The organism is Micromonospora sp. NPDC049230 (assembly GCF_040647875.1).
Taxonomy (GTDB): domain Bacteria; phylum Actinomycetota; class Actinomycetes; order Mycobacteriales; family Micromonosporaceae; genus Micromonospora.
The window spans coordinates 1-96051 of record NZ_JBEZCZ010000031.1; the positions used below are offsets into that span (position 1 = coordinate 1).

At 71.8% G+C, this 96051-nt stretch carries 83 protein-coding genes; 51 read left to right on the forward strand and 32 right to left on the reverse strand.

All coding sequences use genetic code 11. The features are described 5' to 3' along the window. Positions 1 to 810 precede the first annotated feature (810 nt). From AB0A95_RS23690 to AB0A95_RS23705, 4 genes are all read left to right on the forward strand, one after another. Complete coding sequence (locus AB0A95_RS23690) at positions 811 to 1443, forward strand: LysE family transporter (RefSeq protein ID WP_357557922.1); 633 nt, start codon at positions 811 to 813, stop codon at positions 1441 to 1443. Between the two features lie 128 nt (positions 1444 to 1571). After that, on the forward strand, positions 1572 to 2234 hold the full coding sequence (locus tag AB0A95_RS23695; protein ID WP_357557924.1) for an acVLRF1 family peptidyl-tRNA hydrolase: 663 nt from the start codon (positions 1572 to 1574) through the stop codon (positions 2232 to 2234). Between the two features lie 84 nt (positions 2235 to 2318). Further along, a complete protein-coding gene (locus AB0A95_RS23700; RefSeq protein ID WP_357557926.1) occupies positions 2319 to 2639 on the forward strand; it encodes a muconolactone Delta-isomerase family protein in 321 nt (106 codons plus the stop codon). 17 nt (positions 2640 to 2656) lie between these two features. Next, positions 2657 to 3016: a DUF4440 domain-containing protein gene (locus tag AB0A95_RS23705; protein ID WP_357557928.1), complete on the forward strand. Its 360-nt coding sequence runs from the start codon at positions 2657 to 2659 to the stop codon at positions 3014 to 3016. Positions 3017 to 3100: 84 nt separating this feature from the next. On the opposite strand, the gene AB0A95_RS23710 is transcribed toward AB0A95_RS23705, so the two are convergent. Then, complete coding sequence (locus AB0A95_RS23710) at positions 3101 to 4021, reverse strand: neutral zinc metallopeptidase (RefSeq protein ID WP_357557930.1); 921 nt, start codon at positions 4019 to 4021, stop codon at positions 3101 to 3103. A 264-nt stretch (positions 4022 to 4285) separates the two neighbouring features. Here AB0A95_RS23710 and AB0A95_RS23715 point away from each other — a divergent pair, with 264 nt between their 5' ends. Beyond that, entirely contained in the window at positions 4286 to 5890 is a 1605-nt protein-coding gene (locus AB0A95_RS23715; RefSeq protein WP_357557932.1) for an ABC-F family ATP-binding cassette domain-containing protein, read from the forward strand. A gap of 67 nt (positions 5891 to 5957) precedes the next feature. Here AB0A95_RS23715 and AB0A95_RS23720 read toward each other — a convergent pair whose 3' ends face one another. Next, positions 5958 to 6557 carry a cadmium resistance transporter gene (locus AB0A95_RS23720; RefSeq protein ID WP_357557933.1) on the reverse strand — a complete coding sequence of 200 codons (600 nt, stop codon included), beginning with the start codon at positions 6555 to 6557 and terminating at the stop codon, positions 5958 to 5960. A gap of 215 nt (positions 6558 to 6772) precedes the next feature. Here AB0A95_RS23720 and AB0A95_RS23725 point away from each other — a divergent pair, with 215 nt between their 5' ends. The 3 genes from AB0A95_RS23725 (at position 6773) to AB0A95_RS23735 (ending at position 9905) form a co-directional block, all read left to right on the forward strand. Continuing rightward, the gene (locus tag AB0A95_RS23725; RefSeq protein WP_007462679.1) at positions 6773 to 7000 is read left to right on the forward strand and encodes a helix-turn-helix domain-containing protein; all 228 of its coding nucleotides are present in this window, start codon (positions 6773 to 6775) and stop codon (positions 6998 to 7000) included. A 46-nt stretch (positions 7001 to 7046) separates the two neighbouring features. Further along, positions 7047 to 7814, forward strand: coding sequence for an enoyl-CoA hydratase/isomerase family protein (locus AB0A95_RS23730; RefSeq protein WP_357557934.1), 768 nt, complete (start codon positions 7047 to 7049; stop codon positions 7812 to 7814). A gap of 114 nt (positions 7815 to 7928) precedes the next feature. Beyond that, positions 7929 to 9905, forward strand: coding sequence for an ABC transporter ATP-binding protein (locus AB0A95_RS23735; RefSeq protein ID WP_357558019.1), 1977 nt, complete (start codon positions 7929 to 7931; stop codon positions 9903 to 9905). A gap of 39 nt (positions 9906 to 9944) precedes the next feature. Here AB0A95_RS23735 and AB0A95_RS23740 read toward each other — a convergent pair whose 3' ends face one another. The 7 genes from AB0A95_RS23740 to AB0A95_RS23770 form a co-directional block, all read right to left on the reverse strand. Then, the gene (locus AB0A95_RS23740) at positions 9945 to 10355 is read right to left on the reverse strand and encodes a hypothetical protein (protein WP_357557935.1); all 411 of its coding nucleotides are present in this window, start codon (positions 10353 to 10355) and stop codon (positions 9945 to 9947) included. A gap of 84 nt (positions 10356 to 10439) precedes the next feature. After that, positions 10440 to 11015 carry a G/U mismatch-specific DNA glycosylase gene (mug, locus tag AB0A95_RS23745; protein ID WP_357558020.1) on the reverse strand — a complete coding sequence of 192 codons (576 nt, stop codon included), beginning with the start codon at positions 11013 to 11015 and terminating at the stop codon, positions 10440 to 10442. 209 nt (positions 11016 to 11224) lie between these two features. Beyond that, positions 11225 to 11986, reverse strand: coding sequence for an SDR family oxidoreductase (locus AB0A95_RS23750; RefSeq protein WP_357557936.1), 762 nt, complete (start codon positions 11984 to 11986; stop codon positions 11225 to 11227). Continuing rightward, positions 11971 to 12510, reverse strand: coding sequence for a hypothetical protein (locus AB0A95_RS23755; RefSeq protein WP_357557937.1), 540 nt, complete (start codon positions 12508 to 12510; stop codon positions 11971 to 11973). Before AB0A95_RS23755 ends, AB0A95_RS23750 begins: the two co-directional genes overlap by 16 nt. After that, positions 12507 to 13325 (reverse strand): DUF692 domain-containing protein, encoded by an 819-nt coding sequence (locus AB0A95_RS23760; RefSeq protein WP_357557938.1) that lies wholly within the window; start codon positions 13323 to 13325, stop codon positions 12507 to 12509. The genes AB0A95_RS23755 and AB0A95_RS23760 overlap by 4 nt, the downstream gene beginning before the upstream one ends. Further along, positions 13322 to 14242, reverse strand: a complete 921-nt coding sequence (locus tag AB0A95_RS23765; RefSeq protein ID WP_357557940.1) for a TIGR04222 domain-containing membrane protein — start codon at positions 14240 to 14242, stop codon at positions 13322 to 13324. The genes AB0A95_RS23760 and AB0A95_RS23765 overlap by 4 nt, the downstream gene beginning before the upstream one ends. 83 nt (positions 14243 to 14325) lie before the next feature. Beyond that, positions 14326 to 14898 (reverse strand): TetR/AcrR family transcriptional regulator, encoded by a 573-nt coding sequence (locus tag AB0A95_RS23770; RefSeq protein ID WP_234591495.1) that lies wholly within the window; start codon positions 14896 to 14898, stop codon positions 14326 to 14328. A 78-nt stretch (positions 14899 to 14976) separates the two neighbouring features. Between AB0A95_RS23770 and AB0A95_RS23775 the strand changes: the two genes are divergently transcribed. The 3 genes from AB0A95_RS23775 (at position 14977) to AB0A95_RS23785 (ending at position 17775) form a co-directional block, all read left to right on the forward strand. Continuing rightward, entirely contained in the window at positions 14977 to 15837 is an 861-nt protein-coding gene (locus AB0A95_RS23775; protein ID WP_357557941.1) for a carbon-nitrogen hydrolase family protein, read from the forward strand. 65 nt (positions 15838 to 15902) lie between these two features. Further along, the gene (locus tag AB0A95_RS23780; protein WP_357069879.1) at positions 15903 to 16547 is read left to right on the forward strand and encodes an HAD family hydrolase; all 645 of its coding nucleotides are present in this window, start codon (positions 15903 to 15905) and stop codon (positions 16545 to 16547) included. 295 nt (positions 16548 to 16842) lie between these two features. Next, entirely contained in the window at positions 16843 to 17775 is a 933-nt protein-coding gene (locus AB0A95_RS23785; protein WP_357557942.1) for an RIO1 family regulatory kinase/ATPase, read from the forward strand. Between the two features lie 43 nt (positions 17776 to 17818). Here the strand turns inward: AB0A95_RS23785 and AB0A95_RS23790 are convergent, their stop codons facing one another. Next, positions 17819 to 18067: a DUF2630 family protein gene (locus AB0A95_RS23790; RefSeq protein WP_357557943.1), complete on the reverse strand. Its 249-nt coding sequence runs from the start codon at positions 18065 to 18067 to the stop codon at positions 17819 to 17821. A 480-nt stretch (positions 18068 to 18547) separates the two neighbouring features. On the opposite strand from AB0A95_RS23790, the gene AB0A95_RS23795 reads away from it, so the two are divergent. From AB0A95_RS23795 to AB0A95_RS23825, 7 genes are all read left to right on the forward strand, one after another. Next, complete coding sequence (locus AB0A95_RS23795) at positions 18548 to 19825, forward strand: cytochrome P450 (protein ID WP_357558021.1); 1278 nt, start codon at positions 18548 to 18550, stop codon at positions 19823 to 19825. Then, positions 19822 to 20733 (forward strand): terpene synthase family protein, encoded by a 912-nt coding sequence (locus AB0A95_RS23800; protein WP_357557945.1) that lies wholly within the window; start codon positions 19822 to 19824, stop codon positions 20731 to 20733. Before AB0A95_RS23795 ends, AB0A95_RS23800 begins: the two co-directional genes overlap by 4 nt. Next, positions 20730 to 22361 carry a prenyltransferase/squalene oxidase repeat-containing protein gene (locus AB0A95_RS23805; RefSeq protein WP_357557946.1) on the forward strand — a complete coding sequence of 544 codons (1632 nt, stop codon included), beginning with the start codon at positions 20730 to 20732 and terminating at the stop codon, positions 22359 to 22361. Before AB0A95_RS23800 ends, AB0A95_RS23805 begins: the two co-directional genes overlap by 4 nt. Positions 22362 to 22458: 97 nt before the next feature. Further along, on the forward strand, positions 22459 to 25092 hold the full coding sequence (locus AB0A95_RS23810; protein WP_357557949.1) for a nitrate- and nitrite sensing domain-containing protein: 2634 nt from the start codon (positions 22459 to 22461) through the stop codon (positions 25090 to 25092). Positions 25093 to 25181: 89 nt separating this feature from the next. Continuing rightward, positions 25182 to 25601 (forward strand): roadblock/LC7 domain-containing protein, encoded by a 420-nt coding sequence (locus AB0A95_RS23815; RefSeq protein WP_355032793.1) that lies wholly within the window; start codon positions 25182 to 25184, stop codon positions 25599 to 25601. 5 nt (positions 25602 to 25606) lie between these two features. Continuing rightward, positions 25607 to 25993: a DUF742 domain-containing protein gene (locus tag AB0A95_RS23820; RefSeq protein ID WP_357557950.1), complete on the forward strand. Its 387-nt coding sequence runs from the start codon at positions 25607 to 25609 to the stop codon at positions 25991 to 25993. Further along, a complete protein-coding gene (locus AB0A95_RS23825) occupies positions 25974 to 26585 on the forward strand; it encodes an ATP/GTP-binding protein (RefSeq protein WP_357557951.1) in 612 nt (203 codons plus the stop codon). Before AB0A95_RS23820 ends, AB0A95_RS23825 begins: the two co-directional genes overlap by 20 nt. A gap of 59 nt (positions 26586 to 26644) precedes the next feature. Here AB0A95_RS23825 and AB0A95_RS23830 read toward each other — a convergent pair whose 3' ends face one another. Further along, entirely contained in the window at positions 26645 to 26833 is a 189-nt protein-coding gene (locus AB0A95_RS23830) for a DUF397 domain-containing protein (protein WP_357557952.1), read from the reverse strand. Further along, the gene (locus tag AB0A95_RS23835; RefSeq protein WP_357557954.1) at positions 26824 to 27591 is read right to left on the reverse strand and encodes a DUF5753 domain-containing protein; all 768 of its coding nucleotides are present in this window, start codon (positions 27589 to 27591) and stop codon (positions 26824 to 26826) included. Before AB0A95_RS23835 ends, AB0A95_RS23830 begins: the two co-directional genes overlap by 10 nt. Positions 27592 to 27705: 114 nt before the next feature. On the opposite strand from AB0A95_RS23835, the gene AB0A95_RS23840 reads away from it, so the two are divergent. Continuing rightward, positions 27706 to 28149, forward strand: a complete 444-nt coding sequence (locus tag AB0A95_RS23840; protein ID WP_357557956.1) for a hypothetical protein — start codon at positions 27706 to 27708, stop codon at positions 28147 to 28149. A gap of 313 nt (positions 28150 to 28462) precedes the next feature. Here AB0A95_RS23840 and AB0A95_RS23845 read toward each other — a convergent pair whose 3' ends face one another. Next, a complete protein-coding gene (locus AB0A95_RS23845) occupies positions 28463 to 31315 on the reverse strand; it encodes an aconitate hydratase (protein ID WP_357557958.1) in 2853 nt (950 codons plus the stop codon). Positions 31316 to 31612: 297 nt separating this feature from the next. Here AB0A95_RS23845 and AB0A95_RS23850 point away from each other — a divergent pair, with 297 nt between their 5' ends. Next, a complete protein-coding gene (locus tag AB0A95_RS23850; RefSeq protein ID WP_357557960.1) occupies positions 31613 to 32305 on the forward strand; it encodes a DedA family protein in 693 nt (230 codons plus the stop codon). Positions 32306 to 32471: 166 nt separating this feature from the next. On the opposite strand, the gene AB0A95_RS23855 is transcribed toward AB0A95_RS23850, so the two are convergent. Both AB0A95_RS23855 and AB0A95_RS23860 read right to left on the reverse strand, forming a co-directional pair. Then, positions 32472 to 33275 (reverse strand): ABC transporter permease, encoded by an 804-nt coding sequence (locus AB0A95_RS23855; RefSeq protein WP_357557962.1) that lies wholly within the window; start codon positions 33273 to 33275, stop codon positions 32472 to 32474. Further along, positions 33272 to 34192, reverse strand: a complete 921-nt coding sequence (locus tag AB0A95_RS23860; RefSeq protein WP_357557964.1) for an ATP-binding cassette domain-containing protein — start codon at positions 34190 to 34192, stop codon at positions 33272 to 33274. The genes AB0A95_RS23855 and AB0A95_RS23860 overlap by 4 nt, the downstream gene beginning before the upstream one ends. A 182-nt stretch (positions 34193 to 34374) precedes the next feature. Here AB0A95_RS23860 and AB0A95_RS23865 point away from each other — a divergent pair, with 182 nt between their 5' ends. Further along, positions 34375 to 35643: a histidine kinase gene (locus AB0A95_RS23865; protein ID WP_357557966.1), complete on the forward strand. Its 1269-nt coding sequence runs from the start codon at positions 34375 to 34377 to the stop codon at positions 35641 to 35643. Continuing rightward, on the forward strand, positions 35634 to 36272 hold the full coding sequence (locus AB0A95_RS23870; RefSeq protein WP_357557968.1) for a response regulator transcription factor: 639 nt from the start codon (positions 35634 to 35636) through the stop codon (positions 36270 to 36272). The genes AB0A95_RS23865 and AB0A95_RS23870 overlap by 10 nt, the downstream gene beginning before the upstream one ends. A 30-nt stretch (positions 36273 to 36302) precedes the next feature. Here the strand turns inward: AB0A95_RS23870 and AB0A95_RS23875 are convergent, their stop codons facing one another. After that, a complete protein-coding gene (locus AB0A95_RS23875) occupies positions 36303 to 36491 on the reverse strand; it encodes a hypothetical protein (protein WP_357557970.1) in 189 nt (62 codons plus the stop codon). A 19-nt stretch (positions 36492 to 36510) separates the two neighbouring features. On the opposite strand from AB0A95_RS23875, the gene AB0A95_RS23880 reads away from it, so the two are divergent. The 5 genes from AB0A95_RS23880 (at position 36511) to pulA (ending at position 44950) form a co-directional block, all read left to right on the forward strand. Then, positions 36511 to 37299 (forward strand): hypothetical protein, encoded by a 789-nt coding sequence (locus tag AB0A95_RS23880; RefSeq protein WP_357557972.1) that lies wholly within the window; start codon positions 36511 to 36513, stop codon positions 37297 to 37299. 37 nt (positions 37300 to 37336) lie between these two features. Beyond that, positions 37337 to 37726, forward strand: a complete 390-nt coding sequence (locus AB0A95_RS23885) for a hypothetical protein (protein WP_357557974.1) — start codon at positions 37337 to 37339, stop codon at positions 37724 to 37726. Positions 37727 to 37823: 97 nt separating this feature from the next. Beyond that, positions 37824 to 38522 carry a hypothetical protein gene (locus AB0A95_RS23890; RefSeq protein ID WP_357557975.1) on the forward strand — a complete coding sequence of 233 codons (699 nt, stop codon included), beginning with the start codon at positions 37824 to 37826 and terminating at the stop codon, positions 38520 to 38522. Between the two features lie 90 nt (positions 38523 to 38612). Continuing rightward, positions 38613 to 39311, forward strand: coding sequence for a cellulose binding domain-containing protein (locus AB0A95_RS23895; protein WP_357557977.1), 699 nt, complete (start codon positions 38613 to 38615; stop codon positions 39309 to 39311). 110 nt (positions 39312 to 39421) lie between these two features. Further along, positions 39422 to 44950 carry a pullulanase-type alpha-1,6-glucosidase gene (gene pulA, locus AB0A95_RS23900; protein WP_357557978.1) on the forward strand — a complete coding sequence of 1843 codons (5529 nt, stop codon included), beginning with the start codon at positions 39422 to 39424 and terminating at the stop codon, positions 44948 to 44950. Between the two features lie 66 nt (positions 44951 to 45016). On the opposite strand, the gene AB0A95_RS23905 is transcribed toward pulA, so the two are convergent. From AB0A95_RS23905 to AB0A95_RS23915, 3 genes are all read right to left on the reverse strand, one after another. Beyond that, complete coding sequence (locus AB0A95_RS23905; protein WP_357557979.1) at positions 45017 to 46645, reverse strand: hypothetical protein; 1629 nt, start codon at positions 46643 to 46645, stop codon at positions 45017 to 45019. 281 nt (positions 46646 to 46926) lie between these two features. Then, positions 46927 to 49044 carry a hypothetical protein gene (locus AB0A95_RS23910; RefSeq protein ID WP_357557980.1) on the reverse strand — a complete coding sequence of 706 codons (2118 nt, stop codon included), beginning with the start codon at positions 49042 to 49044 and terminating at the stop codon, positions 46927 to 46929. A 638-nt stretch (positions 49045 to 49682) separates the two neighbouring features. Further along, positions 49683 to 51164 (reverse strand): aminopeptidase P family protein, encoded by a 1482-nt coding sequence (locus tag AB0A95_RS23915; RefSeq protein WP_357557981.1) that lies wholly within the window; start codon positions 51162 to 51164, stop codon positions 49683 to 49685. Positions 51165 to 51297: 133 nt separating this feature from the next. Here AB0A95_RS23915 and asnB point away from each other — a divergent pair, with 133 nt between their 5' ends. Beyond that, positions 51298 to 53259, forward strand: a complete 1962-nt coding sequence (gene asnB / locus AB0A95_RS23920; RefSeq protein WP_357557983.1) for an asparagine synthase (glutamine-hydrolyzing) — start codon at positions 51298 to 51300, stop codon at positions 53257 to 53259. A 77-nt stretch (positions 53260 to 53336) separates the two neighbouring features. Here asnB and AB0A95_RS23925 read toward each other — a convergent pair whose 3' ends face one another. Continuing rightward, positions 53337 to 54413: a lytic polysaccharide monooxygenase gene (locus AB0A95_RS23925; protein ID WP_357558022.1), complete on the reverse strand. Its 1077-nt coding sequence runs from the start codon at positions 54411 to 54413 to the stop codon at positions 53337 to 53339. 392 nt (positions 54414 to 54805) lie between these two features. Here AB0A95_RS23925 and AB0A95_RS23930 point away from each other — a divergent pair, with 392 nt between their 5' ends. Next, positions 54806 to 55996: an XdhC/CoxI family protein gene (locus tag AB0A95_RS23930; protein ID WP_357557985.1), complete on the forward strand. Its 1191-nt coding sequence runs from the start codon at positions 54806 to 54808 to the stop codon at positions 55994 to 55996. A gap of 114 nt (positions 55997 to 56110) precedes the next feature. Beyond that, a complete protein-coding gene (locus AB0A95_RS23935) occupies positions 56111 to 57046 on the forward strand; it encodes a PfkB family carbohydrate kinase (protein WP_357558023.1) in 936 nt (311 codons plus the stop codon). Positions 57047 to 57213: 167 nt separating this feature from the next. Here the strand turns inward: AB0A95_RS23935 and AB0A95_RS23940 are convergent, their stop codons facing one another. Both AB0A95_RS23940 and AB0A95_RS23945 read right to left on the reverse strand, forming a co-directional pair. After that, positions 57214 to 58044, reverse strand: a complete 831-nt coding sequence (locus tag AB0A95_RS23940) for an MBL fold metallo-hydrolase (RefSeq protein ID WP_357557986.1) — start codon at positions 58042 to 58044, stop codon at positions 57214 to 57216. Beyond that, positions 58041 to 58445: a hotdog domain-containing protein gene (locus tag AB0A95_RS23945; RefSeq protein ID WP_357557988.1), complete on the reverse strand. Its 405-nt coding sequence runs from the start codon at positions 58443 to 58445 to the stop codon at positions 58041 to 58043. The genes AB0A95_RS23940 and AB0A95_RS23945 overlap by 4 nt, the downstream gene beginning before the upstream one ends. Positions 58446 to 58574: 129 nt before the next feature. Between AB0A95_RS23945 and AB0A95_RS23950 the strand changes: the two genes are divergently transcribed. Next, positions 58575 to 59633, forward strand: a complete 1059-nt coding sequence (locus tag AB0A95_RS23950) for a phosphatase PAP2 family protein (protein ID WP_357557989.1) — start codon at positions 58575 to 58577, stop codon at positions 59631 to 59633. A gap of 100 nt (positions 59634 to 59733) precedes the next feature. On the opposite strand, the gene AB0A95_RS23955 is transcribed toward AB0A95_RS23950, so the two are convergent. The 3 genes from AB0A95_RS23955 to AB0A95_RS23965 form a co-directional block, all read right to left on the reverse strand. Beyond that, entirely contained in the window at positions 59734 to 61161 is a 1428-nt protein-coding gene (locus AB0A95_RS23955) for a PH domain-containing protein (RefSeq protein WP_357558024.1), read from the reverse strand. Between the two features lie 181 nt (positions 61162 to 61342). Next, complete coding sequence (locus AB0A95_RS23960; protein WP_357558025.1) at positions 61343 to 61822, reverse strand: PH domain-containing protein; 480 nt, start codon at positions 61820 to 61822, stop codon at positions 61343 to 61345. A gap of 68 nt (positions 61823 to 61890) precedes the next feature. Then, positions 61891 to 62121: a hypothetical protein gene (locus AB0A95_RS23965; protein ID WP_357557990.1), complete on the reverse strand. Its 231-nt coding sequence runs from the start codon at positions 62119 to 62121 to the stop codon at positions 61891 to 61893. A 241-nt stretch (positions 62122 to 62362) separates the two neighbouring features. Here AB0A95_RS23965 and AB0A95_RS23970 point away from each other — a divergent pair, with 241 nt between their 5' ends. The 3 genes from AB0A95_RS23970 to AB0A95_RS23980 are packed head-to-tail and all read left to right on the forward strand — an operon-like array spanning position 62363 to position 65384. Beyond that, positions 62363 to 63460, forward strand: coding sequence for a MoxR family ATPase (locus AB0A95_RS23970; protein WP_357557992.1), 1098 nt, complete (start codon positions 62363 to 62365; stop codon positions 63458 to 63460). Further along, positions 63439 to 64437, forward strand: a complete 999-nt coding sequence (locus tag AB0A95_RS23975) for a DUF58 domain-containing protein (RefSeq protein WP_357558026.1) — start codon at positions 63439 to 63441, stop codon at positions 64435 to 64437. Before AB0A95_RS23970 ends, AB0A95_RS23975 begins: the two co-directional genes overlap by 22 nt. Further along, positions 64434 to 65384: a VWA domain-containing protein gene (locus AB0A95_RS23980; protein WP_357557994.1), complete on the forward strand. Its 951-nt coding sequence runs from the start codon at positions 64434 to 64436 to the stop codon at positions 65382 to 65384. The genes AB0A95_RS23975 and AB0A95_RS23980 overlap by 4 nt, the downstream gene beginning before the upstream one ends. A 395-nt stretch (positions 65385 to 65779) precedes the next feature. On the opposite strand, the gene AB0A95_RS23985 is transcribed toward AB0A95_RS23980, so the two are convergent. From AB0A95_RS23985 to AB0A95_RS24000, 4 genes are all read right to left on the reverse strand, one after another. After that, entirely contained in the window at positions 65780 to 67012 is a 1233-nt protein-coding gene (locus AB0A95_RS23985; RefSeq protein ID WP_357557995.1) for an acyltransferase family protein, read from the reverse strand. Continuing rightward, positions 67009 to 67950, reverse strand: a complete 942-nt coding sequence (locus AB0A95_RS23990) for an alpha/beta hydrolase (protein ID WP_357557997.1) — start codon at positions 67948 to 67950, stop codon at positions 67009 to 67011. The genes AB0A95_RS23985 and AB0A95_RS23990 overlap by 4 nt, the downstream gene beginning before the upstream one ends. Positions 67951 to 68049: 99 nt before the next feature. Further along, a complete protein-coding gene (locus AB0A95_RS23995) occupies positions 68050 to 68712 on the reverse strand; it encodes a response regulator transcription factor (protein ID WP_357557998.1) in 663 nt (220 codons plus the stop codon). Continuing rightward, positions 68709 to 69941 (reverse strand): histidine kinase, encoded by a 1233-nt coding sequence (locus AB0A95_RS24000; protein WP_357557999.1) that lies wholly within the window; start codon positions 69939 to 69941, stop codon positions 68709 to 68711. Before AB0A95_RS24000 ends, AB0A95_RS23995 begins: the two co-directional genes overlap by 4 nt. A gap of 155 nt (positions 69942 to 70096) precedes the next feature. On the opposite strand from AB0A95_RS24000, the gene fabG reads away from it, so the two are divergent. From fabG to AB0A95_RS24020, 4 genes are all read left to right on the forward strand, one after another. After that, complete coding sequence (fabG, locus tag AB0A95_RS24005; protein ID WP_357558000.1) at positions 70097 to 70801, forward strand: 3-oxoacyl-ACP reductase FabG; 705 nt, start codon at positions 70097 to 70099, stop codon at positions 70799 to 70801. Between the two features lie 28 nt (positions 70802 to 70829). Further along, positions 70830 to 71597, forward strand: coding sequence for an enoyl-ACP reductase FabI (fabI, locus tag AB0A95_RS24010; protein WP_357558001.1), 768 nt, complete (start codon positions 70830 to 70832; stop codon positions 71595 to 71597). Positions 71598 to 71697: 100 nt separating this feature from the next. Further along, positions 71698 to 72750, forward strand: a complete 1053-nt coding sequence (locus AB0A95_RS24015; RefSeq protein ID WP_357558002.1) for a ferrochelatase — start codon at positions 71698 to 71700, stop codon at positions 72748 to 72750. Beyond that, complete coding sequence (locus tag AB0A95_RS24020) at positions 72743 to 73522, forward strand: HAD-IIA family hydrolase (protein WP_357558003.1); 780 nt, start codon at positions 72743 to 72745, stop codon at positions 73520 to 73522. Before AB0A95_RS24015 ends, AB0A95_RS24020 begins: the two co-directional genes overlap by 8 nt. A gap of 460 nt (positions 73523 to 73982) precedes the next feature. Here AB0A95_RS24020 and AB0A95_RS24025 read toward each other — a convergent pair whose 3' ends face one another. Continuing rightward, complete coding sequence (locus AB0A95_RS24025) at positions 73983 to 74777, reverse strand: hypothetical protein (protein WP_357558004.1); 795 nt, start codon at positions 74775 to 74777, stop codon at positions 73983 to 73985. Positions 74778 to 75000: 223 nt separating this feature from the next. On the opposite strand from AB0A95_RS24025, the gene AB0A95_RS24030 reads away from it, so the two are divergent. Beyond that, positions 75001 to 75813: a DUF3097 domain-containing protein gene (locus tag AB0A95_RS24030; protein ID WP_357558005.1), complete on the forward strand. Its 813-nt coding sequence runs from the start codon at positions 75001 to 75003 to the stop codon at positions 75811 to 75813. 179 nt (positions 75814 to 75992) lie between these two features. Here the strand turns inward: AB0A95_RS24030 and AB0A95_RS24035 are convergent, their stop codons facing one another. After that, a complete protein-coding gene (locus AB0A95_RS24035; protein WP_357558006.1) occupies positions 75993 to 77306 on the reverse strand; it encodes a serine hydrolase domain-containing protein in 1314 nt (437 codons plus the stop codon). Between the two features lie 147 nt (positions 77307 to 77453). Here AB0A95_RS24035 and AB0A95_RS24040 point away from each other — a divergent pair, with 147 nt between their 5' ends. The 9 genes from AB0A95_RS24040 to AB0A95_RS24080 all read left to right on the forward strand — a co-directional run bounded on the left by AB0A95_RS24040 (position 77454) and on the right by AB0A95_RS24080 (position 89716). Further along, a complete protein-coding gene (locus AB0A95_RS24040; protein ID WP_357558007.1) occupies positions 77454 to 77927 on the forward strand; it encodes an NfeD family protein in 474 nt (157 codons plus the stop codon). A gap of 5 nt (positions 77928 to 77932) precedes the next feature. Further along, a complete protein-coding gene (locus AB0A95_RS24045) occupies positions 77933 to 79039 on the forward strand; it encodes an SPFH domain-containing protein (RefSeq protein ID WP_357558008.1) in 1107 nt (368 codons plus the stop codon). A 151-nt stretch (positions 79040 to 79190) separates the two neighbouring features. Next, positions 79191 to 79994 carry a hypothetical protein gene (locus AB0A95_RS24050; RefSeq protein ID WP_357558009.1) on the forward strand — a complete coding sequence of 268 codons (804 nt, stop codon included), beginning with the start codon at positions 79191 to 79193 and terminating at the stop codon, positions 79992 to 79994. A gap of 632 nt (positions 79995 to 80626) precedes the next feature. Further along, the gene (locus AB0A95_RS24055; RefSeq protein WP_357558010.1) at positions 80627 to 81514 is read left to right on the forward strand and encodes a hypothetical protein; all 888 of its coding nucleotides are present in this window, start codon (positions 80627 to 80629) and stop codon (positions 81512 to 81514) included. 221 nt (positions 81515 to 81735) lie between these two features. Further along, positions 81736 to 82734, forward strand: coding sequence for an L-histidine N(alpha)-methyltransferase (locus AB0A95_RS24060; RefSeq protein WP_357558011.1), 999 nt, complete (start codon positions 81736 to 81738; stop codon positions 82732 to 82734). A 13-nt stretch (positions 82735 to 82747) separates the two neighbouring features. Next, positions 82748 to 84250: a class I SAM-dependent methyltransferase gene (locus tag AB0A95_RS24065; RefSeq protein WP_357558012.1), complete on the forward strand. Its 1503-nt coding sequence runs from the start codon at positions 82748 to 82750 to the stop codon at positions 84248 to 84250. 56 nt (positions 84251 to 84306) lie between these two features. Then, positions 84307 to 87036 (forward strand): prenyltransferase/squalene oxidase repeat-containing protein, encoded by a 2730-nt coding sequence (locus AB0A95_RS24070; RefSeq protein ID WP_357558013.1) that lies wholly within the window; start codon positions 84307 to 84309, stop codon positions 87034 to 87036. Then, positions 87033 to 87422 (forward strand): hypothetical protein, encoded by a 390-nt coding sequence (locus AB0A95_RS24075; protein ID WP_357558014.1) that lies wholly within the window; start codon positions 87033 to 87035, stop codon positions 87420 to 87422. Before AB0A95_RS24070 ends, AB0A95_RS24075 begins: the two co-directional genes overlap by 4 nt. 26 nt (positions 87423 to 87448) lie before the next feature. Continuing rightward, positions 87449 to 89716, forward strand: coding sequence for a transglycosylase domain-containing protein (locus AB0A95_RS24080; RefSeq protein WP_357558027.1), 2268 nt, complete (start codon positions 87449 to 87451; stop codon positions 89714 to 89716). Positions 89717 to 89741: 25 nt separating this feature from the next. Here the strand turns inward: AB0A95_RS24080 and AB0A95_RS24085 are convergent, their stop codons facing one another. Next, a complete protein-coding gene (locus AB0A95_RS24085; protein WP_357558015.1) occupies positions 89742 to 91589 on the reverse strand; it encodes a thiamine pyrophosphate-requiring protein in 1848 nt (615 codons plus the stop codon). A 117-nt stretch (positions 91590 to 91706) separates the two neighbouring features. Between AB0A95_RS24085 and AB0A95_RS24090 the strand changes: the two genes are divergently transcribed. From AB0A95_RS24090 to AB0A95_RS24100, 3 genes are read left to right on the forward strand one after another with little or no spacing between them, the layout of a single operon-like run. Next, the gene (locus tag AB0A95_RS24090) at positions 91707 to 92528 is read left to right on the forward strand and encodes an RNA methyltransferase (RefSeq protein ID WP_357558016.1); all 822 of its coding nucleotides are present in this window, start codon (positions 91707 to 91709) and stop codon (positions 92526 to 92528) included. Positions 92529 to 92575: 47 nt separating this feature from the next. After that, the gene (gene argG, locus AB0A95_RS24095; protein WP_357558017.1) at positions 92576 to 94027 is read left to right on the forward strand and encodes an argininosuccinate synthase; all 1452 of its coding nucleotides are present in this window, start codon (positions 92576 to 92578) and stop codon (positions 94025 to 94027) included. Between the two features lie 36 nt (positions 94028 to 94063). Next, positions 94064 to 95935 (forward strand): PucR family transcriptional regulator ligand-binding domain-containing protein, encoded by a 1872-nt coding sequence (locus tag AB0A95_RS24100; protein ID WP_357558018.1) that lies wholly within the window; start codon positions 94064 to 94066, stop codon positions 95933 to 95935. Positions 95936 to 96051 lie beyond the last annotated feature (116 nt).

The following is a 96051-nucleotide window of genomic DNA, read 5'->3' on the forward strand; positions in this document are numbered from 1 at the left end:
ATCTCTCGGGTTCAACGTCTGAGCTGACCCCGGTCGGCTCTGCCCGTCGAGCGCGCCGCCCCGCCCGGGGCGTCGCGCTCGCTGCGTGTTGGCGCCCCAGGCAGTGCCACCGTCGCACTGTGCCGTGCCGTGCGTGCCGTGCCGTGCGTGCCGTCCCGCGCGTGCCGTGCCGTGCGGGCCGTGCCGCGCCACGCCGTCCCGCGCGCAAGATCGCGCAATGTCCTGGTTGTTAACGCCGTTGCGTTAGGTGGAACGGCTGTTCGTCAACCAGCACTGCCTCGTCGATCATGGAGTTGTGGTGGGTAACAGAACGCCCGTAAAACCCCCAAAGTCGGCACCACAACTCCATGATCGCCAAGCCGGGGCCCACCCGCTCCCCGATCGGGCACTTCCTGTTCCGGGTTGACCCGCTGGCTACAGCCCCTGACGCAACGGCGATGTCCTGGTTGTAGTGCTGTCGGCACCTCGGCGAGGCCACCAAAACCAGGATCGAGCACGATCTCGGCCAAACCGAGCGGATCTTGGCCGTTGCCTCGCCTCCGTCCCGCTGATCGAGAAGATCTCGGGGCCTGTTGACGCCAACCTCTTGATCGGCCGGGCAGGCGCGTCGTGCCGGGGGCGGTGGTTGGGACACTCTGGGCTTTGGATGTCGCTCTGCCTGGTGGAAATACGGTGGCGGGGACGCCGCTCCGGCGCGGAGGATGCGCGTGTGATCGAGGCGTACCCGATGCAGGTTTCTGTCCGTGCGGCCACTGCCGTGCGCCGACAGCGGCCGATCCGGGGACGAGCCTCGATCCGTCGCCCGTCGTCGTGAGCGGCGCGTTCGTCGGCGGCGTGGTCGCCGGCTACGGCGTCGCCATCCCGGTCGGCGCGATCGCGATCCTCATCCTGGGGCTCAGTGCCCGTACCTCGTTTCGGGTCGGTGCGGCGGCGGCGCTCGCGGTGGCGACGGCCGACGGGCTCTACGCGGCCCTCTCGGCGTTCGGCGGCGCCGGCCTGGCCGGGATCATCGCACCGGTCGCCGGCCCGCTGCGGGTGGTCGCCGCGGTGGTCCTGTTGGGGCTTGCCGCGCACGGCCTGTGGCGGGCCTGGTCGACGCACCGCTCGCGGCTGGCGCCGACGGCACCCCCTGGTCGGGGTCTGGGCACGCCCGGGCGGGCCTACGCGGCGCTGCTCGGGTTGACCCTGTTGAACCCGGCGACGGTGCTCTACTTCGCCGCGCTGGTGCTCGGCGGCCGGGACACGGTCGCCCCGGGTGCGGTCGATGCGGCGTTCTTCGTGGCCGGCGTGTTCGTGGCGTCGGGCAGCTGGCAGCTGCTCCTCGCCGGGGGTGGCACTGTGGTCGGCCGAGCGCTGGCCAGCCCACGCGGTCGACTGGTCACCGGCCTGGTGTCCAGCGCGCTCATCGCCGCCCTGGCGATGGCCACGCTGCTGTCGACCTGAGCGGGCCCGCGCCCCCGACGGCCCGGTCCCGCTGTGACGTGCGGTCACCGCCAGGGGGCCCGGACGGGCTGGTCGTGCGGTCACCGCCCGGCGGCCCGGGTGGGTTCGTCGTGCCGTACGGTCGGGCGGTGACCAGTCGACCAGCAGCCGGGGGCGGCCGGTGGGTCGAGGTCGACCCGGCCCGCGTCGGCCGGTGGGTCGAGGGCTTCGCCGACCGGCACGGCCCGCCCACCACCACAGTGCGGGAGTACGGCCTGTTGCTGACCGCCCCCGACGGGTCCACCGCCGAGCTGTACGCCCCACCCGGGGCGCCGGCCAGCGTCGACGTCGCCGGGTTCGTGGCCTACGCCGTCGCGCCCCGCCGGATCGGCCTGCTGCTGGCCCGCAAGGGCGCGGTGGCCGTCGGCGTGGCCGAGGGCGCCGACCTCGTCGTCTCCAAGGTGGACACCCGGTACGTGCAGGGGCGCACCGCCGCGGGAGGGTGGTCGCAGCACCGGTTCGCCCGGCGACGCGACAACCAGGCCAAGGCGGCGCTGGGTGACGCGGCGGACCTGGCCGTACGGCTGCTGTTGCCGGAGGCGGCAAGGCTGACGGCGGTGGTCTGCGGCGGTGACCGGCGGGCGGTGGACACGGTGCTGGCCGACCGGCGGTTGGCCCCGCTCGTGCCGCTTCGTGCCGAGCGGTTGCTCGACGTGCCCGAGCCGCGCCACGCGGTGCTGGTCGCCGCGGTGGGCGCGGCGCGGGCGGTGTGGATCCGACTGCGCGACCCGGCACCTGCCCAAGCGGAGTGACGTCGGCGGTCGGTGTGGCCGCCGGAGGGACCACGCCCAGGTAAAAACCGCCTCACCGCCGGGCAGGTGTCGGAGGATGGGCAGGTGGAGTTTCTGGTTGACCTGGTGACGACCGTGCCGCAGGGAACGTCGGAGGATGCGGTCGCCGACATGCGCAGCCGTGAGGCGGCGCGCTCGGCTGAGTTGGCGGCGCAGGGCAGTCTCCTGCGACTGTGGCGGCCGCCCCTGGCGCCGGGGGAGTGGCGTACGTGGGGGCTCTTCCGGGCCGACGACGCGGATGCGCTGGAGGCGGTGCTCGCGTCGATGCCGCTGCGCGCCTGGCGACGCGAGACGGTGACGCCGTTGACACCGCACCCGAACGACCCTGGCCCCCGGTGGTCCCGGGCGCTTCGCCGCTCCGCCTGATCACCAGGGAGATCATCATGTCCGAGGCCCAGATTCTGCGTACCGTCCTCGACCTGTGGAAATCGGCTGTCGACGCCCACGAGCCGGATCGCGTCGCGTCGTGCTTCACCGACGACGCGATCTTCCAAGGGCTGCGTCCGTACACGGTCGGACGTGCCGGAGTCGCCGCGTACTACGCCGCGCAGCCACTCGGTCTGACCGCCAGTTACGACATCCGGGAGATCCGCCGACTCGCCGACGATGTGATCCTCGGCTACCTGGAGGTGGAGTTCGGCTTCACCGACCGCCCACCCCTGCCGGCCCACCTGGGCGTGCTCCTGCGCCGAGTCGACGACAACTGGCAGATAGGCCACTACCAGATCTCACAACTTCCCTAAACCGGTGCCCGCCGCCCTCGGGTCGATCATCAAGTTGTGGTGGTGGACGCGTGGGGCACCACCACAACTCGATGATCGGCGTGGTCAGAGCTGGTCGGTGGCGAAGGTGTCGCAGGTCTTCGGGTCGCCGCGGTCGTAGCCCTGGGTGAACCAGCGCTTGCGCTGCTCGGACGTGCCGTGGGTGAACTGGTCCGGGTTGACCCGTCCGCCGGAGCGTTCCTGGATGCTGTCGTCGCCGATCGCCTCGGCCGTGTTGACGGCCTCGCTGATGTCGGCCTCGGTGATCGACGTGAACAACGGCTGCTGGCCGGTCTTGTCCTTGCTCTCGGTCGCGTGCCTGGCCCAGGCTCCGGCGTAGCAGTCGGCCTGCAACTCGAGCCGCACGGAGGCGGAGCGGGGGCCGCTCTGGTCGCCCTGGCCGGCCTTGGCGTTGGTGCCGAGCAGGTTCTGGATGTGGTGGCCGTACTCGTGGGCGAGCACGTAGGGCTGGGCGAACTCACCCTTGGCGCCGAACCGCGACGCCAACTCGTCGTAGAAGCTCAGGTCGATGTACACCTTCCGGTCGGCCGGGCAGTAGAACGGGCCGACGCCCGAGTCGGCCTGACCGCAGCCGGTGTTCACGGCGGCCTGGAAGAAGTTCGTGACGGTCGGCTCGTACTTGCCCTTGCCCAGCTCCGGGTACGTCTTCTGCCAGTAGCCCTGGATGCTGTTGACGTAGAGCGCGTTGCGGCAGCGCGGGTCTTCGAGGTGCTGGGGGTTGCTTGTCGCGCACACCTCCTTGAGGTCGGTGCCGCCGGCCTGGCCCGTGTCGTCGCCGTTGGTCATGGCGTTGAGGCCGAAGCCGCCGCCGAGCAGCGCGACGAGCACTGCCACCACGATGCCGATGATGCCGCCACGGCCGCCGCCTCCGGGAATCGGGAAGCCGATGCCGCCGCCGGATCCGCCACCCCGGCCCACATCGTTGACCTGCGAGGTGTCGATTTCGGCCCGCTCGTTGAGTTCCATGCTGACCCCGATCGCCGTATGTCGGTGAGTGTCGTCTGTGTGTCGTTTCGTCCCATGAGGTGCCGGACGGGGTCCGGACAGGCGTTCGGTACCCGATGATCTTGATCGGTAATCCGGGCGGGTCGGCGGGGAGCGCCCGGTACACTTGTCCCCGTGCCGCGCTGCGAAGGCTGAACCGCCCCGCGCCGACGGGCCCATCCCGCCCGCCGGCGCTTTCGCGTGCCCTGAGTCGGCCTTCCAGACCCCGAGAGCGAGTCCCACGAGATGATCACTGCCACCGGCCTGGAACTGCGTGCCGGTTCCCGGATCCTGCTGTCCGACACCACCCTGCGCGTACAGCCGGGTGACCGGATCGGCCTGGTCGGTCGCAACGGCGCCGGCAAGACCACCACGCTGAAGGTGCTCGCCGGCGAGGGGCAGCCGTACTCCGGCCAGATCGACCAGCGCAGCGCCATCGGCTACCTCCCGCAGGACCCCCGCACCGGCGACCTGGAGGTGACCGGCCGCGACCGGGTGCTCTCCGCGCGCGGCCTGGACGTGCTGATGTCCCAGATGCAGGAGATCGAGGCCCAGCTCGCCGAGGACGCCAACGACAAACTGGTCCGCCGCTACGGCGCGCTGGAGGACCAGTTCGCCGCGCTCGGCGGGTACGCCGCCGAGGCCGAGGCCGCCCGGATCTGCGCCAACCTCGGTCTGCCCGACCGGGCGCTCGCCCAGACCATCGGCACCCTCTCCGGCGGTCAACGCCGACGCATCGAGCTGGCCCGGATCCTGTTCCGCGACGCGGGCGAGAACGGCGGTGGCATCCTGCTGCTCGACGAGCCGACCAACCACCTCGACGCCGACTCGATCACCTGGTTGCGCGGCTTCCTCGCCAACCACAAGGGCGGCCTGATCGTGATCTCCCACGACGGCGCGCTGCTGGAGTCGGTGGTCAACAAGGTCTGGTTCCTCGACGCCACCCGGTCCGTCGTCGACGTGTACAACCTGGGCTGGAAGGCGTACCTGGAGGCACGCGAGACCGACGAGCGACGCCGCCGTCGGGAGCGGGCCAACGCGGAGAAGAAGGCCGGCGCGTTGATGGCGCAGGCCGACAAGATGCGGGCCAAGGCGACCAAGACCGTGGCCGCGCAGAACATGGCCCGCCGTGCCGAGAAGCTGATCTCCGGCCTGGAGGAGGTGCGGGTCGCCGACCGGGTGGCCAAGGTGCGTTTCCCCAACCCCGCGCCGTGCGGCAAGACCCCGCTCACCGCGACCGGCCTGTCCAAGTCGTACGGCTCGCTGGAGATCTTCACCGACGTCAACGTCGCTGTGGACCGGGGCTCCCGGGTGGCCATCCTCGGGCTCAACGGCGCCGGCAAGACGACCCTGCTGCGGATGCTCGGCGGGCTGCTCACTCCGGACACCGGCGAGGTGCACGCGGGCCACGGCCTGCGGCTGGGCTACTACGCCCAGGAGCACGAGACGCTGGACGTGGAACGGACCGTGTTGGAGAACATGCGTGCCGCGGCCGTCGAGCAGTCCGACACCGACCTGCGCAAGATCCTGGGCGCGTTCCTCTTCTCCGGCGACGACGTGAACAAGCCGGCCGGGGTGCTCTCCGGTGGCGAGAAGACCCGGCTGGCCCTGTCCACCCTGGTCTGTTCCGGCGCCAACGTGCTGCTGCTCGACGAACCGACGAACAACCTCGACCCGGTCAGCCGGGAGCAGGTGCTCGACGCCATCGCCAACTACCCGGGCGCGATCGTCCTGGTCACCCACGACCCGGGCGCGGTGCTGGCGCTCAAGCCGGACCGCGCGATCCTGCTGCCCGACGGCGACGAGGACGCCTGGAGCGACGACCTGCTCGAGCTGGTCGAGCTGGCCTGACCGGGCGGCTCAGCCGAGCTGGCCTGACCGGGCGGCTCAGCCGAGCTGGCCTGACCGGGCGGCCGGCTCAGCCGAGCAGGTCGACCAGTCGGCCGAGCACGCCGGAGCTGACCAGGATCACCACCCCGACACCGATGAAGATCGTCGGTACCAGCCAGGCGCCGGCGCGCTCGACCAGCCGCACCACCCGCCGGTGCCCGCCCAACCAGGCTCCGGCGGCGCACCAGACCGCGATCAGCAGCACGAAGACCAGCAGGAACACCGCACTGTCGGCGGCACCGAGGGCTCGGAACACCGGCACGTAGACGGCCACGTTGTCGGCCCCGTTGGCGATCGTCACGCCGGCCACGCCGAGCATGCCGGTGACGACAGTCGGGGGCTCGTCGTCGTCGGAAGCCCGCAGCGCGCGGACGCCCAGCGCGATCGGCAGCAGCCCGAGCAGCCCCGTCCACGGGTCCGGCACCACCAGCAGGCCGGCTGCGATCACCGCGCTGGCCAGCGCGAGCGCGCCGATGCCGAGGTATTGACCGGCGACAATCTGCCAGGGGCGGGGTCGGCCGGTGGTGCGGGCCGCGACGAAGAACAGGGTCAGGATGACGATGTCGTCGATGTCGGTGGCGACGAAGACCACGGCGGCTCCGGCCGCGGTGCCCAGCAGGTCGATCACGACCGAAGGTTACGGGTCGCCGGCAGCCGCCAGCATTCGGCGGTGGTACGCCCGGACGCCGTCCGAGACCGGTTGCCAGGATCACTCTATCGGGAAGCTGACATTGCATAGCGTGTCGGTTGGCGAAGAGTTGATATCTGGCGCATGATCGTTCGAGGCGGTCTAATAGGTGGGACCGTATCCGAACCGCACAGTCTGGGACGTGAGGACACAGCATGGCAGCCACTGGCACAGCCACCAGCACTGAGAAGGGTCGCCGGATCGTCGGAGCCGAGCGTCAGACGCTCGCCAAGGACCTGGTAAAGCGGTACACGTCGGGGGAGAGCATCCGCGCGTTGGCCGCCTCGACCGGCCGTTCCTACGGGTTCATCCACCGAGTGCTCACCGAGTCAGGGGTGCAGCTGCGTCAGCGCGGCGGTGCCCGGCGCCGCAAGAAGGCGTGACCCGCCTCCCCGCGTCGTCGACAAGCGCGACGCCCCGGGCCGCCCGGTGACCACCGAGGCGACCGGGGTTCGGTTGACCTGCGACGGGCCGGTTGCCACGGTGACGTTGTGCCGGCCCGACGTGCTCAATGCTCAGACACCTGCGATGTGGCGGGCGATGAGCGACTTCTCCCGCGATCTGCCCGGCGACGTGCGGGTGGTGGTGGTCCGGGGCGAGGGGCGTGCGTTCTCCGCCGGCCTCGACCTCGCGGTGGCTGGTGCTTCCGGCCCCGGCTCCTTCGCGGAGCTGGCCACGCTGCCCGAGCGGGAGTGCGCCGAGCGCATCGCGGAATTCCAGGCGGGCTTCACCTGGCTGCACCGCCCGGACATCATCTCCGTCGCGGCAGTGCAGGGGCACGCGATCGGCGCCGGCTTCCAGCTCGCGCTCGCCTGCGATCTGCGTGTGGTGGCGGCGGATGCGGAAATGTCGATGGCTGAGGTGACGCTCGGCCTGGTGCCCGACCTGGCCGGCACGAAACGCCTCGTGGAGTTGGTCGGCTACGCGCGGGCACTGGAGATCTGCGCGACCGGCCGCCGGTTGGACGCCGCCGAGGCGGACCGGATCGGGCTGGCGACACTGGTGGTGGCACCAGCCGAGCTGGACGGGGCGGTCCGCGACCTCACCGCCGGGCTGCTCGCCGGTGCCCGCGACGCGGTGGTGGAGATCAAGGCCCTGCTGGCGGGCGCGGGCGGGCGGTCGCACGCCGACCAGCAGCGCGCCGAGCGGGAGGCACAGACCCGCCGACTGCGCGATCTGGCCGGCCAGGGAGAATAGGTAAGGACCGGACGGGAAGATCCGGGTTACGACCGAGGTTGTCACAGTCGTCGGGAGAATCGACCTGACGGAGCAGTTCGCCCGACGACCCGGAGGTGAGCGATGTCCAACCCGATGTCCGGCGGTGGCATGGCCGGGTGGAGCATGCTCCGGGCGATGCGCAACAGCGACGAGGTCTCCACGCACCGGCTCAAGCGCGGGGTCGCCCGACGGATCGTGGCCTTCGCCCAGCCCTACCGGCGTGACATCGTCGTCTTCCTGTTCACCGTGGTCCTGGCCGCCATCATCGGCGTGGCCACACCGGTGCTCGCCGGCGACGTCATCAACGCCATCAACCGGGGCGGCGCCGAGGCCGGCCGACTCGTGGTGCGGCTGGCCCTGTTCATCGCCGGGCTGGCGGTCGCCGACGCCCTGCTCTCGCTGGCCCAACGGTGGTATTCGGCCCGGATCGGCGAGGGCATCATCTACAACCTGCGCACCCGGGTCTACGACCACGTGCAGCGGATGCCGTTGCAGTTCTTCACGCGTACCCAGACCGGTGCCCTGGTCAGCAGGCTCAACAACGACGTGCTGGGTGCCCAGCGGGCGTTCACCTCGACGTTGTCCGGCGTGGTCAGCAACGTCATCCAACTCGTGCTCACCGCGGCGGTGATGTTCACCCTCTCCTGGCAGATCACCGCGCTCTCGCTGGTGCTGTTGCCGATCTTCATCATCCCGGCCCGCCGGGTGGGTCGGCGGCTGGCCGACATCACGCGCGAGTCGTACAACCTCGACGCCAAGATGAACGCCACAATGACCGAGCGGTTCGGGGTGGCCGGCGCGCTGCTGGTGAAGCTCTTCGGTCAGCCGGAGATCGAGGCCCAGCGGTTCGCCGGCCGGGCCGAGCGGGTGCGTGACATCGGCATCCAGTCCGCGATGTACTCCCGCACGTTCTTCGTGGCGATGTTGCTGGTCGCCTCACTGGCGCAGGCGCTCACCTACGGCCTCGGCGGCTGGCTCGCGGTGACCGGCGGCGTCAGCGCGGGCACCGTCGTGACACTCGCGCTGCTGCTCACCCGCCTGTACGGTCCGCTCACCGCCCTCTCCAACGTCCGGGTGGACGTGATGAGCGCGCTTGTCTCGTTCGACCGGGTCTTCGAGGTGCTCGACCTCAAGCCGGGCATCGTGGAGAAGCCCGACGCGGTGGTGGTGCCCCGGGGCGCCGGCCGGGTCGACTTCCGGGACGTACGGTTCCGCTACCCGAGCGCCGCCGAGATCTCCCTGGCCTCCCTGGAGGAGGTCGCCACGCTGGACCGGACCGTCAACGAGCCGGTGCTCAAGGGGGTCTCGTTCAGCGTGGAGCCGGGGCAGATGGTCGCGCTCGTCGGCCCGTCCGGCGCCGGCAAGTCGACGCTGTCGATGCTCATCTCCCGGATCTACGACGTCACCGACGGGCAGGTGCTGGTCGGCGGGGTGGACGTGCGGGACGCGACGCTCGCCTCCCTGCGCGACGAGATCGGGGTGGTCACGCAGGATTCGCACCTGTTCCACGAGACGATCGCCGAGAATCTTCGCTACGCCAAGCCGGACGCCACCGACGACGAGATCTGGGCCGCGTTGGCCGGCGCCCAGGTGGCCGACCTGGTCCGGGCGCTGCCCGACGGGCTGGACACGACAGTCGGGGAGCGCGGCTACCGGTTCTCCGGTGGCGAGAAGCAACGCATCGCGATCGCCCGGCTGCTGCTCAAGGCCCCGTCGATCGTGATCCTCGACGAGGCGACCGCACACCTGGATTCGGAGAGCGAGGCGGCGGTGCAGCGGGCGCTGGCGGTGGCGCTGGCCGGGCGTACCGCGCTGGTGATCGCGCACCGGCTCTCCACAGTGCGCGACGCCGACCAGATCCTGGTCCTCGACGGCGGCCGGATCGTCGAGCGGGGGCGGCACGAGGAGCTGGTCGCGGTCGGCGGGCTCTACGCCGAGCTGTACCGTACCCAGTTCGCGTTCGCCGACTCGCCCACCCCGTTCGTCGACGCGACCGGCCCCGAGCCGGTGGTCATGCCGCTGGGCACCTATCGCGCCGACGAGGTGCTGCCGCCCGCCGCCGCCAACTGACGTACGGCGACCGGGCCGTCGACACCGAGCCTGTGCGGCTCAGTCGGCCACGAAGGCGGCGATGGTGCTCGCCAACGGCGTGCAGGCGAACACACCGTACGCGGCGGCGAGAGCGGTGGAGGCGACGCACCACCGGTACCGGGTCGCCGGGCCGCGGCGGCGCGTCGTCGCCAGCACAGCGACCCCGATCACCGCGAGCAGGATGCCGGGCACCGGCCCGAGCAGGGTGAGGTAGAAACCCGGCACGCCGAGCAGCCAGCCCGGCACGAGGAAGGTCCAGGTCGGCGGGTACGGCCGGGGCGCCCACAGGTAGGGGACGACGGCCGCGGCGAGGTAGGCCGCCACGGCGTACAACTGGATGCCGACAAGCGTTCGGATCGGCGCGGTGGACGCCTCGATGGGGGTTTCGACTGGCGAACTCTGGGCCGTGCCGGCGGACACATCCGTCATTGTCACTCCACTGTGGCGGCATCGCGGTTTGCGCTGAGGGTAGGGGTGCGGGTGCCGCGCCACAAGCTCGTCGCCGACCGCTGGTCAGAACGCCGCCCCGCGCAGCTCGGCGAAGGCCAGGCCCAGGGTGACCGGGGTGAAGTGCGCGTTCAGGCCGCTCGGGTTGGGCAGCACCCACAGGCGGGCGCCGGCCAGCGACTCCGGCTGCGGCCCGAAGGTGGCCTTCGGCCGTCGAAAACCGATCCGGTACGCGGTCACCCCCACCACCGCCACCCAGCGCGGCCGGTACCGCGCCACCTTGTCGGTCAGGATCGCCGCGCCGTCGAGAAGTTCCTCGGTGCTCAGCTCGTCCGCGCGGGCGCTGGCCCGGGCGGCCATGTTGGTGATGCCGAGCCCGAGCGCGGGCAACTCGTCCTGTTCGCTCGGGTGCAGGAGGCGGGGAGTGAACCCGCCCCGGTGCAGAGCGGGCCAGAACCGGTTGCCGGGCCGGGCGAAGTGCCAGCCCGTCGCGGCCGACCAGAGGCCCGGGTTGATGCCGACGAAGAGCACCGCCAACCCCGGCGCGAGCACGTCGGGAATCGTCCGGTCGGCAGCCGCCGCCAGCTCCGCCCGGGTGGGGCGGGCGGTGCGGGTCGCTGCTGGCTCGGCCCGGCCGTTGATCGACTCGGGTTCCTGAAAGTCGCGGTGTCCTGGTCGCGTCGACCGCCCGGTTTCCTGAAAGCCGAGTCGATCAACGGCCGCGTGGTCAGGCTTGGCCACCTCGGGCGACGTCACGGCACAGGCCGGTCGCGCCTCGTCGGGGGCTGCGGCTCGGGCAGGTCGCGCCTCGTCGGGGGTCGCGGCTCGGGCCGGTCGCGCCTCGTCGGCTGTCACAGCCCGCGCAGCGCGCCGCCGTCGACCGGCAGGGTGATGCCGGTGAGGTAGCTCGCGGCGGGGGAGAGCACGAACGCGGCCACCCGGCCGAACTCGGCCGGGTCGCCGATGCGGCGCAGCGGGATTGTGGCCTCAGCCTCGGCGCGGGCCCGCTCCGGGTCGCCGGTCGCCCCGAAGAGCTCGCGGTTGCGATCGGTCATGATCCGGCCGGGCAACAGGCCGACCACGCGTACGCCGCGCGGGCCGAAGTCGTCGGCGATGTCCTTCGCGGCCCCGACCAGGCCGGGCCGTAGGCCGTTGGAGATGCCGAGGCCGGGCACCGGACCCCGGGCCGAGGTGGAGAGCACCAGCCCGATCGCACCGCCCTCGGGCAGCGCGGCGGCGATCGTGCGGACCGCACGGATGGTGCCCAGGAAGACGGTCTCGAAGGAGAGCCGCCACTGCTCGTCGCTGATCGCGGCGGCGTTGCCCGCCGGTGGGCCGCCGACCGAGATGAGCGCGCCGTCGAGCCGGCCGAAGTGCTCCCGGGCGGCGGCGACGAGCTGCCCCGGGGTCTCCGGGTCGGCCAGGTCGGCGGTCAGCCCGACGGCGTGCTCGGGACCGCCGAGCTGCCGCGCGGCGGCGGCCACCGCGTCCGGGTCCCGGGCCGAGAGCACGACCCGCGCCCCGTCGGCGACAAGGCTCTGCGCGGTCGCGTAACCCAGACCGCGGGAGGCGCCGGTGAGGACGTACACGTGGTCGGTCAGTCCGAGATCCATAACTCCGATCCTGCCGCATCCGGTACGGCGTCGCCAGCAAGGGTGGACACCCGTGGGGCGGGGCGCAGCAGGCGTACCCGGCCGACGATCTGCACCGCCATGGCGCCGCCGGCGCGGCCCACCGCCGGCAACCGGCGCGGACGCGGCACGCCACGCCCGTCGTAGCGCAGGCGCGCCTCCCGGACGGCCAGCTCCTCGGCGGCCGCCGGCGGCAGCGCATCCTGTTCGCGCAACGTCCGGGCCAGGTCCCAACCGTCGCGCAGTGACCCGGCGGTGGGTCGCCGGGCGGCCCAGTCGGCGAAGGTGGTCGACCACCCGGCACCGAGGCCGGCGGCGAGCAGCGGCCAGTGCCGGGCCACCTCGCCGGCCCGCTTGCGCAGCAGGGCCGCGCGGGTGGCGGCCAGCGGGCCCGGTGCGAACCCCTCCGGTGGCGCACCCCCGGCGACAAGCGCCGCGACAAGTTCGGCCTGCCGCTCGGCGAGCCCCGCCCGGGGTGTGGGCGCGGCGTCGGGTGTGCCGGTCATGTCACGGCCGGGAGGCCCGCCGCGGCGGCCAGGGCGTCCAGTTCGGCGCGCAGCTCGGCGGCCGGCGGGTAGTGGCCGTCGCGTTCCAGCAGCAGCGCCGGCGGTCGTTGCCGCGCGCAGAGCGCGCCGACCAGCTCCAGCACCGCCGACGGCACCGGGTCGGTGTGGGTGTCGTGGTAGAAACCGCCGTGCTCCGCGCCCCCGGCCACGTGGGCGTACGCGACCCGCTCCAGCGGCAGCCGCTCCAGCAACGCCAGCGGGTCGGTGCCCCGGTTGCGGGCGTTGGCGTGCACGTTCGCCACGTCGAGCAGCAACAGCGCCCCGGTCCGGTCGAGGATCTCGGTGAGGAAGTCCGCCTCGTCCAGCTCGTCGTCGGGCCAGTCGAGCAACGCGGCGATGGGTTCCAACGCGATCGGCACCGGAAGCTCGGCCTGTGCCCGCGCCACGTTGGCGCAGACCGCGTCGACGGCTTCCCGGCTGCGCGGCAGCGGCAGCAGGTGCCCGGCCTCCAGGCCGCCCGCCCGGACGAACGCGATGTGCTCGCTGACCAGCGGCGCGTCCAGGCGCTGCGCCACCGCGGCCAGGTGGGCGACCCGGGCCGGGTCGACCGGCTCGGCGCCGCCGAGGGAGAGCCGCACCCCATGCGGTACGACTGTCACCGCGCGTTCCCGCAGCTGGGTCAGGCCGGGTGGGAGCGGCCCGGTGGCGGGCACCCCCTCGGCCACCACCTCGACGAAGCGCAGCCCCGGCAGCTCGGCCACGAAGCCGGCGATCTCCGGACGCCAGCCGATACCGACACCGGACGGGTCGGTCATCCGCCGCACCCCCCGCCACCGCCGCAGCCGCCGCCCCCACCGCCGCAGGAGCTGCCGCCACCGGAGCTGTCGCCTCCGCCACCGGACGATCCGTCGGAGCCGCCCGTCCAACCACCGCTGCTGGAGATGGCCTGGCGCTGGATCTCGGCCTGCTCGGCGAAGCCCGGGTCGAGCGCCCAGAGCGAGGCGGTGCCGAACAGGGCCACGCCCATCGCGGCACCGGCCGCACCGTAGGTGGCGTAGGCCGGCGCGGAGGCGGGCGACAGGTGGGTGTGCTGGCGGCGGATGTCGCGCAGCGCGGCCTGCCCGGCTCGGGTGCGCCTGGGCGCCCGGGCCACCAGCAGCGTCGCGACCAGCAGCCCGGCCAGGGTGAGGAGCAGGTAACCCACCGGACGGCCGTTGCCCAGGCCAAAGAGCAGCCGGAGTACGCCGAGGCCCAGCAGGACCAGCAGGGCCGTCCGCCAGAGCCTGGCCCGCTCGCGCTGAGTGTCGTTCGTCAGCAACCCACGCTGCTCCAGGCCGTTGCGGAGCTGGTCGAGCGCGGCGCGTACGCGCTCGTCCTGGGGCAGGTCGCGGACCCGTGCGTGTTGGTGGGCGGCCCAGTGGACTGCCTGGTCCAGGGGGGTGAGCCCGGACGGCGGGGCACCCACGGTGGTCAGCCGGCGGTCCGGGCGCACGGCGATCGCGCCGCTGCCCCGCAGCCCCCCGAGTGCGGCGTGTACGGCGAGCTGGGGCCCACCGTTGAGGTACGCGACCTGCTGCGGCCCGAGCGGATCGAGCGTGCCGTGCCCCGGGGCGGTCAGCAGTCGGACCCGGTAGTAGGCCGCGATCGCGACCACCACGACGGCCGTCGCGATGTAGTACCGGAGGAAGGTCGGGCCGGGGATGCCCCAGGTGTCGCTCGCGTGGACGATCATCGACTGCTCCTGTCACCGGAGGGATCGGCGGCCCCATTGTGGGGCAGCCTCGCCAGGGTCGAGCGACCGGTGTCCCCGAGCGGTCAGCGGCGGCGGACCGCCTCCTCGACGAGGTCGAGCACCGGGCCCAGGTCACCGGCCGGTCGACCCATCGCCAGGTGCAGGACCAGGCCGTCGTAGGCCAGCTCCAGGAACTGGGCCAGCACGTCGATGGGGACGTCCTCGCGCAGCACCCCGGCGTCGCGCTGGCGGGCCAACCGGTCGCGGGTCGCCTCGGCGATCGCGGCGGACCGCTCGGCCCAGCGCTTGGCGAACGCGGGGTCGGTGCGCAGCCGGCGGGACACCTCCAGTTGGCTGCCCAGCCAGCCGGTGGTGTCGGGGGACACGGCGCGGGCGAGCAGGTCGCGCATCACCTGGACCAGACCGTTGCGGGCCACCGTCTCGACCATGGCCGCCGCGTCGTCCTCGGCGACGGCCAGGAAGAGCGAGTCCTTGTCGCGGAAGTGATGGAAGATGGCGCCGCGGGACAGGCCGGTGGCCTCCTCGAGGCGGCGGACTGTCGCTCCCTCGTAGCCGAGCCGGGCGAAACACGCACGCGCGGCGGCGAGGATCTCCTGCCGGCGCGCGTCGAGCTGGTCCTGGCTTACTCTGGGCACGCGTCGATCGTCGCAGGTCACCCCGAGGGCACGCAAACCGTACGTACGGCTTGGTACGCCGCCGACTACCATCGCCCGGTGACCCCGCCCCACACAGTGCCCGCAGCCCCGCTGACCGTGGCCACCGTCCAGGCCACGCCCACGCCGGGTGACGTCGCCGCGAACACGGTCGCCGCCGCCGACCTGGTTCGCCGAGCTGGTGAGCTGGGCGCCCGGGTCGTCGTCCTGCCGGAGTTGTTCCTCTGCGCGTACCACCCGCCGACCCTCGCCGCCGACCCGGCCGGCACGGACGTCGCGGCCGATCCGGCCGGTGACGTCGCGGATCCCCGGCTCGACCCGCTGCGCGTCGCGGCGCGCGAGGCCGGCGTCACCGCGGTTGTCGGAGCCGCCGCCCGACACCCGGACCGACGGCGGACCATCGCCGCGCTGGTGGTCGACCGGGCCGGCGCGGTCCGGGTCGGCTACGACAAGCAGCAGCTGTGGGGCGACGAGCGCGAACTGTTCAGCGCCGGCGACCGGGGTGCCACGCTGCTCGTCGACGACTGGCGGCTCGGGCTCGGCATCTGCTACGACGGCTGTTTCCCGGAACACGGCCGGGCCGCCGCCCTCGACGGCGCACACGGTTACCTGTGCCCCAGCGGATACCTGGCCGGCTCCGAGCACCGCCGGGACCTCTACTACGCGGCGCGAGCCCTGGACAACACGATGTTCGTGGTCTTCGCCAACGCGGTCGGCGGCGTCGACCCGTGGCGGTTCAACGGCGGCGCCGCGATCTACGACCCACAGGGGCGGGTGCTGGCCCGGGGCGCCGACGAGGGCACGGAGGTGCTGGTGGCAACACTGGACCCGGCCGCGCTCGCGGCCACCCGGTCGGCCCATTCGATGCTCGCCGATCGACTCGCGGACCAGGGCGGCACCCGGTCGTCGATGTCCGGCTGAGCACATCGTCAGGTAGGTACCCGCTGCATCTGTTGGCGGACACGTCGGTCCCGTAGGGTGCCCGAGTGCCACTGCTCCTGCTGGACCTGGACAACACCCTGCTGGATCGGGCCGGGCCGTTCCGCCGCTGGGGTGAACGCTTCCTGGACGGCATCGGCGCGCCCCCCACCGACATCGACTGGCTGATCTCGATCGACGCCGACGGTCTGACCGACCGTTGGGACCTCGCCGACGCCATCCGGGACCGCTACGAGCTGCGCATCCCCTCGATCGACCTGGTGGAGGACCTGCACGACGGGGTGGTGGAGCAGACCCGGCTCGACCCGCTGACCGCCTGCGCGCTGCGGATCGCCGACGACGCCGGCTGGGTGCCGGTGGTGGTCTGCAACGGCACGCTACGCGTCGACGACGCCAAGATTCGCCGGACCGGCCTGGACCGCTACGTCGCGGACTGGGTGATCTCCGAGGAGGCCGGGGTCAGCAAGCCCAACCCGCGGATCTTCGCGCTGGCCGCCCAGCGGGTACGGATGCCGTTGCGTGGTGCCTGGGTGGTCGGCGACAGCCCGGAGGCCGACATCGGCGGCGCCGCCGCGGTCGGGCTGCCCAGCGTCTGGCTACACCGGGGGCGCACCTGGTCGGACGTCCGGTTCGCGCCCAGCCGCACAGTGGACGGGCTGATCGCCGCGGTCGCCACCATCCTCGCCCGCTGACGCCCCGCCGTGTGCGCCCCGCGCCAAGATCCACGCAGGATCCCTGATGTTGCTGCCTCGGGACGCTGCGAGGCGGCAACATCGGTGATATTGCTGCCGCTGATCGTGATCGCGGCAGCGCGGGGGCGGGACTCGGTAATTCGGTTGACCCGTTGACGCGCCGCGGCGAGCATTGTCGGCGCATGGTGCACCCCGGGCGTGTGTCCGGTCGAGAGAAGAGGAGGTCAGCCGTGGCTGTCTTCGCCTGTCGCTTCCAGCTGCCTTTCTCAGCCTCGACCAAGGGAACCTCACCACAGTGCGCGATCACGACCTTCCGGCGCTGGAGCGCCGGAGCCGCGGCAAGAGCCGCTTCGACGACGACGAACCGCAGTTTCTGAAGCGCGGGCGGCACACCGAGCCGCCCGCAGACCCGGACAGCGACCCTGACCCGGCCACCGGCGAACGCTGGTCGTCGTGGGACGACGCCGTCCACGGACCCGAGCCGCACCCCGCCTGGCTCGTCACCGAGTTGGCCGCCAAGGACACCGAGTTGGGTGTGCTGAAGACCGGCAAGGAGGCGGACGTCCACCTGGTCCGCCGGGCCGTGCCCGACACCGACCGGTCCTGCCTGCTGGCGGTCAAGCGGTACCGCGACCCCGAGCACCGGCTGTTCCACCGGGACGCCGGCTACCTGGAGGGTCGCCGGGTGCGCCGCTCCCGGGAGAACCGGGCCATGGCCGGCCGGACGGCGTTCGGCCGGCAGATGATCGCCGGGCAGTGGGCGGCCGCCGAGTTCGCCGCCCTGGCCCGGCTCTGGGAGATCAGCGCCGGCAACGACCGGATCGCCGTGCCGTACCCCGTGCAACTGCGGGGCACCGAGCTGATGCTGGAGTTCGTCGGTGACGCCGAGTCGGGGGAGGCGGCACCCCGACTGGCCCAGCTGCGACCCGGCCCGGCCGAGCTGCGCGACCTGTGGGCCCAGTTGGTGGAGGCGCTGCGGGTGCTGGCGCGGGCCGGCTACGCCCACGGCGACCTGTCGCCGTACAACCTGCTCGTACACCAGGGGCGGCTGGTGGTGATCGACCTGCCGCAGGTGGTCGACGTGGTGGCGAACCCGCAGGGGCCGGAGTTCCTGGCCCGTGACGTGCGGGTGGTCGGCGCCTGGTTCGCGGCCCGGGGTCTTTCCGCGGAGCAGGCCGACCCCGCCGCCTTGACCAGTGAGTTGTTGCGCGAGGCGGGCCTGCGCTGATCGGTGTGGGTCGGGCGGCACGGGGCCGCCCGACCCACCACGGTTACTGTAGGTAGCGTTCCACCTCGGGCTTGGGTCGTTCGCCCTGTGCGTCCGGGTCGCCGTGGGTCTCCCGTGCGGCCCGCCTGCGGCGTAGGAGGTCCCAGCACTGGTCGAGGGACTCCTCCAGAGCGCGTAGCCGCTCGCTGGTCTCGCCCTCGGTGCCTGACTCGTGGGCCTGGGCATCCGCCCGCAGCCTGTGTTCCTCGTCGACCAGCTCGGTGATCCGGTTCAGGATGGTCTTGTCGTCCATGAGAAGAGCCTGGCACAGGGTGCCGGGCATCGCCCGGATTCGGTAGTTCCGCCGGGTCGGCGCGCGGGGCCCGGGTCGGGCGGGGCCGAGCCGGTGATTCCTCGGATGCGCCGGATCGATGGAAGTCAAGTGACGTTCATCACTATCGAAGATCATCCTTGCCGGCCAGGGGTCCGGACCGTCGTCACCTGCGACATCCATCGCGTGCGCTCATCTCGGCGCTCCGATTATCCGGAGACGCAATCATTGCGCATGAAAATTTCACGTACTGCGCCTAGAGGAAGGCGGTTGCGCGATGGCATGCTCCACGAATACCTAACTCCGCATAGTCGTTTCGCGACACCGAGTATCCACAAGGGAGTGTCAGTTCCCGTGGTAGCACCTCACGCCGTGCCGGTTCAGCCACGACGAGCGGGCTCGGTCCCGCTGCGCCACGTGGTGCCCAACCTGTTCCGTGATCCGGCCCGCACCCTGGTCGAGATGGGCGAACGGTCACAGGGCGAGGTGGTGAAGCTCAGCCTCGGTGCGTTCCGGCCCTACCTGGTCACCCGGCCGGAGCATCTGCAACGGGTGCTGCGCGAGAAGCCCGACAACTACGTCCGCGCCGGTGACGGGTTGCAGTGGCGTCCGCTGAAGCGGTTGTTCGGCGACGGCATCCTCAGCGACGGCGAATACTGGAAGAACAGCCGTCATGTGCTCCAGCCGCTGTTCACCGCCCGGCGGGTCGACTCACTCGTGGACCGGCTGGCCGAGGCGATCGAGGATGCCGTCGACGAGCTTGACGAGCCTGCCCGCACCGGCCAGCCCGTCGACATGGGCACCGTGCAGGCCCAGATCGTCTGCTCGGCGATCATGCGGGTCTTCTTCGCCGACAAGATCTCGGTGCCGCAGGCCATGCGCATCATGCAGGCGCAGGACGCGATCGCCTGGTCGGTGATGCCGCGGCTGATGGTGCCGTGGGCGCCCTTGGCCATGCCGATGCCCGGCGACCGGGCCTTCCGCAGTGCCGTCCAGGTCATCGACGACACGCTGCTCCCGATCGTGCGCGCGGCCCGGGAGACGGCCGAGACCGATGGCGACGACATCATCTCCACGTTGTGGCGGGGCCGCACGGAGGCCGGCGGACGGCTCGACGAGCGGCAGGTCCGCGACGACACCGTCTCCATGGTCGCCACCACCACCGAGACCACGATCAGCGTCCTGACCTGGCTCTGGCCGCACATCGCCCAGGACGAGCAGATCGCCGAGCGACTGTACGAGGAGATCGATCGGGTGGTCGGTGACGCGCCGGTCCGGCGTGAGCACCTGCGCGAGTTGCGCTACACCCGGCAGGTGCTCGACGAGTTGCTGCGGCTCTACCCGATCGGCTGGCTCTTCCCACGCCGCGCCGTGGAGGCCGACGTGATCGGCGGCGTCCGGATCGAGGCCGGCGCCACGCTCGTGGTCAGCCCGCTGATCACCCACCGGATGTCCGCCTTCTGGGACCGGCCCGACGTGTTCGACCCCGACCGCTTCGACCCCGAACAGGTCCGACACCGGCACCGGTACGCGCACTTCCCCTTCGGCGGCGGCCCGCACCAGTGCATCGGCATGCACCTGTTCTACCTGGAGGCGATGCTGATCGTGGCCACCGTGCTGAGCCGGTTCCGCTTCAGCCTGCAACGGCAGGCCGTGCCCGGCATCAAGGTGGCCGCCGCGCTGCGTCCCCTTGAGCGGGTCGAGGTGACCCTGCGACCGGTGCGGAGCGTCTCGGCATGACCGCGGAGCTCGCGTCGCCGCCGACCGTCGGTGGCGACCAGATGGCGCTGGCCGCGGAGCAGGGCCGGATCTGCGCACTCGCCGCGAAGGGCCAACGTGACCTGGCCGAGCGCGCCGCCGCGTACCCCGATCTCTTTCCGGCGCGACCGTTCGACCCGGCGCTGTTCGGCAACGTCGCGATGGCCATCGCGTTCGGGGCGCCCTGGTGTGACCTCGACCAGTTGCGCGTCACGAACCGGGCCGTGCTGTGGGGCTTCGCTGTCGACTGGCTCGTCGACCACGAGGCGCGCAGCCGGGACGAGATCGACAGGCTGACGGCGAGCTGCCTCGCGGTGGCCGAGGGCGGATCACCGGCCGACGACGACTCCCTCGGCCGCTTCCTCGCCGAGTTGCGCGACGAGCTGGCCGCCGTGCCGGCGTACGCGACCCACGGGGCGGTGTGGCGCACCGAGTTGCGGACGATGTTCGACGCCATGGCGCGCGAGTGGGACTGGAAGCAGGCCGCCGACACCGGCGTGCTGCCCACGCTCGACGAGTATCTGGCCAACGCGGCGAACCTCGCCTGCACCGTGGTCAACGTCGCGCACTGGATCCACTCCGACGATCCCGCGACACTGGCCCACCTCGACGCGCTCGTGGCGGCCAGCGACCAGGTGCAACGGATCATTCGGCTGGTCAACGACCTGGCCAGCTTTGAGCGCGACAAGCGGTGGGGTGACCTCAACGCGTTGATGGTGGTGCCGGAGCGGGCCGACGTCGAGCGCCGGATCACCGAGCTGGTGGCGTACGCCCGTGAACTGCTCGACCCGCTACGGGCCACCTGCCCGGTGCCGGCCGACTACCTCGCCCGGCAGATCGGGTTCAGCACGGGCTTCTACGGGTCGACCGATTTCTGGGGCGTGTCGTGACCACCGCACCAGCCGCCGGTGCCCGGGACGAGTCGGCGGTGGCCGCGTCGGCTCGCGAGTTGCTCGCCGCCCTGGTGCTCGAGCCGGCGGGCCGGGTCAGCCCGTCGGTCTACGAGACCGGCCGGGTCGTCGCCGACGCGCCGTGGCTGACCGGTCACGACCGACGGCTGCGCTATCTGCTGGACGCCCAGCGTGCCGACGGCGGCTGGGGTGGCGCCGGCGGTTACGCCGTGGTGCCGACGGTGAGCGCGGTGGAGGCGCTGCTCAGCACGCTGCGTGGCACCGAGGACTCCGGCCCCGACCCGCTGGCCGCCGCGGCCACCCGCGGGTTGGAGGTGCTCGCCGACTGGCTCGGCAGCGGCACCCCGCTTCCGGACACACCGGCGGCCGACCTCATCGTGCCGGCCCTGGTGGAGCGGATCAACGACCACCTCGCGTTCTTCGCCACCCGCGACGATCGGAGGTTCGCCGACGGGCTCCGTGCCCTGCCCGGCGGGGACCGACGGCGGCTCGACGCCGTACACGCCCTGGCGGGCAGCGGGCGCCCGGTGCCGCAGAAACTGGTGCACGCCTTCGAGGTGCTCGGGCCGCTCGCGCGCCGGCACGTCGGCGTGTCCCCGGTCGCCGGGGCCGTCGGCGCGTCACCGGCGGCGACCGCCGCCTGGATCGGCGACCCGGCGACGCCCGGCGCCGACCCGGCGGCGCTGGCCTACCTGCGCGACGCTGTCGGCCCGCTCGACGGGCCGGTGCCCTGCTGTACGCCGATCACCGTGTTCGAGCGGGCCTGGGCGCTGAGCAACCTGGCCCGAGCGGGAGTGCCGGTCCGGCCGGCCCCGAAGCTGGTCGCCGAGTTGACCGCCGCGCTCGGGCCGCAGGGCACGTCGACCGGGCCGGGGCTACCCGCCGACGCGGACACCACCTCGGTGACGCTCTACGCGCTCGCCCGCCTCGGTCATCCGGTGGACCCGGCGAGCCTGCTGCACTTCGACCTCGGCAGCCACTTCTGCACCTGGCAGGGGGAGGATGGCCGGTCGGTCACCACCAACGCGCACGTGCTGGAGGCACTCGGCTGGCACGCCCGGCACACGTCGGCCGGTGCGAGCCGCTACGCCGAGCGGGTGGTGGCGCTGGCCGGGTGGCTGGGTGACGAGCAACAGCCCGACGGCTCCTGGGCCGACCGCTGGCACGCGTCGCCGTACTACGCCACCTCCTGCGTCGTGGCGGCCCTGGACACCTACGCCCCGGCCGACGTCGCCGGGCCGGCGGTGGACCGGGCCGTGGACTGGTTGGTCGCCTCCCAGCGGGCCGACGGGGCCTGGGGGCGCTGGGCGGGCACCGCGGAGGAGACGGCGTACGCCCTGCACGTGTTGCTCGGGGTGCGTCGACAGGCACGCCCGGGGGTGCCGGAGGCGATCGGCCGTGGGCTGCGTCGTCTGACCGAAGTGGACGATCGCGACGAGTACCCTCCACTGTGGCACGACAAGGATCTCTACGCCCCCGTGCTGATCATCCGCGCGGCAGTCCTCGCCGCCCGGCACGTGGCGACGACCAGATCCGACCTGGTCAACAGCTCGGGGCCGGTCGCCGCCGCGCGTCCGTACGGTGGTCACATGATCGCCAGCGCTTGAGCATTGGCCCCGGACGCTGCTAGCGTGCGCCGGGGTCGATGCGTGCACGACGCACTCCTGACTGAACAATCACACAGGCCGCGCCAGGGACGGTGTAATGGGTTCCCGCAGTACGAATCTGCGTACCAAGGTCGTTGCTCTCCTCGTCTCGCTTGTCGCGCTCTGGGGCTTCACGGCCTGGGTCACCGTCCGGGACGGGGTCAACCTGCTCGGTGTGCAGACGCTGGACACCAAGGTCTTCGATCCCACCGAGCCGCTGCTGTTGCAGTTGCAGTCGGAGCGTCGGGCGTCGCTGACCTACCTGGGCCAGCCCGACGAGGCGCAGCGCGCCGCGCTGGCCCAACTGCGGCAGCGCACCGACGAGTTGGCCGCGACGTTCACCAGGTCCACCGAGGACTGGCAGGTCGGCACGCTGGGCAGTGACGCCCTCGACCAGCGGATCAAGGCTCTCATCACCGGCCTGAACGAGCTGAAAAAGACCCGCACGGCGGTCGACGACCGCAGCATCGACCGGGCCGGGGCCATCGCGACCTTCACCGGTGTGATCGAGTCGATCTACCGGGTGTACGACGTGCTCGGCAACCTCGACGACGACCAGGTCGCCGAGGACACCTCCGCGCTGATCGGCCTCAACCGGTCCCGGGAGCTGCTGTCCCAGGAGGACGCGCTGCTGGCCGGTGTGCTGGCCGCCGGGCGGATCACCGCGGCCGAGCGGGCGGAGTTCACCCGGATCGTCGGTGCCCGGCAGTTCGCCGCCTCCTCGGCGCTGGTCCGGCTCCCCGCCAGCGACCAGGGTCGCTACCAGGCGATGTCGACGGGCACCACCTTCACCCGGCTGACCGTCCTGGAGACCCAGGTCATGCAGGGTGCCGGTGCCGGCCGGCCGCCGCTTACCCCGACCGAGTGGGGCGACACCACCGGCCCGGCGCTGACCGAGATCCGTGCTGTCGTGCTGGCCGGCGGTGACGGCGTCGTCGACCGCGCCACCCCGGTCGCCGTCGGCGTGGTCGTCCGGCTGGCGCTGGCCACCGGCCTCGGTCTGCTCGCCGTCATCGCGTCGATCATCGTGTCCATCACCACCGCCCGCGCGCTGGTGCGGCAACTGGAACGGCTGCGCGAGTCGGCCTTCCGCCTCGCCAACGAGCGCCTGCCCGGCGTGGTCGAGCGGCTCGGTCGCGGCGAAGAGGTCGACGTGGCCACCGAGGCGCCACCCCTGGAGTTCGGCACCGACGAGATCGGCCAGGTCGGCAAGGCGTTCAACGCGGTCCAGGAGACCGCGATCCGCACCGCCGTCGAGCAGGCCGAGCTGCGGCGCAACGTCCGCGAGGTCTTCCTCAGCCTGGCTCGGCGTACGCAGGCGTTGGTGCACCGCCAGCTCACCCTGCTCGACGCCATGGAACGGCGCGAGCACGACGCGGAAGAGCTTGAGGACCTGTTCCGGGTCGACCACCTGGCCACCCGGATGCGACGCAACGCGGAAAACCTGATCGTGCTCTCCGGCTCCACGCCGGGTCGGGCGTGGCGGCGCAGCGTGCCGATGGTCGACGTGGTGCGTGGCGCGGTCGCCGAGGTGGAGGACTACACGCGCGTCAACGTGCTGCCACTCGGGCCGGTCTCCCTGGCCGGCCGCGCGGTCGGCGACATCATCCACCTGCTCGCCGAGCTGATCGAGAACGGCCTGTCGTTCTCGCCGCCGCACACCACAGTGGAGGTGCGCGGCCAGTTGGTGGCCAACGGGTTCGCCCTCGAGATCGAGGACCGGGGCCTCGGCATGAGCGAGGAGGACCTGGCCGCCGCGAACCACCGCATCGTCGACCAGTCCGAGCTGAACCTCGCCAACGCCGCCCGGCTGGGGCTCTACGTGGTGAGCCGACTGACCGAGCGGCACGGCGTACGGGTCCGGCTCAAGGAATCCGCGTACGGCGGCACCACGGCGGTCGTGCTGATCCCGCGGGAGTTGGTCGCCGAGACCGGCGCGGGCGCGGAGGACTCCGGCGAGATGCGCGCCGGTTCCCCGGCCATCGCACTGCCGTCGACGGCGGGCGGCACCGCCGCTCTCGACGCGGACAGCGGCGGCCGACCGGCCATCCTCGCGCCGGTCGCGCTGGCCACCGCACCACACTCATCGGGCTCGGCGGCACAGGGCACGCCGGACCCGGTGGACCAGACCGACCCGCTGGCCGCGGACAGCACCGCGACCCAGCAGGGGGAGGGGAGCGTCGTGGAGGCCGGTCTACCCACCCGACAGCGGACGACGCCGGCGAGCGACACGCCGGAGTTGCCGGTCCGTGCCCGCCGTGGCTCGGGGCAGCCTGCCCTGGAAGCCCCCACGGTGCCTACCGGCCTGCCCGCCGTTGATGCTTCCCGGCGGGCGGACAGTGCCGTCGAACCCGCCGTCAACCGTTCGCAGCGGGCGGACAGCGTCGTCGAGCCCGCGCTCGGCGGCGGGCCGGTGCCCGCCGGGGCCGAGGCGGACCGCACCCACTCGGGCCTGCCGGTCCGGGTTCGGCAGGCGAACATCGTCCCCGAGTTGCGTGACGACCCGACGGCCAGCGAGACCGACGACGACGATGTGGTACGTGCGCCGGAGCAGGTGCGCCGCATGATGAGCTCGTACCAGACCGGCACCCGGCGAGGTCGGACCGACGCGGCGAGACTGCTCGGCGGCGTGTCCGATGGCCCGCCGACGGGAGCGTCCGAGCCTACCGACGAGGACCCCACCGCTACCTGACCCGACCGCCGCAGACGCGGTTTCGCACGAAGTGACGGTCAGCCCGAGACGAGTACGGCGCATGAGCCGGGCGAGAAGAGGACGACGAAGTGGCGCAGAAGACGGCTTCGAGTGCCGACCTGACGTGGTTGCTGGATGACCTGGTGGGCCGGGTGAAGCAGGCCGAGCACGCGGTCGCGCTCTCCACCGACGGTCTGTTGATGGCTTCCTCCCAGGGTTTGAGCCGGGACGACGGCGAGCACCTCGCCGCGATGGCGGCCGGTATCCAGAGTCTGGCCCGGGGCGCTGGCAAGCGCTTCGGTGGCGGGCAGGTGCAGCAGACCATCATCGAGATGCAGTCGTCGTTCCTGTTCGTCACCGCGGCCGGCCGCAACGCCTGCCTGGCGGTGTTGGCCAGCGAGGACGCCGACGTCGGGCTGATCGCCTACGAGATGGCGATGCTGGTGACCCGCGTCGGCAAGTACGTGGCGTCGCCGTCGCGCACCGAGCAGCCGGCCGGCGAGAGGTAGCGGCGATGACGGTCCAGGGAGAGTCAGCAGAGCAGCAGTGGGTGGATGACCATGCGGGGCCGGTGGTGCGCCCATACGCGGTGACCCGCGGGCGGGCCCGCCCGGTCACCGGCACGTTCGACCTGATCTCCCTGGTCACCGCGACCCGAGCCGAGGTAACGCCGGAGGTCGGTCTCGGTCCGGAGCACCTGGCGATCGTCGGGCTGTGCCAACGCATACAGTCCGTCGCCGAGATCGCCGCCCATCTCGATCTGCCGGTGGGCACCATCCGGGTGCTCCTCGGTGACCTGGCGGCTCGCAGCCTCGTGCAGGTCCGCGAGCCGCAGACCACGGCCGGCCTTCCCGACAACAGCATCTTCGAGGCGGTAATCAATGGACTACGGGCACTCTGACCGGCCGGCGGGAGCGACCCCACTGCCCACCGCGATCAAGATCCTGGTCGCCGGCGGCTTCGGTGTGGGCAAGACGACCATGGTCGGCGCGGTCAGCGAAACCCGACCGTTGCGCACCGAGGAGGTGCTGACGGAGTCGGGGGTCGGCATCGACGACCTGTCCGGGGTGGAGGGCAAGACCACCACCACAGTGGCCATGGACTTCGGTCGGATCACCATCAGCGACGACCTGGTGCTGTACCTGTTCGGTACGCCCGGTCAGGACCGGTTCTGGTTCGTCTGGGACGAGCTGGCGTTGGGCGCCATCGGCGCGGTGGTGCTTGCCGACACCCGCCGGCTCGCCGACTGCTTCCCGTCGATCGACTACTTCGAGGGCCGGGGCACGCCCTTCGTGGTGGCGGTGAACTGCTTCGAGGGCTCCCGGCAGTACCGGCTCGACGAGGTGCAGGCCGCCCTCAACCTCGACCCGGGGGTGCCGGTGCTGCTCTGCGACGCCCGGCAGCGCGAGTCCAGCAAGGAGGTGCTCGTCACGCTGATGGAGCACGCCATGAAGACCCGCGAGGCCCGCCGCCGCGCCGCCAACGGAAACTGACCGCCCGGTGAAACGTCAACGGCCCTCGGCGATTCGTCGAGGGCCGTTGAGTCGCGTGGTCAGCCGCGCTTGGTCATCGCCAGGAACCGGGCCCAGGCCGCCGGGTCGAAGGCGAGCGTCGGACCGGCCGGGTCCTTGGAGTCACGTACGCCGATGACGCCCGCGAGGTTGTCGGCCACCTCGACGCAGTTACCGCCGTTGTTGCCACTCCTGGTGCTCTTGCGCCACCGAGCGCCGGTCAGGTCCATGATGCTGCCGCTTCTCTGATGAGGTTGAGGGACTGCGCACGCGACAGGGCTGCGTCGCGAATGCGCTCCCACCGTCGTTCCAGCCTAGCAAGGTCGGCGGTCTTGTCGATGAGCTGCGCCTGCGCCTGGCTGTCGACGTGGGCGACCCGTGCGCCGTCCGGCATCTCCGCGATGGTGAACGGCCCACCGAGGCCCGGATACATGCCGACGTCGGACGGCACGACGAACAGCGACACGTTCGGCAACGCGGCCTGCTCGACCAGCTTCTCGCACTGCTCGCGCATCATGGCCCGGTCGCCGTCGAGGGTGCGCCGGAGCACTCCCTCGTCGATGACCGCGATCAGCAGCGGCGGGCGCTCCCGGCGCAGGATCGCCTGCCGGCTCAGCCGCGCCTCGGCGAGATTGTCGGCCTCGGCCGGCGTGAATGCCTCGCCGACAAGCGTGGCCAGCGCGTACGCCTTCGTCTGCAGAAGGCCCGGTATCCATGTGAGTTCGAACCATCGCAGCGCCAGTGCCTCGCGCTCGATCTCGGCCCAGTGTCGGAACCAGGCCGGCGTCCGGCGCTTCAGCGCGTCCGGCCACAGGTCGTCGGCGTCCCGACCGAGCAACGCGGCGACCCGCGCACGATGACGCGTCTGCGGAATTCGTTCCGTGCTCGCCCACTTGGCGGCCGTCTTCGGATCGACACCAATCTGCGCAGCGAGACTGTCCGCCGTGTGGCCCCTCTCGGCCATCGCCGCCTGTACGGCTCGATTCATCTCCAGACCCTCCAGAACGTTCCAGACGTTGGAAGGAAATACTTCTACGCGGTGTAATCGTTTGGCAACCCTCGGCAGCGTGTCGTGGAGACAGCATTGCGGAGGGAGCGCAGAATGCCCGAGGACAAGCCCTGCAACCGTCCCCATCGGCCGGACAATCGACCGGGCCCGCCGGCCTCGCCCCGTGCGATCAGCGCCGGCCCGACCGGGCCACGCCACCCTCCGTACCGTGGCCCCGGTCGCGCGGCGAACGTCGTACCCGAATCACGCTGGCGGTCCCGGTGCGGCCCGCCGGTCGCGCACACCGCCGACGGCCCTCGGTGGACGTGCGACGCCTGCGGTCAGGACTGGCCCTGCCCGGCGCTGCGAGCGACCCCGACGGACTTCGCCCGCCGGGCGACCCTGATCCCCGAGTTCTCCCGGATCACCCGCCGGGCGATCCGGGACCTGCGCGGCCAGCCGGGCGGACCCGACCCGGTCGCCATCGTTCGCCGATTCCTCTGGTTCCTGCCGCTCACCGACGAGGAGGCCCGCGCCGTCGCGCTGCGGCTGCGCTGAGCTGGGGCGTGCGCTGCTGACCCGCCCCTCGCGCCATCCGGCCCGGCGGTGCAGGGGCTCTCTCGTGTCCTTTGCTCTGCACCCGCCCATGCGCCAGTTACGGAGCGTTCGTGGTGCGCGGGCGGGTGCAGAGCAAAGGACGCAACCTGAACCGGGCGGCGGGCCCGGCTGCCCGCCGAAGGCGGCGACAACCCATGCGGCCCGGCGCCACGACCGGGCCGATGGAGGTTGCTGCCGAGTCGAGGGCGAGGAGAAACGAAAGGGCCGCTCCCCGCAAGCGCGGAAAACGGCCCTTTCGCCGGACGTCGGTACGTCAGTTGGCGATCATGCGGCGCAGCACGTACTGGAGGATGCCGCCGTGCCGGTAGTAGTCCGCCTCACCCGGGGTGTCGATCCGCACCACGGCGTCGAACTCCACGCCGGTGTCGGTGCTGACCCGCACGGTGCGCGGGGTGTCCCCGTCGTTCAGGGCGGTCACCCCGGTGATGGTGAACGTCTCCGTGCCGGTCAGACCGAGCGACTCGGCGGTGACGTCCACTGGGAACTGCAACGGCAGCACACCCATGCCGATCAGGTTGGAGCGGTGGATCCGCTCGTACGACTCGGCGATGACCGCCCGCACACCCAGCAGCATGGTGCCCTTGGCCGCCCAGTCCCGCGACGAACCCGAGCCGTACTCCTTGCCGGCCAGCACGACGAGCGGGATGCCCGCCTCCTGGTAGGCCACCGACGCGTCGTAGATCGAGGTCTGCTCGCCGGTGAGGTGGTTGACGGTGAAGCCACCCTCCACGCCCGGGACCAGCTGGTTGCGCAGCCGGATGTTGGCGAACGTGCCCCGGATCATCACCTCGTGGTTACCCCGCCGGGAGCCGTACGAGTTGAACTCGTGGCGCGGCACGCCGTGCTCGGCCAGGTACGACCCGGCCGGGGAGTCGGCCTTGATCGCGCCGGCCGGCGAGATGTGGTCGGTGGTCACCGAGTCACCCAGCTTGGCCAGCACCCGGGCGCCGGCGATGTCCACGACCGGGCTCGGCTCCTGCTGCATGCCCTCGAAGTACGGGGGCTTGCGCACGTAGGTGGAGTCGCTCTCCCACGCGAAGGTGTCGCCGGTCGGGGTCGGCAGCGACTGCCACCGCTCGTCGCCGGCGAAGACATCGGCGTACGCGGCACTGAACCCGGTCGCGCCGATCGCCTGGGCGATGACGTCCTGGATCTCGGTGCTGTTCGGCCAGATCTCGCGCAGGTAGACCGGGTTGCCCTCGGAGTCCTCACCGATCGGCTCGTTGGCCAGGTCGATGTCCATCGTGCCGGCCAGGGCGTACGCGACCACCAGCGGCGGCGACGCCAGGTAGTTCATCTTGACGTCCGGGTTGATCCGGCCCTCGAAGTTGCGGTTGCCGGACAGCACCGAGACCACCGACAGGTCGTGCTCGTTGACCGCGGCGGACACCTCCTCGGGCAGCGGGCCCGAGTTGCCGATGCAGGTGGTGCAGCCGTAGCCGACCAGGTTGAAGCCGAGCTTGTCCAGGTACGGCGTGAGGCCGGCCCGCTCGTAGTAGTCCATGACGACCTTCGACCCGGGCGCCAGGGTGGTCTTCACCCACGGCTTGCGGGTCAGGCCCTTCTCGACGGCGTTACGGGCCAGCAGCGCGGCACCGATCATCACCTGCGGGTTGGACGTGTTGGTGCACGACGTGATCGCGGCGATCACCACGGCGCCGTGGTCCAACTCGTACTCGACGCCGTCGGCGCCGGTGACCCGGACCGGCTTGCTGGCCCGGCCGCCCGCGCCGACCGCCGCGGTCTCCAGGTCACGCGGCTCGTCGGCCGGGTCGCTGAAGTCGTTGGCCGGCGGGTCGCTGGCCGGGAAGGACTCGGCGCTGGCCTCGTCGGCCGGGCCGTTGGCACCGCGCGGCAACTCCTCGCGCGCCACGCTCGGCTTGAGGTCGCGCTCACCGGCGGAGTCGTCGGCGACGTAGTCGGTCAGCGCCGAGCGGAACAGCGTCTTGGCGCTGCCCAGCGGCACCCGGTCCTGCGGGCGCTTCGGGCCGGCGAGCGACGGCTCGATGGTGCCCAGATCCAGCTCCAGGCGCTCCGAGTAGTCCGGCTCGTGGTCCGGGTCGTGCCAGAGGCCCTGCTCCTTGGCGTACGCCTCGACGAGCGCGACCTGCGCGGCGTCGCGGCCGGTCAGCTCCAGGTAGCGGACCGTCTCCGCGTCGATCGGGAAGATCGCCACGGTGGAGCCGTACTCCGGGGACATGTTGCCGATGGTGGCCCGGTTGGCCAGCGGCACCGCGCTCACGCCGGGGCCGTAGAACTCGACGAACTTGCCGACCACACCGTGCTTGCGCAGCATCTCGGTGATGGTCAGCACCAGGTCGGTGGCGGTGGTGCCGGCCGGCATCTCGCCGGAGAGCTTGAAGCCCACCACCCGGGGGATCAGCATGCTGACCGGCTGACCGAGCATCGCGGCCTCGGCCTCGATGCCGCCGACGCCCCAGCCCAGCACGCCCAGGCCGTTGACCATCGTGGTGTGCGAGTCGGTGCCGACCACGGTGTCCGGGTACGCCTGGCCGTTGCGTTCCATGATCGTGCGGGCCAGGTACTCGATGTTGACCTGGTGCACGATGCCGGTGCCCGGCGGGACGACCTTGAACTCGTTGAACGCGGTCTGGCCCCAGCGCAGGAACTGGTAGCGCTCCTTGTTGCGCTCGTACTCCAGCTCGACGTTGCGGGCGAACGCGTCCTCGCGGCCGAACAGGTCGGCGATGACCGAGTGGTCGATGACCAACTCGGCCGGGGCGAGGGGGTTGACCTTGCTGGCGTCGCCGCCCAGGTCGCGTACGGCCTCGCGCATGGTGGCCAGGTCGACCACGCAGGGCACGCCGGTGAAGTCCTGCATGAGCACCCGCGCCGGGGTGAACTGGATCTCGACGCTCGGGGCGGCGGAGGAGTCCCACCCGCCGAGCTGGCGGATGTGGTCGGCGGTGATGTTCGCGCCGTCCTCGGTCCGCAGCAGGTTCTCCAGCAGGATCTTCAGGCTGTACGGCAGCCGCGCGTGGCCGTCCACCTTGTCGATCTTGAAAATCTCGTAGCTCGCGTCTCCGACGCGTAGCTGGGTCTTCGCACCGAAGGTGTCGAGGCTCGCCACGTCGTACTCCTTCACACCAGCGACCGTGAGTAGTCCTGAGCAGTCTGTCGCACCGGTCGGGGGGCCGCCGAGGTTAGGTGACACTTACCGCCCGATTCCGCTCTCAACAAAACCGTACGTCCGTCTTGCTAGTTGCGCAACCCGACTGCCGCCCCGCCCCCATCCCCACCCCTAGCCTCCTAGGACGCCCTGCGAGGCGTGTAGTGACCAACCTGATCTCGCTGTCGACGGCACATCGGGCCCGCCGGGCGGGCCGGTCGGGGCGGCTGGGCGCGGGTAGGGTTCGAGGCCCGGTCGGAGGAGGGGTCAACAGTGTTCGACGTCCAGCACTGGCTCGTGTCGCTGCCACCGATCGCGGTGTACCTGCTCGTCGGCGGGGTCATCGGCGTGGAGAGCATGGGCATCCCGCTGCCCGGCGAGATCGTCCTGGTCAGCTCCGCGCTGCTCGCCGCCACGGGCGTTGTCGAACCGGAGTGGGTGGCCACCGCCGCGGCGACCGGTGCGATCGTCGGCGACTCCATCGGGTACGCGGTCGGCCGTCGCGGTGGTCGTCCACTGCTGGCACGACTGGGCCGGCGCTTCCCTCGTCATCTCGGTCCCGCCCAACTCGTCCGAGCCGAGCAGAGCTTCGCCCGCTACGGCGTCTGGGCGGTGTTCTTCGGCCGGTTCGTGGCACTGCTGCGGATCTTGGCCGGCCCGCTCGCCGGGGCGCTGCGCGTGCCGTACCGGCGGTTCCTGCTGGCCAACGCCGCGGGCGGGCTGGTCTGGGCGTTCGGCACCACCTACCTGTTGTTCACAGTGGGGCGGGCGGCCGAGCACTGGCTCAAGGACATCTCCTGGGCCGGGCTCGTCCTCGCGGTGCTCGCCGGTCTGGGCAGCACCTGGTGGCTACGCCGACGGGCCCACCGCTTCGAGGCAGCCGACCCGGCGGTGGACGGTGAGCCAGCGGCGGACGCCGGGCCGGTGGCGGACGCCAAGCCGGCGCGCGCGGGTCGGGAACCCTGATTCGAGTATGCCGAAGGGCCGGCCCCTAGAAACCGCCGTGATGGGGTCCGGCCCTTCGGTGTGTGCGGGATGATCGACTCGGGTTCACGGAAAACGCGGTGTCCGGGTGCCGGGCACGCCCCGACATCATGAAAATCGAGTGGATCATGCCGTCGAGGTGGACGGCTCAGGCGTCCCGGCGGCGCAGTTGCCAAGCGGCGAGCCCGAGCACGACCACTGTGTAGAGGCAGAACAAGGCGAACCCGCTCCATGGACCGAGTGCGAGAGGGTCCCGGTGGACGGAGCTGACGGCTGCGCCGGCCGGCGTCGGCAGATACCGGTACGCCGCGTCGGACACTGACTCCGGCAGCAGCCCGAGCACGAGCTGTGGCGCGAACAGCAGCCCGAACAGAGCCGAGATCCCGCCTGCGGTGTTGCGCAGCAGCGCACCCAGGCTGAGGCCGAGCAGGCCCACCGCGGTCAGGAACAGCGCGCTGCCGAGCACGGCCCGTACCACGCCGGGCTCGCCGAGCCCGACATCCAGGTCCTTGGCGGACAGGATCGACTGGCCGACGAGGAACGACGCCAGCACGGCCGGAACGGAGACCACGAGGGTGGTGAGCCCGAACGCGACAGCTTTGCCCCACAACACTGGCAGGCGGCCGGGCACCGCCGCCAGGCTCACCCGGATCAGTGCGGTGGCGTACTCGCCGGTGATGAACAGCACGCCCAGGACGCCGATCGCGAGCTGCGCCAGTTGCACGCCGGCGAGGCTGACCGAGACGGCGTCGAATGTGGCCGGATCCGCGGGCGGACGGGCGACGCGCAGCGTGGTGTACGCCAGCCCGACGCCGACCACGAGCACGACCGTGGCCAGCAGGCACCAGATCGTGGATGGCAGGGAGCGCAGCTTGATCCATTCCGAGCGGATGACGCGTACCTGACTGACCTGCTGTTCGCCGGGGAACGCGGGAAGGCTGACGTTGGTCATGGCGTCGCTCCAAGGGCATTCGCGCGGTGCTCGACCGCGTCGCGGGTCAGATCGATGAAGACCTCCTCCAACGAGGCCTGCTGGGCGGTGAGTTCGAGCAGTGTGATGCCGGCCGCGCCGGCGGCCATGCCGATCTGGTCGGTCGTCAACCCCGACACCGTCAGCGCGTTGTCCCGGTCCAACGAGACCTCGATGTCAGGCCCGGACAAGCGGGCGGCGAGCGCCTCCGGATGGGTGGTGCGTACCCGGACCACGCTGCGTCTGTCTGCCTGGACGAACTCCGCCACACCGGTGTCGGCGATCAGGCGGCCCCTGCCGATGACGATGAGGTGCTGGGCGGTGAGCGCCATCTCGCTCATCAGGTGCGAGGAGACGAAGACGGTTCGGCCTTCGGCGGCGAGGCTCCGCAACAGCGCGCGCACCCATCGGATGCCGTCGGTGTCGAGCCCGTTGAGCGGTTCGTCGAGGATGACAGTGCGCGGGTCGCCCAGCATGGCCGTGGCGATGCCGAGCCGCTGCCCCATCCCGAGCGAGAAATTGCCGGCCCGCCGCCGCGCCACGCCGGACAGGCCGACCGCCTCGATCACCTCGTCGACCCGCGAGCGGTGGATGCCGCTCGTGCGGGCCAACGCCAACAGGTGGTTGTACGCGCTGCGGCCCGGGTGGACCGCGCGGGCCTCCAGCAGCGCGCCGACCTCACGCAACGGCGCGGTGTGCGCCCGGTACGGTTTTCCGTTCACCAGCACCGAACCGCTCGTCGGTGCGTCCAGCCCGAGGATCATCCGCATCGTGGTGGACTTGCCGGCGCCGTTCGGTCCGAGGAAACCGGTCACCATTCCGGGGCTGACGGTGAATGTCAGCCCGTCGACGGCGAGCTTGTCGCCGTACCGTTTTGTCAGTTCCCGCACCTGGATCATCGCCTGTTGCTCCTCACCTCGTCCGACTGACGTTTACGCTGCCAGCGCATGACGGCGCGGTAAGTGGGGCGGCCCGCCGGACGCACTGCGGTTTTCCCCACCCCGGACGGTGGGTTTTCCCGATGGCCGACCGACACCGGGATACCTAGCGTGAGCACATGACCTCAGCGGAAGCAGGAGCGATGACGGATGAGCGGGCCACCGGGCCGCTGGCCGTGCTGCGCCCGCTGTCGTCGCCGCGTACCTGGCAGGCGACCTTCCACGTGGTGGCGGGGATGTTCCTCGCCGCCAGCACGGGCGCGGTGATCTGGCTCGTGGGCGTGCTGTGGTGGGCCGCCGTGGCCAGCCTCGTCGAAGGCCCGACCGGCCACCGGCTGCTCGCAGTGGTGTACGTGGTCGTCGCCGTCCTGAGCCCGCTGGCGCTGCCACAGTTCGCGTGGCTCTTCAGCGCGCTGCAACGAGAGCGGTTCCGGGTGCTACTCGGTGTCGAGATCGCCGCGCCGAAGCACGACAGTGGCACCGGCTGGCACCGGATCTACCAGCCGTGGAGCGTCGGAACCACCTGGCGGCAGCTCGCCTACCACCTGCTTGCCCCACTGCTGGGTGGCCTCGGCGGGGTGATCGTCGTGTTCTGCTGGTCGGCGCTCCCGCTCGCCGCCCTGTGGGCCGAGCGCGTGTCCGGGGTGGGGTACGGCCTGTGGTTCGGCGGCGCCACGGCCCTGCTGCTCGCCGCGCCGTGGGTCGCACGCGGCATTGCCGCGATGGACACGACCGTGGCCCGGCGTCTCCTCGGCCGCAGTCACGCCGAGGAACTTGCCGAGCGGGTCGAGTCCCTGGCGCTCAGTCGAGCCGACCTGGTCGAGGCCGCCGACAGCGAACGGCGCCGGATCGAGCGGGACCTGCACGACGGTGTGCAACAGCGCCTCGTCTCCCTGGCGATGAACCTGGGCATGGCCCGCGCCGCCTTCGCCGACCGGCCGCCGGAGGTTCTGGACGTCGTCGCCGCGGCCCACGACGAGGCCACCACCGCGCTGGCCGAACTGCGCGACTTCGTTCGCGGCCTGCATCCGGCAGTCCTCAACGACCGGGGGCTCGACGCGGCGCTCTCGGGCATTGTCGCGAGGGCGCCGCTGCCGGTGAAACTGCACGTGGACGTCGCGCCGCGCTGCTCGCCGAGCGTCGAAGCGATCGCGTACTTCGCCGTCTCCGAAGCGCTGACGAACGTTGCCAAACACGCGAAGGCGAGTCGTGCCGAGGTCGTGGCGGAGCGCGTCGGCGACCGGCTGATCATCACGGTCACCGACGACGGTCGCGGCGGCGCGGCGGTGACCGGTGCCGGCACCGGCCTGCGCGGTCTGGCGCAGCGAGCAGCGGCAGTCGACGGCAGCCTGACCGTGGTGAGTCCGCTCGGGGGGCCCACAACCGTTACGGTTAATCTCCGATGCGAGTAGTGCTAGCCGAAGACTCGGTCCTGCTGCGGGCCGGTCTCACCAAGTTGCTCACCGACGGTGGCTTCGAGGTCGTCGCCGCGGTGCCCGACGCCGGCCAGTTGCTGACCGCCGTCGACACGCACCGACCCGACGTCGTGGTGGTCGACGTGCGGATGCCTCCGACCCATACCGACGAGGGCATCCGGGCCGCGCTCGTCATCCGACGGCAGCACCCGACGATCGCGGTGTGCGTGCTCTCGCAGTACGTGGAGGAACGGTACGCCACGGACCTTCTCTCGGTCGAGACGAGCGGGGTCGGCTACCTGCTGAAAGACCGGGTGGCGCAGGTGTCGGACTTCCTCGACGCGCTGCGCCGGGTGGCCGCCGGCGGCACCGTGCTGGACCCCGAGGTCGTCGCCCAACTGCTGGTGCGCCGCGACGACCCGATGCGGCGCCTGACACCGCGCGAGCAGCACGTGCTGCGGCTGATGGCGGAGGGCCGCTCGAACACCGGCATCACGGAGGCACTGAAGGTCAGCCACAGCGCGGTCGAGAAGTACGTGAGCAACATCTTCACCAAACTCGACCTGCCGCCCACCGACACGGACCACCGGCGGGTGCTGGCCGTGCTCAAATACCTCCGCACCTAGCCCCGCGCGCTTTCTCCGGAGGACGGTGGGTCAGGTCGGGTCGCCGGGTTTCGCGGCGTCGCCGACCTGGGCGTGCCGCTCCAGGAGCCGCTGCCGGATCTCCTCCGGGGTGTACGCGCGTCGGCGTCGCTCGGCCCGCGCGATGACCACGCCGGAGGCCGCCACGCCGGCGAGGCCGGCCAGCCCGAGAACCTTCCACCACCGCAATCCTTGCCGCATCGGCCTAGGCTAGTCCCTCATGAGCATCAGCCTGGATGAGGCCGTCGAGTTGACCCGTACCGGAGACGTGTGGGTGTTCCGGGGTCGCAGCGTGCCGGACCGGGCGATCCAGTTCACCACCAACAGCCCGGTCAACCACGTCGGGATGGCGGTCGTGCTTGACGACATGCCCCCGTTGATGTGGCACGCGGAGCTGGGTCGGTCGTTGCCGGACCTGTGGTCGGGCACCCACCAACGGGGCGTCCAACTGCACGACCTGCGGGACGCGGTCTGTGTCTGGGCCAACCGGTACGGCCAACGGGCCTGGCTGCGGCAACTCGACCCGCCGGCCGACGCCGAGATGGAGCGGGCGGTGCTGCGGACGATCGCGCGGCTGGACGGCACACCGTTTCCGTCGACCGCGCAGTTGGCGTGGCGGTGGGTGCGCGGTCGGGTGCCGACGCTGCCGCGCCTGGGCCGCCTGTCCGCGCTGCCGCTCCCGGGCCGGCAGGCACCTCGGCCAACCCCGGCCACCGATGCCAGCCCGGCCACCGACGGCAGCCCGGCCATCAACGGCAGCCCGGCCACCCCCGCCAACTCGGCCACCTCCGGCAGGCCGGCCGGCTCGGCGGGGGAACGGGACCGGGCGTTGGAGACGGCGTACTGCGCCGAGGTGGTGGCGGTGACCTACGAGGCCATGGGGTTGCTGCCGGCGGGCCGGCGTCCGAACTGGTATGACCCGGGGCGGTTCTGGAGTGGAGACGACCTCGGTCTGGCCGCCGACGCGCGGTTGGGTGCGGAGATCGAGGTACGGGTGCCGCCGCGCTGAGGTTTGACCCGGGCGGTGACCGGCAACTGCTGTGACCGTGAACGCCTCCACGGATCTTGACACGTTGGCCGACTTCTTCGACCGGTACGGCGTGGCGTTGACCTCCGGCGACCTGCCAGCCATCGCCGGCTGTTACGCCCTGCCCGGGTTGGTGGTGGCCGACACCTACAGCTTCTCGTTCACGTCGGCGGCGGCGGTGGCGCTGTCCTTCGTGGGTGCCGCGCCCGACTACCAGGATCGGGAGTTGGTCGCGGCCCACGCCCGGATCGAGGACGTGCAGCCGGTGTCCGCGTTGCTGACGATGGTGGCCGTCGAGTGGGAGTTCCTGGACAGTCGGGGGCAGGCGGTGCCGGGGGAGCGGTACCGCTACCTGCTGCGGGTCTCGGATGACGGACCACTCATCTGCACTGTCGTCCGGACGGGCTGACCGACCCGGGCCGGTCGGCCCGATCCGTACCCGCCCGGTTCCCGGTCCGTGCGCCGCTGGCTACGCTGTCGCGTCGGTGGGGACGAGGGGAGACCTGATGGCGGTGCGGCCGGATGCTGCGGCAGGGTCGCGAGCGGCTCGGGTGTTGACGTCGGCGCCGTGGATCGTGGTGCTGCTCGGTGTGTGTGCGCTGGTGGTGCTCCTGGTGATCGCGCTGCTGTCGTTCCGGACCCGGGAGCGGGAGGTCGTGCCGCGGGCCGCGCCTCCGGTGTTCCTGCCGACCGTGCCGGCCGCCTCGTCGGCCACCGGTGGGCCGACGCCGGCTGGTGTGGAGCGGCGGTCGGTGTCGCCCCGGCCGTCGCGTAGCAGTCGGGCGCCGTCGCCCCGGGTCACCGTGACCGGTTCGCCGACTTCGCCGCGGACGAGTGCTCCGGCGGAGTCTGTCGCCCCGTTGCTGTCGGGCGCGCCGGCGGAGCGCGCGGTCAGCGCCCGGTACCAGGTCGGCACGAACGGCCGGGACGGCGACGCGGCGGTGCTGTCCATCGCGAACGAGTCGGGTCGGTCGATGGACTGGCTTGTGGAGTTGGCGTTCGACGACGACCTGTGGGCTCTGTGGGTCGCTGACGACTCGGGGGTCTCGGTGCGGGGTCGCGGGCGCGGCGAGTTCGTGTTGCGGGGCACCCGTTCGTTGGACGCGGGTGCCTCTCGGACGCTGCGACTGCGTGTCGGCTGGGGCGAGTCGGCGCAGCGTCCGCTGCGGTGCACGATCAACGGGGTCGACTGTCGGCTCGGCTGAGGGTCGGTGCCACGGCGGGGCCGTGTCGCTGCGCTACCGGCCCCGGCCGCCGATCGCTAGGCTGCCCGGACGGTGCGCTGAAGGAGGTACATGTCCGGCATGCGTCGTGCCCCGCGACTGCCGCACGGTCCGGTTGCGATCGTGTCGTCGCCCTGGGTCGTGGTGGGCGCTGGTGTCCTCGTGATGGTGGTGCTGCTCGTCATGGCCCTGGGTGCGTACCGGGGGCGTAGTCCTGCGCCGGACGGCGCGTCGAGGCCGCCGGCGTTGCCGCTGCCGACGCTGGCGGAGGTGCCGAGCGCTCCCGGCCCGGCGTCGTCGCCCCCGCCGGTACGGCCGGGGTTGTCCGGTCGGGCGAGCGGGCTGCCGCCGGGTGTCACGGCCGGGTCGCGGTCACCGTCGGCCAGCCCGTCTGTCGGTGCGACGGGGGGTGTGCCGGCGGTGCCGCGGTCACCGAGCCGGGCTCCGCAGGGGCAGCCGGCGATGAGTGGGCGCTACCGGGTCGTGCAGAGCTTCGACGGGGGTTTCATCGGTGAGGTGTCGATGGTCAACCGGTCCGCCGAGGATCGTGGGTGGACGGTCCGGTTGGAGTTCTCCGGTGGGCGGTTGGTGACGGCCTGGGTGGAGGGTGTGCCACAGGGGACGCTGCGGCAGGCCGGCAGCGGCTTCACGTACGGCAGTGGGGTGGACGTGCGGCCCGGTGGGTCGGTGTCGTTGCGGTTCCACATGGAGCGGGCCCCCAGCACGCCGGGGGTGTGCACTGTCGACGGGGTGCGCTGTAGCGGATTCTGAACGGCGCTTCCGCAAGGACGCTGCTGTGTTGCGACAGTGTTTGCACGGTATTGCCGAATGTTTCGGCGAGGGTTAGCGTGCGGCCCATCAGCGACCAGAGAGAGGCGTCGATGAAACCCTCGCCGATTCCGCGTCCCGCCGTGCTGGCCCTCGTCCCTCTGCTCACAGTGACCCTCGGCGGCACTCCGGTCGTCGCGCACCAGACCGACGCCTCGGTGGGCCCCCGCCCTTCGGGCGCCGACACGAAGGCCACCACCGGTGCCGCGCAGTGGCCCGCCGAACCCACCGCCGAGGCGTTGCTGACGGCGGGCGGGACCTCGGCGCGGGCCGAACAGTTCTACTTCGTGCTGCCGGACCGGTTCGCCAACGGTGACCCCCGCAACGACCGGGGCGGCCTGGCCGGTGACCGGTTGCGGACCGGGCTCGACCCGACCGACAAGGGCTTCTACCACGGCGGAGACCTCCGGGGTGTCATCGACAAGCTGGACTACATCCGGGGGATGGGCACCACCGCCATCTGGCTCGCCCCGGTCTTCAAGAACCGGCCGGTGCAGGGCGCCGGCACCGACATCTCGGCCGGCTACCACGGCTACTGGATCACCGACTTCACCCAGGTGGACCCGCACTTCGGCACCAACGAGGAGATGAAGCGGCTGGTCACGCTCGCCCACCGGCGCGGCATCAAGATCTACCTCGACGTGATCGTCAACCACACCGCCGACGTCATCAAGTACGCCGAGGACACGTACGCGTACGTGGACAAGGCGACAACGCCGTACACCGACGTGCGGGGGCGGGCGTTCGAGGACCGCCACTACGCCGACGGCAGTCGCGCGTTCCCACGGGCGAACCAGGCGTCCGGGCCGTACACCCCGGTTTTTCCCGACCCGGGTGACGCGAGCGTCAAGGTCCCGGCGTGGCTGAACGACGCGACCATGTACCACAACCGGGGCGACTCGACCTTCGCCGGCGAGAACAGCGAGTACGGCGACTTCTTCGGTCTCGACGACCTGTGGACCGAGCGGCCCGAGGTGGTGCGGGGGCTGACCAAGGCGTACGGGGACTGGATCGGCGCGATCGGCGTCGACGGGTTCCGATTGGACACCGTGAAGCACGTCAACATGGAGTTCTGGCCGCAGTTCAGCCAGGGCATCGAGCGGGCCGCCGAGAAGGCCGGCAAGAAGGACTTCTTCATGTTCGGTGAGGTGTACAGCGCCGACCCGGAGGTCAGTTCCCGCTACGTGCGGCAGGGTGGCCTGCCGGCGACCCTCGACTTCGCCTTCCAGGAGGCCGCGCGCGGTTTCACCGCCGGCGCCGGTTCGGCGAGGGCGCTCGCCGACGTGTACGCCCGCGACGACCTCTACGCGGCCCGGGACACCGACGCCGGCCGGTTGACCACCTTCCTCGGCAACCACGACATGGGTCGGATCGGTTCGTTCGTCGCCGGTGGTGGCACCGACCCGGCCAGCCACCTGCGTCGTGACCAGCTCGCGCACCAGCTGATGTTCCTGACCCGCGGCCAACCGGTGATCTACTCCGGCGACGAGCAGGGTTTCACCGGGCCCGGCGGCGACAAGGACGCGCGGCAGGACATGTTCGCGTCGAAGGTCACCGACTACCTCGACGACGACCTGCTCGGCACCGACCGTACCCACGCCAGCGACCAGTTCGACACCGGCCACCCGCTGTACCGGACCATCGCCGAGCTGGGCCGGCTGCGCCAGGCACATCCGGCGCTGCGCGACGGCGTGCAGGTCACCCGGTACGCGGCCGACGGCCCGGGGGTGTTCGCCGCCTCCCGGGTCGCTGCCGCCGACCGCACCGAGTACGTGGTGGCGGCGAACAACGCCGACACCGCGCAGACTGTCACAGTGGACACCTGGTCGGCCGGCGCCACCTTCACCGGCATCTACGGCGGTGCAGGCGACGAACAGGCCCGCGCCGCAGCGCCCCCGGCCGCGACGGCCGGCGGTGACGGGCGGCTGACCCTGACCGTGCCGCCGCTGTCGGCTGTCGTGTACCGGTCCGGCACCCCCATCGGGCAGGCGGCCGGCGCACCGACGCTCGCCATCACCACCCCGGCTCCGGGCGCGCTGGTCGCCTCCCGGGCCGCGGTCACCGCCCAGGTGACCGGTGACCCCCTCGCCACCGTCACCGTCGCCGCCCGGGTCGGGGGCGGCCGGTGGACGTTGCTCGGCAGCGCCGACCACGCGCCGTACACAGTGCAGCACGACCTGACCGGCCTGGCCGGCGGCGCCCGGATCGAGTACAAGGCGGTGGTCCGCGACGGCCGGGGTCGCACCGCCACCGCCCGGTCCACCGCCGTCGTGGGTACGCCCCCGCAGGGCGGTTCCCGGGAGTGGGCGGTGGTGCACTACCAGCGCCCCGCGGGTGGGTACGACGACTGGGGGCTGTACGCCTGGGGTGACATCGACCCGGCGTACGTCACCGAGTGGCCCACGGGGCAGCCGTTCACCGGGGAGGACTCCTACGGCCGCTTCGCGTGGGTGAAACTCAAGCCGGGCGCGACGTCGGTGAACTTCCTGGTTGTCGACAGGGCCGGTGCGAAGGACGTCGCCCAGGACCGCAGCTTCGACGTCACCCGGACCGGGGAGATCTGGCTGAAACAGGGCGACCCGGCGATCTACCCGAGCCGGCAGGCGGCCACCGGAGAGCCGGACCCGCCGGTCGAGGAGGGCACCGCCGTCATCCACTACCGGCGGGCCGACAACAGCTACGCCGGCTGGGGCCTGCACGTGTGGGACGGCGCGGCCAACCCGACCGAGTGGTCCGCGCCGCTGAAGCCCATCGGGACCGACGCGTTCGGGGCGGTGTTCCGGGTGCCGCTGGCGGCCGGCGCGACCGGGCTGAACTACATCATCCACAACGGCGACACCAAGGACCTGCCCGACGATCAGCGACTCGACCTGGCCAGCGCGGGCCGGGAGGTGTGGCTGCTCGCCGCCACGCCGGGCCGCCTGCTGCCGTCGACGGGCAGCACCGCCAGCGGGGACCTCGACATCGGCAAGCAGAAGGCGCACTGGATCGACAGGTCCACGGTGGCGTGGCGGACACCGCCGACCGACGGCAGGACGTACGCGCTCGTCGCCGCGCCGACCGGCGGGGTGAGCGTCGTCGACGGGGAGCTGACCGGGGCGTACACCAGCCTGCCGCTGCGGGCGCAGCGCAACGGGCTCACCGAGGCCCAACGCGACAGGTTCCCGCACCTGTGGTCGTACCGCAGCTTCGCCCTTGATCGGCGCGACCTCGCGAAGGTCCCGGCGGCGCTGCGGGGGCAGCTGCTGGTCACCGAACGCGACGCCGAGGGTGCGCTGCTCGCCGCGACCGGGGTGCAGATCCCCGGCGTGCTCGACGACGTGTACTCCCGGGCCACCGACGCCACCCTCGGCCCGACGTTCGACGGCCGGACACCGAGCCTCGCGCTGTGGGCGCCGACCGCCCAGAGCGTGGCGCTGCACCTGTTCGACTCGCCCACCGCGTCGCCGAAGACGGTGCCGATGCGCCGCGACGACCGCACCGGCGTGTGGTCGGCGCGCGGCGACCACACCTGGACCGGCAGGTTCTACCGGTACGAGGTGCGGGCGTGGCAACCCGCGGCGCAGAAGCTGGTCACCGCCTCGGTGACCGACCCGTACTCGGTGGCCCTGGCCGCGGATTCCACACACAGCCAGCTGGTCGACCTGTTCGACCCGGCACTGGCCCCGCCCGGGTGGCGGACGCTACGCAAGCCGGCCCCGGTGGCGAAGGCGCAGATCAGCGAGCTGTCGGTGCGGGACTTCTCCATCGCCGACGAGACAGTGCCGGCCGAGCGGCGGGGGACGTTCCTCGCCTTCACCGACCCGACGACGGCCGGCATGGCCCACCTGCGGGCGCTCGGCGACGCCGGGGTCACCCACCTGCACCTGCTGCCCGCGTTCGACTTCGCGACCATCCCGGAGCGGCGGACCGACCAGCGGCAGCCGGCCTGCGACCTGGCCGCGCTGCCGCCGGACTCCGCCGAGCAGCAGAGATGCGTGGCGGCGGTCGCCGACACCGACGGCTACAACTGGGGGTACGACCCGCTGCACTACACAGTGCCGGAGGGCGGCTACGCCGTCGACCCGGTCGGCGCGGCGCGGACCACCGAGTTCCGGCGGATGGTCGCCGGGGTGAACGACGCCGGCCTGCGGGTGGTGATGGACGTGGTCTACAACCACACGGCCGCGGCCGGCGCCGACCCGAAGTCGGTGCTCGACCAGGTGGTGCCCGGCTACTACCACCGGCTGCTGGAGGACGGCACGGTGGCCGACTCCACCTGCTGCGCCAACACCGCCCCCGAGCACGCCATGATGGGCAAGCTGGTCGTCGACTCGCTCGTCACCTGGGCGCGGCAGTACCGGGTGGACGGGTTCCGGTTCGACCTGATGGGCCACCACCCGAAGGCGAACATCCTGGCCGTCCGCGCGGCACTGGACCGGCTGACCGTCGCCCGCGACGGCGTGGACGGGCGGTCGATCCTGCTCTACGGCGAGGGCTGGAACTTCGGCGAGGTCGCGAACGACGCCCGGTTCGTGCAGGCCACCCAGGCCAACATGGCGGGCACCGGCATCGGCACCTTCAACGACCGGCTGCGTGACGCGGTGCGCGGCGGTGGGCCGTTCGACGCCAACCCGAGGGTGCAGGGTTTCGCGTCCGGGCTCTACACCGACCCGAACGGCGACGAGGTCAACGGGTCACCGGCAGAGCAGAAGGCCCGCCTGCTGCACGCCCACGACCTGATCAAGGTGGGTCTGACCGGCAACCTGCGCGGGTACCGGTTCACCGACACCGCCGGGCGGCAGGTCACCGGGGCGCAGGTCGACTACAACGGCTCCCCGGCCGGCTACACCACGGCGCCGGGGGAGGCCGTCAGCTACGTCGACGCGCACGACAACGAGATCCTGTACGACGCGCTCGCGTACAAGCTGCCGCAGGCCACCTCGGCGGCGGACCGCTCCCGGATGCAGGTGCTGGCGTTGGGCACCGTGCTGCTGGGCCAGGGCACCGGCTTCGTCACCGCCGGCACCGAACGGCTGCGGTCGAAGTCACTGGACCGCAACTCGTACAACTCCGGTGACTGGTTCAACCAGATCCGCTGGGACTGCGAGCGGGGCAACGGGTTCGGCGTCGGCCTGCCGCCCGCGCCCGACAACGAGGACAAGTGGCAGTACGCGAAGCCCCTGCTGGCGGACCCGGCGCTGGTGCCGGACTGCACGGCCATCTCCACCACCGACGCCCGGTACGCCGAGTTGCTGCGCATCCGGGCGTCGTCGCCGGTGTTCGACCTGGCCACCGCCGAGCAGGTGCAGCGGCGGGTGGCGTTCCCGCTGTCCGGGGCGCAGGAGACGCCGGGCGTGTTGACCATGACCCTGGACGCCCGTGGGCTGGGTGGTGCCTGGGCGTCGGTGACTGTCGTGTTCAACGGCACGCCGTCGGCGGCTGCGCAGACGGTGACCGGACTGCGCGGTGCCGACGTGGCACTGCACCCGGTGCTTGTCGAGTCGGCCGACCCGGTGCTGCGTACCGCCTCGTTTGATCGGGCCGCCGGCACCTTCAGGGTCCCGGCGCGCAGCGTGGCGGTGTTCGTCGGAAGGCAGTGACGTGAACCGGCCCCCTTCCGCGTGGTGCGGAAGGGGGCCGGTCCGTGGTGCTGGTGCTGTGCTTGATCAGGCGAAGCAGTTCTCGATGGTGCCGCCCGGGATGGCCGCGCAGTTCGTCGGACGGTTCGCGGTGATGGCGGACTTGTCGTCCACGCTCACCTCGCCGAAGAAGCTGAAGACACCACCCGGAGCGAGGGTCGAGAAGTTGTGGGCGACCTTCGTCTTCGACAGGTTGACCTCGCCGAAGATGTTGAAGATGCCGCCGCCGACCCCGATCGGGCCCACGGCCCGGTTGCCGACGACCTCGCTGTCGCGCAGCGTGGTGACGCTGTCGGCGGTGAAGAGCCCGCCGCCGAAGAAGCCGGCGGTGTTGTCCTTGATGGTGCTCTTCTCGAAGGTGGCCACGCTGTCGAAGGCGATGGCCGCGCCGCCACCGACACCGGCGGTGCTGTTCTTCTCGATCGTGACGTTGTGCAGGTTGAGCTGGCTGTCCGCCGCCGCGAGGCCACCGCCCGCGAGGACCGCGGTGTTCGAGGCGAAGGTCGTCTCGTACGCCGTGGTGTTGCCCTCGATGTCGAGGTAGCCGCCACCGAAGCCCAGCGTCTCGTTGTCGGTGATCTCGCTCTTCTTGAGCTCGACGGTCCCGCCGTCGACGTCGTCGGTGAAGATCTCCGCGGCGCCGTTGGAGATACCGCCACCACCGATGACGGCCGTGTTGTCCTTGATCTTCGACTCCTCGACCTTGAGCAGGCCGGCGTTGAAGACACCACCACCGAAGAAGAAGGCGGTGTTGCGGGTGACGGTGCTGTGCCAGATCTTCGTGGTGCCGAAGTTGGCCACGCCGCCGCCGTTGCCGCCGGACTGGTTCAGGACGACCTCGGACTCCAGGATCTCGGCGGTGCCGCCCGGCTGGACCAGGATGCCGGCACCGTCGTTCTCCTCCGGCTGCTGCACGAGCGGCGTGACGACGCCCGGCGTGGCCTTCGGGGTGACCTTCGGTGCGGCCTTCAGGCCCGCCTTCGGGTTCGCCTTGCGCGCGGTGAGCGCCTGGGCCAACGGCGTGCCGGCCTTCACCTGGGCCGCGATCGCCTCGGAGTCCGAGTACGCCGCCCAGACCGCTGCCGGCTCGACGCCGTTCTCCAGTTCGAGGGTCTGGCCACCCTTGATGGTCAGGCCCTTGATCGTGAGGTGCCCACCGCTGCCGACGTTGAGGACGCGGAAGTAGTCCGCCGTGGCTTCCCGGGAGATCGTCGTGTGCTCACCCTTGAGGGTGATGTGCTCGGTGATCACCGGGAGGCCGTTGCCCTCGAAGTCGTTGCGGGTCAGGTTGTAGGTGCAGCCCTTGGCCAGCTCCAACACACCGCCGTGCTTGTTGTTGGCGAACACGATCGCCTGGATCAGCTTGTCGGTGTCGCAGGGCACCTCCTTCCCGCGCTCGTGGTCCCGGTCCTTGTCCTTGTCGCGGTCCTTGTCCTTGTCCCAGTCGCGTCCTTCGTCACCCCGCTGGTCGCCGTCCTTGCTGACCTGCGTGGTGTTCCAGTTCAGGCCGACCGCACCGGCGCTGCCCGCGACGCCAACCGCCGCGAGACTGATCACGCCCGTCAAACCGGCCACGCCACTGGCGAGCCAGAGCTTGCGGCGGCGCTTGGCCGTCGCCCGCCCGGAGGCTTCGTTGTTCGTTAGGTAGTTGGACATCGGAGCTCTCTGCCCTCTCCTCGTACCAGACAGGGTCGCCGCCGTCAGACAGACGTCCCCTGCTACAAATCGGTTGTAGCTCCCAAAACCACCGTAAGAGAAGGTTCCTCGCCTCGCGGGCTTATCCGAGAAAGGCCCACATTCGGTTCATGTTCTATCCAGCGGGGCCTGGACCACCCAAGCCGGCCCACGGGCCCGTGACCTGCACAAATGGGTACGCCCCTCCGGACCGCGACCGGCCGGAGGGGCGTGCCCTCTCTATGTGGTTCAGCCCCACCCGGTCAGGCGAAGCAGTCCGAAACGTTGAAACAGTTGGTCGGGCGGTTGGCAGTGACCGCGGACTCGTCGTCCAGCGTCACGGTGCCGCCGACGCTGTTGAAGATGCCCCCCGGCTCAAGGGTGGAGAAGTTGTGCGCCACCGTCGTCCGGTGGAGTCTGACCTCGCTCCCGTCGGCGTTGACGATGCCGCCGCCGCGGGCGGACGGACCGACGGCCCGGTTGCCCGCCACTTCGCTGTCGCGCAGCGTGGTGACGCCGTCGTCGTTGTAGAGGCCGGCGCCCCACAAGACCGAGGTGTTGTCCTTGATCCTGCTGCTCTCGATCGTCGCGACGCTGTCGGAGCTCACGAACAGGCCGCCACCCTCGCGAGCGGTGCTGTTCCTGACCACCGTGGCGTCCTTGAGGGTGAGCTGGCTGTCCGCTACCGCGACACCACCACCCTCGAGCACCGCGGTGTTGTCGCCGACCGTCGTCTGGTGCAGCGTCGTGGTGCCCTCGACATCCAGCACGCCGCCGCCGAAGCCGAGCGTCTCGTTGTCGGTGACCTCGCTCTTGTGGACCCAGACCGAACCGCCCGCAACGCCCTCGCCGCCAATCGCCGGCGCGCCGTTGGAGATGCCGCCGCCACCGATGATTGCGGTGTTGTCCTTGATCTTCGACTCGTCGACCTGGAGTACGCCGGCGTTGAAGATGCCGCCGCCGACGAAGAAGGCGGTGTTGTGCGCGACCGTCGTCTTGCTGAGCCTGGTGCTGCCGAAGTTGGCCAGCCCACCGCCGCTGCCGCCGGACTGGTTGTAGAGCAACTCGCTGTCCAGGATCTCCGCCCGTCCACCGGGCTGCACCAGCACCCCGGCCCCGTCGTTGAACCCCGGCTCGTCCACCAGCGGCACCACCGCCGGCCCGGCCGGCGCTGTCACGGCTACCGGTTTGGCCGCTGCTGCCGTTGCTGCGGCCTTGGCTGCTGCTGCGGGGGCCTTGGCTGCTGTTGCTGCGGCCTTGGCTGCCGTGGGCGTGGCCGGCGTTGCTGCTGCGGCCTTGGCTGCTGCGGCCCTGGGCGCCGTGGGTTTGGCCGGGGTTGCTGCCGTTGGGTTGGCTGCGGTGGGCTTGGCCGCGGTTGCCGCCGTGGGCTTCACCGCTGTTGCTGCTGGGGCCTTGGCTGCGGTGGGCGTGGCCGGGATTGCCGCCGTGGTCTTCGCCCCAGTGGGCCTTGCCGCCGTTGCTGCGGACTTCCCGGACGCCGTGCTCGGCGTGCCGGACGTGGCCGCTGGCGTGGTCGCCGGCGCGGTTGCCGTGCCGGCGACGACCGCCGGTTTGCTGGCGGTGAGCGCCGCCTCGTTCGCCGTGCCGGCAGTGACCGCCGGTTTTGTTGCCGCGCCGGCCGCGACGGACCGGACCAGGGCCGAGTAGGGTGCCCAGACCGTCGCCGGGTCGGCGGTCACCGATGGCTGAAGGGTCTGGCCGCCCTTGATGCTCAGACCCTTGACAGTGAGGTGCCCGCCAGCACCGACGTTGAGGATGCGGAAGTAGTCGGCCGTAGCCTCACGGCCGATGGTGGTGTGCTCACCCTTGAGGGTGATGTTCTCGGTGATCACCGGGAGACCGTTGCCGTCCTGGTTGCGGGTCAGCGTGTAGGTGCACCCCTTGGCCAGTTCCAGCACGCCCCCGTCCTCGTTGTTGGCGAACGTGATCGCCTGGATCAGCTTGTCGGTGTCGCACGGGACCTGCCTGGTGCGGTCCTTCTCGCGCTTGTCGTCCGTGCGCTTGTCGTCCGCGCGTTTGTCGTCCGTGCGTTTGTCGTCCTTGCCGGACCGGTCGTCGAAGCCGCTCCAGTCGCCGCCGCTCCACTCGTCCCGGTCGCCGTCCCCGTTGGCGCCGTCCTTCTTGGCACCGTCGTCGTTCGCGCCGCCGGCGTCGCTGACGTTCTGCCGGTTGGTCGACGGCTGCGCGTCGGACACTCGCTCGGATGTGGGCTTGTCGTCCCGGGCGGCCACACCGCCGAGGGCTGCCAAGCCGACCACGCCGGTCAGCCCGGCCACGCCGGCGACCCAGAGCGCCCGCCGTCGTCGTGTCGGCGGAGCTGTCGAAGCCCCGCCGTCGGTACTCGTTACGTCGTTGGACATCAGAGCCTTCCGCCCTTTCCTGCTGCCAGACGGGGTCGCACCACGCGAAGCGTCACGACCAGCCACAAATAGGTTGTAGCCTCCGATCCCCACCGTATGAGAGCCATCCTCGTGATGAGGACTTATCCGAGATAACCCCGCATTCGGCTCAGTTCGGGGCAGGTGTGGTGAGCACGTCGGGGTTGGCACGAAGAGCGCGAGCAGTTCGAGTCCACGCGAACGGTGCTGCTGGCGAACGGAAGTCCGCAGCAGGCGTCGGGCCTCGCCGTCAGGTGCGCGGTGCATCGTGGCGGTCGCGGCAGACGTGGCGGGTGGCCGGTGGGGTGACGCCGCGTCGTGCGGCCGGTGGGGTGGACGCCGCGTCGGGTGCGGGTTGGGCGCGGGTCCTCGTTGCGCGTTGCCGGGCGGCGGTCGCGGGCGCGGGGGTCGACGTCGCGTCGGATGGCAGGCCGGGCGGATGGCAGGCCTGGAAGTCGGGCCGGGCGGATGGCGGGCTGGGTGGGCGGGCGTGATCCACTCGGGTTTCTTGATGACGCGGTATCGACGTGGTCGGGACACCGCGACTTTAAGAAACCCGAGTGGATCACGCGCCGGCGGGAGCAGCCGGGCTCGGTGGGGTGTCGGTTGGGCTGGTGCCGTCAGCCGGGCAGGCGGGGGCCGGCCTCGCGCTGCTCGGCCAGCCAGGTCTCCACCTCGTCGGAGGTGCGTGGCAGCCCGGCCGACAGGTTCACCGCGCCGGTCGCGGTGACCAGCACGTCGTCCTCGATCCGGATGCCGATGCCGCGCAGCTCGGCGGGGACCAGCTCGTCCTCCGGCTGGAAGTACAGGCCGGGCTCGACGGTGAGCACGTAACCCTCGCCCAGCGCCCCGTCGCGGTAGGTCTCCTTGCGGGCGTTGGAGCAGTCGTGCACGTCGATGCCGAGCATGTGGCCGAAGCCGTGCAGCGTCCACCGCCGGTAGACCGTCGACTTCTCGTCCATCGCCTCGTCCACGCTCACCGGCAGCAGACCCAGCTCGGCCAGGCCCTCGGCGAGCACCCGCATGCAGGTCAGGTGGACGTCCTTGAACTTCACCCCGGGCCGGATGGCGTCGATGCCGGCCTGCTGCGAGGCGTACACGATGTCGTAGACCTGGCGTTGCAGGGCGGTGAACCGCCCGCTCACCGGGAGCACCCGGGTCACGTCCGCGGTGTAGAGGTTGCGGCCCTCGACACCCATGTCCATCAGCAGCAGGTCACCCGGCCGGGTGGCGCCGTGGTTGTGCACCCAGTGCAGGATCGTGGCGTGCTCGCCGGCACCGACGATCGAGCTGTACCCGACGTCGTTGCCGTCGTGTCGGGCCCGCAGCGCGAAGATGCCCTCCAACAGCCGCTCGGAGACCGCCCGGTCGGCCGGCAGGATCCGGGCCACGTCCTCGAAGCCGCGCACTGTGGCGTCGATCGCCTCCTGGAGTTGGCCGATCTCCCACTCGTCCTTGACCAGCTTCATCTCCGAGATGGCGATCGCCAACTCCCGGTCGCGGGCCGGCTGGCCCTCGGCGCGGGGCCCGTCGTAGGGGCGGACGGCCGCGTCCACCCCGGCGTCGAAACCACGCAACACCCGGGTACGCCCCGGCGCCAGGTCGGCGAGCGTCGCCTCCAGGCCGGTCAGGTCGGCGGTGGGCAGGCCCAACTCGGTCGACTTCTCGCCGAGGGTGTGCCGCCGGCCCACCCACAGCTCGCCGTTGCGGCTGCGGAAGAACTCGTCGGTCTCCCGGGACGAGCGGGGCCGCATGTACAGCGTCGCGTCGTGCCCGGAGCCGTTGGGGCGCAGGACCAGCACGCTGTCCGCGTCGTGGTCGCCGGTCAGGTAGGCGAAGTCGCTGCCCGGCCGGAACGGGTAGTCGGTGTCGTTGGCCCGGACCTTCTCGGTGCCGGTGGGGATGACAAGGGTCTCGCCGGGGAAGGCCGCGGAGAGTGCCGCCCGCCGCTTGGCGTAGTTGGGCGTCTCCGGGCGGGGCGTCACGGGGAGCGCGGTGTCGCGCCAACCCTGCCGCATGAACGACAGGAACGCCTCCGGGAAGTCCGGATCGTGCGATTCCGTGCCGTCTGTCGGCGTACCGTCGGTGCGTCCCTCGGTCATTGCGCCGCTCCCTCCGCGTCGTTGCTGCTCCCGACCGTACCGCGAGCCCGGTTTCCGCTGCCGCCCACCGGGAGTGGGGTGGATCGACGGACGGCTGCGACGGGTCGACAGCGCGCGTGGAAAGATGGCCACCATGTGCGGACTTCTGGCCTTCTTCAGCGCGAACGGCAACGCCGCAGCGCATCGCGACCACATCGCCGGAGCGTTGGAATGCCTGCACCACCGCGGCCCCGACGAGACAGGGGTCGAGGTGGTCGGCGACGCCTCCGGCCGGTACGCGGACGGCGTGTTCGCCCACAAGCGGCTGGCCATCATCGACGTCGCGTCGAGTCACGAGCCACTGCCGTACGCGAACGGCCGTTACCTGCTCACCTTCAACGGTGAGATCTACAACTACATCGAGCTGCGCGAGGAGCTGATCAGGAACTTCGGCGCCCAGTTCGCCACCGCCGGTGACGGTGAGGTGATCGTCGCGGGCTACCACTTCTGGGGCGAGCAGGTGCTCACCCGGCTGCGTGGCATGTTCGCCTTCGTCATCTGGGACCGGCAGGAGCGGCGCGCGTTCGGTGGCCGGGACTACTTCGGCATCAAGCCGCTGCACTACCTGGAGACCGCCGACGGGCTCTACCTGGCGTCGGAGAAGAAGGCGCTGCTGCCGTTCGCGCACAGCAACTACCAGGGTGACGCGGGTGTCGACGCGGCCAACCTGAGCCACTACCTGACGCTTCAGTACGTGCCGGAGCCCGGCACCCTGCACAAGGGCATCAGCCGGATCGGCTCGGGGGAGTACCTGACCTGGACGCCGGGCGGGCGGATCGACGTACGTCGGTGGTATCGGCCGGTGTTCCGGCCGGCGCCGGTCGACGACGAGCAGAAGCTGTACGACGAGATCCGGGAGACGCTGCGGGAGAGCGTGCGCATGCACATGCGCTCGGACGTGCCGGTGGGCTCGTTCCTGTCCAGCGGCATCGACTCCACAGCGGTGGTCGCGCTGGCCCGGGAGTTCAACCCGAACATCCTCACCTTCACCGTCGGTTACGACGTACCGGGATATTCGGAGATCGACGTCGCCCAGGAGTCGGCCCGGCACCTGGACGTCACCACCATCCCCACCAAGATCGGTCCGCAGGACATGATCGACGCGCTGCCGAAGATCGTCTGGCACCTGGACGACCCGGTGGCCGACCCGGCCCTGGTGCCGCTCTACTTCGTGGCCAAGAAGGCCGCCGAGCACGTCACTGTGGTGCTCTCCGGCGAGGGTGCGGACGAGTTCTTCGGCGGCTACACGATCTACCGGGAGCCGTTGTCGCTGGGGACCGTCAACGGTCTGCCCGGCGGGGTGCAGAAGGGCCTGCGCGCGGTCTCCAAGGCGATCCCGCAGGGAGTCAAGGGCAAGAGCTTCCTGGAGCGTGGCACCACCCCGATCGAGGAGCGCTACTACGGCAACGCGCGGATGTTCACCGAGGAGGAGAAGCAGCACCTGATGCGGCGCTACGACCCCTCGGTGCGCTACACCGACGTGACCGCCCCGATCTACGCCGAGTGCACCGAGCTGGACGACGTCACCAAGATGCAGTACGTCGACCTCTACACCTGGTTGCGGGGCGACATCCTGGTCAAGGCCGACCGGATCTCGATGTCGCACTCGCTGGAGGTGCGGGTGCCGTTCCTCGACCGTGAGGTCTTCGACGTCGCGGCGAAGATCCCGGTGGACCTGAAGTTGCCGCCGCGCTCCGACGCCACGAAGTACGCGATGCGCCAGGCGTTGCAGGGTGTCGTGCCGCCGGCCATCGTCAACCGCAAGAAGCTGGGCTTCCCGACCCCCACCCGGGTCTGGCTGCGCGGCGAGATGTACGAGTGGGCCCGGCACGTGCTAAGCACCTCGGGTGCGGGCGACCTGCTCGATCTGTCGTACGCGCTGCGGCTGCTCGACGAGCACAAGCGGGAGGAGGCTGACCACTCCCGCAAGGTGTGGACGGTGCTGATCTTCTGCATCTGGCACGCGATCTTCGTGGCCAAGACCCTCGACCCGGGCATCCAGCGCAACCAGTCCGCCCTGCTCACGAAGCCGGTCGTCGGTTCGATGGTCCGCTGACACCCGGTTGACCAAGAGGTTTGCGCCATCCGGAGCAGTTCCGGTGACGCAAACCTCTTGGTCATCTCACTGAGCGGTTACTTGCGGGCGCAGGTGACCGTCGGGAGTCCGTTCGTTCCTGTGCTGCTGGCCAGGAAGCCGAACGTGGTGGTGCCCTCCGGTGCGACTGTGCCGTTGTAGTTGACGTTCGTCGCCGTCACCGACGAGCCGGACGACGTCTGTGTGGCGCCCCAGATCTGGCTGATCGCCTGCCCGTTGGGCCAGGTCCACCTCGCGGTCCAGCCGTTGAACGGCGTACTGCCGTGGTTCATGATCGTGACCTCGCCCTGGAAGCCACCCTGCCAGGTGCTGCTCACCTTGTAGACCGCCATGCAGTCACCGCCCGGCGCTGGCGTGGTCGGGTCCGGCGGCGGGGTCGTCGGGTCCGGCGGCGGCGTGGTCGGGTCCGGCGGCGGCGTGGTCGGGTCGGGTGACGGCGAACCGGTGCCGGGGCCCACCCCGGTCACCTGACCGTTGCCGCCGTCGAAGGTCACGTCGGAGCAGCCGAAGAAGTTCTCCTGCGAGTCCGAGCGGACCCAGCGGGAGTAGATGATGTGCCGGCCACTCTTACCCGACGGCAGGTTGCCGCTGAAGTAGTAGTGCCCGTCGTTGCTGCCGACCGAGCCGCGCTGTGGCGGGTTGGTCACCGTCAGGAACGGCTGCTCCAGGTCGCTCCAGGCCAGGGCCCGGGTCGGGCTCCAGCTGTCCTTGGTCACGTAGAAGTAGAACGTGCCCGGGTGGTGCGCCCAGTTGCTGTACTTGAAGTCCAGCCGAGCCCCGGCGGTCAGGTGGGTCAGCGGCCAGTCGGTGCGCGGCAGGTCGTAGCCGCGGAAACCGGTGGCGCCGCCGCTGCACAGCTGCCCGTCCGGGATGAAGCCGGTGGTGCGGCCGCCAGCGTCGGAACGCAGCACGCTGAACCAGTTGTAGAGCGAGTTGGCCCCGCTCTGCGCCACCGCGGCGGAGCACGCGGGGTTGTTCGGCCTGATCTCACCGGTCTGGCTGCGGCCGTCCTGCCAGCACAGGTAGGTGCGGCTGCCCGGCGTCATCGCCGCGCCGTGCGCGGCGGCCGGCTGGGGACTGGACGCCAGGGCGACAGCGCCCAGCGCGAAGGTCATGGCCGCGGTGAGCACCCCGGCCATACGGGAACGGTTCACGGGTTCTCCTGACTCGCGAGGCGCGCTGCTTGAGCCGCCCCGTCGCGATCGGGTGGGATGTGGCCTGCTCGCCCCGCTGATGAGAGCGGTGCGGTGAGCACAGCGGACGTGTCCCGGCGGAAAATTGGCCGGTGGACGTGCGCCATCAACGGTCCGGTCAGGACCGGCGCCCTCGCGTGTGACGAACCCGGCAACCGGCGGCGCCGCAGCCCTCGCACCGCCCGGTACACCTCATCCCACCACGCCGCGCGGTCGCGCGCAATAGTCGTTCCTCGATGAATGAGTTGACCCACCGGCCGCCCTCGAACGCCATATCCTGCCAACGGGGACGACGCGACGAAGGGGCGACGGCGGTGCCGGACGTGTTCGACGAGGTGCACCGCCGGTGCCGCGCCGGTGAACCTGTCGCGGTGGCCACCGTCGTGGCCACCTGGCGCTCCGCGCCCCAGCCGCCCGGCGCGACAATGGCGGTCGCCGTCGACGGCACTGTCACCGGCAGCGTCTCCGGCGGCTGCGTCGAGGCCGACCTCTACGAACGGTCCCGCCGCGTCCTGGACACCGGCACACCCGAGCTGATCCGCTACGGCATCGGCGACGACGACGCGTACACCGTGGGCCTGACCTGCGGCGGCCTCCTCGACGTGTTCGTGGAACGCGTCGACGGCAGCGCGCTGCCGCAGGTGGAGGCGGTCGCCGCCGCCCGCCGCGGCGGCCGACCGGCAGCAGTGGTCACCTGCGTGGCGGCCGATGCCGGCGACCCGCCGGGCGCGGTGCCGACCGATCCGGCTCGCCGGTTGGGTCGGCGGCTGGTGCTGACCGGCCAGCGGCCGACGACCGCGCCGACGACGACCCCGCGACCACCTGTCGCGATCGGCTCGCTGGGTGACGACCGGCTCGACGACGCCGCCCGCGTCGACGCGCTCGGGCTGCTGGCCGCCGGGCACAGCGGGATGCTCCGGTACGGCTACCACGGGCAGCGCCGGGGCAGCGGCATCAGCCTCTTCGTGACCGCGTACGCCACCCCGCCCCGGATGATCGTCTTCGGGGCGATCGACTTCGCCGCCGCGGTGGCCCGGATCGGCGCGTTCCTCGGCTACCGGGTCACCGTCTGCGACGCCCGGCCGGTCTTCACCACGGCTCGGCGCTTCCCCGAGGCCGACGAGGTGGTGGTGCGGTGGCCGCACCAGTACCTGCGGACGGAGCTGGACGCGGGCCGGGCCGACGGGCGGACTGTGGTGTGCGTCCTCACCCACGACCCGAAGTTCGACGTGCCGTTGTTGGAGGTGGCGTTGCGCCACCGGCTGGCGTACGTCGGTGCGATGGGTTCGCGGCGCACCCACGACGAGCGGCACAAGCTGCTGCGCGAGGCGGGGCTCACCGCGGCGCAACTCGCCCGGCTCGCGTCCCCGATCGGGTTGGACCTCGGTGGTCGTACCCCGGAGGAGACAGCGGTGAGTGTGGCCGCGCAGATCGTCGCGGCCCGCTGGGGCGGCAGCGGTCGCCCCCTCGCCGCGCTCGACGGGCCGGTCCACCCGCCGGAGTAGCGCGCGCCGGTGCGCCGCCTTCGGCGCCCGGCGGACCGTGCGCTGTGCCAGCCTGGTGGCACGGCGATCGGCTCGGTGCGGCGGCCGGTGGTGGGCGACGACGAGAGGAACGGCATGGGGTACGCGGTGGTGCTCGGCGAGGCGCTCGTCGACCTGCTCGACAGCGAGCGCGACGGGGAGCGGGTCTACCGGCAGACGATCGGCGGCGGGCCGCTCAACGTCGCCGTCGGGGTGGCCCGCCTCGGTGGCGCGGCACAGTTCGTCGGCTCGCTCGGCGACGACGCGCTGGGCGGCCGGATCCGCGCCTTCCTGACCTCGGCCGATGTCGGGGTGGCCGGTGCGGTGACGGTGGCGGCGCCGACCACGCTCGCGGTGGTCACCTACGCCGGGCCGGAACCCGACTTCCGCTTCTACGGCGAGCCGCCGTCCTACGGCCTGCTCGGTCCCGACGATCTGGACCTCGCGCTCGTCGAGGGCGCCGACGTGCTCTCCTGCGGCTCCATCGCGCTGCTCCAACCCGCCACGCTGGCCGCCGCCCGACGCGCCTGGTCGCTCGCCACCGGTCTGCGGGTCTTCGACCCGAACGTGCGTCCTCGGCTGCTGGACGGGCCGGCGGCGCTGGAGGGGCTGCGCGAGGTGGTGGCCGAGTTCGCCGCTGGCGCGCACCTGGTCAAGCTGAGCGCCGCGGACGCCGGGCTGCTCTACCCGGGCGAACCGGTCGAGGGGGTGGCCGCGTACCTGCGCGAACTGGGTGCCGCCACGGTGGTGGTGACGCTCGGCGCGGCGGGTGCGGTGCTGGCCGCCGCCGACGCCGACCCGGTCCGGGTGCCGGCCCCGAAGGTCGACGCGATCGACGCCACCGGCGCCGGCGACTCGGTGCTGGCCGCGCTGATCGCCGACCTGCTCACCGACGGTGAACCGGACTTCCCGGCGGGTTGGGTCGAGCGAGTGGCGTTCGCGCTGCGGGTGGCGGGCCTGGTCTGCGAAAGCCCCGGCGCTGCCACCGCCATGCCCACCCGCGCCGATGTGGACCGCCGCTTCCCGGCCTAGCTGTGCTGCCCGGCGTGCCCCCGCGCGGCTCCGGCGTGCCCTCGCGCGCCCCCCGCCGCTTGCGCGCGCGGATCTTGCACTTTCGGTCGCTGCGTTGGCGGCATTTGTGGGTTTTTGTCGCGGCAGAAACTGCAAGATCACGGTGCTGGGGGCGTGGGTGCGGCGGGTTAGGGGGTGCCGTCCAGCTCGTTGTAGCCGCGGCGGGCGGCGATCAGGGCGGCACGGGCGCCGAAGGGCGCCTCGGCGGCCACCCTCTCCGGCGGGGCGCTGCCGGTGTGCGCGGCCCGGATCAGCCAGGCCAGCTTCACCAGGTCGGCGTGTTGGGCGCGGACGAAATCGACGTCCACCGGATCGCCGTGGCCCGGCACCACCACCGTGCGCGCGGTGGTCAGCCGCAGCAGGTCCGCGACCGCGTCCGGCCACCGCAGGGGGTACGAGTCCTCGAAGGCGGGCGGGCCACTCTGCTCCACCAGGTCCCCGGCGATCAACACATCGGCGTCCGGCACGTGCACCACCAGGTCGGCCTCGGTGTGCCCCCGCCCCGGGTGGCGCAGCAGCACCCGTCGACCACCCAGGTCGAGCGACGTCTCGATCCGCACGGTGTGCGTCGGGGCGAGCAGTGGGGTGTCGGCCAGTTCGGCGGCGAGGCCCGGGTGCTCCGCGCGCACCTCCTCGTACGCCTCCCGGCGCAGCCGCTCCGGCTCCGTGCGTAACGCCGTGGCGGCCAGCTCGTGCGCGTACACCGGGCGGGGTGGGTCGCCGGCCAGGACCGCGTTGCCGAAGCAGTGGTCGTAGTGGTGATGGGTGTTGACGAGCGTCAACGGGCGGTCGGTGACCGCCCGGACGGCGGCGGCCAGCCCGGCGGCCTGGGCGGCCGACGAGAGCGTGTCCACCAGGAGCGCCTCGTCGTCGCCGACGACCAGTGTGACGTTGACCCGCAGCAGCGGCTCGCGGAGGACGTGCACCCGGTCGGCGACCTCGACGAAACCGGCCGTCACGACGCCCGCCCGGCCCGTTCGACGAAGCGTTGCCGGTCCACCAGTATCCGGTCCACCCGGCCCCGCGCCACCGTCTGGTCACCGTCGCTGACGGTGACCTCGAACGACAGCCGGCGACCGTCGACCGTCGCCAGCAGGGCCTGCGCCCGGACCGTCCGGCCCACAACTGTCGGTGCCAGGTGCTCCAGCTCGACGCGGGTACCCACCGTCGTCGACCCCGCCGGCATCCGGGTCGCCGTCGCCGCGACGGTGGCGGCCTCGGCCAGCGCGAGCACCCGGGGAGTGCCGAGCACCGGTACGTCCCCCGAACCGACCGCCTGGGCGGTGTCCGTGTCGGTGACGGTCAACTCGACCTGGGCCGTCAGACCCGGCGCGAAGGCCGGCTCGGGCTGCTCCTGCATGCTCGCCAGCCTAGGTGCTCGCCGGACACGTCGGGCACGCGCCCGGCGATCCGGGCGCACCCACCCCGCAACGACCACCGGGGTGGTCCCCGTCGGTCGATGCCGTACCCGTCGTTAACCTTGACCCCGATGGCCGTCGTGACTGACCCCCAGCCCCCCGCCCGGACCGACCCGCCCGCGCCCGGCGACGGGGGTCGTCGGCGCGTCGTCGCCATGAGCGTGTGGGCGGTCGTCTTCGTCGCCGCGTGGCTGGCGATCGGGCTGCCCACCGACCCCACGTACGCCTTCGTCTGGATCTGGGCCGCGACGATCGCCTGGAACAGCGACCGGCCGTGGCGCAGTCACCTGCGCTTCGCCCGGGACTGGGTGCCGGTGGTGCTGCTGTTCGTCGTCTACAACCTGTCGCGTGGGTTCGCCGACAACGGGGCCACCCCGCACGCGATGGAGTTGATCGTCGCCGACCGGTTCATGTTCGGCTGGGCCACCGGCGGCGAGGTGCCCACCGTCTGGTTGCAGCAGCACCTCTACCACCCGCAGGTGCACTGGTGGGACATCGCCGCGAGCTGGGTGTACTTCTCGCACTTCGTCGTCGCGCTGACCGCCGCCGCGGTGCTGTGGCTGCGCGACCGGCACCGGTGGGCCGCGTACATGCGGCGCTGGGGCTTCCTCTGCGCCGCCGGCCTGGTGACCTACTTCATCTACCCGGCCGCCCCGCCCTGGTGGGCTGCACAGAACGGCCTGCTCACCGAGGTCGCCCGAATCTCCACCCGGGGCTGGAAGGCGTTCGGCATGCACGGTGCCGGCAACGTGCTCAACGCCGGCCAGATCGCGTCCAACCCGGTCGCCGCGATGCCGTCGCTGCACACCGCGTGGGCGCTGTTCGTGGTGCTGTTCTTCCTGACCAGCACCCGCCGCCGCTGGTGGCCGCTGCTGCTCGCGTACCCGCTGGCGATGACCTTCACCCTGGTCTACTCGGGTGAGCACTATGTGATCGACGTGCTGGTCGGCTGGGCGTACGTGGGGCTGACCTTCCTGGCGGTCGGCCTGGCCGAGCGTGGTTGGGCCGCGTGGCGCGTCCGCCACCCGCACGCCAAGGCTGCCACGGAACCCCCACCGAAGCCCGCCGACCCTCCCGCATCACGAGAACCAGACACGACCCCCCACCCCGCAGTCCCCGCCGACCACTAACACCCACCCACCCCACCCCTCGGCCCCCAGCCCAGCCCAGCCCGGCACCGGGGGCGGGGCGGGGCGAGCGGGGCGGGCGGGGGTGGAGCAGGGGGTGGGGTCAGGGTTGGGTGTGGGCGCGGTGGGATCGGGCGGTTAGGTCGGCCGCCATCGTCCAGGCCTCCGCCAGGTTCCGGTCCTGGGCTGTGGCACCGGATCCGCCCGCGGTGTCCGCGTGCACGGAGGCCAGGCCCAGGCGGCGCTGGAGGGGCCCCTGCACCACCCGCACGCTCTGAATGCGGGCGTACGGCACGATCACCAACTGCCGCGTGAGCCGCCCGGACCGGGTGACGAACACCTTGTCGAACAGCCCCGCGCCGAACGCCTCGCGGCCCAGCGGATGCAGCCAACGGGTCCGCCGCGGCGGCGGGGTCAGCGGGAGCATGTCGAGGCGTACCCCGGGCAGCACCTCGGCGACGATCATCGTCGCCGTCGGCAGGTCACCGACCGGCAGTAGCCGGTCGGGTCGGTTGCGGTCGTCGGCCTCGGCGACGGAATAACCCGCGACCTCCAGGCGCAGCCGCAGCCAGCCCTTCACCCGCCAGAGCAGCGGCCAGGTGGCCCGCACGGTCTGCACCCGCGCCAGCGGGACGGTCTGCGCCCGCGTCTCCAACAGGCCGTTGTGCACCCGCAGCGTGCCGCCGTCGCGGGCCAGCCGGAAGTTCCAGTCGTCGAGGACCCGGCGGATCGGTTGCAGCAGCACGCCGGCCATCGCGGTCAGCGTGCTCGCCACCGCCACGAACGACCACGACCCCGCCGTGACGAACTGCACCACGACGAAGGCCACACCGAACGGGAGCAGGAACGCCTGCGGAGTGAGCAGTTGGCTGACCAGCAGGTTCTGGTTGCGTACCGCGTGCAGTGGCCGGCCCGGCACGGCCACCGGTGGCGCCGCCGCCCCCGAGACCACCGCGGGCGCCGCGTGGCCCGGCCCGGTCTGCTGCGTCACCCGCCCGGCCAGCGCCAGCAACCGCTCGCGCAGCCGGGCCGCGTCGGCCACCCCGAGGTACGCCAGTGGCGCCTCGGTCTTGCCGCCGCCGACCACTTCCAGGCGCAGCTCGGCCAGGCCGGTGAGCTGGGCGAGCAGTGGCCGGACCACCTCCACGGCCTGTAGCCGCTCCAACGGGATGGCTCGGGTACGCCGCCAGAGCAGCCCCTCGTACACCCGTAGTTCGCGACCCACCACGTGGTAGCCGGTGTTGTACCAGCTGATCACCGACAGCACTGTCGCGCCGAGCGCCAGCACCCCCACCATGGCGGCGAACCAGCCGAAGCCGACCCGGGACAGCGTCGACCACGACAACCCGGCGATGACCACGAACAGGGACTTGGCTCCGTGCAGCAGGGGGCTGAGCGGGTGCAGCCGCTGCCGGGGCTCGCTGTCGCCACCGCCGGGGGACGCCGGCCACGGGGCGTGCTCTGCCGGTGGCACCGGCCCGTGGAGCGCCGCGTCAGCGGGTGGCACCGGAGCGTGCTCCGCCGGTGGCATTGGCCCGTGGAGGGGCGCGTCAGTCGGTGGCACCGACCCGTGCGGCGGTGGGCCCACGGGTGGCGCGGTGCTCGGCTCGGCGGGACCGTCGCTCATCGGGCCGGCCCTCGGCGCGGTCGGTGCTCCACGCCGGACGCGCCCGCTCTGCCGCGGTGCCACCGCGACCAACCCGCCGCAGTGCTCACAGCCCCTCCGCCCGGTCCTCGCCGAGGGCGGTGAGCCGGTCGCGGAGCCGGGCCGCCTCCGCCGGGCGCAGCCCGGGCACCCGGGCGTCGCTCGCCGCCGCGGCCGTGTGCAACTGCACTGTGGCGAGGTCGAAGGCGCGCTCCAACGGGCCGGCGCTGACGTCGACGAACTGCATCCGCGAATAGGGCACGATGGAGAGCCGGCGGACCAGCAGCCCGTGCCGGACCAGCAGGTCGGCATGCCTCTCGGCGTACCCCCAGGCCCGTACCGCGCGGCCGATCGCGACGGCCCGCCACACGCCGAGCAGCAGCACGACGGCGAGGGCGAGCCCGAACAGCCAGTGATCGCTCAACACCCAGCCGACCCCTGTCGCCGCCAGTGCGATGGCCACGACGATCGCCAGGCGGATCAGCTCGACCCAGATCAGGTCGGTGGAGATCGGCTGCCAGTGGACCGTGTCCGGCCAGGGCTCCAGCGGCCCCCGGCCAGCCGGTGCAGCCGTCGGGGCGTCGGATCCGGGAGGTGGTGGGGCGCCGGGGGTGCTCACGTGTCGAGCGTAGGCGATCCGGACACCGGAGTGACGGCACGCAGGAAGCCGCGAGCGTCCAGGAAGTCACCGAGGCTGGTCCGGTGTGCGGCGCAGGCCAGCCAGGTCTTGCGTCGGTCGACGTGGTGCAACCGGGGATTGTTCCACTCCAGGGCCCACACCGCCTTTGCTCGGCAGGCGCGGGCCGAGCAGACGAGGGCGTCGTCGGCGCTGGAGGGAGTGCTCATCCCGGCCAGTCTAGGGTGGCCGGACGGAGAGTTAGAGCGCCGGGCGGCCACGGGGGGAGCCGCCCGGCGACGGGGTGAATCGTACACGCGACAGCCCGGTCCTTGTACACCCTCGACGCGCAATTCGGATGCCCGGGGTGGCGCGGCGAAAATCGGCTTCTCCCCACCTCGACACTCAGCAAGGCGTGCGAGTCTTGATACCGCACGAGCCACGACGACCGACAAACGCTGTGGAGGACCGGTGGCCCAGCCGACCATGCCCGACGCTCCGACGCCGAACGGAGCGGCACCCGCGCCGGTTACCACACCGGCGCAGGACGCCACCCTGCTGGAGAAGGGCCTGTTCGAGATCAAGAAGGTGATCGTCGGGCAGGACCGGATGGTGGAGCGGATGTTCGTCGCGCTGCTCGCCCGTGGTCACTGCCTGCTCGAAGGGGTGCCCGGGGTCGCCAAGACCCTGGCGGTGGAGACCCTCGCCAAGGTGGTCGGCGGGTCCTTCGCCCGGGTGCAGTTCACCCCGGACCTGGTGCCGGCGGACATCATGGGCACCCGCATCTATCGGCAGTCCAGCGAGAAGTTCGACGTCGAACTGGGCCCGGTCTTCGTCAACTTCCTGCTCGCCGACGAGATCAACCGGGCTCCGGCGAAGGTGCAGTCCGCGTTGCTGGAGGTGATGAGCGAGCGGCAGGTGTCCATCGGCGGCGAGAGCCACCGGGTGCCCGATCCGTTCCTGGTGATGGCCACCCAGAACCCGATCGAGCAGGAGGGCGTCTACCCCCTGCCGGAGGCGCAGCGGGACCGGTTCCTCATGAAGATCGTGGTGGGCTACCCGACCGACGCGGAGGAACGCGAGATCGTCTACCGGATGGGGGTGGCGGCGCCCGAGCCGACAGCGGTCTTCGACACACCCGAGCTGATCGCCCTGCAACGCAAGGCGGACCAGGTCTTCGTGCACAACGCCCTTGTCGACTACGCGGTGCGGCTGGTGCTGGCGACCCGCGCCCCGGCCGAGCACGGCATGCCCGACGTCGCGCAACTGATCCAGTACGGGGCCAGCCCGCGCGCCTCGCTGGGCCTGGTCCGGGCGACGCGGGCGCTGGCGCTGCTGCGGGGACGCGACTACGCCCTGCCGCAGGACGTGCAGGACATCGCACCGGACATCCTGCGGCACCGGTTGGTGCTCAGCTACGACGCGCTCGCCGACGACGTGCCCGCCGACCACATCGTGCACCGGGTGATGTCGACGATCCCCCTGCCGGCTGTCGCTCCCCGCCAGCAGGCCACCGGATCGCCGGCCGCGCCGCCGCCGGGGGCTGGCTGGCCCGGGCAGCGGCCGTGACCTCACCCACCCCTCGTCCCGCCGCCGACCGCAGCGAGGCCGTGCTGTCCCGGCTGCAACTACTCGTCACCCGCAAACTCGACGGCCTGTTGCAGGGCGACTACGCCGGTCTGCTGCCCGGACCGGGCAGCGAGGCGGGCGAGTCCCGGGAGTACCGCCCCGGCGACGACGTGCGCCGGATGGACTGGCCGGTCACCGCACGGACCACCACACCCCACGTGCGGCGTACGGTCGCCGACCGGGAATTGGAGACCTGGCTCGCGCTGGACCTCTCCGCCAGCCTGGACTTCGGCACCGGGCAGTGGCTCAAACGGGAGGTGGTGGTGGCAGCGGCTGCCGCCATCACCCACCTGACAGTGCGTGGCGGCAACCGGATCGGCGCGGTGATCGGCACCGGCGGCGGCGTGTCCGCACCGGCCCGCCGCTGGCGCGGCCAGCCACCACCGCCGGCCGGTCCCGGGGTGCTCACCCGGCTGCCGGCCCGCTCCGGCCGCAAGGAGGCGCAGGGGCTGCTGCGTACCGTCGCCGGCACCACCATCCAGCCGGGTCGTGGTGACCTCGGTGCCCTTGTCGAGATGCTCAACCGTCCGCCTCGCCGGCGCGGGGTGGTCGTGGTGATCTCGGACTTCCTCGCGCCGGCCGAGCAGTGGGCCCGGCCGATGCGCAAGCTGCGGGTCCGCCACGACGTGCTCGCGATCGAGGTGATCGACCCGCGCGAGCTGGAGCTGCCCGACGTGGGCGTGCTGCCGGTGGTCGACCCGGAGAGCGGTGAGCTGCACGAGGTGCAGACCGCCGATCCACGGCTGCGGCAGCGCTACGCCGAGGCGGCGAGCGCCCAACGGGCCACTGTCGCCGCCGCCCTGCGCGGCGCCGGCGCGGCCCACCTGCGTCTGCGTACGGACCGAGACTGGCTGCTGGACATGGTGCGATTCGTGGCCGCGCAGCGGCACGCGCGTACCAGGGGGACGACACGATGATCCGTTTCATGCAACCGTGGTGGCTGCTGGCCGTCCTGCCGGTGCTCGCCCTCGCGGCGTTCTACGTGTGGCGGCAGCTTCACCGCCGGGCGTTCGCGGTGCGGTTCACCAATGTGGACCTGCTGCGTACCGTGGCGCCGAAGGGGCTCGGCTGGCGTCGGCACGTCCCGGCGACCGCGTTCCTGCTCTGCCTGCTGGTGTTGGCCACGGCACTGGCCCGGCCGGCGGTGGACACCAGGGAGCCGCTGGAGCGGGCCACGGTGATGCTCGCCATCGACGTGTCGCTGTCGATGCAGGCCGACGACGTGGCACCGAACCGGCTGGAGGCGGCCCAGGAGGCGGCCAAGCAGTTCGTCGGTGAGCTGCCGAAGAGCTACAACCTGGGCCTCGTGTCGTTCGCCAAGGCGGCGAACGTGCTGGTGCCGCCGGGCAAGGACCGGGACGCGGTGACGAGCGCGATCGACGGTCTGGTGCTGGCCGAGGCGACCGCGACCGGCGAGGCGGTGTTCACCTGCCTGGAGGCGATCCGGTCGGTGCCGGCCGACGGCGCGGCGGGCGTTCCGCCGGCACGGATCGTGCTGCTCTCCGACGGGTTCCGCACCTCCGGCCGGGCGGTGGAGGAGGCGGCGGCGGCGGCCCAGGCGGCAAACGTCCCGGTCTCCACTATCGCGTTCGGCACCGACACCGGCCAGGTCGACATCGGTGGAACGTTACAGCGGGTGCCGGTGGACCGGTTGGCCCTGGCCGAGCTTGCCGAGACCACCGAGGGCTACTTCTACGAGGCGGCCTCGGTGAGTGAGCTGAAGCAGGTCTACCAGGACATGGGCAGCTCGATCGGCTTCCGGACCGAGCCGCGCGAGGTGACCCAGTGGTACGCCGGGTTGGCGCTGCTGTTGGCGCTCTGCGCCGGCGCGCTCAGCCTGCTGTGGTCGTCGCGGATGATCTGAGCGGTGGACCGGCGGCGGTCACCGACCGCCGCCGGCTCGGTGGCCGCCGGCCAGGACCCGGCTCAGTGGCCCGGCCGGTCGGTGCCCGGCTCAGTGGCCCGGCCGGTCGGCACTCGGCTCAGTGGCCGCCGCCGGCCAGCACGAAGACGATGGCCACCCAGACGGCGGCGAGGGTGAAGCCCAGCGGGGCGGCGTAGCGGCTCATGGACGGCTCCGGGTGGCGGCTGGACGGTCCGCGTGCGGGGGCGGACCGCAGGGGGCAGGGACGCGCACACGAAGTCGTGACCGGGCGGCTCCCGGCGACCGTCCGGAGTCGGACGGCGCGGCACACACCTCGGCGTGTGCCGAGGGGCGGGGGAGCGGAGCGGGGTCAGCTCACCAGACTGAGTCGTGGCTCAGCGGGGCTGACCATCGGCCCGGCCACGACTGGGAGGATCGCTATCTCGCACAGCGATCACCTCCTGCAAGTCGGGCGGGCCGGAACGTCGATGATCGTACACCTGCGGCGCCGGCGAGACGCACTCGGCCGACCGGGCGGCGACCCCTCCACCGCCCGGGTGGCGAGGCGATCTCGACCGGCCGGTCCGCACGACCGTGACCAGCACCGCGGCGAGCAGCGGCAGCCAGCAGAAACGCGCCAGCACCCAGCCCGGGTCGTCCGGCACGGTGTGCAACCCCGGCAGGGCCAGCCCGCCGCGGGCGGTCAGCGCGGTCACCGCCACCAGCACCGGCTGGTGACTCAGGTAGATCCGGAACGCGGAACGGTTCACCTCGGTCACCGCCCGGCCCGGCAGCGGCCGGGACAGCAGCCGCTCCAGCGACGGCCGGGCGAGCAGCCCCAGCCCCACCTGGGCGACCGCCAGCGCCACGGCCAGCAGCGACGGCGGATTCAGGTTGGAGAACCCGGCCCCGGGCACGCCGACCGCGCTCACCGGGTAGCCCAGGGCCAGCAACGCGACGAGCGCGGCGGCCCCGCCGGCCGCGAGCGTGCCCGCCGCCCGTCGGCCGGCCAACCGCCCGTCGGCGTGCGCCACGCCCAGCAGGTACGGCACCGACCAGGCCGCCACCACTGTGACCGGTGGCAGGTGACTGCCGGCCGGCAGCAGACGCACCGCCAGGTCCGCCGCGGCGACCACCGCCACCGCCGGTACGACGCACCGGACCAACCCCCACCGGCGTACGGCGGCGCGCAGCGGCCCGGTCATCGCGATCAGGAACACCAGCGGCAACAGGAACCACAACGGACTGATGGCGAGCCGCAACGCGACGGCGAGCGTGTCGTCCGGGGTGCCGACCACGGTGGCCGCGAGCAGGACGGCGGCACCCACCCCGAGCAGCGCCAGCATCGGCAGCAGCAGCCGACGGAGCCGACGGGCCAGCCACCCGCCCGTGCCCGCCCCGGAACGCGCCAGTGACCGGGTCGAACCGAACCCGGCGGTGAAGAAGAACAGCCCGAGCGTCTGCAACACCCAGGTCACCGGGGCCAACCCGGGCATCGCGGTCAGCGGGCTGGCCTGGCGCAACCCGCCAACGTCGGTCAGCACCAGCCCGGTGACCAGCCAGTGCCCCAGCACCACCCCGCCGATGGCGTACGCCCGCAGCGCGTCGACGGTACGGTCCCGGCTCACCGCGCGTCCCCGACCCGGTCGGCGTCGACACGGCCCGCCACCGCCGCCGTCGCGACAGGCGTGGCGCTGCCCCGCACCACCGCCGCCGTCGCGACGAGCGTGGCGCTGCCCGGGGCGAGGTAGCCGTCGTGCCCGGCCACCCCGCCCACCGGCAGGGGGCGGGCGCCGAACGCCGGGTCACCGGGGCGGCGGCCGAAGCCGAGGCCGGGCAGCCGGGCCGGCGGAACCCGGCGGATCCAGTCGGTGGGCGCCTCCGCCGCCCAGAACCGCCGCCCGCCGGGCAGGTCGTCGGCGCGCTGCACCCCGGCACCGACGCCGCCGAGGCTCACCACGTCGGTGACCTGGGCCGGGGCGTCCGCCGCCGCCAGGGACACCACGAGCGCCCCGTAGCTGTGCCCGACCAGGGTGATCGTCGCCGCCGGACGTCGCGCGGCCAGTTCGCGCAGCAGCACGGCCAGCCCGGCGGCACCGCGTCGGGCGCTGACGCCGCCGGCGGCCGTCAACACCCCGTCGGGCGGGTCGTAGCCGAGCCAGGCCAACACCGCCACCCGCGCCGCCGGGTCGCCGGCCCGCACCTCCCGGTAGAGCTGCCCGGCCTGCACCGCCGGCGCCCGCCGGGCCACCCCGCCCAACCCCCTGTCGAAGTCGGCAAGGGTGCTGCCCACCCCCGGCACCAGCACCGCGACCCGGTCCGCGTCGGCCAGGTCACCCAGCACCTCGACGGCGCGGCCGTCGCCACGCGTGTCGAACGACAGGAACCGACGCCCGTCGGCCGCCCAGTCCGCGTACGGCGGGCCGGCCGCGCGCATCGCCGTCGCCGTGACCGGGTACGCCTCCACGAACCCGGCCGCCGCGACCGGCTCGGGTCGGATCGGCAGGACCAGGTTCACGCCGAGCAGCGCGGCCACCGCCACACGGCTGGCACCTCGTCGTCGCATGTCGTTCTCCCTCCGGAATGTCGTCCGGAGGCAGAGTGCGGGGGTGGACGCCGCGCGGTCGTCATCCCTCGGAGCCGTCCGCGGGCTGGCTCCACGGGGCTACTCGCCGGCGGCCACCAGACCCGTCTCGTACGCCAGCACCACGGCCTGGGCCCGGTCGCGCAGGCCCAGCTTGGCCAGGATCCGTCCGATGTGCGTCTTCACTGTCTGCTCGGCCACCACCAGGTCGCCCGCGATCTCCGCGTTGTTGCGACCCCGGGCGATCAACCGCAGCACCTCGGTCTCCCGGGGGGTGAGCCCGGCCAGGTCGGTCGGGCGGGGCCGGCGGCGCTCCGGGCGGGCCGCGAACTCGGCGATCAGGCGACGGGTGACCGCCGGGGCGAGCAGCGCGTCCCCGGCCGCCACCACCCGCACCGCCTGCACCAGATCGGCCGCCGGGGCGTCCTTGAGCAGGAAGCCGCTGGCCCCGGCGCGCAGCGCCTCGTACACGTAGTCGTCGAGGTCGAAGGTGGTGAGGATGAGCACCCGGGGGCGCTGCGCCGACCGGTCGCCGAGCAGCTTGCGGGTGGCGGCCAGCCCGTCCATGACCGGCATCCGCACGTCCATCAGCACCACGTCCGGGTCGAGCCGACGGGTGGCGGCGACCGCCTGCGCGCCGTCGGCGGCGTCACCCACCACCAGCAGGTCCGGTTGGGCGGCGAGCAGCGCACCGAAGCCCTGCCGGACCATCGCCTGGTCGTCGGCGATCAGCACCTTGATCACGCGTCCCCGCCCTCCACGTCGTACGGCAGTTCGGCCGCCACCGCGTAACCCCCGTCGGGCAGTGGCCCGGCGGTGAACGTACCGCCCAACGAGGTGGCCCGCTCCCGCATACCGGTCAGGCCGTGCCCGGAGCCGCCGTCGGTGGTCGGTCGGACGTCGGCCGGGGAGTTCTCGACGCGTACCCCCAGACCGGACCGACCGGCACGGACGGTGACGCGCACCGCGGCGCCGGCCGCGTGCCGGGCCGCGTTGGCCAGGCCCTCCTGCACGATGCGGTACGCGGCCAGCCCGACCGGCGCGGGCACCTGCCCGTCGTCCACCCCCTCGGTGTCCAGGGTGACCGGCAGGCCGGCCCGGCGTGCCGCGCCGACCATCGTGCCCAGGTCGGCCAGGTCGGGTTGCGGTGCGGTCTGCGGGCCGGCGGAGTCGCTGCGCAGCACCCCCAACAGCCGCCGCATGTCGGTGAGCGCGTCACGGGCCGAGGCGGCGATGGCGACGAACTCGGCGGCTACCGGCGCCGGCACGTCGGTCAGCCGGTACGGGGCGGTCTCCGCCTGCACCGCGATCAGCGACATGTGGTGCGCCACCACGTCGTGCAGCTCGCGCGCGATCCGGGTGCGCTCCTCCAGCACCGCGCGGCGCTCCTGCTCCCGCTCGCTCAGCTCGGCCTGCGCCGCCAGCGCCCGCCGGGACAGCCGGTTACGCCGGATCAGGTCGCCCACGATCGCCAGCGCCCCGAGCAGCGCCAGGACGGCGGCCCGGTTCTCGGGGTGCACCAGGGTGAGCACCGGCACCGCGGTGATCGCCACCACCCAGGCCAGCACCGGCCGGTCGACGCGCGCGAGAACCACAGCGACCACCGCGATCGACCCGAGCGCCAGCGGCGGCGTCCACGGGCCGGGCAGGTCGGCCGGGGCGTTGAACGTGCAGACCAGCAGGGCCAGCACCGTCAGCCGCCAGGCCAGCAGCGGACGCCGGGGCAGCGCCAGCAGCGGCGCCACGGTCATCGCCGCGAACAGCACCGCGATCGGCATCGGCAGGCCCCAGTCGCTGCTCCCCACGGCCAGGGTGATCCAGAAGTCGCCGAGCGCGGCGAGTAACCCGACCGGGGCGGCGTAACGAGCCAGCCTGGGCCACCGGGCGAGCAGCGGTCGGCCCGGCGGGGCGTCCGGGCCCAGCAGGGTCTGGCGAAGGGCCCGGAGGGTCACGACGGTCGGTTGCCGGTTCACCACCGGGAGGCTACGGGCCGACACCCCCGCGGGGCGTGCCACCAGGGGTTGATCCCCGCGTCGTACCCCGGTGTGACACGACTCCCGTTAGCGCTTACCTGCCGGTAACGCCTAGGCTCCGACGCGTCCGTGCTGACCATTCGCAAGGGGGAACCGTGGCCCGTACCGTGCTGGTGACCGGGGGTAACCGGGGGATCGGCCTGGCCATCGCGCAGGCCTTCGCCAAGCAGGGCGACCGGGTGGCGGTCACCCACCGCAGCGGCGAGGCGCCCGAGGGGCTGTTCGGCGTACGCGCCGACGTCACCGACGCGGCCTCGATCGACGCCGCGTTCGACGCCGTGGAAGCCGAGCTGGGGCCGGTCGAGGTGCTCGTCGCCAACGCCGGCATGACCGCCGACACGCTCCTGCTGCGCATGACCGAGGAGCAGTTCACCGGGGTGGTGGACACCAACCTCACCGGCGCGTTCCGGGTCGCCAAGCGGGCCTCCGGCAAGATGCTGCGCGCCAAGTGGGGCCGCATGATCTTCATCTCCTCGGTGGTCGGTCTGGCCGGCGGTGCCGGGCAGGTCAACTACGCCGCCAGCAAGGCCGGCCTGGTCGGCGTGGCCCGCTCGATCACCCGGGAGCTGGGCAGCCGCAACATCACCGCGAACGTGGTGGCACCCGGCTTCATCGACACCGACATGACCGCCGGCCTGCCCGAGGACCGCAAGGCGGAGATCCGCAAGTCGATCCCGGCCGGCCGGATGGCCAGCCCCGACGAGGTCGCCGGGGTGGTCACCTGGCTGGCCTCGGACAGCGCCGGGTACGTCTCCGGCGCCGTCATCCCGGTCGACGGCGGCCTCGGCATGGGCCACTAAACCCTTTTGACTACGGAGGAAATCTGCGATGTCCGGACTGCTCGCCGGTAAGCGGCTGCTCGTCACCGGTGTCATCACCGACGCCTCGATCGCCTTCTCGGTGGCGAAGATCGCTCAGGAGAACGGCGCGCAGGTCGTGCTCACCGGCTACGGCCGGCTCTCCCTGGTCGAGCGGATCGCCAAGCGGCTACCCGAGCCGGCCCCGGTCATCGAGGTGGACGTCACCAACACCGAGCACCTGGCCGGCCTCGCCGACCGGGTACGCGAGCACGTCGACGGCCTCGACGGTGTCGTGCACTCGATCGGCTTCGCCCCGCAGAGCTGCCTGGGCGGCGGCTTCCTCGACGCCCCCTGGGAGGACGTGGCGACAGCCCTGCACGTCTCCACCTACTCGTACAAGTCGCTGGCCATGGCGGCGCTGCCGCTGATGTCGCCCGGCGGCGCGGTGGTCGGCCTGACCTTCGACGCGACGAAGGCGTGGCCGGTCTACGACTGGATGGGCGTGGCCAAGGCCGGCCTGGAGTCCGCGTCCCGCTACCTCGCCATGCACCTGGGCAAGCAGGGCATCCGCAGCAACCTGGTCGCCGCCGGGCCGCTGCGCACCATCGCCGCGAAGTCCATCCCCGGCTTCGACCAGTTCGAGGAGACCTGGGCCGAGCGCGCCCCGCTGGGCTGGAGCCTCACCGACCAGGAGCCCGCCGCCCGCGCCTGCCTGGCGCTGCTGTCGGACTGGTTCCCGGCCACCACCGGCGAGATCGTCCACGTCGACGGCGGCTTCCACGCCATCGGCTCCTGACGCTGCACCGTGACGCCCCCTGGTCACCGTCCGCGTGATCTACACGTCCGGACCAGGGGGCGTCGCCGGGCGGTCCCGGCCGAGGGGCAAGAATGACCCCATGTCGTACGACGCGGTGGTGCTGGTGTCCTTCGGCGGGCCGGAGCGGCCCGAGGACGTGATGCCGTTCCTACAGAACGTGACCCGGGGTCGAGGCGTGCCGCCCGAGCGGCTGGCCGAGGTCGCCGAGCACTACCAGCACTTCGGCGGGGTTTCCCCGATCAACCAGCAGAACCGTGAGTTGCTGGCCGCCGTCCGCGCCGACTTCGCCGCGCACGGTGTCGACCTGCCCCTCTACTGGGGCAACCGCAACTGGGACCCGATGCTCGCCGACACCGTGACCCGGATGCGCGACGACGGGGTCACCCGGGCGCTCGCCTTCGTCACCAGCGCGTACGGCGGCTACTCGTCCTGCCGGCAGTACCAGGAGGACATCGCCGCCGCCCGTGCCGCCGTCGGCCCGGACGCCCCGGTGATCGAGAAACTGCGCCAGTTCTGGGACCATCCCGGCTTCGTCGAGCCGCACGCCGACGCGGTCCGGGCGGCGCTGGGCAAACTCGACCAGGCGAAGCGGGACACCACCAGGCTGGTCTTCACCGCCCACTCCATCCCCAGCTCGATGGCGGCCAACGCCGGCCCGCACGGCGGCCGGTACGAGGCGCAACTGCACGAGACCGCCCGGCTCGTGGCCGCGGCCGCCGCCCCCGACCTGGCGTACGACCTGGTCTGGCAGAGCCGCTCCGGCCCACCACAGATGCCGTGGCTGGAACCGGACGTCAACGACCACCTGGCCACGCTCGCGCAGGGCGGCACCACAGCGGTGGTGGTCAGCCCGATCGGGTTCGTGTCCGACCACCTGGAGGTCGTGTGGGACCTGGACACCGAGGCGCTGGAGACGGCCAGGCAGCTCGGCCTGGACTTCGTCCGGGCCGCCACCCCCGGCACCGACCCGCGCTTCGTGACCATGGTGCGTGAGCTGGTCACCGAGCGGACCGACCCGGACGGCGCGCAGTTGCGTCGCCGCCTCGGCGAACTGCCCATGTGGGACACCTGCGCGACAGTGTGTTGCGTGCCGACCCGTCGCCCGACCTCCGCTGGGAGCACCCATGCATGACCGCAAGCCCGTGCAGAGTTGGCTGACCGACATGGACGGCGTGCTGGTGCACGAGGGCCAGCCGGTGCCCGGGGCACCGGAGTTCATCAACCGGATGCGCTCCTCCGGCAAGCCGTTCCTGGTGTTGACCAACAACTCGATCTACACCCCGCGTGACCTGACCGCCCGGCTGAGCCGGATGGGGCTGGACGTGCCGGAGGAGTCGATCTGGTCGTCCGCGCTGGCCACCGGCCAGTTCCTCGCCGACCAGCGGCCGGGCGGCACCGCGTACGTCATCGGTGAGGCCGGGCTGACCACGGCGCTGCACGCGGTCGGCTACGTGCTGACCGACTTCGCCCCGGACTACGTGGTGCTCGGTGAGACCCGCACCTACAGCTTCGAGGCGATCACCAAGGCCGTCCGCCTGATCAACGACGGGGCGCGGTTCATCTGCACCAACCCCGACGTGACCGGCCCGTCAGTGGAGGGCGCCCTGCCCGCCGCCGGCTCGGTCGCCGCGATGATCTCCAAGGCCACCGGGGTGGAGCCGTACTTCGTCGGCAAGCCCAACCCGATGATGATGCGCTCGGCACTCAACACGATCAACGCGCACTCGGAGAGCACCGCGATGATCGGCGACCGGATGGACACCGACATCCTCTGCGGCCTGGAGGCCGGGTTGGAGACCATCCTGGTGCTCACCGGGATCAGCAGCCGTACCGAGGCGGAGCGCTACCCGTACCGCCCGTCGCGGATCATCAACTCGGTCGCGGACCTGCTCGACGAGATCTGACCGCCCTCGTTCCGCCGCTCGTCCCGGGGTTGGTCGTGGTGCCGTGCCCGGGTTGGTCGTCGTGCTGTCCCGATGATCTTCGCCCGTCGCGTCCGCGCCGTTGATGATCGCCGTGCCGGGCATCGCTGGTGATCGTGCTGCAACCAGGATGTCAACACCGTTGCGTTGGGGCTGTAGCCGGCGGGTCAACCCGGGACAGGAAGTGCGAGATCGGCGAGCGGGTGGGGCCCGGCTTGGCGATCATGGAGTTGTGGTGCCGACTTTGGGGGTTTTACGGGCGTTCTGTTACCCACCACAACTCCATGATCGGCGGGGCAGTGCTGGTCGACGAACAGCTGTGCTCGAAGGAGGATGACCACTGCATCTCGGTCAACACCGTTGCGTTAGGTGGAACGATCATGGCCAGCGTGGGGCGGTGCGGTGGTGGCGTGGCGGTGCTCCGCTGGCGCGTGGGGGTGCGTCAGGGGCGCAGCGGGGCGTTGCAGGCGGCCACCAGCGCCTGGCGGCAGGCCGTGGTGAGGGGGCGCAGAGCCGCGTCGCGCTGCTGGGCCTCATGGTTGTTGATCGCGCCGCCGGGCGCGGCGTGCCCGGCCAACGCGAGCACCCGGTCGAGCACCGCGGCGCGGGCGAAGAGCCGCCGGGCTCGCGGGTCGAAGCCCGGTGGCAGGTCGGTGGTGCCGTCCGGGCGGCGCAACGCGGCAAGCGCACCGGCCAACTCCGGCCGCCACTGGGCCACGTCGAGTCGGGTCAGCGCGGCCGTCGTCTCGGCCAGCGCGGCGGCCAACTCGGCCTCCGCCTCGGCGGCGCCGGGCAGCGCGAGGGAGGCGGCCGGCGCGTTGGCCGGCAGCGGGTAGACCCGCCAGAGCACCGTCTCGAAACAGTCCCCCGAGCCGGAGGTGTGCATCCGCACCTGGGGGATCAGACCGAGACCGCCGGCGACCACCGCCTCGCCGGTCACCAACGCCGCACCGGCGAAGTCGCCGGGGCCGGGCAGCCCCCGCGGGTCGCCCGGCGCGGGCAGCACCAGGCGGATCTCGTCCGGGGAGAGCTTGGCCAGCGTGGGTAGCGCGGCGCTCAGCGGGACATCGGTCCAGGTGCCGGGGGCATCCGCAACGAGGTGCTCCTCGTCGCCGGCGATGGCGTCGGCGACCTCGTCGTACGGCACCAGGCCGGCGCGCCACGCGCGCACCCAGGCGACGAACCGGCTCGACCGGCGCGGCGTGAGTGTGGCCGCGCCCGCTGCGGGGGTGGACATGCCGAAAGGGTACGTGGTCACGACCGGCCCTGTCTCGACTGCCGCTCCGGTCGCCCGGCCTGCCCCGAACTGCCCCGTTAGCCCGGAATTCCTTCCTGCTTGATCGACGCCGCCGGGCCCCCGGGCTGGGGTGCGGGCGGGTGTGTGGCGGGGAGGGGCAGTGCAGGAGCGGGGCGGTGTGTCGGGGGTGGGGGCGGAGGGCGTGGGGGTTAGCGTGATCGACATGGCGGGGCGATACGGCGAGGACGTGTTGGCGGGAGACTGGCGGCGGCGGAAGGTCACCCCCGAGGTGGACGCCGAGCCGGATCTCGTCGTGGAGGATGCCGACTCCGGGTTCTGTGGAGCGGTGGTGGGCTTCGAGGCCGGCGCCGTGGTCCTGGAGGACCGGCATGGCCGACGACGCAACTTCCCGCTGCTGCCGGCGGCGTTCCTGCTCGACGGTCGCCCGGTGACGCTGCGCCGCCCGAGCCGCGCGCCGGTGCCGGCGGCCCGTCGACGGACGGCGTCCGGTTCGGTGGCGGTGGACAACGTTCGCGCCCAGGTGGCCAAGGCCAGTCGGATCTGGGTGGAGGGCATCCACGACGCCGCGCTGGTCGAGCGGATCTGGGGTGACGACCTGCGCATCGAGGGCGTGGTCGTGGAGCCGTTGGACGGCATCGACGCTTTAGACGCCGAGGTACGCGACTTCGGCCCCGGCCCGACCCGACGCCTCGGCGTGCTGGTCGACCACCTGGTGCCGGGCAGCAAGGAGAGTCGGATCGTCGCCCGGGTCAACTCGCCGTACGTGCTGGTCACCGGCCACCCCTACGTGGACGTGTGGCAGGCGGTGAAGCCGAAGGCGCTGGGCATCGCGGCGTGGCCGGTGGTGCCACCGGGGCAGCCCTGGAAGGAGGGGGTCTGCGCGGCCCTCGGGGTGGCCGAGCCGGCGGCGATGTGGCGGCACATCCTGTCCCGGGTGGACAGCTTCGCCGACGTGGAAACGCCCCTGATCAACGCGATGGAACGCCTGATCGACTTCGTCACCGAACAAACCTGACCTGCCTCGACCTGACGCCCGGCCTCGTTGATCGACTCGGATTTCGGGAAGTCGGGGTGTTCGGGACGATCCGACACCCCCGCTTTCAGGAAACCGAGTGGATCATGCCTGGAGTGGTTGGCCTGGGGCGCAGGTAGGGCGGCGCAGGTAGGGCGGCGCCGGGACGGGCGGCGCCGGGCTCAGGGCTCCTGGTCGGGGGTGCGGGTGTAGACGAAGGTGGCGATGTCCAGCGCGACCGCCCGGCCCTGCTCGTCGCGGCGCACAGTGAGGATTTCGCCGTCCTGCACGCCGGCCCGGCCTCGCCAGCGGTCCGGGCCCTCGGCGACGAAGTGGAGGGTGGGTGCGCCGACCGGTCCGGCGCGTAGGTCGCCGGCGGCGTCCGCGTACACCTGGATCATGGTGCCCATCCACCACCAGGGGCCGGTCAGCTCGGCCAGTTCGGCGGGCGGCGGGGCGGTGGCCGGCCGCCACGGGGTGACCGGGGCGGGTTCGGCGTCCAGCACCAGGGTGAGCAGTCGTCGTCCGAGCGCGCCGAGGTGCACGGTGCGCAGGGTGTACGCGTTGACCAGGCCGACCACTGCGGTACGGGTGGGTCGGTGCACGGCCAACGAGGCCCCGTAGCCGGGCATCGAGCCGCCGTGGCCGACGTACACCCGGTTGCCCTCCCGGAAGAGTTCCAGCCCGAGGCCGTGCCCGTGGGTCCAGGCTTCCAGGTCGCTGATCACCACGGGGGAGCACATCTCGGTAAGGGTCTCGGCGGACAGCACCGACGGGTCGGGGTCGGCCAGGAACGCGGCCCACCGGCCCAGGTCCTCGATCGTCGACCAGAGCTGCCCAGCGGGTGCCATCGCACCGGTGTCGGTACGCGGCTCCTCGCGCAGGGTGTCGTGCCAGGGGTGGACGACGTAGCCACGGGCGAACGGCTCGGTGGCCGCGTACGTGGTGCGGCGCATGGCCAGCGGGGTGAGGATCCGTTCGTCGAGCAGGTCTGCCCAGGGCGTCCCGGTGAGCTGTTCGAGGAGGCCGCCGAGCAGCCCGTAGGCCAGGTTGGAGTAGTGGTAGGTGGCGTGCGGCGGGTAGGCGATCTTGTCGGTGGTGACACCGGTGCGCAGGGTGGCCAGGTCGACGCCGGCGGCCCGTTCCCACCAGTCGCCCTCGGGCTCGCGCTGGAGGCCGCTGGCATGCGCGAGGAGTTGGCGCAGGGTGAGGGCGCCGACGCCGGTGCCGGGGAGGTGTTCCTCCAGCGGGTCGTCGACGGAAAGTCGGCCGGCGTCGCGCAGTTGCATGATCAGGGCCGCGGTCATCGTCTTGCTGATCGAGCCCAACCGGTACTGCAGGTCGACGTCCGGACGGGGATGCTCACCGGCGGTGGCCAGGTGCACGAGCGCGCCGTCGCGGACCACGCCCAGCACCAGCGACGGGGCATGACCGTCGAGCTGCGCCTGGGCGACCTGGGCGTCGATCTGTCGGGCGGTCTCGGGGAGCAGGGTCAACGGGATCTCCTCGGGTCGTGCTGCCGAATCAGGGCCGGGCTGCCGAATCAGGGCCGGAGCCGCCGAATCAGGGCCGGAAAGGGATTCGCCGAGCCTACTGATCTTCCTGGGGAGGCCGCGCGTGCGTTCGCGTGTCACGATCGTGGTGTGGACGCCGTGGTGTGGATCGTTTTGGGTGTACTGCTGGCCGTCGCCGAGATCTTCACGACGACGCTATTTCTGATCATGTTCGCGGCCGGTGCGTTCGCCGCCGGCGGTGCCGCCGCCCTGGGTGCGCCGGTGGCGGTGCAGGCGCTGGTCTTCGCTGTGGTGTCGGCGCTGAGTCTGTTGGTGGCCCGGCCAGCCCTGAGGCGGCACCAGCGTTCGTCGCTGGAGAGCGGCGAGCAGCCGTTCGGTGTGGAGGCGATCGAGGGTTCCACGGCCCTGGTGCTGGAGCGGGTGGACGCGGACCACGGCCTCGTCAAGATCGACGGTGAGTTGTGGACCGCCCGGCCGTACGACACGACGCAGACGTTCGACCCGGGTCAACGGGTTCGGGTGATAAAGGTCCGGGGTGCGACAGCCCTGGTGTGGCAGGACGACGTTTCTTCCGCCGGCGAGCTGCCGGAAGCGAGAGGGTGAACGGAATGACGATATTGGGTGTGCTGGTGATCGCGGTGGCGTTGATCGCCGTGATAACGCTGGCCAAGGCGGTGCGGATCGTGCCGCAGCAACGCCAGGATGTGGTGGAACGGCTCGGCAAGTACAAGCGCACCCTCAACCCCGGCCTCAACCTGCTGGTGCCGTTCATCGACGCGGTGCGCACCAAGGTCGACATGCGGGAGCAGGTGGTCAGCTTCCCGCCGCAGCCGGTGATCACCTCGGACAACCTCGTGGTCTCCATCGACACGGTGCTCTACTTCAAGGTGGTCGACTCGGTCCGGGCGACCTACGAGATCTCCAGCTTCCTCCAGGCCATCGAGCAGCTGACCGTCACCACGCTGCGTAACGTGATCGGCTCGTTGGACCTGGAGCGCGCGCTGACCAGCCGGGACGAGATCAACAGGCACCTCTCCGGTGTGCTGGACGAGACCACCGGCCGCTGGGGCATCAAGGTGACCCGGGTCGAGATCAAGGCGATCGAGCCGCCGGCCAGCATCCGTGACTCGATGGAGAAGCAGATGCGCGCCGAGCGGGACCGTCGCGCGGCGATCCTCACCGCCGAGGGCCACAAGCAGTCGGTGATCCTCACCGCCGAGGGTGACAAGCAGTCCGCGGTGCTGCGGGCCGACGGTGACCGGCAGGCCCGGATCCTCCAGGCCGAGGGTCAGGCGAAGGCGATCCGGACGGTCTTCGACGCGATCCACCAGGCGAACCCGAGCCAGAAGGTGCTCGCCTACCAATACCTGCAAGCCCTGCCGCAGATCGCGCAGGGCAGCGCCAACAAGGTCTGGATCGTCCCGGCCGAGCTGACCAAGGCACTGGAGGGGATGGGCGGCGCGCTCGGCGGGTTGAGCCAGATGGTGGGGGATCTCCCCGCGCCGGAGGCGGCCGAGCACGCGAGCCAGGTCGAGCGGGAGGCCGCGGCGGCGGCGCAGGCCGCGGCGGACGCCGCCCAGCAGATCCACGACGAGGTACGCGTCGCCGAGGCGCAGGCTGCCGGCGGCAACAAGCCGCAGGGGCTGCCCGCGCCGGAGCCGGTGTCCCCGGCCAGCCTGACCGAGGACCCGGCCGACCAGCGCGAGCGCGGCTGATCCAGGACGCCGGCCGTCCGGCCGGATAAATGCGAGAAAGGCTCATGGGGCGCTCCGACGCCTGCCACGATCGGTCCTAGGACGGGTGGTGACCAGGCAATCGGGGCGCCCCGGCGCGTTCCGCACCACTCGCGGACGAGCGAGGTGACGCATGAAGGATCCGGCGAATCGGATGTGGTCCTCGGCCCCGGTGCCCGGCGCGCACGACCCGGTCGCCCCGCTGGGGTCCCGCAGCACCGGTGGCGGGTTCGGCGTACTGCCGTTCGTCGGTGAGCCGACCCCGGGCGGCCCGGCCACGAACGCCAGCTGGGCCTGGTCGGTGCGTCGGTTCGCGCGGGCGGCCGTGTGGCTGCTTCCCGCGTACGCCATCCTCTACGGCGCGGTGGCGATGGCCAGTGACGGCGGGGTGGGCAACGACCCCTATCCGGCCGACGGCCGGGCGGTGTACCTGATCGGTTGGGTGGCCGCGGTCTGGCTCGGCCTGCTCGCGCTGCTGGCCCTCACCGGGCTGCTCGCCGCGACCCGCAGCCGTCGGGTGGCCGCCGCCGGGCTGCTGGTCAGCATCGCCGGTACCGTGCTGATGCTGCCCTTCGCAGGGCTCGCCGAGCAGACGCCGGTCTTCGGGACCTCCGCGCGGTCGCTGGTCCTGCTCGGCGCGACGTTCTACAGCGTGGGCTGGTTCCTGACCGGGTGGGCGGTGGCTCGCTCGGGCATGTTCAGTCTCGGCGACGGCGTCATGTTGATCATCGCCGCGCCCCTTCTCGGCCTGGGGGGCGCTCTGATCGGTTCGCTCCAGACGTTCGGCGCGATCTTCGTGCTGATCGCCGGCATCGGCATCGGCTACCGTTCCGGTCGCCTGATGCCCCGCGAAACCGCCCGCGACGCGGCCAGCGCCAGTCTCTCCACCCCGGCCCCGCCACCCACCGCCCCGGGGGGCCCTATTTCCGCCGCCTGAGTCTTTTCGACGAAAAGCCGGCACCGGTGTCGACCCGGCCCCGGCGGAAAATGGCCGATCCCGTCGAACTGTGCTCGCGGGAATGGTGGTTCTCCGAACTGTCGGATCCTTGACCTCCGCGCTGGCGGGCGCGGATCGCGGTCTGCCCTTGTCGACGTCGTTACCGCTACCCGTCGACGGCCGTGCGGCGGCCGACGGGTTCGCGACGGACGTCGCCATCGATGTGCGGAGGTGCCGGAGGGTGCTCCGTTGCTGGTGAAGGCATCGGTCGGCGGCCCAGGTCGCGCCGGGGCGACGGCCGGGCGTCGGTCTGGTCGCCGCGATGTCGACTCCCCCGCGCGGGGCTCCACCCCGGGCCCGGGGGTGCGGTGGAGGAAAGCACACAGCCCATGACGCCCCATCCCAACGGCGCGGGACGGGTCCGTTTGGTCATTGTCGAAGGACGCAACGTGGAGTTGACCCGTCGATGGACCGTGCCACCATTGGTGCTCAATTCCCGCCGATGTCGACATTCCTGGAGCAATATCGTGGCTGCGCTTCCCCGATTGACCATACTGCTCTGCGATAGCGATGACGCCGCCGCGGGACGGCTCTACCAGGAACTGACCTCCAGCCCGCTGGTGGAGCGGGTGATGGCTGTCGGAAGTCTCGCTGACGCCGTCCGGGAGGCGGGCGCCGGCACATTCGACGTGATCGTCGTGGACCCGCTCAGCACCGATCTGGTGCAGGCCGGCAGGTTCGCGTTGTCCCAGTCGGGCGAGGGGGCGGCCGTGGTGCTCTACGTCGACCTGGCGCGGGTGGAGGAACATGCGACGTTTTACCACGGTGACCGGAGCCGTCTGCGGGACGCGTTCACGCTCGACAAGCGGACGCCGCCGGAGATGCTGGCGGCGGAGGCCGACGTGGTCCTGACCAACTGCCAGGCGTTCCGGCTGCTCGCCAGCAGCAGGTCCAAGGCGGATCGGCTCCTCGACGAGGTGCGCGACCGGGCGACCACCAGCGGCGACGACGAGTTGGAACGGCTTGTCGACGACGTCGACCAGGCACGGATCCTGGAACACGTGCGGCCCGACTCGGGTCTGGTGCGGCCGAAGGTCGCCAGCAACACCGTCTTCCTGTCGTACCGGTTCAAGGAGGAGGACGGGTTCGTCCGGGGCCTCAGCGGGCTGTTGGAGGACAACGGTTTCACCGTGATCACCGGTCGGGCCGCGGACGGGTACGTGGGAATGGCGGTGCTGAACAGGATTCGCGAGTGCGAGTTCTTCGTCTCGTTAATGACCCGGTCCCGGCAATTTGCCGAGCCCGGAGAGAAGTTCGCGACCAGCGCCTGGTTGATCGAAGAGAAAGGTGCCGCCCTCGCGTTCAGTAAGTACATGGTGCTGCTGGTGGAGGAGGGGGTGGACGACATCGGCGGGCTGCACGGCGACTGGCAACGGCACGAGTTCACCCCGCCCACGTTCACCACGGCGGCTCGGGCCGCTGTGCAGCAGTTGCGCAACCGCAGCGGCCGGCCGGACTGAGCTTCACCCGTGATTTGCGCTCTCCTGGCGCAGGGATGGCCGTTCGGTTCGGATAATGCGGGCTGACGGCCGGTGGCGTCTGGCTTTTTGGTCTGCTAGTCCTGGCAAAAGAGGTGCGGTGCTTACAGATCGTGAAACAACCCGGGCGCAAACAAGCCATTGTCCTGCGTCATTACCCTACTATCGGGTCGACGGTAACTCTGACTTCGTCGGAGGACGTTGTGGCAGAGACGATCGGCGAGGCGGGCAAGGGTGGCATCCTGCGAGCGCAATCAGGTCCGACGGGTGACACGTCTCGGTGCCAGTCCCCGCACTTCGAGTGTGAGCGACACCGCCGTGCCGCGCTGGCGGCCATCCACGCCGGTCAGCTGCCCCTCAAGTTCGCGTACGCCGGAAGTGCCGCCCACACCCACGACGCCTACGCCCGCACCGACGACTACCTGAGCATGCTGACCTCCGCGCGCCACGAAGCCGAAGCCCTGCTGGCCGCTCGGACGCTGACGGCCGGGGCGCTGGCCGTCGCGGAGATCGGCCCGGGCAACGGCAACCGCAGCAGCGCCTTCCTCAACCGGCTGACCAGCCTCGGCCACCCCTGCCGGCGTTACCTCGCGTTGGACTTCAGCGCCACCCTGCTCGCCATCGCCTGTCACCGGCTGGCCCACTTCGCGGCCGGTCAGATGAGCGTTGACTCTCACGTGTGGGACATCGAGGCCGGCTCCTCCGAGGGGGTCGAGCGGTGGCGGCCCGGGCCCGACCCGGTGGTCGCCTGCCTGCTCGGGCACACCCTCGGCAACCTGGAATGCCCGACCGCCGCCCTGGCCAACATCAGGGCCTCACTGCGTCCGCGCGACGTGCTCGTGCTGAGTGTCGTGGTGGGCCGGCCGGACGAGCCGGCGGAGACGGTGCTGGCGCCGTACCGGTGCCCGGAGTTCCGCGGCGCGGCCCTGGAGCCGCTGCTCGCCGCCGGCCTGCCCGAGGCCGACCTGGATTTCGTGCTGCGCTGGCGGGACGGGGCGGTGACCGGCGAGGCGGTGCTGCGCCGACCGGGTGTCCTGGACGGCACACGACTGCCGGCGGGCCATCGCATCCGCTGCTTCCAGTCCCGCAGATTCAGCTATCCCGACGTCATTGCCGCCGTCCGGGACGCGGGTTGGCACATCCGGCACGCGCAGTTGGCGTCCGGAAGCCACCATTTGGTGATCACGGCGTCGCGAGGGTGAGGGAGTGGCGGACATGACCGAGCGAAAGGGGGCGCCTGAGAGGGTCACGCCCGCCGACCTGATCGACAGGGCGCGGCGGGCCAGCCTCTTCTATCGGGCCTCCTACGAGGGGACCGACCCCAACTGCGTGCGGCTACCCGGCGCGGCGATGGACGAGTTGGTGCAGGGGCTTGTCGCCGGGGTGCACGACGAGCTGTGCCAGATCGTCCCGTACACCACTGCCGGTCGTCCCGCCGACCCGTTCTCCCGGGCGTTGTTCCGCCAGTTGGCACGGCGTGCGACGGTACGCCGCATGTACCTCGTGCCGGGCGAGGACGTGGGCTCGGGGGAGATCGACGAGCAGTTGGCGGAGGACCGCGCGCACGATCTGGACGCGGTGATGGTGCCGGTGTTCATCGCCGGCGAACGTCCGTTGGTGCCGATGACCGACATGTGGCTGATCGACGGTCAGGTGGTGGTCCGGCAGGAGGTGGGCGGGGACGGCCTGGCGTCCTGGGTGGTCAGTGGTCACTCCGAGGAGGTGACCCGGGCCCGCCTGCTCTGGGATCGCCTGATGAGCCGGTCGTGCCTGCCCGACCGTGGCCGACCGCGTCGGCCCGGCCCGGAGCTGACTCGCTGGCTGCTCCAGTCGGCCAACATGCTGTACGCGATGGCGCCGATGTCCTGCGGGCCGTCGCACCTGGACCGGCACAGCTGCTCCTGGTACCACCAGTCGTGGCAGTATCTGCGCCTGTTCGACATGGTCAGCAGCCCGCAGTGGCACGCGGAGTTCTACGCCGGGCAGTTGGCCGAGGCGGTCCGTCGGGGCGCGCGTCGGGTGCTGATCAGCGGCACCGCCGACTACACCATCCTCGCCTTCCTCCTGGAGGCGGTGCGGTCGGCGCTCGGTGGCATCCCCGCCGACCTGGACGTGCACGTGCTCGACATGTGTCAGACGCCACTGCTGGCCTGCGACTGGTACGCCAAGCAGATCGGTGCCCGGGTGGAGGTGCACCAGGCCGACGTGACCTGCCCCGACGCGGTCGCGCGGCTCGTCGAGGGTGGCCGGTTCGACCTGGTGTTGGCCGACGCGTTCCTGACCCGGTTCAACCGCGCCTCGGCGGACGCGGTGATCAGCAGCTGGTCCGCCCTGCTGAATCCGGGCGGTTCGGTGATCACCACAGTCCGGTTGCACCCGGGCAACGAGTGGCCCAGGGACGACGAGGAGCAGGACGGCCGCCACCGGGTGTCCGACCTCGTGGACGATTTCGAGCTGCGGTTCCGGGAGCGGGCCGCAGGCTGGCGCGGGCTGCTCTCGGTGGAGCTGGACGAGCTTGCCGACGCCGCCCGCCGGTACGCGACGCGGATGGCCAGCCACGACCTCGGTGACGCCGACGAGGTGCGGGCGGCGTTCGACCGGGGTGGCTTCCAGGTGTCCGATGCGGACGTTGAGTCCGTCCACGGGGAGCTGGTCCGGACCCAGTACCTCCGACTGCGCGTGGACCTGCCCTGCGACAGCGGGAGGACTGGCGGTTAACATTTACCTGTCGTGGTGACGTGGTAGACCCACGGTGATCGCCGAAGGGGGGGTCGGTGCCCGACTATTCACCCTGGCTGGCCGTCAAGGCTCTCGGCCCCAAGCCGGGCGCGTACGAGTTGCTCACCGCGGCCCACAAGGACCTCACCGCCCAGACCGCCATGCTCGACGAGCGGCCCGCCGCGCTGCGGGTCGTCAGCGCGACTGCGGAGTTCCGCGACAGCGTGGGGCACGAGTTGGTCGTCCGGGTGGAGGCGATGGGGCACACCGCCGAGGTGCGGCTCTCCGAGCACGTCGTCCGGACCACGACCGAGGGTGACGGGGCACACGGGGTCACGCCGTTGGTGCTTGTCGCGTACGCCCTGCAAAAGGATCCGTTCGGTCTCCGCTGGCGGCCTCGGCGGGTCGGGCACGCCGAGCTGCCCTCGGCCGACGCGATGGAATACTACGCCCAGCTGGACCGGCTGACCGACAGCCGCACCCAGGTGGAACGGCAGCTTGAGGCTGGCCGGGACGTGCTGGTGATCGGCGAGCACGGCTGCGGCAAGTCGGCGCTGGTGGCCAACATCGCCGACAAGCGCCGCGCCGACGACGGCATCGTGTGGCTCAACCTCGGTGATCCGGCGGACGGTCCAGAGTCGATAGTGCTGGCTCTGCTGGAGCAGGAGCGGAGTCGCTCCGGCCGTTACCTGGTGGTCCTGGAAAACCTGCACGCGAACCCGCTGGTGCTCAACGAGTTGTTCGACTGCGTGACCCGGCTGCGCTCGGACTTCGGGCTCAGGGTGCAGGTGCTCGCGACGAGCTACAAGGTGGCGGGCCCGACCCTCGCTGGTGGCGAGCCGACTCGTGAGCTGCGACAGGTCCTCGCCGAGGGCGGGCCGTTGGTCAGCCAACTGCTCGTCGACAGTGACATCGACGAGGCGCACTGGCAGACGATCCGGCGACTGGCACAGGACGACGTGCACATCGCGTTGACGGCGATCCACCTCTACGGGCTGCACGGCGCCGTGCCCACCGAGGCGGACCTGGAGGCGTATTACACCCGGCAGGTGACAAGCGACGACCAGCGCGAGGTGCTCTACCGGGTGGCCTGCCTGGGTGTGCTGGAGCTACAGATGGCCACCCGGGAGGCGGGTCCGCTGCGGCAGGCGCTTGAGCGGTTGCGCGACGACGGCCTCATCTACCAGATCGACGGCGCCTACCTGATCGGCTCGCGCCGTCGGGCGCAACTGGTGATGAACCACGCCCGTCGGCACTGGGACGCCGACCGCCGGTGGAAGAGCCCGGAGCGCAACGTGTGGCTGCACCTACAGCGCGGCGGGGAGCGCCTGATGAAGGCGACGCTGAGCCGGCTCGACCAGTTGGTCTCGCCGGATGCGGCACGGACCGACACCCTGCACCTGCTCAGCACCTGGGAGACGCTGATCCGGCTTGGCCGTTGGCTCGGGAAGCGCAGCCAGGCGGACCGCTCCTGGAATGACAATTCCGGCGCCGCCGTCTTCGCCGCGAGCGCGTTGAACCAGCTCAACCACGTCGACTCCTGGTGGGAGATCGCCGGCGTGGTACGGCCCCGGTGGAGCTACGAGGCACCCGGCTGCAAGCTGCCCGTGCCGGTGGGCGACGTGACCGCCGACTACGAGGACTTCGAGAAGATCCAGCAGTCGATGGCCACCGAGGACGCCCTCCTCGGCGCGGCACCGCACCTGGCCGGCATGCGCGCCGAGGAGTTGGACACCGACCAGATGTACCGCAACTGGGTGCTCGGTCTCCTGCTCGGCTTCGAGGGTTCCGCGCCCGCCGTCCACCAGGACCAGCAACGGATCGACCTTCTCATCGGGGTGGCTCGCGAGGCCCAGCACGAGGACGGCTACTTCTACCCGGCGCGGGTGCCGTGGGTGACCGCGCGGGTGGTCCTCGGTCTCACTCAGGCCAACCTGCGCATGGACCACCCGGTGGTCCGGGACGCCTGCAACTGGCTCCTGCGGCAGGTGTCCGCGGGCGGGTCGTTCGACAACTGGTGGCGCAGCGGCACCGGCACGTGGAACCGCGACGAGGCCACCACCGCCATGTGCCTCAGCGCGCTCGTACGCGCCGGAGTGTCGCCGACGCGGCCGGAGATGGAGACCGCGCACGCCTGGCTGGTGGGGCGTGAGGGGGAGTGGACCACCCCGGGGCGGGAGATCGACATGGCGCAGGCGCTGGAGGCGACGCTGCTCTGCACCGGAGCCGCCAACGGCACCCAGGAACACCTCAGGGCGCTGTTTCAGCGGATTGCCAGCGAACAGCGGCACCCGACGCTGCTGTCCACAGCCCCCGAGGAGCGGCTGCGCATTCCGTTCGTGGCAGCCCAACTCGCCGACATCGTGTGGCGGATCGTGCAGTTGGAGAGCCTGAAACTGTTCGGTGACGTCATCAACCAGGGTCGGCCCGAGCCGTCCGAGCCTTCGGAGGTGGCAGTGGTGCCGCAGATCGTCACGTCGTCCGCCAACGGGGCGACCCTGTCCCGGCGCAATCTGCGTGCCTGGCAGCGGGGGTGCGAGCAGATCGAGGGGACGATCCGCGAACGGATCGCCAAGCGCGACGGGCCGATGCGGACGCCGGCGGTGGAAAAGGTGATCAATGAACAGTTGTCCTACCGGGCCCAGCTCACGGAGCTGACCAGCCTCCTGGACGAGCATGCCGACCGGGAGCTGTTGGAGCGGATCGACGCGCTCGGGCGCACTGTCTGCGGCGTCGCCTGGCCGGATCTGCCGTGGCCGGACGCGGGATCGGAGGCGGGCTCGTGAGCATCGCGGTGCCCGCGCCGTCGACGCTGAACTTCCTGGCCGGGCTCTTCGCCGGTGCCGGGATCAACATGCTCACGTCCGTCTCCACCGGCCCGGCGGGCACTGACGTCTCCACCGGCAAGATCGCGCTGGATTCGGCGCTCTGGGTGGTCGCCGCCGGCTTCCTGACCTGGGCGGCGCACCTGTTCCAGGCGGCCGAACGGGACGCCGACCTCTACATCGACCGTGACTTCAGCGAGCCCGAGAAGCAGGAGATCCGGCAGGAGTACCTGCGCCGGGCGTTGCGTCGCGCACGGCTGCCGTTGGCGATGACGGTTCTGGCGCTGGTGTGCGCCGTGCTCCTGTTGCCCGGGTTCATCCGCTGGAGCGGCGTACTGAGCGGTTGACGGCCGGGCCGCTGCCGTGGTTGTCGGTGAATTGCCTGACAATTGCCGCCCAGGCTGGCCGATTTCCACACTTCGTGGCAATCCTGGGGAGCATGGCCGCCTCCCGCTCGCCGCTGTCGCGGCTGTTCACCGTGCTGCTCGCCGGCGTGTTGGCCGGGCTCGTCCTGGCAGTCGCCGCGCTGCCGGGCAACCTGCTGCTCGGGCTCACCGCCCGCTCCGCGCTCGGGTCGTACGCCGCGTTGCCGGCCTCGCTGAAGACCCCGGCCACTCCGCAGCGCTCGTACCTCTACGCCAACGACGGCAAGACGCTGATCACCACGTTCTACGACGTGAACCGCACCGACGTGCCGTTGTCGGAGATCGCCCCGGTGATGCGGCAGGCGATCGTGGCGGCCGAGGACCGGCGCTTCTACGACCACGGTGGGGCGGACCTGCGCGGTCTCGCCCGAGCCCTGGTCGCCAACGTCAAGGGCGGCGGCACCGAGCAGGGCGGCTCGACGCTGACCATGCAGTACGTCCGTAACGTCCTCAAGACCGACCCCACCCGCACCGCCGAGGAACGCGCCGCCGCCACCGACCCCACCGTCGGCCGCAAGATCCAGGAGATCCGGTACGCGAGCGCGCTGGACAAGAACCTCGGCAAGGACGAGATCCTCGACCGGTACCTGAACATCGCCTACTTCGGCTCCGGCGCGTACGGGGTCGCGGCGGCCAGCCAGCGTTACTTCGGCAAGCCCCCGGCGCAGTTGACGCTCGCCCAGTCGGCCCTGCTCGCCGGCCTGGTGCAGTCGCCGGACGCGTACAGCCCGATCGACGGCGACAAGAACGACGCGCTGGCCCGCCGGTCGTACGTGCTGGACTCGATGGTCGCCACCGGTGCGATCACCGCCGCGCAGGCCGCCCAGGCCAAGGCGGAGCCGCTGGGCCTGCACCCCACCGCCCAGCCCAACGGCTGCACCGCCGTCTCCCAGGGGCACGACGACTGGGGTTACTTCTGCGACTACCTGCGGCGGTGGTGGGTCGCCCAGCCGGCGTTCGGGGCCACCGTCGCGGAGCGCGAGCAGGCCCTGCGCTCGGGTGGCTACACAGTTGTCACCTCGCTGGACCCGAGGATCCAGGCCAGCGCGCAGCAGCAGGCCACCAAGGTCTACTCCTACGGCAGCAAGCACGCCCTGCCGATCGCGGCGGTCCAGCCGGGCACCGGGCAGGTGTTGGCGATGGCGGTCAACCGGCACTACAGCCTGGCCGACAACCCGGCCGGGCAGGCGAACTACCCGAACACCGTCAACCCGTTGATCTCCGGCGGGGCCAGCGTCGACGGGTACCAGGCCGGTTCCACGTTCAAGCTGTTCACCATGCTCGCCGCGCTGGAGTCGGGCCGTACCCTCTCCACCGGCTTCGACGCGCCCGCCAAGCTACCCACCCGGTACGCCGCCGAGGGGCCGGGCAGCTGCGACGGTCACTGGTGCCCGGCCAACGCCAACCCGGACTGGATGGACGGGTACCGGATGATGTGGGACGGCTTCGGCCGCTCGGTGAACACCTACTTCGTCTGGTTGGCCGAGCAGGTCGGCCAGGACAAGGTGGTCGAGATGGCGCAGCGGCTCGGCATCACGTTCCGCGCCGACTCGGACGCCGCGTTCGCGAAGAACAACTCCGCGAACTGGGGTTCGTTCACGCTCGGCGTGGCCGCCACCACCCCGCTCGACCTGGCCAACGCGTACGCCACGGTGGCCGCCGAGGGCACCTACTGCACGCCGGTGCCGGTGCGTTCGGTGACCGCCGCGAACGGCGAGACGGTGCCGGTCGGGCAGCCGTCCTGCAAGCGGGTCCTCGACCCGGACGTCGCCCGTGCCGCGACCGACGCCGCGCGCTGCCCGGTGGGCCAGCAGTCGGCGTTCGGGCAGTGCAACGGTGGCACCGCCACCGGTGTGAACGACATCCTCGACGGCCGACCGGTGGCCGGTAAGACGGGTAGCTCGGAGCAGAACTCCACCGAGACGTTCGTCGGCTTCACTCCGCAGGTCGCGGTGGCCGGTATCGCCGCCAACCCGGACGACCCGGCCGACTCGGTGGGCTCGGCGGTGCAGGGCAAGGTGATCGACGCGGTTGCCCGGGTGATCGCCACCGCCGTCAAGGGACAGCCGGAGAAGGCGTTCACCGCACCCAGCCACGAGTTGGCCGGCGACGCGCACCGCCCCGTGCAGCGGCCCGCGGTCCCGGACCGCAGACAGCAGCCCACCACCGAGGACCCCCGCTCGGCGCTGCAACGCTGGCTCGACCGCCGCGGCTGACCCTCGCCGCCCCGGTCGGCCCCGGTCAGTCCTTGCGGCGGCGGGGGCGGTAACTGGCCAGGGTGGACGGTAGGCCGCGGCGGATGATGCCGGCCCAGTCGGTGTCGCCACGCAGCACCGCCGCCGCGGTGTTGCGGGCCTGTTCGACGGTGAAGTGCGGCGGCAGCATCAGCTCGGCCGGGTCGACAAGGGCGTTGATGACCACCGGGCGGTCGGCGGCGAGCGCCCGCTCCCAGACGCCGGGCACCTGCTCCGGTGAGTCGACGAACTCACCGTGCAGCCCGAGCACCTCGGCCCACCTGTGGTAGGCGATGTCCGGCAACTGCTGGCTGTCCGGGAACATCGGCGTCCCCTCGCTGGAACGTTGCTCCCAGCTGACGAACGCGAGATCCCGGTTGTTCAGCACCAGCACCACGAATCGTGGGTCGGCCCAACCGCGCCAGTACTTCGCCACGGTGATCAGCTCGTTGACGCCGTTCATCTGCATGGCGCCGTCGCCGATCAGCGCGACGAGCGGTCGGTCCGGGTGGGCGAACTTGGCGCTCAGCGCGTACGGCATGGCACCGCCCATGGACAGCAGGGTGCCGGACAGGCTGGCGAGCATTCCGGGGCGGACCTGGAGGTGGCGGGCGTACCAGGCGGTGGTGGTGCCGCAGTCGACGGCGAGCAGCACGTCGTCGGGCAGCCGTTCGTTGAGGGTGTGGAAGAGCAGTTGTGGGTTGACCGGGTCGGCGGTCTGCTCGGCCAGGTCGCGTTGCACCCGACGCCATGCCGAGGTGGCCTCGGCGATCTCCGCCCGCCAGGCGGTCGGTGCGGGGCCGGGGCCCAGCTCGTTCAGCAACGCCCGCAACGTGGGGCGGGCGTCCCCGGTCAGGTTCACCTCGGTCGGGTACCGCAGCCCGAGCTGCGTGCCGTCCAGGTCGATCTGCACCGCGCGGGCCTGCCCGGGTGGGGGATAGAACTCCGAGTACGGCATGTTGCTGCCCACGATCAGCAGCCTGTCGCAGCCGGTCATCAACTGCCAGCTGGGCCGGGTGCCGAGCAGCCCGATCGCCCCGGTGACCCATGGTTCGCGATGGTCGACGACAGTGAAACCGAGCAGGGCGGTGGCCACCCCGGCGCCGAGCCGATGGGCGATCTCGCGGACCTCCTCCTGCGCGCCCAGCGCACCCTGCCCGACGAGCATGGCCACCCGCTGTCCACCGCCGAGCACCTCGGCGGCCCGACGCACGTCGGCCGCCGGCGGCACGGTGGGGGTGCTGCTCGGCACGTTGCTGGTCTGGTAGTAGCCGTGCGCGTGGGGTGGGTCCGGGATGGCCGGCTCGTCCTGGATGTCCAGGGGAAGGATCAGGGCGGTGACGGTACGCCGGGCCAAGGCGGTGCGGCACGCGCGGTCGACCAGGTGGCGTACCTGCGCCGGGTGGTCGAGCTGGGCGAGGAACGCCGCCGCCACGTCCTTGTAGAGGGCGAGCAGGTCGACCTCCTGGTAGTAGCCGCCGCCCTCGGCGGTGGTCGCCGTGTGCCCGACCAGGGCGACCACCGGCTGGTGGTCGAGCCTGGCGTCGTACAGGCCGTTGAGCAGGTGGATCGCGCCCGGCCCGCTGGTCACCAGCGCGCAGCCCAGCGGCCCGCCGCCGTACTTGACGTGCGCCGACGCGGCGAAGCCCGCGGTCTCCTCGTGGCGTACCTGGATGAACTGGGTGCGCCCGCTTGTGCGTTGCAGCGCGGACGTGAGGCCGTTGATGCCGTCTCCGGGGTAGCCGAAGTAGCGGTGCACGCCCCAGCTGAGCAGTCGCGACACGATGTGGTCCGCGACGGTGGGGTGCCGGGGGAGAGCGCCGACTTCGCCCGCCGCGGTGTGGTCTGCGCTCACCTGGCTGGTCCTTCCCGTCGGGTCTGGTAGTCCACAGTCCTTCCCCTTCTCCTCCGGACAAAACACCCCACGGGTGGGCATCGGTGGGCGAGGTGCGCCGTCCGGCAGAATCGTCGGGTGCCCGTCCACGAGATCACCGACCCCGACGACTACCGCATCGCCGACTACCGCGCGCTCACCGACGTCGAGCTGCGCACCCGCTGGGAGCCGCCGCACGGCCTGTTCATCGCCGAGGGCGAGCTGGTGCTGCGCCGGGCGCTGCGTGCCGGCTACCCGGCCCGGTCGTACCTGGTCGACGCCAAGCGCATCGACCAACTCGCCGACCTGGACACCGGAGACGCGCCGGTGTACGCCGCGACACAGGACGTGCTGCAACGGGCCACCGGTTTCCACGTACACCGGGGGGTGCTGGCGTCGTTCCACCGCCGGCCGCTGCCGACGGCGGCCGAGGTGCTCGCCGCCGCCCGCCGGGTGGTGATCCTGGAGGACATCAACAACCACACCAACCTCGGTGCGATCTTCCGGGGCGCCGCCGCGCTCGGCATCGACGGAGTGCTGCTGTCGCCGACCTGCGCCGACCCGCTCTACCGGCGCAGCGTCCGGGTCAGCATGGGTGAGGTCTTCGCGGTGCCGTACGCGAAGCTCGAGCGCTGGCCCGATGGGCTGGACCAGGTGCGGGAAGCGGGCTTCAGCGTCCTCGCCATGACGTTGGCGCCGGACGCCGTACCCATCCAGCGGTTGACGCCGGCGCGGCGCGAGCGGCCGGCGCTGCTGCTCGGTGCTGAGGGGCCCGGCCTCACCGCGGCGGCCCAGGCCGCCAGCGACGTCCGGGTGGTCGTCCCGATGCGCCGCGGTGTCGATTCGCTCAATGTCGCCGCCGCGGCGGCGGTCGCCTTCTGGGAGTTGAGCCGCGACGACCCGGCGTTCGACGGAGAGTAGACCGCTTCAGCTTGCATGCCCATGCGGCCTGTTGCATAATTTTCCCCGTGTCCAAGGTTCTCACCTCCCTGCCCTCCGGCGAACGTGTCGGCATCGCCTTCTCCGGCGGCCTCGACACCTCGGTCGCTGTCGCGTGGATGCGCGACAAGGGCGCCGTCCCCTGCGCCTACACCGCCGACATCGGCCAGTACGACGAGCCCGACATCGGCTCCGTGCCCGGCCGCGCCCTCAGCTACGGCGCCGAACTCGCCCGAGTCGTCGACTGCCGCGCCGCCCTCGTCGAGGAGGGCCTGGCGGCGTTGACCTGCGGGGCGTTCCACATCCGCTCGGGCGGACGGGCGTACTTCAACACCACTCCGCTCGGCCGGGCGGTCACCGGGACCCTGCTGGTGCGGGCGATGATCTCCGACGACGTCCAGATCTGGGGCGACGGCTCCACCTTCAAGGGCAACGACATCGAGCGGTTCTACCGGTACGGCCTGCTGGCCAACCCGATGCTGCGCATCTACAAGCCGTGGCTCGACACCGACTTCGTCACCGAGCTGGGTGGGCGTAAGGAGATGTCGGAGTGGCTGCTCGAACGCGGGCTGCCCTACCGGGACAGCACCGAGAAGGCGTACTCCACCGACGCCAACATCTGGGGCGCCACGCACGAGGCGAAGACCCTGGAGCACCTCGACACCGGCATCGAGACGGTCAACCCGATCATGGGCGTCCGGTTCTGGGACCCGTCGGTGGAGATCCCGACCGAGGACGTCACCATCGGCTTCGACCAGGGTCGCCCGGTGACGATCAACGGCAAGGAGTTCGGCAGCCCCGTCGACCTGGTGCTGGAGGCCAACGCGATCGGCGGTCGGCACGGCCTCGGCATGTCCGACCAGATCGAGAACCGGATCATCGAGGCCAAGAGCCGGGGCGTCTACGAGGCACCCGGGATGGCGCTGCTGCACGCCGCGTACGAGCGGTTGGTCAACGCCATCCACAACGAGGACACGCTGGCCAACTACCACAACGAGGGCCGCCGACTGGGCCGGCTGATGTACGAGGGCCGCTGGCTGGACCCGCAGGCGCTGATGCTGCGCGAGTCGTTGCAGCGCTGGGTCGGCACGGCGGTCACCGGCGAGGTGACGCTGCGGCTGCGCCGGGGCGAGGACTACTCGATCCTCGACACCACCGGCCCGGCCTTCAGCTACCACCCCGACAAGCTGTCGATGGAACGTACCGAGGACTCGGCGTTCGGCCCGTCGGACCGGATCGGCCAGCTCACCATGCGCAACCTGGACATCGCCGACTCGCGGGCGAAGCTGGAGCAGTACGCCAACCTCGGCATGGTCGGCGGGGCGAGCCCGCAGCGGATGGTCGGCGCCGCGCAGGCGGCCTCCACCGGTCTGATCGGCGCGATGCCGCAGGGCGGCGCGGAGGCGATCGCCTCCCGGGGTGTCTCCTCCGCCGACGACGAGGCGCTCGACCGGGCCGCCATGGAGTTCGGCGTCGACTGAGCGACCCCATGGCCCCTCCGTGACGTCGCCCGGCGAATGTCGAGATCCGGCGTCACGGAGGGTAGCGTGTCGGCCGTGTTCCCTACCGTGCGTGAGGTCCTCGCCCTGGACCCGGTCCGCCACGGCGCACCACGCATGGTCGCCGGGGACGCCGGGCTGGACCGGCCGGTCCGCTGGGTGCACGTCGCCGAGGTGCCGGACATCGCCACCCTGCTCGGTGGCGGCGAGTTGGTGCTCACCACCGGCATCGGCCTACCCGGCGACGACGCCGGGCTCCGCGCGTTCATCGGCGACCTGGCCGACGTCGGAGTCTCCGGGCTCGTCGTCGAGTTGGGCCGCCGCTACGTCAGCGGTGTGCCCCGGGTGATGGCCGCCGCCGCCGAGCGGCGCGGGCTGCCCCTGGTGGAGCTGCGCCGCGCCACCCCGTTCGTGCGGATCACCGAGGCGGTGCACGCGCTGATCGTCGACGCCCAGCTCACCGAGCTGCGCGCCACGGAGGAGATCCACCAGCGGTTCAACGACCTGTCCGTCGAGGGCGGCGACGCCGCCGAGGTGATCCGGCAGGCCGCCGAGCTGTCCGGCTGCCCTGTGGTGTTGGAGAACCTGTCCCGCCAGGTGCTCGGGTACGACCCGGCGGGCGAGAGCGCCGAACTGCTACTCGACGGCTGGGAGCAGCACTCCCGGCAGGTCCGGCCGACCGGGCGCACCGCGTACGACCCGGACAACGGGTGGCTGGTCACCGCCGTGGGCGCGCGCGGGCAGGACTGGGGGCGACTGTTGCTGCGCTGGCCCGCCAGCGGCGACGTGCCCACCGCCCAGCCCAGCGGGCCGACCGCCGGCCCGCCCACCCGGTTGACGATCCTGATCGAGCGGGCCGCGTCCACCCTCGCGTTGGGCCGACTGATCCGCCGCGACGCCGAAGGGTTGGAACGGCAGATCCACCGCACCCTGCTCACCGCACTCCTCGACCACTCCCGCCCGGTGGACGAGGTCGCGCTGCGGGCGAAGGCGCTCGGCGTGCTGCTCGACCGTCGACACCTGGTCGGCGTGATGGTCCGACACCGGGCCGAGGACCCGGCCGGAGAGACTGGCCCGGAGGCCGCTCAGGCCCGGCTGCGGGACCTGTCCGAGGCGGTCGGCCAGGCGCTGCGCGAGGCGAAGCTGACCGCTCTCACCAGCGCGGTCGACGACAATTCGGTGGGCGTGCTGCTGGCCCTGACCGACCCGGCCGCCGAGGACCGCGCGCTGTCCGCGTTCGCCAGCGCTCTTCGTCGGGTACGCCTCGACGCCGGCGCCGGCCGACCCGGGCTCGGTGTCGAACCGGCTCGGGCCACCCCCGGCCCGGACGCGTCCCGCGCGGAGTCCTCCCGCGCGGCTCCCGGTGGCGATCCGTCCCGCCCGGCGGTCGGGGTGGCGGCGGTGCGGGCGGGTGTCGAGAGGGCCCGGGGTGTTGGCCCTGGTGCCGTGATCGTGGCCGCTGGATCGGGGGTGGGCACCCTGCGGGAGGCCCGCCGGTCGCTTGTCGAGGCGCGGCAGATCGCCGAGGCGGCCACCCGGGACCGGCGTGACCTGGCGGTCTTCCGACTGCCGCACGTCGGCCTGGCCGGGCTGCTGCACCTGCTGCGCGACGAGCCCCGGTTGCAGACCTTCGTCGAGCGCGAACTCGGCGCCCTGCTTGAGTACGACGCCCGCCACCCCCGGGAACGGCTGCTCGACACCCTGCGCACGTACCTGGAGCAGGGCCGCAACAAGTCCGCTGGTGCCGCCGCCGCCCACCTGTCCCGACCGGCCTTCTACGAACGCCTGGCCCGCATCGCCCGCATCCTCGACGTGGACCTCGACTCGGTAGAGGCCAGCCTCTCCCTACACGTAGCCCTACTAGCCCTACAAGCAGTCCGAACCCCCTAACCCCACCCCCGCCGACCGCGTTGTCCAATACCGCCAGGTCCAAGACCAGGTTGGGGAAGCTACGGCCGGTGGTTGGATCGCGCTGCACCACGTGTTCCAGCCGTTCGATGACGGCG

Excerpts from the sequence above, each read along its gene's own strand:
- AB0A95_RS23835 (WP_357557954.1), bottom strand. The coding sequence starts at position 27,591 with ATGAATCGAGCCGTACAGGCGGCGATGGCCGAGAGGGGCCACACGGCG.
- AB0A95_RS23795 (WP_357558021.1), top strand. The coding sequence starts at position 18,548 with ATGGGCGAACGGTCACAGGGCGAGGTGGTGAAGCTCAGCCTCGGTGCG.
- AB0A95_RS23875 (WP_357557970.1), bottom strand. The coding sequence starts at position 36,491 with ATGCGGCAAGGATTGCGGTGGTGGAAGGTTCTCGGGCTGGCCGGCCTC.
- AB0A95_RS23790 (WP_357557943.1), bottom strand. The coding sequence starts at position 18,067 with ATGGACGACAAGACCATCCTGAACCGGATCACCGAGCTGGTCGACGAG.
- AB0A95_RS23965 (WP_357557990.1), bottom strand. The coding sequence starts at position 62,121 with ATGAGCACTCCCTCCAGCGCCGACGACGCCCTCGTCTGCTCGGCCCGC.
- AB0A95_RS23890 (WP_357557975.1), top strand. The coding sequence starts at position 37,824 with ATGGCGGTGCGGCCGGATGCTGCGGCAGGGTCGCGAGCGGCTCGGGTG.
- AB0A95_RS24055 (WP_357558010.1), top strand. The coding sequence starts at position 80,627 with ATGGCTGTCGGAAGTCTCGCTGACGCCGTCCGGGAGGCGGGCGCCGGC.
- AB0A95_RS24100 (WP_357558018.1), top strand. The coding sequence starts at position 94,064 with ATGTCGAGATCCGGCGTCACGGAGGGTAGCGTGTCGGCCGTGTTCCCT.
- AB0A95_RS23820 (WP_357557950.1), top strand. The coding sequence starts at position 25,607 with ATGACGGTCCAGGGAGAGTCAGCAGAGCAGCAGTGGGTGGATGACCAT.
- AB0A95_RS23735 (WP_357558019.1), top strand. The coding sequence starts at position 7,929 with ATGTCCGGCGGTGGCATGGCCGGGTGGAGCATGCTCCGGGCGATGCGC.
- AB0A95_RS23825 (WP_357557951.1), top strand. The coding sequence starts at position 25,974 with ATGGACTACGGGCACTCTGACCGGCCGGCGGGAGCGACCCCACTGCCC.
- AB0A95_RS24030 (WP_357558005.1), top strand. The coding sequence starts at position 75,001 with ATGGCGGGGCGATACGGCGAGGACGTGTTGGCGGGAGACTGGCGGCGG.
- AB0A95_RS23750 (WP_357557936.1), bottom strand. The coding sequence starts at position 11,986 with ATGGATCTCGGACTGACCGACCACGTGTACGTCCTCACCGGCGCCTCC.
- AB0A95_RS23905 (WP_357557979.1), bottom strand. The coding sequence starts at position 46,645 with ATGTCCAACTACCTAACGAACAACGAAGCCTCCGGGCGGGCGACGGCC.
- AB0A95_RS23800 (WP_357557945.1), top strand. The coding sequence starts at position 19,822 with ATGACCGCGGAGCTCGCGTCGCCGCCGACCGTCGGTGGCGACCAGATG.
- AB0A95_RS23710 (WP_357557930.1), bottom strand. The coding sequence starts at position 4,021 with ATGGAACTCAACGAGCGGGCCGAAATCGACACCTCGCAGGTCAACGAT.
- AB0A95_RS23755 (WP_357557937.1), bottom strand. The coding sequence starts at position 12,510 with ATGACCGGCACACCCGACGCCGCGCCCACACCCCGGGCGGGGCTCGCC.
- AB0A95_RS24050 (WP_357558009.1), top strand. The coding sequence starts at position 79,191 with ATGAAGGATCCGGCGAATCGGATGTGGTCCTCGGCCCCGGTGCCCGGC.
- AB0A95_RS23840 (WP_357557956.1), top strand. The coding sequence starts at position 27,706 with ATGCCCGAGGACAAGCCCTGCAACCGTCCCCATCGGCCGGACAATCGA.
- AB0A95_RS23945 (WP_357557988.1), bottom strand. The coding sequence starts at position 58,445 with ATGCAGGAGCAGCCCGAGCCGGCCTTCGCGCCGGGTCTGACGGCCCAG.
- AB0A95_RS23760 (WP_357557938.1), bottom strand. The coding sequence starts at position 13,325 with ATGACCGACCCGTCCGGTGTCGGTATCGGCTGGCGTCCGGAGATCGCC.
- AB0A95_RS23980 (WP_357557994.1), top strand. The coding sequence starts at position 64,434 with ATGATCCGTTTCATGCAACCGTGGTGGCTGCTGGCCGTCCTGCCGGTG.
- AB0A95_RS23705 (WP_357557928.1), top strand. The coding sequence starts at position 2,657 with ATGTCCGAGGCCCAGATTCTGCGTACCGTCCTCGACCTGTGGAAATCG.
- AB0A95_RS23925 (WP_357558022.1), bottom strand. The coding sequence starts at position 54,413 with ATGACCTTCGCGCTGGGCGCTGTCGCCCTGGCGTCCAGTCCCCAGCCG.
- AB0A95_RS23725 (WP_007462679.1), top strand. The coding sequence starts at position 6,773 with ATGGCAGCCACTGGCACAGCCACCAGCACTGAGAAGGGTCGCCGGATC.
- AB0A95_RS23715 (WP_357557932.1), top strand. The coding sequence starts at position 4,286 with ATGATCACTGCCACCGGCCTGGAACTGCGTGCCGGTTCCCGGATCCTG.
- AB0A95_RS23915 (WP_357557981.1), bottom strand. The coding sequence starts at position 51,164 with ATGACCGAGGGACGCACCGACGGTACGCCGACAGACGGCACGGAATCG.
- AB0A95_RS23865 (WP_357557966.1), top strand. The coding sequence starts at position 34,375 with ATGACGGATGAGCGGGCCACCGGGCCGCTGGCCGTGCTGCGCCCGCTG.
- AB0A95_RS23950 (WP_357557989.1), top strand. The coding sequence starts at position 58,575 with ATGGCCGTCGTGACTGACCCCCAGCCCCCCGCCCGGACCGACCCGCCC.
- AB0A95_RS23765 (WP_357557940.1), bottom strand. The coding sequence starts at position 14,242 with ATGATCGTCCACGCGAGCGACACCTGGGGCATCCCCGGCCCGACCTTC.
- AB0A95_RS24015 (WP_357558002.1), top strand. The coding sequence starts at position 71,698 with ATGTCGTACGACGCGGTGGTGCTGGTGTCCTTCGGCGGGCCGGAGCGG.
- AB0A95_RS23880 (WP_357557972.1), top strand. The coding sequence starts at position 36,511 with ATGAGCATCAGCCTGGATGAGGCCGTCGAGTTGACCCGTACCGGAGAC.
- asnB (WP_357557983.1), top strand. The coding sequence starts at position 51,298 with ATGTGCGGACTTCTGGCCTTCTTCAGCGCGAACGGCAACGCCGCAGCG.
- pulA (WP_357557978.1), top strand. The coding sequence starts at position 39,422 with ATGAAACCCTCGCCGATTCCGCGTCCCGCCGTGCTGGCCCTCGTCCCT.
- AB0A95_RS23740 (WP_357557935.1), bottom strand. The coding sequence starts at position 10,355 with ATGACGGATGTGTCCGCCGGCACGGCCCAGAGTTCGCCAGTCGAAACC.
- AB0A95_RS23955 (WP_357558024.1), bottom strand. The coding sequence starts at position 61,161 with ATGCCACCGGCGGAGCACGCTCCGGTGCCACCCGCTGACGCGGCGCTC.
- AB0A95_RS23860 (WP_357557964.1), bottom strand. The coding sequence starts at position 34,192 with ATGATCCAGGTGCGGGAACTGACAAAACGGTACGGCGACAAGCTCGCC.
- AB0A95_RS24020 (WP_357558003.1), top strand. The coding sequence starts at position 72,743 with ATGCATGACCGCAAGCCCGTGCAGAGTTGGCTGACCGACATGGACGGC.
- AB0A95_RS24065 (WP_357558012.1), top strand. The coding sequence starts at position 82,748 with ATGACCGAGCGAAAGGGGGCGCCTGAGAGGGTCACGCCCGCCGACCTG.
- AB0A95_RS23810 (WP_357557949.1), top strand. The coding sequence starts at position 22,459 with ATGGGTTCCCGCAGTACGAATCTGCGTACCAAGGTCGTTGCTCTCCTC.
- AB0A95_RS24025 (WP_357558004.1), bottom strand. The coding sequence starts at position 74,777 with ATGTCCACCCCCGCAGCGGGCGCGGCCACACTCACGCCGCGCCGGTCG.
- AB0A95_RS23935 (WP_357558023.1), top strand. The coding sequence starts at position 56,111 with ATGGGGTACGCGGTGGTGCTCGGCGAGGCGCTCGTCGACCTGCTCGAC.
- AB0A95_RS23830 (WP_357557952.1), bottom strand. The coding sequence starts at position 26,833 with ATGGACCTGACCGGCGCTCGGTGGCGCAAGAGCACCAGGAGTGGCAAC.
- AB0A95_RS23895 (WP_357557977.1), top strand. The coding sequence starts at position 38,613 with ATGTCCGGCATGCGTCGTGCCCCGCGACTGCCGCACGGTCCGGTTGCG.
- AB0A95_RS23870 (WP_357557968.1), top strand. The coding sequence starts at position 35,634 with ATGCGAGTAGTGCTAGCCGAAGACTCGGTCCTGCTGCGGGCCGGTCTC.
- AB0A95_RS23910 (WP_357557980.1), bottom strand. The coding sequence starts at position 49,044 with ATGTCCAACGACGTAACGAGTACCGACGGCGGGGCTTCGACAGCTCCG.
- AB0A95_RS23990 (WP_357557997.1), bottom strand. The coding sequence starts at position 67,950 with ATGCGACGACGAGGTGCCAGCCGTGTGGCGGTGGCCGCGCTGCTCGGC.
- fabI (WP_357558001.1), top strand. The coding sequence starts at position 70,830 with ATGTCCGGACTGCTCGCCGGTAAGCGGCTGCTCGTCACCGGTGTCATC.
- AB0A95_RS23855 (WP_357557962.1), bottom strand. The coding sequence starts at position 33,275 with ATGACCAACGTCAGCCTTCCCGCGTTCCCCGGCGAACAGCAGGTCAGT.
- AB0A95_RS24045 (WP_357558008.1), top strand. The coding sequence starts at position 77,933 with ATGACGATATTGGGTGTGCTGGTGATCGCGGTGGCGTTGATCGCCGTG.